Raw genomic sequence first — 113155 nt, 5'->3', positions numbered from 1 at the left:
GGTGTTGTTGCTAAAATCTTCGCTTAATAGCTAAAGATTTTGCGATAAATCGCATGACTAAAAAAAAGGGAAGCTTAGGCTTCCCTTTTTGTTGCCTGTAAGAAAAGATTATAGGCTTCGCTAACTAGAAAGCTTTGCTCTAGAAACTATAAGAGAAAGCCAAGCCTAGTCCTACCAATAATAAGCATTTAATTATGTTGGTATTAATTTGATATGTTGAAAATGAAAATATCATTCAGAGAGGGGGGTTCTGTGTTTGCTTTTTTCTCTTATAGTTTCTAGTTAGCAAAGCGTATCGTTTCTGGTTATATTTTTTTCGTTTGTTTTTCAAACAATGCTTGCATCTAAAAGTGTGATCTGTATAATGCAACGCACTGGCTTAAGTCGGTTGTGAACCAATGAGCAGCGAGGAAAGTGCTGATTCCTACAGAGTAGGGTTAGTACTTAGAATGAATACTCAGCTTATGTTCGCGGTTAATATTATTAGAGCTTATTTTTTGAGTAATCATTAAAATAAATTGTAATATAAGTTAACTGACAATGTGTCCTAATTTTGGACCTATGGTTTCACATAAATCAATCGGCATTCTCTCGTTTTAACGGGATTGAGTGGCGATATTGTTTGTGTATTTATTATTGGAGCTCTGTCTCATGCAGAACCAACGTATACGTATTCGCCTAAAAGCATTCGATTACAAGTTAATCGATCAGTCTACGGCGGAAATCGTTGAAACAGCTAAGCGCACTGGCGCTCAGGTTCGTGGTCCTATTCCACTTCCTACTCGTAAAGAGCGTTTTACTGTTCTTACTTCTCCTCACGTTAACAAAGACGCACGTGACCAGTACGAAATTCGTACTCACAAGCGTTTAATCGACATTGTTGAGCCAACAGATAAAACTGTTGACGCACTAATGCGTTTAGACCTTGCTGCTGGTGTTGATGTTCAAATTAGCCTAGGTTAAGGGGAGATTATTATGATTGGTCTAGTCGGTCGTAAAGTGGGCATGACCCGCATCTTTACCGAAGAAGGCGTTTCTATCCCAGTAACAGTTGTTGAAGTTGAAGTTAACCGTGTTTCTCAAGTGAAAACTGTAGAAACTGATGGCTACAACGCAATTCAAGTTACTTGTGGTTCTAAGAAAGCTAACCGCGTATCTAAGCCTGAAGCTGGTCACTTTGCGAAAGCAGGTGTTGAAGCAGGTCGCGGTCTTTGGGAATTCCGTTTAGAAAGCGGTGAAGAATTCGCAGTTGGCGCTGAGCTAAGTGTTGAAATCTTTAACGAAATCAAAAAAGTAGACGTTACTGGTACATCTAAAGGTAAGGGCTTCCAAGGCGCTGTTAAGCGTTGGAACTTCCGTACTCAAGATATGACTCACGGTAACTCTTTGTCTCACCGTGCTCCGGGTTCAATTGGCCAATGTCAAACTCCAGGTCGCGTATTTAAAGGCAAAAAAATGGCAGGTCACATGGGTGCTGAGCGTTGTACTACTCAAAACCTAGAGATCGTACGTGTTGACGCTGAGCGCAATCTGCTTCTTATTAAAGGTGCAGTACCAGGCTCAACAGGTGGCAACGTGATCGTTAAACCAGCTGTTAAAGCATAACGTCTTAGGAGTATGTAATGGAACTTATGGTTAAAGGTGCTGCGGCACTAACTGTATCCGAAACTACTTTCGGACGTGAGTTTAACGAAGCTCTTGTACACCAAGTAGTTGTTGCTTATGCAGCAGGTGCTCGTCAAGGTACACGCGCTCAAAAAACACGTTCAGAAGTATCTGGCGGTGGCGCTAAGCCATGGCGTCAAAAAGGTACAGGCCGAGCTCGTGCGGGTACGATTCGTAGCCCAATCTGGCGTTCAGGTGGTGTTACTTTTGCTGCGAAACCACAAGATCACAGCTTAAAAGTAAACAAAAAAATGTACCGCGGTGCTCTAAAGAGCATTCTTTCTGAGTTAGTTCGTCAAGATCGTTTGATCGTTGTTGAAGACTTCTCAATTGAAGCACCAAAGACAAAAGAGCTAGTTGCTAAGCTTAAAGAACTTGAGCTTAACGATGTTCTTATCGTAACTGGCGAAGTAGACGAGAATCTATTCTTAGCTGCTCGTAACCTATATAAAGTTGACGCACGTGACGTTGCTGGTATTGATCCAGTAAGCCTAGTTGCATTCAACAAGGTTCTAATGACTGCAGCTGCAGTCAAGCAAGTTGAGGAGATGCTGGCATGATCAGTGAAGAGCGTCTACTAAAAGTCCTACGCGGCCCACATATCTCTGAAAAAGCAACGATGGCTGCTGAAGGCAATAACACTATTGTTTTCAAAGTAGCAATCAATGCAACTAAGAAAGAGATTAAAGCAGCTGTACAAAAGTTGTTTGAAGTTGAAGTTAAGTCTGTAAATACCCTTATCACTAAGGGCAAGACCAAACGTCAAGGTGCACGCCAAGGCCGTCGTTCAGACGTGAAAAAAGCGTACGTAATCTTGAAAGAAGGTCAAGACCTAGACTTCGTTGGCGGCGCGGAATAACAGGAGTAGTTAAAAATGGCTATTGTTAAATGTAAGCCGACTTCCCCTGGTCGTCGTCACGTTGTAAAAATCGTTAACGCTGACCTACATAAGGGTAAGCCATACGCACCTCTTTTAGAGAAAAAATCTAAATCTGGTGGTCGTAACAATAACGGTCGTATTACAGTACGTCACGTTGGTGGTGGTCATAAGCAACACTACCGTCTAATTGACTTTAAACGTACTAAAGATGGCATTCCAGCTATCGTTGAACGTTTAGAATACGATCCAAACCGTAGTGCAAATATTGCACTAGTTCTGTTCGCAGACGGTGAGCGTCGTTACATTATCGCACCAAAAGGTCTTAAAGCCGGCGATACAGTTCAATCAGGTGTTGATGCGCCAATCAAAGCAGGTAACTGCTTACCATTGCGCAACATCCCAGTAGGTTCTACTGTTCACTGTGTTGAATTAAAACCTGGTAAGGGCGCGCAAGTTGCACGTTCTGCTGGTGCATACGCACAAATCATTGCTCGTGATGGCGCTTACGTGACATTACGTCTACGCTCTGGTGAGATGCGTAAAGTTCTTTCTGAAGGTCGTGCGACTATCGGTGAAGTTGGTAACTCTGAACACATGCTACGTGAGCTAGGCAAAGCCGGTGCTACACGCTGGCGCGGTGTTCGTCCAACGGTACGTGGTGTTGCAATGAACCCAGTTGATCACCCACATGGTGGTGGTGAAGGTCGTACATCAGGCGGTCGTCACCCAGTATCACCTTGGGGTATGCCAACTAAGGGCTTCAAGACTCGTAAGAATAAATCTACTGACAAGTACATTGTACGTCGTCGTAACAAATAATATATAAAGAGGAATCGCCATGCCACGTTCTCTCAAGAAAGGTCCTTTCATTGACCTACACTTGCTGAAGAAGGTAGAGAAAGCGGTGGAAAGCGGAGACAAAAAGCCTATTAAGACTTGGTCCCGTCGTTCAATGATCATTCCAACTATGATCAATTTGACCATCGCTGTCCATAATGGTCGCCAGCATGTACCAGTTTTCGTTACAGAAGACATGATTGGTCACAAGCTGGGCGAATTTGCACCTACTCGTACTTATCGCGGCCATGCTGCAGATAAGAAAGCTAAAAAGCGTTAGGAGGTAGAATATGGAAGCTATTGCTAAACATCGTTTTGCCAGCATTTCTCCACAAAAGGCTCGCTTAGTTGCGGACCAAATTCGTGGGAAATCAGTAGACCAAGCTCTTGAAATTCTTACTTTCAGCAACAAAAAAGCTGCAGTATTAATTAAAAAAGTTGTTGAGTCTGCTATCGCAAACGCTGAACACAACGAAGGTGCAGATATCGACGATCTAAATGTCGCTAAAATCTTCGTAGACGAAGGCCCTATCATGAAGCGTATTATGCCTCGTGCTAAAGGTCGTGCAGATCGCATCTTGAAGCGTTCAAGCCACATCACTATCGTTGTAGCTGATCGTTAAAGACTAGGAGATTAAGCAAATGGGTCAAAAAGTACATCCTAATGGTATTCGTCTTGGCATCGTTAAGCCTTGGAATGCTACATGGTTTGCTAGTAGCCAAGAGTTCGCTGACAACCTAGACGGCGACTTCAAGGTACGTCAGTATCTTACTAAAGAACTGAAAAAAGCATCTCTATCTCGCATCGTTATCGAGCGTCCTGCGAAGAGCATCCGTGTGACTATTCACACTGCTCGTCCAGGCGTAGTAATCGGTAAGAAAGGCGAAGACGTAGAAAAACTACGCGCAGGCGTAGCAAAAATTGCCGGTGTTCCAGCGCAAATCAACATTGCAGAAGTTCGCAAGCCAGAGCTAGACGCTCAACTTGTAGCTGACAGCATTGCTTCTCAACTAGAACGTCGTGTTATGTTCCGTCGCGCTATGAAGCGTGCGGTACAAAATGCAATGCGTCTAGGCGCTCAAGGCATCAAAGTACAAGTAGGCGGCCGTCTTGGCGGTGCTGAAATCGCACGTTCTGAATGGTATCGTGAAGGTCGTGTACCTCTACATACTTTACGTGCTGACATTGATTACGCAACTTCTTCGGCTCACACCCAATACGGTGTGATCGGCGTTAAAGTTTGGATCTTCAAAGGTGAAGTTCTAGGCGGTATGCCAGCTGCTAATGCAGTAGAGCCTAAGGCTGACAAGCCTAAGAAGCAGCGTAGAAGCCGTAAGTAAGGAGCTGACTGATGCTACAACCAAAACGTACTAAGTTCCGTAAGGTTATGACTGGTCGTAACCGTGGTCTTGCTAAAGGTACTGAAGTGAGCTTCGGCGAATTCGGTCTTAAAGCTGTAGGCCGTGGTCGTCTAACTGCACGTCAGATCGAAGCGGCACGTCGTGCTATGACACGTCATGTTAAACGTCAAGGTCAAATCTGGATCCGTGTGTTCCCAGACAAACCTATCACAGAAAAACCGCTTGAAGTTCGTCAAGGTAAGGGTAAAGGTAACGTTGAGTACTGGGTAGCCCAAATCCAACCTGGAAAGGTTATGTACGAAATGAACGGCGTACCTGAAGAGTTGGCACGTGAAGCGTTCCGCCTAGCGGCACGTAAACTGCCTATCAAAACTACTTTTGTAACTAAGCAGGTGATGTGATGAAAGCACAAGATCTACGCGAGAAAAACGTTGAAGAGCTAAATGAAGAGCTTTTGAAATTGCTACGTGAACAGTTTAACTTGCGTATGCAAGCTGCGACTGGTCAACTACAGCAAACTCATACTCTTAAAGCTGTACGCCGTGATATCGCACGTGTTAAAACTTTACTGAATGAGAAGGCTGGCGCATAATGAGCGAGAAAATTCGTACTATGCAAGGTCGTGTAATTAGCGACAAAATGGACAAGTCTATTGTTGTTGCTATTGAACGCATGGTGAAACACCCGATCTACGGTAAATACATCAAGCGTACGACTAAGCTTCACGCACATGATGAAAACAACGAATGTGGCCTTGGCGACCTAGTTGCGATTCATGAATGTCGTCCACTGTCTAAGACTAAGTCTTGGACTCTGGTAAACATTATTGAAAAAGCAAAAGCTTAATTTTTGCTGATTTGATAGCGATACATGTAAACAGCTCCAATTGATTTTTTTTGGAGCTGTTTATTTTTTGACTACCTTTATGAAAAGAATGGTGATACACTCCCCATCCTCTTTAAGAGAGGCAGTCCGACCCGTGATGGGTCTATTTAAATATTTAGCGGAGCACTAACAATGATCCAAATGCAAAGTACACTTGACGCTGCAGATAACTCTGGCGCGCGCAAGGTAATGTGTATTAAGGTCCTGGGTGGCTCTCACCGCCGTTATGCACATATCGGAGACGTCATTAAAGTTACTGTTAAGGAAGCAATTCCTCGCGGTAAAGTTAAAAAAGGTGATGTTCTGAAGGCGGTAGTAGTGCGCACCCGTAAAGGCGTTCGTCGCCCAGACGGTTCTATCATTCGCTTTGACCGTAACGCTTGCGTATTGTTGAATGACACTACTGAGCAACCAGTCGGTACACGTATCTTTGGTCCAGTGACTCGTGAACTTCGCAATGCGAAATTCATGAAAATTGTTTCACTAGCACCAGAAGTTCTGTAAGGAGCGGTCAGATGGCAGCTAAAATCCGTCGTAATGACGAAGTAATCGTTCTTGTCGGTAAAGATAAAGGCAAGAAAGGTAAAGTAACTAAGGTTCTTGAAACTGGTAAAGTTATTGTTGAAGGTATTAATCTTGTTAAAAAACACCAGAAGCCTGTTCCGGCTCTTGGTCAACAAGGTGGTATCGTCGAGAAAGAAGCAGCAATTGATGCTTCTAACATCGCAGTCTACAATGAAGCTACTGGTAAAGCGGACCGTATCGGTTTCCGTTTTGAAGATGGTAAGAAAGTTCGTTTCTTTAAATCTAACGGCGAAACTGTTTCTAATTAATAGAAGTAATTTGGAGTTCTACTATGGCGAAACTGCATGATTACTACAAGTCGTCTGTAGTCGCTGAGCTTACCAAAGAGTTCAGCTACACAAGCGTCATGCAAGTCCCTAGGGTTGAAAAAATCACCCTAAATATGGGTGTTGGTGAAGCAATCAACGATAAGAAGCTACTAGAAAACGCTGCTGCCGATATGGCAATTATCTCTGGCCAAAAGCCATTGATTACAAAAGCACGTAAATCTGTTGCTGGTTTCAAAATCCGTGAAGGCTACCCAATCGGTTGTAAAGTAACCCTGCGTGGCGAACGTATGTGGGAGTTTTTAGAGCGTTTAATCTCTATTGCTCTTCCACGAGTACGTGATTTCCGTGGTGTTAGCGCGAAGTCTTTTGACGGTCGCGGTAACTACAGCATGGGCGTTCGCGAGCAAATAATCTTCCCTGAGATCGACTATGATAAAGTTGATCGTGTACGCGGTCTTGATATTACTATCACGACGTCAGCGAATACAGATGCGGAAGGCCGAGCTCTGCTGACTGCCTTTAACTTCCCATTCCGTAAGTAAGGTGAAGGGTTACTGTTATGGCTAAACAATCTATGAAAGCACGTGAAGCTAAACGTGCAAAACTTGTAGCTCAGTTCGCTCAAAAGCGTGCTGCGTTAAAAGTTCTAATTAGCGATGTAAATGCTTCTGAAGAAGAGCGTTGGGATGCAGTTCTTAAATTGCAAGCTCTACCTCGTGATTCAAGTGCATCTCGTCAGCGTAATCGTTGCAACCAAACTGGTCGTCCACACGGTTACCTACGTAAATTCGGTTTAAGCCGTATTAAGGTTCGCGAAGCTTGCATGAAAGGCGAGATTCCGGGTCTTCGTAAGGCTAGCTGGTAATTGCCACTTAATCATTTGGAGTAAATCTTATGAGCATGCAAGATCCGATTTCGGATATGCTGACCCGCGTTCGCAACGGTCAATCAGCAAATAAAGTTGCTGTTAAAATGCCTTCTTCAAAGCTTAAAGTTGCAATTGCTGCACTACTTAAAGCTGAAGGCTACATCGCTGAATTCGCTGTTGAAGGCGAAATCAAACCTGAGCTAGAAATCACTCTTAAGTATTTCCAAGCTAAACCAGTTATCGAGCAAATCCAACGAGTTTCTCGTCCAGGTCTTCGTGTTTACAAGAAGAACGACGCGTTACCATCTGTTATGGGTGGTCTTGGTATTGCTGTTGTTTCTACATCAAAAGGCCTTATGTCTGACCGCGCTGCGCGTAAAGCTGGTCTTGGTGGCGAAATTATCTGCTACGTAGCTTAATAGGAGTAGGATATGTCTCGTGTTGCTAAAGCACCTGTGGTTCTTCCTGCTGGCGTAGAAGTTAAACTGAACGGCCAGGAAATCACTATTAAAGGTGGTAAAGGTGAACTAACTCGCGTTCTTAATAACGCTGTAGTTGTTTCACAAGAAGATAACTCTATTGTATTTGGTCCACGCGAAGGCGTTACCAATGCTTGGGCACAAGCTGGTACAGCTCGTGCACTAGTAAACAATATGGTTATTGGTGTAAATGAAGGCTTTACTAAGAAGCTAATTCTTAAAGGCGTAGGTTACCGTGCTGCTATGAAAGGCAACGCTGTAGGCCTTACTCTTGGCTTCTCACATCCAGTAGAGCATGCTCTTCCGGAAGGTATTAAAGCTGAGTGTCCAACTCAAACTGAGATCGTTATAACTGGTTGTGATAAGCAAGTAGTTGGTCAAGTTGCTGCGGACCTTCGTTCATACCGTCGACCTGAGCCTTATAAAGGCAAGGGTGTTCGTTACGCCGATGAAATCGTGCGTACTAAAGAAGCTAAGAAGAAGTAGGGTATCACTATGGATAAGAAAGCATCTCGCATCCGTCGTGCTACACGTGCACGTCGTAAGATTGCTGAACTGTGTGCAACTCGCCTTGTAGTGCATCGTACTCCGCGTCATACGTATGCTCAGGTAATCGCACCAAACGGCTCAGAGGTTATCGCTGCCGCTTCTACTGTAGAAAAGGCAATCCGTGAGCAACTTGGAAACACCAGCAACAAAGCTGCTGCTGAAGCAATTGGTAAACTAATTGCTGAGCGCGCTATCGAAAAAGGCATTACTAATGTTGCTTTCGATCGTTCTGGTTTCCAATACCACGGCCGAGTAGCGGCGCTAGCAGATTCTGCTCGCGAAGCTGGTCTGAAATTCTAAGGTAGGGTTGGAAGATGGCTAAAGAACAACAACAAGCTACAGATTTGAACGAGAAGCTAATTGCTGTTAACCGTGTTTCTAAAACGGTTAAAGGCGGTCGAATCTTTAGCTTTACTGCACTAACAGTAGTTGGTGACGGTAATGGTCGTGTAGGTTTCGGTTACGGCAAAGCCCGTGAAGTACCTGCAGCGATTCAAAAATCAATGGAAAAAGCACGTCGTAACATGTTTACGATTGCACTTAACGAAGGTACTCTTCACCACTCTGTTAAAGGTCGCCACACTGGTTCTAAAGTGTACATGCAACCTGCTTCAGAAGGTACAGGTATCATTGCTGGTGGTGCTATGCGTGCAGTACTAGAAGTTGTGGGTGTCCGCAACGTACTAGCTAAAGCTTACGGCTCTACTAACCCAATTAACGTTGTTCGCGCAACGGTTGCTGGTCTAACTAGTGTTAAGTCACCTGAAATGGTAGCTGCTAAGCGTGGTCTAACTGTTGAATCTATTTCGGAGTAAGTACCATGTCTAAAACTATCAAAGTAACTCAGACTAAAAGCTCTATCGGTCGCCTACCTAAGCACATTTTGTGTCTTAAAGGTCTAGGTCTTCGTCGCATCAACCATACAGTAGAAATTGCTGATACTCCGTGTAACCGCGGTATGATCAACAAAGTTCGCTATATGGTTAATATTGAGGAGTAATCAGTAATGTTTTTGAATACTCTATCACCGGCTGCTGGCTCTAACGCTTCTAAGAAGCGCGTAGGTCGCGGTATCGGTTCAGGCCTAGGTAAAACTGCTGGCCGTGGCCATAAAGGTCAAAAATCACGCTCTGGCGGTAAAGTTCGTGTTGGTTTTGAAGGTGGTCAAATGCCTCTGAAACAACGTCTACCTAAATTTGGCTTTACTTCACGTAAGAGCCTAGTGACTGCAGAGGTTCGTTTAAGCGAACTTGCTAAAGTTGAAGGTAACGTTATCGATCTAAACAGCCTTAAAGCTGCTAACGTAATCACTAAGAACATTGTGTTCGCGAAAGTTGTACTTTCTGGTGAAATCGCTACTGCTGTAACTGTTAAAGGTCTACGCGTAACGAAAGGCGCTAAAGCTGCGATTGAAGCTGCAGGCGGTAAGATCGAGGAATAATCCTCGAAGGATGAGGTACAATGGCAAAGAAACCAGGAAAAGAAGTAAATAGTGCTCAGAACGGCCTAGCTGAACTGAAATCGCGTCTGTTATTTGTTATAGGTGCGCTTTTAGTGTTCCGAGCTGGCTCATTTGTGCCAATTCCTGGGATTGACGCTGCTGTCCTTGCTGATCTTTTCGAACAGCAGCAGGGTACCATCATTGAACTGTTTAACATGTTTTCTGGTGGTGCACTGTCGCGTGCCTCAATTCTTGCTCTAGGTATTATGCCGTATATTTCGGCATCTATCGTTGTTCAACTGTTAACAGTTGTTCATCCACCTCTAGCAGAATTGAAAAAAGAAGGTGAGTCTGGTCGTCGTAAGATAAATCAGTACACACGTTATGGCACCTTGGTTCTGGCTACATTCCAAGCAATTGGTATTGCAACCGGTCTACCAAGCATGATTCCAGGGTTAGTTTCTAACCCTGACATGATGTTCTATCTGACAGCTACAGTAAGTTTAGTAACTGGTACCATGTTCTTAATGTGGTTAGGCGAACAAATTACTGAGCGTGGCATCGGTAACGGTATATCTTTGATTATTTTCACAGGTATCGTTGCAGGTCTACCACCAGCTATCGGTGAAACGATCCAGCAGGCGCGTCAAGGTGAACTGCACGTGCTTCTTCTATTACTAATTGCAGTGTTATCGTTTGCAGTAATATACTTTGTAGTGTTCATGGAGCGTGGTCAACGTCGTATCGTCGTTAACTATGCGAAACGTCAGCAAGGCCGTAAGGTATTTGCAGCTCAAAGTACTCACTTGCCTCTTAAAATTAATATGGCTGGTGTAATTCCTGCAATATTTGCATCAAGTATTATACTATTCCCTGGGACATTGGCTCAGTGGTTTGGTGGTAATGGTGAAGGAACATTCGGTTGGTTAACTGATGTTTCCATGGCGTTAAGCCCTGGTCAGCCTTTATATGTAATGCTTTATGCAGCAGCAATTATCTTCTTCTGTTTCTTCTATACAGCGTTGGTTTTTAACCCACGTGAAACAGCTGATAACTTGAAGAAGTCTGGTGCATTCGTACCCGGAATCCGCCCAGGTGAACAGACAACGAAATATATTGATAAAGTTATGACTCGTTTAACCTTAGCTGGTGCGATGTATATTACCTTTATCTGTCTGATCCCTGAGTTTATGATGATAGCTTGGAACGTTCGCTTTTATTTCGGCGGTACTTCCCTACTAATCGTAGTTGTTGTTATCATGGACTTTATGGCACAGGTTCAGACTCATCTGATGTCTCAGCAGTATGAGTCCGTTTTGAAGAAAGCTAATCTGAAAGGCTACGGCCGTTAATTTCAGGTCCATTTACGGAGTTTAGCAATGAAAGTTCGTGCTTCCGTTAAGAAAATCTGCCGCAACTGTAAAGTTATTAAGCGCAACGGTGTTGTGCGTATAATTTGTGTTGAACCAAAGCATAAACAACGCCAAGGTTAATTAGCAGAAATTTTTACTTGATATATTAAGTTAGGCCGAGTATTATTCTCGGCCTACCTTTTGTGTGCAAAAGAAGTAGTTATAGTCACAACGTATCCTCATCGGGCTTTGTTGTGACTCTTCTTAAGAAAAAGTACTAGGAGTGAATAGTGGCCCGTATAGCAGGCATTAACATTCCTGATCATAAACACGCTGTAATTGCATTGACTGCAATCTACGGCATCGGTAAGACTCGCTCGCAAGCTATTTTAGCTGCAGTTGGTATTGCTGAAGATGTTAAGATCAGTGAACTGAATGATGAGCAGATTGATATTCTGCGTGATGGTGTTGCCAAATACACTGTCGAAGGCGACTTACGTCGTGAAGTATCGATGAACATTAAGCGTCTTATGGATCTTGGTTGTTATCGTGGTCTTCGTCACCGTCGCAGTCTACCATTACGTGGACAGCGTACTAAAACCAACGCACGTACCCGTAAAGGTCCGCGCAAGCCGATCAAAAAATAATCGGATAAGGTAGAGAGTACAATGGCAAAACAACCTACTCGCGCTCGTAAGCGCGTTCGCAAGCAAGTAGCGGATGGCGTAGCGCACATCCATGCTTCTTTCAATAATACAATCGTAACCATTACTGACCGTCAAGGTAATGCACTAGCTTGGGCTACTGCAGGTGGTTCTGGTTTCCGTGGTTCTCGTAAATCTACACCGTTTGCTGCACAAGTTGCTGCTGAGCGTTGTGGTGAAATGGCCAAAGAATATGGCGTTAAGAACCTTGAAGTTATGGTTAAGGGCCCTGGTCCTGGTCGTGAGTCAACTATCCGTGCGTTAAACGCTGCTGGATACCGCATCACTAATATTGTTGATGCTACTCCGATCCCTCATAACGGTTGTCGTCCACCTAAGAAACGTCGCGTTTAAGTTTCGTTTCTAGGAATATTGGAGAAAGAACATGGCAAGATATTTGGGTCCTAAGCTGAAGCTTAGCCGTCGCGAAGGCACTGATTTATTCCTTAAATCAGGCGTACGTGCGATCGATACCAAGTGTAAGATCGATAACGCTCCAGGTGTACACGGCGCTCGTCGCGGTCGTCTATCTGAATATGGCGTTCAGCTTCGTGAGAAGCAAAAAGTTCGTCGTATGTATGGCGTTCTAGAAAAACAATTCCGTAACTACTACAAAGATGCTGCTCGTATTAAAGGCAACACAGGTGAAAACCTACTTCAACTTCTTGAAGGTCGTCTAGATAACGTAGTTTACCGTATGGGTTTTGGTTCTACACGTGCCGAATCTCGTCAACTAGTTAGCCATAAGTCTATTCTAGTTAATGGTAAAGTAGTTAACGTTCCTTCTTTCAAAGTTGCGGCTAACGACGTTGTTTCAATTCGTGAGAAAGCTAAACTGCAATCACGTATTAAAGCTGCTCTAGAAGTTGCTGAACAACGCGAAAAACCAACTTGGATTGAAGTAGATGCTGGCAAAATGGAAGGTACGTTTAAGCGTCTTCCTGAACGTTCTGATTTGTCTGCCGACATCAACGAACACTTGATCGTCGAGCTTTACTCTAAGTAAGGTTTAAATAAAGAGAGGACACAATGCAGGGTTCTGTAACAGAATTTCTAAAGCCGCGTCTAGTTGACATAGAACAAGTTAGCCAGACTCACGCAAAAGTAACTCTTGAGCCATTAGAGCGTGGTTTTGGCCACACTCTAGGTAACGCTCTACGTCGTATTTTACTATCTTCAATGCCGGGTTGTGCCGTAACTGAAGTAGAAATCGAAGGCGTATTACATGAGTACAGCACCAAAGAAGGTGTTCAGGAAGATATCCTTGAAATCCTTCTAAACCTTAAAGGCCTTGCCGTTAAGGTTGAGGGTAAAGATGAAGTTATCATTACTCTTAACAAGTCTGGTGCAGGCCCTGTTGTTGCAGGTGACATCACCCATGATGGTGATGTTGAGATTGCGAACCCAGAGCATGTAATCTGCCACTTAACTGATGACAATGCTGAAATCAGCATGAGAATCAAGGTAGAGCGTGGTCGCGGCTATGTACCGTCAACAGCGCGTATCCATACTGAAGAAGATGAGCGTCCAATTGGTCGTTTGCTTATCGATGCAACTTACAGCCCAGTAGATAAAATTTCTTACTCGGTTGAAGCGGCACGTGTTGAGCAACGTACTGACTTAGACAAACTTGTTATCGATATGGAAACAAATGGTACACTTGATCCTGAGGAAGCTATCCGTCGTGCAGCTACAATTTTAGCTGAACAACTGGATGCATTTGTAGATCTTCGTGATGTACGAGTTCCTGAAGAGAAAGAAGAAAAGCCAGAGTTCGATCCGATCCTACTGCGTCCTGTAGACGATCTTGAACTAACGGTTCGCTCTGCTAACTGTTTGAAAGCAGAAGCGATTCACTACATTGGTGATCTGGTGCAGCGCACTGAGGTTGAGCTACTTAAAACGCCAAACCTTGGTAAGAAGTCTTTAACTGAAATTAAAGATGTTCTAGCTTCACGTGGACTTTCTTTGGGCATGCGCCTAGAGAATTGGCCACCAGCGTCTATCGCTGAAGATTAATCAGTTCACTAATTATCTAGTTAGAAGGATTAGGTCATGCGCCATCGTAAGAGTGGTCGTCAACTCAACCGCAACAGCAGCCACCGTAAAGCTATGTTTAGCAATATGGCTTGCTCTTTGGTTCGTCACGAGATTATCAAGACGACTGTACCAAAAGCAAAAGAGCTTCGTCGTGTAGTTGAGCCTTTGATTACATTAGCTAAGACAGACAGTGTTGCTAACCGTCGTCTAGCGTTTGCTCGCACTCGTGATAACGAAGTTGTAGCAAAACTATTTACCGAGTTAGGTCCACGCTTTGCACAACGTGCTGGTGGTTATACTCGTATTCTGAAGTGCGGTTTCCGTACAGGTGATAAAGCGCCAATGGCTTACATTGAGCTTGTAGATCGCCCAGAAGTAGAAGCTGCAGCTGAGTAATCAGTAGTAGTTTCAAGAAAAAACCGAGTCTTAGGACTCGGTTTTTTTGTATCTGAACTATATGAAATTAATTATTAATCTTGCCATTCATCCAGAAAATCCTGAACTTTATTTACCATATTGATAGACCCAACAAAGAAGGGAACACGTTGGTGCAATTCTGTTGGTTTGATATCAAGGATACGTTGCTCACCATCTGTCGCTTTACCCCCCGCTTCCTCGATTAGCATTGCCATTGGATTACATTCATAAAGTAGTCTTAATTTACCATTTGGGTAAGCTTGAGTACTTGGGTAGAGATAGATCCCACCTTTAAGTAAGTTCCTATGGAAATCTGCAACAAGAGACCCGATATAACGTGAAGTATATGGGCGGTTATCTTCTGGTTTTATTTCTTGGCAATACTTTAGATATTGTTTAACTCCTTCAGGGAATCGAATGTAATTCCCCTCATTAATAGAATAGATACTTCCATCTTCAGGGACTTTCATATTCTCATGAGATAAACAAAATACCCCAAGGGATGGGTCATAAGTAAACCCATGAACACCATTTCCTGTTGTGTAAACAAGCATGGTAGAAGAGCCATAGATAATATAACCCGCAGCTACTTGTTTATTACCTGGTTGGAGGAAATCTTCTTCTATTGCCGGAGTTCCAATTGGGGATATACGACGGTATATAGAGAAAATAGTACCTACAGAGACATTGACATCAATATTTGATGAGCCATCTAATGGGTCCATTAATACGACGTATTTAGCGTTTTGATTTAGTTCTTTATTAAAAGCAACCGCTTCATCTTCTTCTTCACTCGCAACGCCACAGACTTGATCTCGATTTTCTAATGCGGCTTTAAATTTATCGTTAGCGTAAAGGTCCAGTTTTTGTTGTTGTTCACCTTGAATATTTTCTTCACCAGAAGCACCAGTAATATCAACAAGTCCAGCTTTGTTAATTTCACGGTTTACAATTTTAGCAGCCAACTTAATTGAACCAATTAGTGATGATAACTCTCCACTTGCATGAGGAAAGTCATGTTGCTTTGCAACAATAAACTCACCGAGGGTTCTTATTTCAGACATAGTTATTCCTTTATTCTCTGTTATTAGATATCAATGATAAGTGGGGTTAGGTACTGATTTATTTTTACAGTAGTTGTGTTACTGTTTGCTGTAATTCATTCTATAACATAGAACTTTTTAAGAGTATTGAAGTAACTCTGTATCGAGGTTACTCACTTAATTTAATATAAGACGGTTTTTTATTATGCATATTCATATTCTTGGTATTTGTGGCACCTTCATGGGAGGCGCTGCAACATTGGCTCGTCAACTTGGGCATAAAGTTACGGGATGCGATGCTAACGTATATCCCCCGATGAGTACGTTATTAGAATCTCAAGGCATTGAGATTATTGAAGGCTTTAATCCAAGTCAGCTAGATCCTGCTCCAGACCTTGTTGTGATTGGTAATGCGATGAGTCGTGGTAACCCTTGTGTCGAGTATGTATTAGATAAAAATCTTAAATACACCTCAGGGCCACAATGGTTACAAGAGTTTCTATTGCAAGATCGCTGGGTTATGGCTGTTGCAGGAACGCATGGTAAAACAACGACAGCAAGTATGCTTGCATGGGTTCTTGAAGAGTGTGGTTACAAACCTGGTTTCTTAGTTGGTGGCGTACTTGGTAATTTTGGAGAATCCGCTCGATTAGGCGAAAGTATGTTTTTTGTCGTTGAAGCGGATGAATATGACAGTGCTTTTTTTGATAAACGTTCAAAGTTTGTTCATTACCGTCCACGAACTTTAGTGCTGAATAACCTAGAGTTTGATCATGCCGATATTTTTGATGATCTTGCTGCTATTCAGCGTCAATTCCACCATTTAATTAGAACGGTTCCAAGTACCGGACGTATTTTTGCACCAACACAAGATAAGCCACTAGAGCAAGTACTCGCTCAAGGTTGTTGGAGTGAGCTTGAATTTACTGGTGAAGGTGGTCAATGGAAAGCTAATAAGCTTAAGAAAGACGGCAGTTCATTTGAACTTTACTTTGAAGATGAGAAAGTTGGTCAGGTTGATTGGGATTTAGTCGGCGATCATAATGTCAGTAATGCATTGATGGTGGTAGCTTCTGCTCGTCATGTGGGTGTTACTCCCGATTTAGCTTGTGAAGCGTTAGGTAAATTTATTAATACTAAGCGTCGTCTTGAGTTGAAAGGTGAAGTGAATGGTGTGAGCGTTTATGATGATTTCGCACATCATCCGACAGCGATTGATCTAACGCTAGGTGGCTTACGTAATAAAGTGGGCGATAAGAAAATTATTGCGGTACTAGAGCCTCGATCAAGCACCATGAAATTAGGCGTTCACAAAGATACGTTGGCGGCTTCTCTGCATGCAGCCGATTCGGTTTATCTTTTCCAGCCAGATAATATCACTTGGTCGGTAGATGATGTTGCACAACAATGCACTCAGCCCGCTTATACCCATAATGATATTGACTGCTTTGTTGATATGATTGTGGCAGAAGCACAACCAGGCGATCAGATATTAGTCATGAGCAATGGTGGTTTTGAAGGCATTCACGGTAAATTACTTGATAAGTTGAGCCAATAAATGAAATCCAAAAAGAAAGCGATCACATTAGCCATGACAGGAGCATCAGGCGCTCCTTATGGATTAAGGCTGTTAGAGTGCTTACTTGCTGCTGATTATCATGTTTATTTTTTAATATCGTCAGCTGCTCGAGTAGTGATGGCAACAGAGCATGATTTAAAGCTACCAAGTGGCCCTGATGCAATGAAAGTGGCTTTGGTTGAGCACTTAGCCTGTAAGGCTGAGAATTTAACAGTGTGCGGCAAAGAAGATTGGTTCTCTCCTGTCGCTTCAGGTTCAGCGGCACCAAAACAAATGATTGTGTGCCCGTGCTCTGCAGGTAGTGTTGCCTCTATTGCTCACGGTATTTCAGATAATCTTATTGAACGCGCTGCTGATGTCGTATTAAAGGAACGTGGACAATTAATTCTTGTTGTCCGAGAAACCCCATTTTCAACGTTGCATTTAGAGAATATGTTGAAGCTATCTCAAATGGGCACAACGATTATGCCAGCAGCGCCAGGCTTTTATCATCAACCTAAATCTATTGAAGACTTAATTGATTTTATGGTTGCCCGGATATTAGACCATTTAGGTGTAGAGCAAGGGCTTGTTCCTCGCTGGGGATATGATCAGCGTCAGAAGGTTTAATAAACCTCTGGCTCATTAAATCATTCACACATACAATATGGCCTCTCATCGGGGAGCGACTAGCTGAGATTAGTGAGTATTGGAGAATACTGGCTTAAACCCGTACTACCTGAATCAGATAATGCTGGCGTAGGGATTGAGATGACATCCTCCTTGAGAATATCAACTTAATTCTGTGCCGCTCAAAAGGATGTAAGCGCACATAATGAACACTCTTTCTATTTCCTCTCCATTTAAATTATTGCCGACAGCGTTAGCTATCGTCGCGGCATCTTCTTTTTCTGTTTCTGCTGCAGATACCCTAACTGTTTATACCTATGATTCTTTTGCCGCTGATTGGGGCCCAGGACCAACCATTGAAGCGGCTTTTGAAGCGCAATGTGGTTGTGATTTAAAATTGGTTGCACTTGATGATGGTGTTTCTATTTTGAATCGACTTCGTTTAGAAGGAAAAAATGCAAAAGCAGATGTCGTGTTAGGTTTAGATAATAACTTAATGGCAGAAGCGAAGGCGACAGGGTTATTAGCTCAGCACCAAGTTAATACCGATTCTGTCACTTTACCGGGTGGCTGGAACGATACTACCTTTGTTCCTTATGACTTTGGTTACTTTGCCTTTGTTTACAATAAAGAAAAAGTAAAAAATCCACCAAAAAGTTTAAAAGAGTTAGTTGAAACTCGTGATGATTTAAAAGTCATTTATCAAGACCCAAGAACGTCAACACCAGGTCAAGGTTTATTGCTGTGGATGAAATCAGTCTATGGTGATGATGCGCCGCAAGCATGGAAACAACTGGCTAAGAAAACGGTTACCGTAACTAAAGGTTGGTCTGAAGCTTACAATATGTTTTTAGAAGGCGAATCTGATTTAGTTTTATCTTATACCTCTTCTCCAGCGTATCATTTGGTTGCTGAAAAAGACGATAGATTTGCAGCGGCTAATTTTTCTGAAGGTCACTACACTCAAGTAGAAGTGGCGGCGAAAGTAAAAAGCTCTCAAAATAATAAACTAGCGGATGAGTTCCTTGAATTTGTTTTAAGTGATAAGTTTCAATCAGCGATGCCAACAGGTAACTGGATGTATCCTGTGACGGATGTCGCTTTACCTAAGGGGTTTGATAGCTTAACAGTACCAAGTAAAGCACTGTCATTTAATTCACAAGTGATTTCGCAACAACGTAAATCATGGATCCGTGAGTGGCAACACGCCCTGACATTCTAATATTGAAATAAGGGGCACTATTGTGCTCCTTTCTTTTGGCAACTATGAAAATTACCTCTTCTTATAACTCTGTCCCTGTTTTGGGATATTTCATTGCAATTGTTATCGTTGGCTTTGTTGGTGGAGCGATCAGTGCTTTGTTTTTTGAATCACCAAGCTTGGATTTAAGTCTAATTTGGTTTGATCCTTATTACCGCTATATTACGAAATTTAGTTTATACCAAGCATTTCTATCCACTTTACTTAGTATTAGCCTTGCGATTCCGACCGCATATGCATTATCACGTCGACAATTTTTAGGTCGAGGCTTGTTGCTAAAACTCTGTGCTACAACGCTTGTTTTACCAGTGTTGGTTGGTGTGTTTGGTTTATTGTCTATCTATGGGAATAGCGGTCTCCTTGCTGATCTATTGGCGTCTTTTGGTTATTCACTTCCTTTTTCTATTTATGGTTTAAATGGCATTTTACTGGCGCATGTTTTTTTTAATTTTCCCTTTGCGACACGACTTTTTTTACAAACCTTAGATTCAATTCCTACTGAGCAGCACCAATTATCGGCTCATTTAGGATTAGCTGGTTGGAATAAGTATAGATTGGTTGCTTGGCCTAGAGTTAAACAGCAACTTCCTCATGTTGCTGGTTTGGTTTTTATGTTGTGCTTTACCAGTTTTGCTACGGTCATGGCGTTAGGGGGGGGGCCTAAGTCAACGACAATTGAACTCGCGATTTATCAAGCAATTAAATTTGATTTTGATTTACAATCAGGTGCAATTTTAGCTTTGTGGCAGATGCTATTATGCGGCGTACTTTCTTTAATTATCCAACGTTTTTCAACATCGGTAGCTGTTGATTCGGCGTCTATACATCAAGCAGTGCTATATCAAGATTCAACCAAAGAGCGACTATGGGATAGAGTTTGGATTGTATTTCTTATTTTATTCTTATTACCGCCGCTATTTATGGTTGTGATTAGTGGTCTAAATTCAGCGTTGATAACAGTGCTAACATCGTCTGAATTTTGGTTAGCATTGGTCAACTCTTTGATTGTAGCGTTAAGTGCAGCAATACTAGCTATGGTTTTTGGCGTTATTTTATTGCATACGACAAGAGCATTAAGACTAAATCAAAAGCGTTTATTAGCGGATAAATTAGATTTGATGGGGACGATGATCTTAGTCACCCCAGGATTAGTGATTAGCACTGGGTTATTTTTATTGTTGCGAAACATAACGGACGTATTTTCAATAGCGATTTGGGTTGTGGTACTGGTTAATGCATTAATGGCTCTGCCTTATGTGATAAAAACATTAGCTCAACCATTACTTCATATTGCACAACAATATCAACTATTATCAGCAAGCTTAGGGCTTTACGGATTTACTCGTTTTCGATTGATTGAATGGCGAGCGTTAAGAAAGCCAATGGCTCATGCATTTGCGATAGCATTTATTATGTCAGTAGGAGATTTAAGTGCTATCGCCTTGTTTGGCAGTCAAGATTTTAGAACCTTGCCGTTATACCTATTTCAATTATTAGGTAGCTATCAAATGGAGGCTGCCGCCGTTATTTCTCTAAGTTTATTAGTTTTGAGTGTGGGGGTATTTAGCATCGTGGAATGGCTATTTTCCTCTAAGGATCAAGGTGAAGCATAATGTTAAGTTTTTCTGATGTGAAATATCGTTACCATTCAGAGTTGTTTGAATTTGAGTTGGCAGTAAATCAAGGTGATGTCGTTGCAATTCTAGGGCCTAGTGGCGCAGGGAAAAGTACATTACTCAGTTTATTAGCAGGATTTATTACACCTGAATCTGGTGATATCACTATTGAGCAACAATCCTTGTTATCACTAGCGCCTCATCAACGCCCATTGTCGATGCTATTTCAAGAGCATAATCTTTTTGCCCATTTATCGATTGCAGATAATATTGGTTTGGGTATAAAAGCAAATTTGCGTCTGACAGATATTGAGAAAAATCAGGTACAAAATGCAGCTCAACAAGTTGGTGTCGATACATTATTACATCGTTTGCCTGATCAACTTTCAGGAGGACAAAAACAGCGTGTAGCATTAGCTCGATGTCTTGTTCAAAAGAAGCCAGTGTTACTCTTAGATGAGCCTTTTTCTGCTCTTGACCCCATGTTAAAAGAGGAGATGATTTTGTTGATAAAGCAATTAATTGAAACACAAAATTTAACTGTACTGATGGTAACGCACAGTTTGCAGGATGCAAAAGCATTGGCTTCTCATTATGCTTTTATATGTCAGCAGAAAATATTGAGTTATGGAAATATGAGCGACCTAGAAACGCAAGATAATCCGATGCAATTAGTGCGATACTTACAAGCGGTTAAGTAAACTTTTCACTCTCAAATTGGGTATAATCGACTACACTCAGTTTTATGATAAATAGGCGTGACCTAACTGCTCTCATACAGTAAGATTGGCGCCCTTTTGAACCTCGCCATTTTAAGGCTGTCTATTCTCGGTTCATTATAAATTCTCACTCTATATAAAATAAATTAATTAATTTTGAGGTGTATTACTACTATGTCATTTGCTTTGGGCCAACGTTGGATCAGTGATACAGAAAGTGATTTGGGTTTAGGAACAGTGGTTGCTGTTGACGATAGAACCGTATCTATACTTTTTGCCGCATCAGAAGAAAACCGTTTATACGCAAAACAGGATGCACCCGTTACCCGAGTGATGTTCAATAAAGGCGATACAATTGAAAGTCATGAAGGTTGGTCTTTGGAAGTTGAAGACGTTATCGAAGAGGGTGGATTATTAACTTATATTGGTACAAGAACAGATACTGATGAAGCAAACGTAGTTCTTCGAGAAACGTTATTAAGCCACCAAATCCGTTTTAATAAACCTCAAGATAAATTATTCGCTGGTCAAATTGACCGTATGGATCGTTTTGCGCTACGTTTCCGTGCACTTAAAAATCAATATGAACAACATAAAAACCCAATGCGTGGTTTGTGTGGTATGCGTGCTGGTTTGATCCCTCATCAGCTATATATTGCTCAAGAAGTTGGCCGTCGTTATGCCCCTCGTGTTTTACTTGCCGATGAAGTGGGTTTAGGTAAAACGATTGAAGCCGGTATGATCATTCACCAACAAGTACTTTCTGGTCGTGCAGAGCGTGTATTAATTGTTGTTCCTGAAACGTTGCAACATCAATGGTTGGTCGAAATGATGCGTCGTTTCAACCTGCATTTTTCTATTTTTGATGAAGAGCGTTGCATTGAGTCTTATGCGGATTCAGAAAACCCATTTGATACGGCACAACTTGTATTGTGTTCATTAGATTTTATTCGCAGAAGTAAACGTCGATTTGAGCAAGTGGTTGAAGCTGATTGGGATCTTCTTGTTGTCGATGAAGCACATCACCTTGAGTGGAATCAAACAAAACCAAGCCGTGAATATCAAGTGATTGAAGCGATTGCAGAAGAAACGGCAGGTGTTTTACTGCTAACGGCAACGCCTGAACAGCTAGGTCATGAAAGCCACTTTGCTCGTTTACGTTTATTAGATCCAGATCGTTTCTACGATTATGACGCGTTTGTTGAAGAAGAGCGTCAATATCAGCCTGTTGCTGATGCGGTCACAGCGTTAATGAGTGGTGATAAGCTATCGAATGAAGCGAAAAATCGCATTGCAGATCTGCTTTCTGAGCAAGATGCTGAGCCTCTATTTAGAATTATTGAATCTTCTGCATCAGAAGAAGAACAAGCAAAGGCACGTCAAGAGTTAGTCGATAACTTAATGGATCGTCATGGTACAGGGCGTGTGTTATTCCGTAATACTCGTGCTGCAATTAAAGGTTTCCCATTACGTAACTTAAATTTAATGCCAATGCCTCTACCATCGCAGTACGCAACGTCAATGCGTGTTGCGACTATGATGGGCGGCCGCATGAGTGATGAAGCTCGTGCAATGAAAATGCTTTATCCAGAAGAAATCTTTCAAGAATTTGAAGGTGATAGTGCGACGTGGTGGCAGTTTGATCCCCGTGTAAACTGGTTGCTTGAATTACTAAAAGAAAACCGTAACGAGAAAGTATTGATTATCGCTTCTCGTGCTTCAACTGCATTGCAACTAGAACAAGCATTACGTGAGCGTGAAGGTATTCGTGGTACGGTTTTCCATGAAGGCATGTCTATTATCGAACGAGATAAAGCCGCTGCTTATTTTGCACAAGAAGAAGGTGGGGCTCAGGTTCTTATCTGTTCAGAGATCGGTTCTGAAGGTCGTAACTTCCAGTTTGCTAATCAATTAGTGATGTTTGATCTACCGTTTAATCCTGATCTACTTGAGCAACGTATTGGTCGTTTGGACCGTATTGGTCAAAAACGTGATATTGAAATCCATGTTCCGTATCTACAAGGCACATCTCAAGAATTACTGGCTCGTTGGTTTGATGAAGGCCTTAATGCCTTTGGTGAAACCTGTCCTACTGGTCGTGCTGTGTATGAAAAATTCTCGGATGCGATTATCGCTATTTTAGCAACGGGTAAATCAGATGGATTAGAACCTCTGATTGAAGAGTCAGCGGCATTAAACAAAGCGTTAAAAGTACAGTTAGAACAAGGGCGAGATCGTTTATTAGAAGTTCATTCTAATGGCGGTGATAAAGCAAAAAAACTTGCCGAAAAAATTGCGGCGACAGATGGCGATATTAATCTAGTTAATTTTGCATTAAACCTGTTTGATACTATTGGTTTGAATCAGGATGACAAAGGTGAAAATGCCATTGTTGTTACACCTGCAGAAAATATGTTGGTGTCGAGCTACCCAGGTTTACCTTATGAAGGTTGTACTATCACGTTTGATCGTGAAACGGCACTATCTCGTGAGGATATGAACTTAATCAGTTGGGAACATCCAATGATTCAAGGTGGCATTGATTTAGTTCTTACCGAGGGTGTCGGTGCAACGGCTGTTTCTTTATTGAAAAACAAAGCCTTACCAGTAGGTACATTATTACTTGAATTGATCTATGTGGTGGATGCACAAGCACCTAAGCAAAGTGGTATTGGGCGCTTCTTACCTAAGACTCCAATTCGTTTGATGATGGATAGCAAAGGTAATGATTTATCGGCTCAAGTTGAATTTGAAAGCTTTAACCGTCAACTAAGTCCTGTTAATCGCCATATGGCAAGTAAGCTGGTTAACTCTGTGCAAAAAGACATTCACGCGCTGATTGATAAAGCTGAAGTTAGCATTGAAGATCGTATTGAAGCTGTCCGAGTCGATGCAAACGCTGAAATGAAAACGGCATTAAATACTGAGCTAGAGCGTTTGCAAGCGTTAAAGGCAGTAAACCCAAATATTCGCGATGAAGAGTTAACTCAAATTGAAACACAAATGAGCGAGCTTTCAGCTTATATTGGTAAAGCTCAAGTACAGCTTGATTCACTGCGTTTAATCGTCGTGAGCCATAACTAATCATGGCAATGCTTGAGTACAACCCACCAATGGAACCGCTTAATATTGTTTATCAAGATGAAGCGATTCTTGCGGTGAATAAACCTGCGGGATTACTCTCTAATCCCGGCAGAGCTTCAGAGCACTATGACAGTGTATGGTCTCGTGTTATTGCTGAGTTTCCAGATGCTCAGCTTGTGCACCGCCTTGATATGTCGACGTCTGGGCTGATGATTTTTGCTTTATATAAAGAAGCGGAAAGGCACATTAAAAAGCAGTTTCAGTATCGCTTAACTCATAAAGTGTATTACGCACGAGTATGGGGAAAAGTTGAGAAAACAGAAGGGCATATCGATTTACCGTTAATTTGTGATTGGCCAAATCGTCCACGCCAAATGGTGTGTTACGAGCATGGAAAGCCCTCACAAACTGGGTATCAAGTGATACAAGTTGAAGATAAGACAACATTAGTGCGCTTATTACCGATTACGGGCCGTTCTCATCAACTGCGAGTGCATATGATGGAAGAGGGGCATGAGATTGTCGGAGATGAGTTTTATGCTTGTGAAGAGGCTCTAGCGTCTTCTGAGCGTTTGCAACTGCACTCTGCTGAGCTGAGCTTTTACCATCCAGAAACGGACAAATTCATCAGTTTATTCGCACCTTGTGAGTTTTATCCTGAAGCGAAATCAGGCGTATTAGATTCAATGAATATTGCGCCAATAAGACCTGACTATAAAACGTTACCTAAGCAGTAGCCGTTTAATATATAACTAAAAAAAAGGAGCTCACCGGCTCCTTTTTTATTTTCAGTTATAGGAAAATTAACCCTGAGGTTTAACAACCATAACATTAATTGGTGAGTTTTCTACGACTTTGCTCGCCACAGACCCCAACATTACTTTATCAATTTTAGATCGTTTATGGCTTGGCATTACGATTAGATCTGCACCTAGGCGTTCAGCGTAATCTAAAATAGTGACATAAGGTTTGCCTTCTGCAACGTGTACTCTGTATACCACGTCTTCGTCTACAAACTTAGCCGCAAATTCATTCAGTTGCTTTGACACATCTTCCTTCATTTGCTTTGCTGCACCTTTAGGAAAATAAGTCGACACCATTGACATATGGATCCCAGGTAACACATTTAATAAATGCAGTTCAGCGTTAGAATGTTTTGCGTGCCAAACTGCAAGTTCAACCGCTTTATCAGCGAAGCCTTTGTCATTTAAATCTACTGGAACCAAAATTTGTTTATACATAATTTTTTATTACCTAATTAGGGGAGTTCTTCTCCCCTTAGATTCCATTCATTAATTTATGCCGCCAAGTTTTCCTTTTTAGCTCGACGACGCTGATTAAAGCCAAGTGCAAACAGAAGAAGAAGGGTTGGTACAAATACCCACTCTTTTAATGGGCGGTCTGCATCAAGAACCACATTCTTTATTTCCCAATCAAAATCTATACCTGAAGCTTCGGCTGGGCTGCCAAATTCGACCATATCTACAATCATCTTATTATCAATTTCAGATAACATTAGACCCATAGAGCTGACTCGTTCTTCACCAGAGACGGCTCGATCTTCAAAAGGTAAACGAACCGTTTTACTAATGACATCGCCTTCAAGGTTTTGACCAACAACTTCTAATGTGAGGGATTGTCCCACATTTAGGTCTTCAGCAATTTGAGCAATCTCAATACCTTGATAATAATCTTTAGCAGGATAGATCTTATCCCACCAAAAACCGGGACGGAATAATGAGAACGTGATTAAGAGTAATAGAACAACTTCCCACCATTTTGTTTTTGTAAACCACCAGCCTTGCGTTGCAGCAGAGAAGGTCAACATCGCAATGATTGATGAAATAATGGTGAGAGCTAAGTGCCACCAAGAATCGATCCCCATTAACAGTAATTGCGTATTAAAAACAAACATGAAAGGCAATATCGCGGTACGGATATCGTAAGTGAAACCTTGAATACCGGTACGTATTGGGTCTGATTTTGCTATTGCAGCGGCTGCGAATGCAGCAAGCCCCACAGGCGGTGTATCATCGGCTAAAATACCAAAATAGAACACGAATAGATGTACGGCAATTAATGGGATAATTAAACCGTGAGCAGCGCCTAAAGTCACGATAACAGGAGCCATTAAGGTAGAGACAACAATATAGTTAGCTGTTGTTGGTAGACCCATACCTAAAATCAAACTGATCACGGCAGTAAATAACAACATAAAAATAATATTGCCACCAGAAATAAACTCAACGAAATCAGTCATTACTAGACCAATACCCGTTAAGGTGACAACCCCCACGACGGTACCTGCTGCTGCTGTAGCAACGCCGATACCGATCATGTTTCGAGCTCCAGAGACCAAACTTTCTAGTAAGTCATCAAACCCTTGTTTTACGTGGTTTACGGCATTACCTTCTTTAGCAAAGAAGCCTATTAATGGGCGTTGAGTCAGTAAAATGAAGATCATAAATACAGATGCCCAAAATGCAGATAATCCTGGAGAGAAGCGTTCAACGGTCAAACACCAAACTAATACCACAATAGGTAATAAGAAATGTAAGCCTGATTTGATGGTTGGACCGGGATCCGGAACTTCAGTCAGTTCTTCATCAATCGCCATCATGGCATGCTCTTGATATCTAGCAGAAATACTAACTAAGCCGACATAAGAAAGCAGTAGGGCAACAGTGACAATTGGTGTTGCTGCGGCACCGAAGACATCTTTTGTCCAACCAATACCGTAATACACGGCTGCACTCATGACGCACAAGCCAAGAATCGTGCCTGTAAAAGACAATAAGCTATGTACTAATGTTGGAGTATGGCGACGAGGAAGACCTTTCATCCCAGCTTTACAGGCTTCAAGGTGAACAATATAAAGCAGTGCAATATAAGAGATTAAGGCTGGCAATAAAGCGGCTTTAATTACTTCAACATAAGAGATACCAACATATTCAACCATCAAGAATGCAGCAGCGCCCATAATTGGTGGTGTTAATTGACCATTTGTTGATGCGGCAACTTCAACGGCCCCCGCTTTTTCGCCAGAGAATCCCACTCGTTTCATTAATGGGATAGTAAAAGTTCCCGTTGTTACTACGTTTGCAATCGATGAACCAGAAACAAGGCCTGATAAACCAGAAGCCACAACGGCTGCTTTTGCAGGACCGCCTTTCATATGACCAAGTAAAGAGAAGGCGACTTTAATGAAGTAAGCACCAGCCCCCGCCTTTTCTAGCATGGCACCAAAAAGTACAAACAAGAAAACGAAAGAGGTTGAAACGCCTAAGGCAACACCAAAAACACCTTCTGTTGTTAACCATAGATGTGACATTGCTTTATTTAAGCTTGCGCCTTTATGTGCGATCACATCTGGCATATGAGGACCAGCAAAGGTGTAAAGCAAGAACACGGCTGCTACAACCATTAGTGGTGGACCTAAAGCACGTCGAGTTGCTTCAAGTAATAGCACCATACCTAGGACTGAAGCAATAATATCAGGGGTTGTTGGTGCACCAGAACGATCGGCCAATTGAGCATAGAAAATATAAATATAAGCAGCAGAAAAACTACCTGCAAAAGCAAGAACCCAATCTATTGCAGGAATACGATCTCTTGGTGAATTTTTAAGTGCAGGATAAGCAGTGAAAGCTAAAAAGATAGCGAATGCTAAATGTATTGAACGAGCTTCTGTATCGTTAAGTATGCCGAAATCAAAAATGAACGGTAAAGGGGAAGCATACCAAAGTTGGAATAAAGACCAACATAGTGGAACAAACCATAAAATACGGCCAGATAATCCGTGCGGTGAACGAGCACCAGTATCAGATTGGGCCACCATTTCTTGCACATCTTGTGACGACTGCGTCATGTACTTTTCCTTAGTGATGGTCGAAGCTAATACTCAATCATTAAGTATTAGATTACTGAATGTAGCCAATATATAGGCTAGAAAGAACTGATCTTCAAATCCGTTTTCTTATTAATTGTTATCCGTTGCATGGAAAGATCAGAAGTGTTGCGAAGAAACGAAGAGACCATTTGGCCTCTTCGATTTATAGTTGCGCTATTTATTACATGTCGCGCACGCAGAAGAAATACTATTTTAGTAGACCAACTTCTTTGTAATATTTCACTGCACCAGGGTGTAGCGGGATAGAAAGACCGGCTTTTACCATGTCTTCTTTTTTCAGTGTTGCAAATGCAGGGTGAAGACGTTTGAATGTATTGAAGTTTTCAAATACAGCCTTTGCTACGCTGTAGGCAACTTCATCAGAAACATCTGAAGTAGTCACCATTGTTGCAGCTACACCAAAACTATTTACATCGCCTTCCGTGCCACGGTACATGCCAGCAGGAACTGTACTGTATGCGTAGTAAGGGTTATCAGCTACGATCTTATCAATTTTAGGACCAGTCGCGGATACTAGTTTTGCATCACATGATGTTGTTGCTTCTTTGATTGAACCATTTGGGTGACCAACCATATAGATAAATGCATCAATTTTGTTGTCACAAAGTGCTTGAGAGCGCTCAGATCCTTTTAGTTCTGAAGCAAGCTTAAAGCTATCATTTGTCCAACCCATTGCATCCATAACAACACCCATTGTTGCACGGTCACCAGAGCCTGGGTTACCAATGTTTACACGTTTTCCTTCAAGGTCAGCGACGTTGTTAATGCCTGAATCAGTACGAGCGATAATGTTAAAAGGTTCGGTATGAAGAGAGAACATAGCACGCAGTTTCTTGTAAGGGCCTTGAGCTTCAAATTTGCTTGTGCCGTTATAACCATGGTACTGCCAATCTGATTGAACGATACCAAAGTCTAGTTCGCCTGAACGCATCGTATTTACGTTGTAGATAGAACCACCAGTAGATTCAACAGAACAACGAACATTATGCTCTTTACGATCTTTGTTTACTAATTTACAGATAGCACCACCCGTTGGGTAGTAAACACCAGTTACTGAACCTGTACCAATCGTAATAAATTCTTGAGCACTTACGCTACCCATGCTCGCACCTATCATTGCTGTAGCGATAGCGCTTGCTTTAAGTACTTTTCCTAATGCCATGTTATTCCCTTCCTTTATTATGGAGTTTCTTTGCTATTTAAAATAATCTCTAAAACGAGAGAGATAATGAGAGTAAGAAACCGTATTTATTCACTTCATTGTGAAGCGCTTTAAATTTCCTGTTACAGAAATGGCGTATGAATGATAGCAAACTAATGCGTACTTTTTAAAATAGTGTTAATTAAATTATGTCAAAACTGTGAAATAAATAACTATTGATTCTATTAATAGTTAGCATAATGTGCGGTGTTAACATTTATTTAGCATTTGATGGTGAGTTTTATGAGGAGAACTTGTAGGAAAAAGATCGTTTTTATCTCAAAAGCGATCTTTATTAAAGAATTGATTTTTAAATACTGTATTCGAATAGATCACAAACAGAATCGAATAGTTTTGATACTTCGATGCTTCTTGTTGGTGTAATGAAGATAGTATCATCACCAGCAACAACACCTAAAATACCTTCAGATTTCCCCAAAGAATCTAATAAGCGAGCAATTAACTGAGCTGCACCAGGTCCAGTATGAATGACTACCAGCGCATTGTTATAATCAATATCCATAACCAGTTCACGTAAAGAACTTGAAACCGTTGGTACACCCAGTTCAATAGGAAGGCAGTACACCATTTCCATTTTTGCATTACGAGTACGAACAGCGCCAAATTTAGTTAGCATTCGTGAAACTTTTGATTGATTGATGTTATCGAAACCTGAGTTTCGAAGCGCATCAACTATTTCACCTTGCGAACCAAATCGTTCTGCTTTCAGAATGGATTTAAATTCTTTAACTAGTAGTTCTTGCTTTTCACTATTTCGCATGATGTCTGATTCTTTTTGCAATAATTCTAACTATTCTCGCATAATTATTTAGGTATAACCAAATCATAATGGCATTTCTGTGAATACTTACTCATGTATTATTCACTTTACCTGATTCAATATCTCTAATTCGTAAGACAATTTCATTTACAAACAAGGATAAATGCAAGTAGAGTCGCGGGGAATTTATAGCACGATTAGGATGTCATTGCGTAAGGTCGCAAAGCGAAGCGAATAGCATTGAATTTAATTTAAGCTTGCTATAACGTCACTTTCAGTTTGAAAATAAATTAATAATAAAAATATTACCTCTACATACTCAAGGAGAACCAACATGAAAGTTGCTGTTATTGGCGCCGCAGGTGGCATCGGACAAGCTTTAGCATTACTTCTTAAGAATCAATTACCTGCAGGATCTGATCTTGCGCTTTATGATATTGCACCAGTAACGCCAGGTGTGGCTGCGGATCTTAGCCATATCCCAACACCTGTTTCTATTAAAGGTTACTGTGGTGAAGATCCAACACCTGCTCTTGATAATGCAGATGTTGTTTTAATCTCAGCAGGTGTTGCCCGTAAACCAGGTATGGATCGTTCAGATCTTTTCAATATAAATGCTGGCATCGTGAAGTCATTAGCTGAAAAAATTGCAGTGACATGCCCAAATGCATGCATTGGTATTATCACTAACCCTGTAAATACAACAGTAGCAATAGCTGCAGAAGTACTTAAAAAAGCAGGTGTATACGATAAGAATAAACTGTTTGGTATTACAACACTGGATGTGATCCGTTCTGAAACGTTTGTCGCTGAGCTAAAAGATAAAGATCCAAGAGAGATCCGTGTTCCTGTTATTGGCGGTCACTCAGGGGTTACAATACTTCCTCTTCTTTCTCAAGTTGAAGGGGTTGAGTTTACTGCTGAAGAGGTTGTTGCATTAACGCCGCGCATTCAAAATGCGGGTACTGAAGTAGTAGAAGCAAAAGCCGGTGGTGGTTCAGCGACACTTTCAATGGGCCAAGCGGCATGTCGTTTTGGTTTATCGCTAGTAAGAGCGCTTAGTGGTGAGAAAGGTGTTGTTGAATGTGCTTATGTTGAAGGTAATGGCGAGCATACTCGTTTCTTTGCACAACCAATCCTACTTGGTAAAAATGGCGTAGAAGAAGTTCAGTCTTATGGTGAACTGAGTGCATTTGAGCAAGAAGCACTTTCTAATATGCTAGAAACATTGAAAGGCGATATTACGATTGGTGAAGAGTTCGTTAAATAACGAATTATTAACTGATTTAAAAAAGGGCAGATAGTGATCTATCTGCCCTTTTTATATTGTATTTTTATTAAGACTACTTACTGCGTTTTACCGCTAAATGGGCTAAAGCTTTTAATGCCTCTTTATATTCAGACTCTGGCAACATGGTTAATTCAGCAATTGCTTTATCCGCTTCTTCATCGGCTTTTTGTTTTGTGTATTCTAAAGATCCTACTTCTTTCATACAGGCAAGAATAGGTTCTAGTTTATCTAAGCCGTTTCCGTTTTCTATTGCTTCACGGATCATTGCCGCTTGCTCTTTATTACCATGATTCATTGCATGTAATAGAGGAAGGGTTGGTTTTCCTTCAGCAAGATCGTCACCGACATTTTTACCCATGTCTTCACCGTCTGAGGTGTAATCCATTACGTCATCGATCAATTGGAAAGCGGTACCTAAGTATTTACCGTAGTTTTGTAATGCGGTTTCGATCTCTTGGGGTGCATCATTTAGGATCGCGCCAATCTGAGTTGCAGCTTCAAATAAACGAGCGGTTTTAGAATAGATAACCTGCATATAGCTTTCTTCGGTGGTGTTAGGATCATTACAATTCATTAATTGAAGTACTTCACCTTCGGCGATCACGTTAACAGATTCACTCATAAGACTAAGGATCTTTATGGATCCTAGGCTTGTCATCATTTGAAATGAGCGAGTGTAGATAAAGTCACCAACGAGTACGCTTGCAGCATTACCAAATTCAGCGTTAGCTGTTGCTTTTCCGCGACGCATATCTGATTCATCTACCACGTCATCGTGAAGCAGCGTGGCAGTATGAATAAACTCAATAAAGGCCGCAGCCATAGTGTGATCTTTACCTTCGTATCCAAGTGCTTTTGCAGATAAAATGGCAAGCACTGGACGCAAGCGTTTACCACCGCCGCTTACAATGTAAAAACCAAGTTGGTTGATAAGCGCAACGTCTGAATTCAGTTGAGCTAGGATGGTTTCATTTACGATTGCCATGTCATCAGCCGTGAGGGCTTGGATAGCTTTAAAATCCATTATTCTTCCAGCAAGGTTAGGGCCTAAGTTAGGCTTTATTGTAATAAGTGATTACATAAATAATACACTAAATTGAGGGTAGCAATACAGTCGAAAATTCCTCTCTTTTAGCCGATTGACTATTTCGTTTATCTTTTCATCATTTTTCATCATTTTTCTTCAATTTTGGGTTGTCAGATTGAAATCATTCGCGTAGAATCCGGACCCTATTGATGACAAGTTTAACGCACACCAAAATTGTTGAGTAAACAAAATATATGGTAGTGCGAAAGTAGCGGAGTAAAATATGTACGCTGTTTTCCAATCTGGTGGTAAACAACACCGTGTAAGTGAAGGTCAAACTCTTCGCTTGGAAAAATTAGACGTTGAGACTGGCGCAACAGTTGATTTCGACAACGTTCTTATGATTGCTAACGGTGAAGAAATCACTGTTGGTGCACCTTTAGTAGCTGGCGGTAAAGTAACTGCGGAAGTAGTTCAGCACGGTCGTGGCGATAAAATTAAAATCGTTAAGTTCCGTCGTCGTAAGCATTCTCGTAAGCAACAGGGCCATCGTCAATGGTTCACTGAAGTCAGAATCACTGGCATCAGCGCTTAATTTAAGGAGAATAAAAAATGGCACATAAAAAAGCTGGCGGTTCTACTCGTAACGGCCGCGATTCAGAAAGTAAACGTCTTGGTGTTAAGCGTTTCGGTGGCGAATCTGTTCTTGCAGGTAACATCATCGTTCGTCAACGTGGTACTAAATTCCACGCTGGTACTAACGTAGGCATCGGTAAAGACCATACTCTATTCGCTCTATCTGAAGGTAAAGTGAAATTTGAAGTTAAAGGTCCTAAAAACCGTAAATTCGTTTCTATCGACGCTGAATAATCGTTTTTAAAAACTAATTTTAAAAGCCCTGCCACTTGGCGGGGCTTTTTATTTATGGATAGTCACCAGTTAATTATTTTGTCATTTATACTTCTATTAGGTTGGTATTACTAATGAGTTTAAATGCTAGAATACTTAACTAGTGACTATGTTTATATATTACGTAGCGTAAAGATCATAGAAGATCCATTCTCATAATGTCATTTTGATTTACAGTGAAAAGCTTGTATCTGAATGGACAATTACTGAAAAGATTACCAGCGCTACAGCTCGGAGAAGAAAATGAAATTCGTTGATGAAGCGACAATTAAAGTAGATGCAGGCGACGGCGGTAACGGTACTGTTAGTTTTTGGCGTGAAAAGTTTGTTGCTAAAGGCGGCCCTGATGGCGGTGATGGCGGCGACGGTGGTGATGTTTACCTAGAAGCGGATGAAAACCTAAATACACTTATTGATTACCGCTTTAATCGTTTTTACGACGCTGAGCGTGGTAAAAATGGTGGTGGTACTAATAGTACTGGTCGACGTGGTGCAGACATTACGTTGAAAGTACCTGTAGGTACGCGTGCTATTGATATTGATACTGGTGAGAAAGTTGCAGAACTAATGGCTCACGGTATGAAGATCATGGTTGCTAAAGGCGGCTGGCATGGTTTAGGTAATACTCGTTTTAAATCATCGGTTAACCGTGCTCCTCGTCAAAAGACAATGGGAACAAAAGGTGAAGTTCGTGAGCTTCGTCTAGAGCTTCTTTTGCTTGCTGATGTTGGTATGCTTGGTTTACCAAATGCCGGTAAATCAACCTTTATTCGCGCAGTATCTGCAGCAAAACCAAAAGTAGCTGATTATCCATTTACGACCCTTATCCCTAGCTTAGGTGTGGTTCGTGCTCGTGGTAATAAGAGCTTCGTTATTGCGGATATTCCTGGTCTGATTGAAGGTGCAGCTGAAGGTGCAGGCCTTGGTGTTCGTTTCTTGAAACACCTTGAGCGTTGTCGTGTCTTGCTTCATGTGATTGATATTCTTCCTATTGATGGCAGTGATCCTGTTCAAAATGCATTAACTATCATTGATGAGTTAGAGCGTTACAGTGAAAAAGTAGCTAGAAAACCTCGTTGGTTATTATTTAACAAGACGGATCTTCTTCTTGAAGAAGAAGCGAATGAAAAGATCTCTGAGATCTTAGAAGCGTTAGCTTGGGAAGGCGCTCACTTTAAGATTGCTGCGGTAAGTCGTACAGGTACTCAAGAAGTTTGTAATGAGCTGTCTGACTTTATGGATACTTTACCAAAAGAAATTATGACAGATGAAGAAAAAGCAGAGCTTAAAGTTGACTTCATGTGGGATGATTACCATAAAGACGCAATGTCAGGTAAAAACGTAGTTACTGAAGACGGTGACGATGATGATGATTGGGATGACGAAGAAGATGACGGTCATGTTATCTATGCTCGTGATTAAGTCTAAATCAAGATAATTATTATAAAAAACCGCACTTGTTGCGGTTTTTTTTATTTAAGTCATTAAAGATAAAAATGAATAGCTTAGAATGGAGGTTCATTTAGTTAACTATTACGAAGAAAATGGACGAAAAGCAAAGGGAAATATCACGCCTAGTCGCTAAAACTGGGCAAATGTTACTTCAACATGGTGCTGAAAGTAGCTTAGTTTCAGATGTGAGTCGACGATTAGGACTTGCAGTTGGAGCAGATGACGTTGAAATATCACTATCAGCAAGCTCACTTGTAATTACGACAGTGATAAATGAACATTGCATGACAACAGCTCGTAGAGCGCCTGATCGCGGTATAAATATGAGAGCCGTGACAGAGATCCAACGGATCTGCATTATGTCTGAAAAAGGCTTATTAGATAGACATGAAGCCGCTATAAAGTTAGATGCGATTAGTCCGGAAAGATATAATCGTTGGCTTGTGGTTGTGATGATTGGATTATCTTGCGCCAGTTTTTGTCGCTTAGCCGGTGGTGATTGGCCTGTTTTTATAATGACATTTCTTGCTTCTTCTTTAGGGATGATTGTTAGACAAGAGATTGGGCATCGGCACTTCAATCCATTACTGAACTTCGGCATAACAGCCTTCGTTACTACTATTATTTCTTCTCAAGCTGTTGTTTTTAATATTGGAAATACTCCCTTTCTTGCAATGGCTTCTTCTGTTTTGATGTTGGTTCCCGGTTTTCCCTTAATTAATGCTGTTGCAGATATGGTGAAAGGCTACGTGAATATGGGAATTGCGCGTTGGACATTTGCCACTCTGCTTACGTTATCAACCAGTATTGGTATTGTTGGTGCTATGAATTTAGTCGGCGTATGGGGGTGGATTAACTGATGGACAATATAATGACGAATGCGATGGTTGAATTATTCTTAGCATTATTAAACGATATGTTTTTTGCAATGATCCCCGCGGTAGGTTTTGCTCTCGTTTTTAATGTACCGGTAAAGGCTTTAAAATATTGTGCAATTGGTGGAGCAATTGGACATGGTACTCGATTCTTACTAATGCATTATGGTGCACCATTAGAGTGGGCGACACTATGCGCCGCAACAACGGTGGGTATGATCGGAGTGCATTGGTCTCATCGTTTTCTTGCTCATCCTAAAGTATTTACCGTAGCAGCACTAATTCCGATGATCCCTGGTGTTTTTGCCTTTAAGGCAATGATTGCTGTTGTAGAGATTAACCATCTTGGTTATTCACCGGAACTGTGGGGGTTGATGATTGATAATCTAGTTAAAACTTTATTTACAATAGCAGCATTAGCAATTGGTCTTGCTATGCCTGGTCTACTGTTTTACCGTAGAAAGTCGATTGTTTAAATCTGAATATATAAGGAATAGTTTTGAAAATTAGCATGATCGCCGCAATGGCAAAGAATCGTATTATTGGTATTGATAACCAAATGCCATGGCACTTACCTGCTGATTTTGGATGGTTTAAGCAATGCACTATGGGTAAGCCAATTGTAATGGGGCGTAAAACCTATGAATCGATTGGTCGCCCTTTGCCGGGTCGTTTAAATATTGTATTAAGCCGCGATGTGAATCTGAAGATTGAAGGGGTCACTTGTGTGACTTCAATTGATGAAGCGAAACAAGTCGCTGGTGATATTGACGAGCTAATGGTCATTGGTGGTGGTTCAATTTATCAAGCCTGTCTTGCTGATGCTGACAAACTGTATCTTACGTTTATCGATGCTGATATCGAAGGTGATACTCAATTTCCAGATTGGGGTGAGGGTTGGAAGCCGGCTCATTCTGAAACGTATTTGAAAGATGAAAAGAATAAGTACGATATGGAGTTTGTGGTTCTAGAAAAGTAAGAGCAGGGTTCAGATCGCTTCGCTAGCAGAATTCAGAAGTGGTCGTTGATATTTCAGCGTTTAACTCTGAACTCTGCTAGGGAGTTTACGACCGATCTGAATTCTTTGCTCTTATAGTCTCTAGTCAGCGAAGCGTATCGTTTCTAGCTCAACGCTTTTTGAGTAAAATACTTCCCATCATCAACACGATACATCGTCATATACTCCCCCCAGACACAACCTGTATCCAGCGCTATTACGTCATTTCCTTCATGTCCCATCAAAGCTGCCCAATGGCCAAATATGACTCTATGAGTTAGAGGAAGGCGAGAGCTTAACTCAAACCAAGGGACTAATTTATCTTTATCTTCTGCTGATAAGTCCTGTGGAGGTTGTTTACAATCCATATCTAATCTTGCGTCATTAAAACAAAAACGCATGCGTGTAAAGGCGTTGATAATATAGCGATAACGCTCGATACCAGTAAGATCTGCTCGCCATAAATCAGGATGGTTTTCGTACATATTCTCTAATAACCAAATCCATTTATCTGATTGTAAAATCGCTTCAACTTCACGAGCGCATTCCATCGCTATATTGATGTCCCATTGAGGAGAAATACCAGCATGACTCATGACAATATTATGCTCAGGGTGAATGGCTAATAAAGGTTGTTGGCGTAACCACGTTAATAATTCTTTACTGTCTGGCGCGGAGAAAATAGGGGCGGTTTTATCTTTCTCTTTGACACGAGAAATGCCCTGAGATACAGCAAGTAAGTGAAGGTCATGGTTTCCAAGAATGGTGACAGCGGCTTTCCCTAATGATTTTACAAAGCGAAGGGTTTCTAATGATTTAGGTCCGCGAGCAACAAGATCGCCAGTTAACCAGAGCTGATCGTATTCTCTATCGAAATTAACCTGTTCTAAAAGTAAAAGTAGTTCGTCTAAACACCCTTGAATATCACCCACAAAATACGTTGCCATGTCCCTTTCCTTTTATTAGTTGGGTATAAAATAGATAGAAAAAAGGTGACAATGAAGTCACCTTTTATTTACTAGTTGTTAGTCATGTATAAAGACTTAAGCTGATTCTTTTGATTCAGCTTGGAAGTTATCATTTAACCAGTTTGCCATCGTTACAAATTGTTCTAACGTTAAGTTTTCAGGGCGAAGAGTAGGATTGATGCCTAATTCTTCTAGCTGCTCTCTAGTTAGTAATGCTTTAAAACAGTTACGAACTGTTTTACGACGCTGATTAAAGCCTTCACGGCATACACGATCAAGCCACTTTAGGTTTTTTGCCGGATATGGAAGTACTTCATAAGGCACTAAGCGAACAACCGCAGAATCAACTTTCGGTGGTGGAACAAATGCTGTTGGTGGCACTTCAAGTACAGGCATTACTCTACAGTAATATTGTGCCATAACGGTTAGGCGACCATAAGCTTTAGTCCCAGGACCCGCAGCTAGACGGTTAACCACTTCTTTTTGTAGCATAAAGTGCATGTCTTGGATGTCTTTATGAAACTCAAAAAGGTGGAACATTAAAGGTGTTGAGATGTTATATGGCAAGTTACCAAAAATACGTAATTTATTACCTTCTTGGATAAGTTGCGTGAAGTCGAAGCGCATTGCGTCGCCTTCATGAATCGTTAGTTTGCTACCTAGTTCTGGGTGCGTACGTAAACGAGCAGCCAAGTCACGGTCAAGTTCAATAACGGTAAATTTGTCAATTTCACGGCCAACAGGTTCAGTGATAGCACCAAGACCTGGACCAATTTCTACTAGGTTTTGGCCTGGTAGAGGATTAATTGCAGATACGATTCCATCGATCACATAAGGGTCATTTAAGAAGTTCTGACCAAAGCGTTTCTTCGCTTTATGGCCTAAATGGACATCATTTCTTGTACTCATTTATTTTCTACCAGTTCAATTGCATGGGTAAGTGCGGTAATAAAGCTTCCTGCATCTGCTTTTCCAGTACCTGCTAATTCCAATGCAGTACCATGGTCTACGGAGGTTCGGATGAAAGGTAAACCTAACGTAATGTTTACCGATTTTCCAAAGCCTTTAAATTTTAGCACAGGAAGCCCTTGATCGTGATACATAGCGAGTACCGCGTCCGCTTCTTGTAGGTATTTATCTTGAAATAACGTGTCTGCTGGCAATGGACCGATTAAGTTCATGCCTTCTTCTTCACGTAATTCATTTAATGCAGGCGCTATGATATCAATTTCTTCGCGACCAAGACAGCCATCTTCACCTGCATGCGGATTTAATCCACAGACAAAAATAGCAGGGTTAATGATGCCAAACTTAGTGATTAAATCTTGATGTAAGATTCGAATGACTTGTTTTAATCGGTCATCAGTAATTGCTTTAGCGACATAAGCTAAAGGTATGTGAGTAGTTACTAACGCAACGCGAAGTCCCTCTGTTGCTAGCATCATTACAACTTGTTGTGTATTAGATAATTCGGCAAAGAACTCGGTATGGCCACTAAAAGCAACACCTGCACGATTAATTACCCCTTTGTGTACTGGGCCGGTAACTACGGCATCAAACTCACCATCCATATTACCTTGAGCGGCGCGCGTTAAGGTTTCTAATACATAGTGACCATTCACTTCATTTAGCTGACCAGCAATAACGTCTGTGCCTAATTCGATGTTATCTACAATTAATGTCCCAGCACGATGAGATTTTGCGGGTGTATTTACATCGTAGTTTTCAATATTAATTGATAACTTTAATTGTTTTGCTCTTTGTTCTAATGCCGTTCGATTACCACAGATAACCAACTGATGAGGCCAATCTTGTTGTGCAATAGTAAGAACAAGATCTGGACCAATACCCGCGGGCTCACCTGGGGTGATAGCTATACGTTTAATATTATTCATTTTCATCACTGCTATCATTATCTTGTAATATTTCGACGTAAGCACTTGCTCTTATTTCTTGTAACCAAGCACCTGATTCTTCGTTAAACTTACGGTTCATTAGAATGCGGTAAGCTTTATTTTTCATTGCTGCATCCGTTCTATCAACTTGGCGACGCTCTAATACTTCAGCAATATGCCAGCCATGAACTGTTTTAAATGGTGCACTTATCTGCCCTATTGGTAATGTTTCTATTTGGTGCTTAAATTCAGGAACGTATAAATCAGGGGTTTGGAAGCCTAATTCACCATCTTTTGCGGCAGAGCCTGGATCTTGGCTATAGCGTTTAGCCATTTCGGCAAAGGTATCATTACCTGCTTTAATGTCTGCGATAATATTATTTAGCTGACGTTGTGCACCTTCATCACTCATGATTACCGAGGTCTTGATTAAGATATGGCGTGCATTTACTTCGGTTACTGCGATTGTTTCAAGCCCTTTTACATCATCGATTTTAAGAATATGAAAACCAACGCCTGAACGGAAAGGGCCAATAATACTATTTTTACCTTCGCCGGTAATTTGGTCTGCGAAGATGGTAGGCATTTCTTCTTTACGCATCCAACCCCAATCGCCACCTTGTAGTGCTTTCGGACCTTTTGAATAAGTGTATGCCATGGTAGCGAAATCAGCACCTTGCTTTAATCGTTCCGTTAGATCTTTTGCTTGTTGCTCTAACGCTTCTTTATCCGCTTGAGTTGCACCATCTTCTATTCGTAGTTGAATATGGCTTATTTTGTATTGAACGGTAGCCTGAGTTTCTTCTGATAGTAATAAGGCGAGACTTTCTACTTCTTGTGGCAATATGTTTATACGACGACGAACTTGCGCATTTCGAGCTTCACTTGCTGCTATCTCTTTACGAATTTGCTCTCGAAAACTAGCATAAGACAGCCCTTGTGCGGCTGTTTTCTGCTGTAGTTGAGCAAGTGTCATATTGTTTTCTTTTGCAATACTTTTCAACGCATCTTCTAAGCGAGTATCATCAATTCGAATGCCCATTTTTTCAGCTTGTTGAGTTTGAATCGTATCTACAATAAGCTTTTCAAGAACTTGTTCACGAAGTATAGATTCTTCTGGTAAAGGTTGATTTTTTTCTTGAGCGTTTATTTTTATTGTTTTTAGTGAAGTATCAATATCACTTTGAAGGACTACGCCTTCGTCAACAATCGCCACCACTCGGTCAAGTTCAACCGGTGCTGCTTGTACATTGATGGTTAGCATTAATAATAAGGTGCTAACCAATGGGAATTTCCAGTTTTTCATAGTGTCATCCAAGAGTAAGGAGCATGAAATACCGTTAGAGAAAAGGTATTTCATGTATGTCCGTATAAATTAATTATTTAAATAAAATGGGCGACCATAGCCTAAAGCATTGGTTGCAGAACCTGAGGTTACAGCTGTGTTTGTACCTAATCCTCTAATACCAATTGAAAGCATAACATTACTTTCATATTCTGGTTGGTAAGAACCTATTGTTCCTGAAGTATCAGAGTTTGGAGCAATTAATTGATTACTGTAAGTTAAGCCAAATGACCAACAATCACTCATATACATAGCGCCGACCAGTGCTTCTATCATTTGGTCTTCTTTTGTATCATGGAAATATTGGCCTTGTAGGGCCCAATTATTACCAATATTATATTGAGTGAGTAGTCCTGCTTGATAAATACCGAACTGTGTAATCTTTTCTAAAGAGTCTTCAAAGTTCACGTTACTTTCAATGTAGTTTTTACTTACATAACGATAATTTACTTGAACGTATCCTTTAGGTACTCGATATTCCAAAGTACTGTTTGCGACTTGAAGTTCATCCTCATTCGAGTCATATTGAATGCCGCCATGATAAAATAGATAATCATCATAATTAAAGTCGCTTTCAATTGCCCAAGCTGACGAGTTTTTACTGTCATTATTGTCGTTTTTAGTACCTGTACCTGAAAGGTAGAGGATTTGACCAAAAGAAATATTCATACGCTCTTTATAAGAATTATCATAAAATCGCGATGTTGCACCAATACTAAATTGGTTAGCTTGTGCGATGTAATCAACACCACTGTATTGACGATCTCTAAATAGTCCGTAGTAGTCTAGTTGTAATTTGTTGCTGTCATAGCCTCCATCACCGGTACCACCGTAGATTTCACTTTGATCGACCTCTGGAACATACAGGTATTGTATTTTAGGTTCTAAGGTTTGTAAGTATTCACCTAAAAATTTATGTGTGCTGTCTAAATAAATCGCACCATTGATGCGAACTTCAGGAATTGTTCTGTCTGTTTCTTCTTCTAAATCAGATAATGATGCACTTTTTGAATCAAATTCTTGTGAATAATATGTATAAAGCAGGCTTGCTTCTGGTGTTAATGACCACCAAGTTGAGCTTAATGGTAAGCTTAATTTGGGCTCCATGTGTACACGAGTTGCAGATGGTTTTGATGGATCATCAGTTTCAAACTTACTTATATGACTATGTAGGGTGAAATCCAGCTCTTTATAAAGCTGTGGAGCGTAATAATTAAATTCAAGTTGTGGCATTAAGCGATATGGATTTTGATCATCGACTAATACTTGGAAGTCACGAACACGCATGGTCATATCCCAATCTTGAGTTCGATAGGAGACCTCACCTGATTGTTGTAATTGACCTTCATCTCGCGTACCAATGCTAGAACTTAAGTCTTGAAAATAATCAATATCACTGACTTGAGAGTATTCAACATCAAATTTCCAATTCTTCTCATATATTCCTGAATGATTCCAACTGATTCCCCAACGAGAGCCTTTATCTTTAAATTTAGCATCGTCATTAAGGTATTCAAGGTCGACAGTACCTTTACCAAAGTTTTCTAAATAACGAAATTCACCTTCGAATTGAGTACCACGTTTTTCCATATAATTAAGGGTCGTAGTGGCGTCATAATTTGGTGCTATATTCCAATAGATAGGAATGGATAGTTCAAAGCCATTTTTACTGTCTAAGCCAGCGCTAGGTATTAGTAGACCTGTTTTTCGAGTATCGCCGACAGGAACGGTGACATAAGGAAGATATAAAATAGGGACATCAAGTACTTCAAAGCGAGCATTGTAGAATGTTGCCCATTCATCAGATTGATCAAGTTCGATATCACTGGCTTTAAAACGCCAACTGTTATCGTCAGCCGGGCAAGTGGTAAAAGAAGCATCTTCAAGTTGATAAATGGCTTGTCCTGTTTTTAATACTCTACTTGCTTCTCCTCGAATTGGTTGACACGCCATTCTATAGGAAGTGTTGATCATGGTGGTGTCTTCGGTGGTTAAATCAGTCGTGACCTTATCCGATGTTGACCTCATATCCATGCTTGAGTAATCTACATTGCCCTCTGCAATAGCAATATTCTCTTGTTGATGCAAAGTAATACTGTCTGCTTTGATCTCTTGACGGCCTTTAATAATATGAACGTTACCTTTATAGGTCGCTTTTGAATTATTACTGGCTTCAACGCTGTCTGCTTGAATAAGCACAGGTTGTTGATCTTCTTCCTCTTTTGAGGTTTTATCTGGTACTTCACAGGAGTTTACTGTGTCAGATTGCAAAGGGAAGATTATGCTACTTTCTGGAGATACAGGTTTACTTCCATCATCAGCGATGACGGGAGAACCGTAAAGAAGGCATCCAGCAAATGAAGCAAGTAGGCTGCGAGAGGTAAAAGGCATCGAGTTAGACGTTCCTGTTCGTTATATTAATCCGCTGATATACTCAAAGAGACTAGACAGAGTCAGTTGTTTATAATAAAGCAAAAGCCATACCCAAACCACCCATAAGATGTCGCTATCATCTATTAATGGTTGTAAAGTAACAGGCTGCGTTTGCTCAGAGTGTGACAGAGTAAAAATAGAATAATTCATTAATTGGAATATAAAATGCAAATATTTGGCAAAATATTAGGTGGTTTTTTTGGTTTCCTATTTGGCGGCTTTTTTGGCGCGGCATTAGGGCTCTTTATTGGTCATCAATTTGATAAAGCAAAACGCATGGCAAACAGCGGTTTTACCTTTCAAACTGGCGGTGCTTCTCAAACTCAAAAGCAAGCGGAGTTTTTCCATGCTGCTTTTGCTGTTATGGGGCACGTTGCGAAAGCAAAAGGGCAAGTGACAGCACAAGAGATCCAATTAGCATCTATGATGATGGATCGTATGAACTTAAGTGCTTCTCAAAAGAAAGAAGCACAAGAAGCGTTTATTGAAGGTAAAGGTAATGACTTTCCATTGCGAGAAACGCTGCAAAAAATTCGGTCGATCACCGGTGGTCGTTATGACCTATTGCAATTCTTTTTAGAACTGCAAATTGCATCAGCGATTGCTGACGGTGATATTCACCCAAGTGAGCGTGACATCTTACATATTGTTGCTGAAGAACTTGGTTTTAGTGCTGAACAACTTGAAAAACGCTTAAAGATGCAAGAAGCCGCTTTTCGTTTTCAACAAGGTGGAGGCTTCTCTGGTCAGCAGGGTGGTTCACATCAAAGTCATGGACAGTGGCAAAAAGCCAGTTCAGCAGATCAACTGAAAGATGCATATAATTTATTAGGTGTTAGTGAGGATGCCGATGCGAAAGCAATTAAGCGCGCGCATCGTAAGCTAATGAATGAACATCACCCTGATAAGTTAGTAGCGAAAGGCTTACCACCTGAAATGATGAACATGGCAAAAGAAAAAGCACAAGAAATCCAAGGTGCGTACGATTTAATTAAGAAAGCAAAAGGGATGAAATAATCCCTTTATTTGAATGAACAATATTATTGTTTATTCAGATCCCAATCGTACTCATAACTGATATCGCCTTTGAATGGTTTTAATTCTGGGCGATATTTTTTTAGGTGTGCAAAAAGTTGCTGTTGATTGCCAAAATCGAGAGCGAACCACTCATAGATAGATGAAAGTTGAACTTTGTTATTAGTAATAAGTACGCCTTTTTTACTATTAATAAATTCTGTGGCGGCTTTATTCAGTAATTGTTCGCTGTTGTTTGCTGTGAATGCTTTTGCCTGTAGGTTAGGGCAACCAAAACTGGCACAATTCACCGCATAGTGGGTTCTTGGGTCGTTCCAAATTGGGCGAAGAATTCGATGCTCAATGTCATTTAAGGTTAAGGCTTTACCTGCGACCGTAATCACTTCTTCATCCCAAGGTCCAAAACTAAACAGCCCTCCCAATTTTGTAATCGACTTGATTGGATAGTTATCTAAAATAATTTTTACAGTGATGGCATTATAAAGATTTACCCAATAAGCATATTGCTCAGATTTCTTATACTCTCTAGGGTCAATTCGGCGCATTTGGCGTAAATAACTATTTAAGATTTTCTCATCAGAATTAGTTACATTAGCATAATCAAAAAGAGAGTATTCCCCTTGATTTTCTAGGTATTTATCTAATGTTTGCTGCCAATGTTGGTGTGAAATAGTGGTGGCATTTTTTTCATTACTGACATCCCAGTAATCCCATAATTCAGATTTGGGTGCTGCGAACGTATTGAATGAGAAAAGCAAAAGTAACGAGGAAATAAGGATTTTCATAAAAGGTACCTGACTTTTGTTTACTAATAATTATTGATTATAGATGGCCTGTGTTTTATAGACAAAAAAGAGGTTGATACGTTCATATCAACCTCTAATATTTCCTGAATACGAATCCTGAATCCTATTTCAAGAAGCTTGGGATCTTCGCTTCATATTCTGAGATTTTATCAGCGTGTTGCAGCGTTAAACCTATATTGTCCAAACCATTCAATAGGCAGTGGCGACGGAATTCATCGATCTCAAAGCTATATTGCTTATTGTTAGCAGTCACTAACATCGCCTCTAAATCAACGGTGATTTCTGCGCCTTCGTTTGCTTCAACGAATTGGAAAATTTCATCCACTTCAATGTCCGTTAAACGAACTGGGATCATCTGGTTATTGATTGAGTTACCATAAAAAATATCGGCAAAGCTTGGTGCGATCATGACTTGAATACCATAATCAGCTAATGCCCAAGGGGCGTGTTCACGAGATGAACCACAACCAAAGTTTTCACGAGCAAGGAGAATACTCGCGCCTTGGTAACGTGGTGCATTCATCACAAACTCAGGATTGGCTTGCTCTCCGGCATCATCAAGAAATCGCCAGTCATGGAATAAGTGTTTACCAAAACCAGTGCGGTTTACTTTTTGTAGAAACTGCTTTGGAATGATCGCATCGGTATCAATGTTTGCCGTATTTAAAGGAACGACTAGACCTGTATGTTGCTTAAAACCTGACATAGTAAATTCCTTTATGCTTGTGCTGTAACAGTGCGAATATCAACAAAGTGGCCTGCAATTGCCGCTGCTGCTGCCATTGCTGGGCTAACTAGGTGAGTTCGACCATCACGGCCTTGGCGACCTTCAAAGTTACGGTTAGATGTTGATGCACAACGCTCTTGTGGACCTAAACGATCGTTATTCATTGCAAGACACATAGAGCAACCCGGTAAGCGCCATTCAAAACCTGCCTCTTTAAAGATCACATCTAGACCTTCTTTTTCTGCTTGTGCTTTTACTTGCTCAGAACCTGGAACAATTAACGCTTGAACATGAGCAGCCACTTTATTCCCTTTTGCTACGGCGGCAGCAGCGCGCATGTCTTCGATGCGTGAGTTAGTACAAGAGCCAACAAACACTTTATCTACATTGTAATCAGACAGAGATTTACCCGCTTCAAGTCCCATGTAAGCCAGTGCTTTTTCAGCTGACGCTTTTTCTACTGGGTCAGAAAAACTCTCAGGAGCAGGGATTGGTTGATCAACGGCAATGACTTGACCTGGGTTGGTGCCCCAAGTTACTTGAGGTTTAATGTCAGCGGCTTCAAGTGTTACTACAGCATCAAACTCAGCGTCATCGTCCGTTTTTAGTGATGACCAGTATTGAATAGCCGCCGTTAAGTCTTCGCCTTGAGGTGAGAATTTACGGTCAGTAATGTAGTCGAATGTCGTTTGGTCTGGTGCGATAAGGCCTGCTTTAGCACCTAATTCGATTGCCATGTTACATACCGTCATACGACCTTCCATCGTAAGGTCGGTAATCGCTTCTCCACAGAATTCAACCACGTAGCCAGTACCACCAGCAGCCGTTGTTTTACCTATGATCGCAAGCACGATATCTTTTGCCGTAATGCCTTCAGCTACTTTGCCTTTGACTTCGATTTTCATGGTTTTAGCACGTGCTTGTTTTAGCGTTTGTGTCGCTAATACATGCTCTACTTCAGAGGTACCAATACCAAATGCTAACGAACCAAATGCGCCGTGGGTTGCAGTGTGTGAATCACCACACACAATCGTCATACCTGGTAAAGTAATACCGAGCTCTGGGCCCATAACGTGCACAATACCTTGGTATTTATGGTTTAGATCGTAAAGGGTCACGCCAAACTCTTCACAGTTTTTTGATAGCGTCTCCATTTGGATTCGAGCCATTTCACCAGAGGCATTAATGTCTTTGGTTTGTGTCGATACATTATGATCCATTGTTGCGAAAGTTTTACCTACTTGACGAACTTTACGACCTTTTTCACGTAACCCATCAAACGCTTGTGGCGAAGTCACTTCGTGCACCAAGTGACGATCGATGTATAGAATCGGGGTTTCGCCTTTTGCTGCTACAGCAACATGGGCATCATAAACTTTTTCGTATAATGTTTTTGCGTTAGACATTGCTTCTTCCTTGAATTACGAATTCAAAATGTATTCAGCGATTTTATCGCCCATTGCTGAGGTAGTTAGTGCGGGTTTATCACCAGCAAGATCTGCCGTAAGTTCACCTGCTGACAGCGCTTTAGATACGGCAGCTTCAATACTTTGTGCTGCTTCTTCTTCACCTAGGCTGTAACGTAACATCAGTGCAGCAGATAAGATCTGAGCCACTGGGTTTGCGATGTTTTTACCTGCGATATCTGGTGCTGAACCACCTGCTGGTTCATACAAACCAAAGTTATCTTTATTTAGGCTTGCAGAAGGAAGCATACCCATAGAGCCTGTGATCATCGCGCACTCATCAGAGATAATGTCACCAAAGATGTTTGAACATAGCATTACATCAAACTGAGAAGGATCTTTGATTAACTGCATGGTCGCGTTATCAATGTACATATGGCTTAGTTTTACATCTGGGTAATCTTGTGCCACTTCCTCTACCACTTCACGCCATAGAATGGAGCTTTGTAGAACGTTAGCTTTATCAATTGAATAAACGTTTTTATTACGTAGACGAGCTGATTCAAAGGCAATCTTTGCAATACGTTCGATTTCGTAGCGGTGGTAAATTTCAGTATCGTAGGCTTTTTCTTGAGGACCTTCGCCTTCACGACCTTTTGGCTGACCAAAATAGATGCCGCCAGTCAACTCACGAACCACGACGATATCAAAACCATTACCAGAAATATCAGCACGCAGTGGAGAGAAATTTTCTAATCCTTTATGAATTTGCGCAGGACGAAGATTACAGAATAGTTGGAAATGTTTACGCAGAGGAAGTAGGGCACCACGCTCAGGTTGATCGTTAGGTGGTAAGTTTTCCCACTTAGGGCCACCAACCGAACCAAATAATACGGCATCTGATTCTTCACAACCTTTTACTGTGCTCTCTGGTAGCGGACAACCATGGTTATCAATCGCAATACCACCAACATCATGCTGCTCGCGTGAAAATGAAATTGCGTGTTTTTTCTCAATTGCATCCAGAACTTTATGTGCTTGTTCCATTACTTCAGGGCCAATACCATCGCCCGGTAAAATCGCAATTTTGTATGTTTTATTCGTCATGTTAATCCTTTAATCTTTTTATTTAATTTGGTTAATCAGAGAAGATAAAGACTTCCCTGATTTAAAATTATTTTCGACTCTCTTAAACCGCAGTAATCTTCTTTTGCTTAATCTCAGCAATTTGATCTGCGCGGTGAATGCTGTTTATTACGTGAAGTAGTGCTTGACCAGAGGCTTCGATAATATCGGTAGCTAGACCGGTACCGTGATACTTACGACCTTTATAGTTCGCAATAATATCCGCTTGACCTAATCCATCTTCGCCTTCGCCTTTTGCAGTTAGATCAAACTTATCTAGAACAATCTCATAGCCTGTTAGTTTGTAGATACATTGATAAAGTGCATCAACAGGGCCATTACCGACAGCGGCTTCACATTTTTCTTCATCACCACAAAGTAGCTTGATACTGGTTGTCGCCATTACACTGCCTGATTGCACACTTAGGTAATTCAACTTATAGAAATCATCTTCATCACGTAAGTTAGCAAAATGCATTAGGGCTTCTAAATCGTAATCAAACACTTGGCCTTTACGATCCGCTAGCTTCACAAAATCAGCATATAGAGCGTCTAGGTTATATTCTTCGTCTTTATAACCCATTGCATCCATGTGGTTCTTAACCGCAGCACGACCTGAACGACTGGTTAGGTTTAATGCTTTGTTTTTTAAGCCAATAGATTCTGGTGTCATGATTTCATAAGTGTTTTTATTCTTAAGCATACCGTCTTGGTGAATGCCTGAAGAGTGGCTAAAGGCGTTTGCGCCTACGATAGCCTTATTGCTTTGAATTGGCATATTACACAGCTGACTTACCAACTTACTGGTGCGGTGGATCTCATCATTTTTAAGACCCGTATGCACACCTAGATACTCTGAACGAGTCTGCAGGATCATTACGATTTCTTCTAGAGAACAGTTACCTGCACGCTCACCAATACCATTTATTGTTCCTTCAACTTGACGAGCACCGGCTTGAACCGCAGCAATAGAGTTAGCCACAGACATCCCCAAGTCATCATGACAATGAACGGAGATAATGGCTTTATCGATGTTTGGAACACGGTTAAATAATTGCTGAATAATACCGCCAAATTCACCAGGAATAGTGTAGCCAACAGTATCTGGAATATTGATGGTGTTTGCACCAGCATTGATGGCTGCTTCTACCATGCGACATAAATTATCAATCGGTGTACGACCTGCATCTTCACAAGAAAACTCAACGTCATCAGTATAATTACGTGCGTGTTTAACCGCTCTTACGCCCATCTCAACCACATCATCGTAGCTACGGCGTAATTTATCTTGAACATGAACGGTAGAAGTAGAAATAAAGGTATGAATTCGGAACGCTTCTGCGACTTTCAATGCTTCTGCTGCCGCATCAATATCTTTAGGAACGGCGCGAGCTAAACCACAAATTCGACTATTTTTAATGTGTTTGGCAATGGTTTGAACTGATTCAAAATCACCTGGAGATGAAACTGGAAAACCCGCTTCAATGACATCAACACCCAGACGCTCAAGCGCATACGCAATCTGTAATTTTTCTTTTACGGTTAAACTCGCTGATAGTGCTTGTTCGCCATCTCGTAAGGTGGTGTCGAAGATAATGACTTGATCGCTCATGGGCTTGCTTCCTTGTGTATGTCGTGCGCTTTAACGACGGTTTTCCATAAAAAAACCCGCCATGTTCAGCGGGTTTTAAAATTTGGTTTATGGCTTCTTTTGTTCCACAACCTACCCGCGTGAGATGTTCACGATCAGGAGGAGGCGAAGAGATAAAGAAGATGCTGTTTTCATTTGAAATACAATCCATAAAATTAATTAACAAATTAATATCGTATTTGGCGCATATCGTCAACCTTTAAATAGCCGTTTTACCTTATATGAATGTTTTTTGGGTTAAATGTTAAAAAAGAGAGATAAAACGATTGCGTGGGTGTGTTTTTATACAAAGTAGGCGTATTTTTAATTCTTAATAGTACAATTAAAAAATATTTAGCTTTATCTGGCATGGCGTTTAGCAAATAGAAGAGATGCACATAATGAAAATAAACAAAAAATACCTCTTTTTCCCTGTTGTTGCGTTAGGGGTAATAACGCTTATTATCGTGACTAAATTACGTCCTTCAGCAGAAATTAAGCCACCTGAAGATCGTTCAAAGATGGTCAATGTTCAAGTGTTAGAACCTGAATCAATAGCCCCTCAAGTGATTGGTTTTGGTAAAATAAAGCCTAAATTTGAATGGAAAGCGATTGCAGAAGTATCGGGTAAAGTGGTTTATCGTCATCCTGAGCTAAACAAAGGTAACATCTTGTTAGCGGGAACAGAGGTTTTACGTATAGATCCACTTGATTATGAATTAAAGCTTGCTCAGGCTGAAGCTGATTTAGGGTCAAGTCAAACCCAGTTAGCAAAAGTGGATTTAGAAGAAAAAAATATCCGAAATACGTTAAAAATTGAAAAGAATCGTTTAACGATCAGTAAAAAAGAATTGAGTCGTAAAGTAAATCTACAGAAAAAAGGGCTAACTTCTCAATCGGATTTAGATCAACAGAACCAATCTTATTTAGCGCAACAAAAAGTCGTTCAAGATATTCAAAACCAAATATTATTATTGCCAGATGAAAGAAAAGTAGCTGCGGCAATGGTTAAAGTAAACCAAGCTAAATTAAAAGAAGCACAGCGTTCTTTAGAAAAAACGTCGATTATATTACCAACGGATGTGCGTATTTCTGAGGTGGATATTGAAGCGGATCAAGTGGTTAATCTACAGCAAACCATGTTCATCGCCCATGGCATTAAAACAATGGAAATGGAAGCACAGGTATCGATTCATGATATGCAAACTTTAGCGCAAAGCTTTCGTGTATTTCAGTCTAATGAACAAGGGATGCCAAATATTGATTCATTACCCCTTCAAGCGATAGTGCAGTTGAGCAGTGGCCGTTTTAATGCCGAGTGGCAAGCTCAAGTTGAGCGTATCAGTGAAACTGTCGATCCAAATCAGGCCACTGTTGGTGTGATTTTAGAGATCGAACAAGACTATAAAATGCTCAAACCAAATTCATTACCTCCGTTGGTTAATGGCATGTTTGTCAAAGCGTTGATTGAAGGAGAGGCCTCACTGCAATGGGTGATCCCAGAAAGTGCTCTTCATGGCGATAAGATTTACTTATTAAATGAAAACAGTCAGTTAATTATTCTTCCTGTAAAAATAGACTTTAGAAGAGATAATCAAGTGGTCATTTCTGGTGATCTTAATCAAGGTGATTTATTGATCTTAAATGATCTTCTTCCTGCTATTAATGGCATGCAACTGCGTTCAGTCGTTCCTAAGAAGGAGCCAGTGGAATGATTAAGTTTTTTGCAAGACACCCAACGGCCGCCAATTTATTAATGCTCTCTATATTGCTGCTTGGTTTAGTGTCGCTATCTCAATTAAAGCGTGAAACGTTTCCTGAATTTAGCCCGCCTTATATTTTGGCTGGTGTCGTTTATCCTGGTGCGTCGCCACAAGAAGTGGAAGAGAGCATTTGTGTTCGGATGGAGGACGCCGTTGATGGCCTAGGAAATATAGAAGAAACAAAATGTGAGGCCATTGAAGGTTCTGCTCGTTTAGTTATTAAGCTGAATGAAAAAGCAGATATAGGACGAATGCTGGTTGATGTTCAAACTCAAATTGATTCGATTAATGATTTCCCTAAAGAGATAGAATCTCCGGTAGTTCAAGAGCTAGATTGGAATGAACCAGTGGTGGATGTGGCAATTACGGCTGATACCACATGGCCAGAGTTGAAGGCGTATGCTGAAAAATTGAAACAAAGTTTAAAGCTTGATTATGATGTTTCTTTGGTTGAAGTTAGTGGGTTTTCTGATCATCAATACCGTGTTGAATTAAATGAAAGTGCGATTCGTCAGCTTGGCTTAAATGTTGGAGATATTGCGAATAAACTGGCTGAACAAAATGTAAAATTACCGAGTGGAAACATTGAAACCCCAGAGAAAAACTTTTTAATTCGTTTCGATGAAAGAAAAACAACACCTCAAGAATTAGCAAAAACGGTGATGGGGGCGTCGGATAATGGTGCATTGATCCGTTTAGATGATATTGCCACGATAACCGATCGCTTTGAGCTTGATGAACAAAAAGTATTGTTTGATGGTAAGCCGTCAGCCTTACTTAAGATCAGTAAAAATAAAGAAGAAGACGCTTTGCGCATTAAAGATCGTGTGACTGAGTTTGTTCAATATCAGCAGTCCATCGCTCCTGATGGTGTTTCATTAGAAATGACGAATGATCTTTCTTCTTTATTATGGGATCGATTAACCATGATGGTAAAAAATGGTTGGCAAGGGATCATTCTTGTATTTTTAACCATGTGGCTATTTTTTACTTTCCGTTACTCTTTTTGGGTTGCTGCAGGTTTGCCGGTTGCGTTTCTTGGTGGCTTATTTTTAATGGCGAGTTTAGGGCTTTCTATTAATATTATGTCACTCGTCGCCCTGTTGATGGCAATAGGGATCATGATGGATGATGCCATTGTAATTGCAGAATCGATTGCCTCACATTTAGATCGGGGACAAGAGATAGATGATGCGGTGTATAACGGCGTCAAAAAAGTATTTCCCGGCGTATTGTCTTCTTTCTTAACGACAGTGTGTATTTTTGGTAGCTTGATGTTTCTACAAGGAGAAATGGGGGCGGTACTGAAGGTTATTCCTCAAGTGCTTATTCTTGTATTAACTCTGAGCCTAATTGAAGCATTTTTAATTCTTCCAAATCATTTAAGCCACTCTTTACATAAAGCGAAAAAAGATAAGCCAATTACTGGTTTTAAAAAGAAAGTGTTAGATCGTTTTGAACACTTTAGAAATGTCACTTTAGTGAAAGCAGTAACCAAGGTAGTAGAGTGGCGTTACGCTTTTTTAGGTGCCGTGATTGCCAGTTTATTGATTTCTTTTTCACTCATTTCTGGTGGCGCGCTTAAGTTTGTCGGTTTTCCTGAATTAGATGGTGATATTGCAGAAGCTCGAATTATCCTACCACCTGGAACATCACTTTCTCAGACTGAAATTGTAGTAGATAAAATTGTCTTTGCGGCAGAGAAACTAAATAAAGAATGGAGTGAAAAGAACGAAGAGGGTCGCCAACTTGTTGAGCATATCACTCAGCAATTTAATACTAATGCAGACGCGAGTGAATCAGGTCCTCACTTGGCGACCATTCGTTTAGATTTATTAGGGGCAGAAAAACGAAATACACTCATTGATGATTTTATTGATGCGTGGCGTGCAGAAGTTGGAGAGTTAGCAGACCCAATAACCATGGTTTATAAACAACCGACGATGGGGCCGGGTGGTAGAGCGATTGAAATTCGCATGATGGATGATGATTTACATACGTTAAAGTCTGCCTCCTTAGAAGTACAAGCTTATCTCAATGAATTTTCAGGGGTTTATGGTGTTCTTGATGATATGCGAATGGGCAAGGAAGAAGTGCTTGTGAAGCTTCGCCCGGGGGCTGAAACCTATGGAGTTACAGGCCAATTGGTTGCTAATCAATTACGCGCTGCTTACTTTGGACAAACGGCTGATGAGATCCAACTTGGTGTTGAAAATATTGAAATTGAAGTGCGTTTAAATAAAGAACAAGCGGGTAATTTGCATACTCTGGAAAACTTTCCAATCATTTTACCTACTGGAGGCCAAATACCTTTAGCCTCTGTTGCAACATTAGATTTTCAGCGTAATTATGTTCGAATTCAACGTATTAATGGATTAAGAACCTTAAGTGTCTTCGGTGATGTTCATGCATCACAAGTGAGTTCGACCGAAGTGTTAAATCAATTTAGAAAAGAGCTTGCTCCTGAACTTCAGAAAAAATACCCAAGCTTACGTTTTGATTTTGAAGGGGAAGCGAAAGATACCGCAGAAACAGGACAATCAATGGGCACGGGATTCATGCTGGGTTTATTTGGTGTCTTTGTTATCTTGAGTTTTCAATTTAGAAGTTACCTTGAACCTTTTGTGGTGATGCTTGCGATTCCACTAGCCTTGATAGGTGTCCTATGGGGGCATGTATTATTAAACCATCCATTAAGTATGCCGAGTATTATGGGATTTGTTTCTTTGGCGGGCATCGTGGTCAATGATTCAATTTTATTAGTGCAATACATTCGACATCATGTTGATGATGGAGATTCGGTGTATGAATCTGTTGTGAAAGCGAGCCAAGAAAGGTTTAGAGCGGTATTTTTGACATCAATTACTACTGCTGCTGGGTTGTTGCCTTTATTACTTGAAACCAGTTTACAAGCTCAGGTTATTCAGCCACTCGTCGTTTCTATTGTATTTGGTATTTTTACATCAACGCTATTAGTACTCTTCATGATCCCAGCGGCTTACGCCATATTAGCTGATTTTGGCTTAGTTAAGAAACATGAAGAACTGCACTAATAAAAGATAACGCTTAAAATAAAAAGAGCAAATTAACCGAAAATACAGAATCGGTTTTACTTAGCCCTGGAGGTACACGATCCAAATATTCTTGAGATTGTGCTATTTTCAGGGCAATTTCTTCCGTAATATTATTGGTGATACTGACTTCAGAATCGACACGAGTGTTACTTTTACCGCTAATTACGGTGATGTCAGAAGCTAAGGTAATAACATCCATCGGTTTCCATGATAATGTCATGTTTGTTCGTATGATTGCTTCGGCGACCGTTTCTGGAAAGATAAGGTCATCATCATCAATTTCATCCAAATTTGGGTTTTGATAACGGTAACCAGGACCTAATTCTAATTCTAATACTAAGGTTTCAGTGTTGCTTGCTTGATAACCGACACCACCTGAAAACGTATAATCTTTAAAATAGGCACTGTATTTGGTTTCTAAACCTTTAAAGTTGGCATAAAGGTAATAATCCGGGCTTATTTTATAGTCACTTTGTAGGTTAAGGCTTAATTGGTCTTTATCTGTTTCGCCATCGTCTTTTGATAGGTAATACTTTACTTCACCGGTGTGACGATGCTGTCCAGAAGTATAACTCGCTTCTAAACGACCATTAAGAGATTGTGAATCATCATTCCCTTTACTTGATTGATAACCAAATTCAACTTGGCTTTCCCATGGTGAAGGAGGTGCAGTATCGACTTCTTCCGAACTTACTTCACTTGGTTTTATCTTGGTGATGGCTTTTGTTTCAATAATTAATTGGTCAGAGTCTAGTTCGCAATCATCTTTTGATAGGTAATATTTTACATTATCAGTATGACTTGTTTGCCCAGAGGCATAGACAGGTTCTAGCTTACAATCTAGTGTCGTTGAATTATGACTGTCATTATCAAATTCGTTTTGTTTTTTTTCTGATGGGGGAAGTTGCGTATCAGCATCTTTTTTTTCTATCTCACTTGCATGAACAGATGCACTGATTGCGATAAGCCCTGTAAGTAAAACTTTTTTTAACACGTATTAATCTCAGAAAGAATAAAGAGGACTAGATAGTATAGATGTTTTCTTCGATTGAAGCGTTAAATTTGAGTCAAAATCTTTATTTTGCGAAAGGTTATCAGGAGATAGGCGGATAGTTATTTCATCCCTATTTCTTTTCGTTATAATGTAGAGCTAAATTTAGGATGGTGAAAAGCAGTAATGGTCGATAATCGAAATCAAAACCGTAAACACGACGCTCAAGTTGATGCGTTAAAAGTACCGCCACATTCATTAGAGGCAGAGCAATCTGTACTTGGTGGTTTACTGCTTGATAATGAACGTTGGGATACCGTTGCAGAAAAAGTAGTGGCGGGTGATTTCTATAGCCGACCACATCGATTGATTTTTGAATCAGTTAAATCCATCTTAGAAAATAGTAATCCATTGGATTTGATCACTCTTTCTGAGCACCTTGAACGTCATGAAAGATTAGACTCTGTCGGTGGCTTTGCCTATCTTGCTGATTTAGTAAAAAACACCCCAAGTGCTGCTAACATTAATGCGTATGCCGATATTGTTCGTGAACGTGCGATGGTTCGTAACTTGATTGGTGTAGCCAATGAAATTGCTGACGCGGGTTATGATCCTCAAGGTCGTACTTCTGAAGATTTACTGGATATGGCCGAAAGTAAGGTTTTTGCTATTGCAGAAGCGCGTACGACAGAAAATGAAGGCCCACAGACGGTCGATACCATTCTTGAGAGAACCTTAGAGCGTATTGAGCTTTTATACCAAACACCACAAGATGGTGTGACAGGTGTTTCGACAGGGTTTACTGATCTCAATAAGAAAACCGCAGGTCTTCAAGGGTCTGATTTAATTATTGTTGCAGCGCGTCCATCGATGGGTAAAACCACCTTTGCGATGAACTTATGTGAAAATGCCGCAATGGATCAAGATAAGCCAGTATTGATTTTCTCGCTAGAGATGCCAGCCGAGCAACTAATGATGCGTATGTTGGCTTCAATGTCTCGTGTGGACCAAACTAAAATCCGTACCGGCCAATTAGACGATGAAGACTGGGCGCGTATTTCATCGACAATGGGTATTTTGACTCAAAAGAAAAATATGTATATCGATGATAGTTCTGGGTTAACACCAACAGAGCTACGTTCTCGTGCTCGTCGAGTTGCACGTGAATCGGGTGGGTTAAGTATGATCATGATAGATTACCTTCAACTAATGCGAGTTCCTGGAATGCAGGACAACCGTACTCAAGAAATTTCAGAAATTTCACGATCATTGAAAGCGCTAGCGAAAGAATTAAACGTTCCTGTTGTCGCACTGTCTCAACTTAACCGTTCCCTAGAGCAACGAGCAGATAAACGACCAATTAACTCAGATCTTCGTGAATCAGGTGCTATCGAGCAAGATGCCGATCTAATCATGTTTATTTACCGTGATGAGGTTTATAACCCTGAAAGTAACCGTAAAGGCATTGCAGAAATTATCCTAGGTAAGCAGCGTAACGGTCCTATCGGTTCAGTAAGTTTGACGTTCCAAGGGCAATTCTCACGCTTTGATAATTACGCAGGCCCTGCGTTTGATGACGAATAAGGCAATAATATGAGCTACATGAAAGCGGCGGCTGCCCAAGTTGATATGTCAGCTTTAGCGCATAATTTGCAAAAGATTAAACAACAAGCTCCAAACAGTAAGCTTCTTGCTGTAGTAAAAGCCAATGGTTATGGCCATGGGCTACTAAATATAGCAAAAGGGGCGCAAGGCGCTGATGCTTTTGGTGTTGCTCGGATTGAAGAGGCTTTACAGCTTCGTGCTGGTGGTATTGTTAAGCAAGTATTGTTACTTGAAGGTTTTTATTCTGCTTGTGATTTGCCTATTTTGGTCGCAAATAACATTCAAACAGCGGTACATTGCAAAGAGCAATTAGAAGCACTTGAAGGCGCTGAACTTGAAGGCTCAGTTGTTGTTTGGCTAAAAGTGGATTCAGGCATGCATCGTTTAGGTATTCGTCCTGAAGAATATCAAGAGTATGTTGACCGTTTGCACGCATGTAAAAACGTAGCTAAACCATTACGTTACATGAGCCATTTTGGTTGTGCTGATGAGCTTGATAATCCAACAACCAATAAGCAAATTGATACTTTCATGTCATTAACGGATGGTTGCCAAGGTGAGCGTTCATTGGCGGCATCTGCTGGATTATTAGCGTGGCCTGATAGTCAATTAGATTGGGTTAGACCAGGTATCATTATGTATGGTGTATCTCCTTTTTCTAATCAATCAGCACAAGAGTTAGGTTATTTACCTACGATGACCCTAACCTCTCATTTGATTGCCGTTCGTGATGTAAAAGCGGGTGAAAGTGTCGGTTATGGTGCGATGTGGACGAGTGAGCGAGACACTAAAATTGGAGTTATCGCTATTGGCTATGGGGATGGTTACCCAATAGCAGCACCTAATGGAACTCCTGTCTTAGTCAATGGTCGTAAAGTTTCAATCGCAGGTCGTGTGTCTATGGATATGCTGACGGTTGATCTAGGTCCGGAAGCAAAAGATAAAGTGGGCGATGAAGCCGTTTTGTGGGGGCGAGATCTTCCTGCTGAAGAAGTCGCTGAACACATCGGAACTATTGCTTATGAGTTAGTGACAAAACTAACATCACGAGTACAGATGCTATACATTTAATGAGATCTATCTTGAATTCATTTCTTTTTAAAAGCGCTACTGGTTTGGCGCTTTTTCTTATTTTACCTTTTTATTTTTTAAGCAATGCATTTGCTGAAGAGGGTATTTGGCCAACGTCATTACCTGAAACGTCGGCTGTTCCTTTTATGTTTTCGTCTGAGAGCTTGGGGACTACAGTAGGCGCCGCTGCTGTGATGAAGGGGGTAGGTCAACCTCAAGCGACATTATTTGCAGCGGGACTCTATTCCAATAAGGGGTCTTACATGACGTACTTATCTGCGAATAACTTTCAAATCGGTCATTCATGGTTGGTGGGAGCCAGTGCTTATAATGCCAACTTCAAAGACATGGATTATCATCTTGGAGCAGCCGGTAGTAACAGTTCTTCTGTTAATGATGAAGTTTTTACTGATGGTGTTGAATCACAATATCACCTCACGGCTAATTATATTCTTCCGATCGGTAATGCAAAAAAGATCGGTGCAAAAGCGGCTTATATGCCTAACCGAGAAGTGAAAAACTATAACCCATTAGAAAGTGGCGTTTCGAGTATTGAGCTGAGTCCTTTTTATTATTCTCGTGTTTTATCCGATGTTGCAGGGTGGGATGAGCCCGATGCTAATTGGGGCATGAAGGTAAATTTTGATTGGGATAACCGAAATAGTGTAAGAAACACGACTCACGGCTCGCGCACCGAATTAGATTTTGCCTATTCACCAGAAACCAGTGAACAAGAAGAGTGGTGGACATGGGAGTTTCAACAAAGTGCTTTCTTTGATTTAGGTAGCTTGGGGAATGTGATAAATAAACAGGTTCTGGCCTTTGATTTTTATATCGCGGATACACCAAGTTGGCAATCTGATTCGCATCAACCTCCAGAATATGCAGGGATAAAACTAGGGGGGATTTATCGTCTACGTAGCTACGGTGGTGGACGGTTCCATGGCCGCTCAGCTATTAATTACTCCGCGGAATACCGAGTTATGCCTGATTGGCAACCCTTAGAAGATTGGCCTATTTTTAATCTTTATGATGTACCTTGGTGGCAATGGGTCGCATTTGTTGATGTAGGGCGGGTTGCTGATGAGTTTTCACTGTCTACATTACATGAGGATATGAAGTGGAGTGCAGGTGGTGCAATTCGTTTTCAAGTTGAAGGTATTGTTGTCCGTACTGAAATGTCGAAAGGAAGTGAAGAAAGTGTCTTTCGAGTTATGATTAATCAGCCATTCTAATCGATTAATTACGAGAAAAATGACTTGAGTACTAGAGTTCTGTAATTTTGATAGTGATAATGTTCACTTATAGAAGTTTTAATGTGACCTAACTCAAAAAGGGTGAGCGTAGTTTTGGTCATAATATATAAAGTTCACCATATTTTTTAGATTCGTATAAACGGGGCGTTCAGAAATTTATTTTTGAGCCAACAAACCTACTACACGGGATATTTTTACCATGTTAAAAAACATCAACCCAACAGAAACTCAAGCTTGGGCAGACTTAACTGCACATTTTGAAACCGCACAAAACATGAATTTGTCAGATTTGTTTGCTGCGGATGCTCAACGTTTTGATAAATTTTCAACAACGTTTGGTCAAGATATCTTAGTGGATTTCTCTAAGAACTTAGTAACAGAAGAAACAATGAAGCATTTGTTCTCTTTGGCTGAGCAAACTGAATTATCAGAAGCAATTAACGCGATGTTCAGTGGTGAAAAAATCAATAAAACTGAAGGTCGTTCAGTACTTCATACAGCACTACGCAATCGCAGTAACACGCCAGTGATTGTTGATGGTGAAGATGTAATGCCTGCGATTAATGCCGTACTAGAGAAAATGAAAGGTTTCACTGAGCGTTTAATTTCTGGTGAGTGGAAAGGTTATACTGGTAAAGAAATTACAGATATCGTAAACATCGGTATCGGTGGTTCAGACCTTGGTCCTTACATGGTATCTGAAGCACTTGCACCATACAAAACACGCCTAAATATGCATTTTGTTTCAAACGTAGATGGCACACACATTGTTGAAACATTGAAGCCATTAAATCCAGAAACGACGTTGTTCTTAATCGCATCGAAAACATTCACGACTCAAGAAACAATGACGAATGCACACAGTGCGCGTGATTGGTTCCTAGCTGAAGCTGGCGATCAAGCACACGTGGCTAAGCATTTTGCTGCACTATCAACGAATGCAGAATCAGTGTCTGAGTTTGGTATCGATACTGATAACATGTTTGAATTCTGGGATTGGGTTGGTGGTCGTTATTCTCTATGGTCAGCAATCGGTCTTTCAATTGCACTAGCGGTTGGTTTTGATAACTTTGTTGAGCTTCTTGAAGGCGCTCATGAAGTGGATAACCATTTTGCTAATACGGATCTTGAAAACAATGTTCCAGTTATTCTGGCACTAATTGGCCTATGGTATAACAACTTCCACGGTGCAGAATCAGAATCAATTCTTCCATACGACCAGTATCTACACCGTTTTGCTGCGTACTTCCAACAAGGTAACATGGAATCAAATGGTAAATGTGTAGACCGTAACGGTAACCCTGTTGATTACCAAACGGGTCCAATCATTTGGGGCGAACCAGGCACAAATGGTCAACACGCGTTTTACCAATTGATCCACCAAGGTACAAAATTAATTCCTTGTGACTTTATTGCACCTGCAATCAGCCACAACCAAGTGGGTGATCACCATCAAAAACTAATGTCTAACTTCTTTGCACAAACAGAAGCGTTAGCATTTGGTAAAACAGAAGAGACGGTTCGTGCAGAATTTGCAGCGGCTGGTAAAACAGAAGCAGAAATGGCTGAGTTGGTTGCATTTAAAGTATTTGCTGGTAACCGCCCAACAAACTCTATCTTAGTTAAACAAGTAACGCCTAAAACATTGGGTAACTTGATTGCAATGTACGAACACAAAATTTTTGTACAAGGTGTGATTTGGAATATCTTCAGCTTTGACCAATGGGGTGTAGAACTAGGTAAGCAACTGGCTAACCAAATTCTTCCTGAACTGGCTGACGATAAAGCGGTAACGTCTCACGACAGTTCAACAAACGGCTTAATTAACGCATTTAAAGCATACAAAGCTTAATCGTTAAGTTATAAAATTTATTAATTAAAAGAGCTGACTTCGGTCGGCTCTTTTTGTATTTATACCAATCCACATAAATATTTGATCATTCTTGCTTGTTAAAATCGATTTTTCTTACGCAATTATCTGATCAACTACTTATCCGGATTGGTATTATTTATCGATATTACAGGCAATAAAAAAGGCTGATACTTAAATATCAACCTCTATCATTTCCTGAATCCTTTAGTTCTTGCTTTTGCTCTTATAGAAGCGCAGCGTTCTAGTTTCTGCTATTCAAAACAGATCTCAATAAACGCATTACCCCACTCGGAAGTAAAAGGCATGATAATGATAGCACCTTCGCATTTATGAGTGATCGTATGGCCTTTACCTGAAACAACCATAGGCGTTGCCATATTGAATTCAAAACCACGTTCAGAAAGAATACGTTTTGCACCACCAGTAACCATGTTAGTGATTTCACCCACCATGTCCGTCACTTCTTCATTGATGCTGTTTGGGCGTTCACCCAACATATTTTGCATAATTTGCAATGCAAGTTGTTCATCAAAAGTAATAGACATAGATCCTTTACTTTGAGGAGCAATCATACCGATGAGACCAGAGACATCACCACGAGCAATTTCATCTTTTTTAATACGAGGCTTTTGAGGTTTTAAGTCCATTGAAGCCATCGTTTTAAGTACATTCATTAGTGAAGCTAAGAATGGGTTTATAAATTCAGCACGCATCGTAGGTAGTGTCCTTTAATTAATTTTTATTATTGTGGTCTAAACAAGCCTTGCAGGTACCATGAGTTTCAACAATGTGGTTTTCAACTGAAAACCCAATCTGTTCAGCATGCTTTGTTAGCTGCTCTGTAATTTTTATATCATGGAATTCAACAACATCATCGCAAGTACGACAGATAAAAAGTTGTGAAAAATGAGCATGTTCGCCAATAACACAACAAGAAATATAGCTATTTATTGATTCGACCTTATGAACAAACCCTTGAGTCACTAAAAAATCTAAAGCACGATAAATAGTGGGTGGTTTTGCCTGAGGCTCTATTTTTTTTAATTGCTCTAAAAGATCATAAGCACTAACTGCACCATGATGGGTAACAATAAGCTCTAAAACAGTGAGTCGTTGCGGCGTTAATCTAACACCACGTTGTTGGCATAACAGCTCAACTTTTTCTTTTTGAGAACTATTCAAGGTTAACGTGTCTTATTTATGAACAAGTTGGAAGTTTATCATAAATATTTTAATTTCACTATTTAGAGAATTATTGACTGTTTAAGTTTATCTGGGATGAGAAAAATAAGTAATAGATTGGCTGCTTGTGTTCTGATTATGTTAGAATTGAGGCCTTGATCACTGAAAGAAATTACCTATGAGCTCTTATCCATTACAACGCTTCTCTGTTGCTCCAATGCTTGATTGGACACGCTGTTAACTTATTTTTCATTTAAAACATAAGCTTACGTTGATTGTTAAAAGCAGTAAGGGACGATAGGGGGACGGTTACTAACAACAACACATTCCTAGCACTCTCGTACCCATTCTACACGCCCTAAAAATTCATTCAAAAAAATCCTTCAGAAATTTGAAATAACTAAAAAAATTGAGTACATACTAAAGGTATGGCTTGTCGCTATACGATCATCAATGTAGATATTGGAGTTATGATGACCGTACCTTGTTTTCTCCCAACCACAAATTCGCTTCTTGCTGTTCAGTTCAACAATATGGCACTTATTCCATTAGAAATTATAGCTAAAGAGTTTCTAGGATTGACACCAGCGGCAGCCAAACGAAAAGCTCGTAATCAAGAATTACCCTTCCCTGTAATTCGTCTAATTAAATCTCAAAAATCACCTTGGTTGATTAATTTTGATGATTTAGTTGCTTACGTCGAACGCATGAGTCAAGAAGCTTACAAAGATTGGTATATGCAGCAGTGCTGATAAATAAAACAAAGCCCACTCAATTGATGGACTTTGTAATAGCAGTTATCCCTTATGTTTTCGCTGTCTTGTCTCTCGTTTTATCATCGCTTCTTTAAAAGCTTTAGTCTTTTCAATACGATTAATCAATGTGCGACTATAAGCTTTTATTTTACCTGCATTTTCTTCTTTTCTTGCAAGAAAGTGTGCGATCATAGCATCCGTCCAGTTTTTTTCTTGTTTTAATCCTGTCTTCGAGATCCATGAGTTGTGCCAAGCTTGGCGCCAAACATCCTTTTGTTGATGAGCGTAGTCGCGTCTTTCGGCTTCTGAATAGAGATGCCAGCGTCCGTTGTAATAAGCCATAATTATTTAATTTTAATTTTATTTACTTGTTCTTGTTGTTGCTTTGATAGATGATGGGCTTTCAAGGACTCATAAGTCTTAGTTAAGCGATTTTCTTGACGTCGTTTTTGCCTGTCATTGTTATCTTCCTTGGCTTTTAGCCACTTATCAGTCTGTGTCTGCATTTGCTTGAGAAGCTTCTCTATTTCTAGTGAGCTTTGCGCTTTTTCGTATTGATATTGCCATGTACTAAGTCGTCGACCTTTCTTTATTTCAGCGGGAACATAGCTGCGATGATCAATACCGACATGCTTCAATGTTGCGAGGTTGAAAGCTTGCTTTATCAACCTTGTGGCTTTCTTTTGTTGAAGCTCTTTGAGAACTCTATTACCTACCACTTTACCAATAATCAAATGAATATGGTCGCCACTCCCTTTACTACCTGTTTGCTGCTGTTGGTGCAGGACTGCACGAATTTGCTGTCGGTATTGATCAAATTCGGTTTTATTGAGTTTGCAAAGCTTAGCAAGAGCAATGCTGCAATCTTTAACTATGAGTTGCCATTGCTGGGGTGTAGGGCGGTAGCCTTTCGGCAGCGTTAAGCAATACTCCATGGCATAACTAGATAGAGGGCGGCCGCCTCGGCGGTTATACAGTTGCTGGTTGAGTCGGAATTGCTCACCAGCTAATGCGATACGATTAGATGTATTTGCCCTACCGATGATAGATACGAGGCTTTCGGTGTGTTTGTGATTAGCGTGAGTTTTCGAGAGTAAATATCGCTCTCGCATGGCGATACCATCGCTTGCTAGGCGAACTGCTTGAGTAGTTATAGTCCAGTTTTTTAGCATGTTAGTTTCTTTTAACTTAAGCTTAAAAATTATTTTCGCTTTTTGCAAATAACCACTACAAAACCCGCAGCATTCAGTATGGGTTCCAGATAGGACAACTGCTGCGCGTTGTCGCTGGCAAGAGTGGATTTCCCCCTCTTAACTCCCCCATAAAAAACAAAACACAATGTATATTTGTACTTATTCGAAATATTTTTTATATTTTTAATAAACATTATGGGAAACGATATTTCAACATCTGAATTGTTTTGGTACGTAATTGAACTTGAAAAGTTCGAATCGAGCACTACTGAAGAAAAAGTTATTGAAAAAGCAATGGAAGCTGGCTTTATCACTAAAGATAATTTAGCAGAGAATTTGTCAAATTTGGTGTGGATTAAGAAAGTAACTAAGCATGCAGAAGATGCTTTTAATTTAGAAGAAGTTGCTGAAGGTCGGCCTTTAGAAGTATCCATTGCTAATTTTAAGCAATTAAAAAATCGTAGAGATAAGCAAGTAAGCGATATTCTCGAATTGCTTGCTAAGCATGTGATTCATGCCGCTCCTGGCTATAAATCTTGATTCAGTTTTAATATAAATAATTTGTTAGAGCACCTGCTACAGGTGCTCTTTTGCATTTTATGTCACTGCTTATTGATTGTAGTTAATGTATAATTTTTATTATCATTTTGATTAAGATTCTCTTATGCCTAATTCTAATTATAACTTCTCTCAAACCGCTGCCTTCATTTGGTCTGTAGCTGACCTACTTCGCGGTGATTTCAAACAGTCCCAATACGGGCGTGTGATTCTGCCGTTTACCCTGCTACGTCGTCTTGAGTGTGTACTGGAAGAAAGTAAAGATGCGGTTGTTGCTCAAGCAGCAACAATCAATGCTATGAGTATCACGGAAGAAGCTAAAGAAAAAATGCTCAAACGTCATACTGTTTCAGCATCAGCACCTAAAGGCTTGTCGTTCTTCAATACCTCACCGATGGATCTAGGCAAAATCGGTCAAAGTGACATTAAAGATAACCTAGAGAACTACATTCAGTGTTTTTCTGCCGATGCCCGTGAGATCTTTGAGCACTTCAAATTTGATGAGTTTGTTGGCTTACTTGATGACGCAAACCTACTATTCAAAGTGGTAAAGAAATTCGCCACCACAGACCTTAGCCCAAGCAAAGTATCAAACCATGAAATGGGCTTAGTGTTTGAAGAACTCATTCGCCGCTTTGCGGAAAGCTCTAATGAAACCGCAGGCGAACACTTTACCCCGCGTGATATCGTTCGTTTAACCACGTCTCTTGTATTCATGGAAGACGATGAAGCCCTTACGCAAGATGGCATCATCCGTACTATCTACGACCCAACAGCAGGTACAGGCGGTTTCCTATCATCAGGCATGGAATACGTTCACGAGTTGAACCCTAAAGCCGTTATGCGTGCCTTTGGTCAGGAGTTAAACCCTGAATCTTACGCTATCTGTAAAGCCGATATGCTCATCAAAGGGCAAGACGTTAGCCGTATCAAACTAGGCAACACCTTATCTAACGACCAACTGCCTACAGAACAATTCGATTACATGCTGTCTAACCCACCGTTTGGTGTCGATTGGAAGAAAATCGAAGGTGAAATCAAAGACGAGCATGCCCTAAAAGGTTTTGATGGTCGCTTTGGTGCAGGTTTACCCCGTGTTTCTGATGGCTCATTGCTGTTCTTGATGCACCTTATCAGCAAGATGCGCCCTGTTTCCTTAAAAGAGCTTCATAACGTTGATGGATACGTTAAAGATGGTGGTCGTATCGGTATCATCCTAAATGGCTCTCCACTGTTTACAGGCGGTGCAGGTAGCGGTGAAAGTGAGATCCGTCGCTATATCCTTGAAGCTGACTTATTAGAAGGTATCATCGCCTTACCAACTGATATGTTCTATAACACAGGCATTGCGACTTATGTATGGGTGCTATCAAACAAAAAAACAGCTGAGCGCAAAGGCAAGATTCAACTGATTGATGGTTCTAACCTGCATGGCAAGATGCGTAAATCGTTAGGCTCTAAGCGTAACCTAATGAGCGAAGACGATATCAAACTTATCACCCGTACTTTTGGTAACTTTGAAGTGATTGATGCTACTTCTCTTGCAGACATGGGACTTAATAAGCCAGCAGAACAAAAATCCAACCGTGGTCGCCAATCGTCCACCAGTAAAACAGCAGCACCAAAGACATTCGCAAGTAAGATTTTCAACAGCACCGACTTTGGCTATCGCCGCTTAACCATTGAACGCCCACTACGCCTATCGGCACAAATTACCGATGCTGCAATTGAAAGCCTACGCTTTGCACCAAAACCACTCAATGCACCAATGGAGCGTTTATATAACGAGTTTGGTACAGCGTGGAATGAGGATAGCTACGGCTACCTTGCTGAAGTTGAAACCGAAGTACGTGCGCTCATCAAAGCTGAGTTTAGCGAACTGAAAGAAAAACAAATCAAAGACCTGTTAGATAGCAAGTTGTGGTTATTCCAACGTTCGCTAATGGACAAAGCCCAACAGCTACAAACCGCAGTATCTGCTATGTCTGTTGGTGAAAAGATGGCTGGTGGTCGAGATTTAGTGAGCAACGATTTCAACCAATTCGACATCACCATGAAAGGCGCATTCAAAGCAACGGGCATTAAGTTTGATGCCAAAGAGAAGAAACAATTCTTTGATGCGGTAACGTTTAAGAATCCAGAAGCTGAGCCTGTGATCAAGAAAGTCATCAAAGAAGCCTCACAGCCGTTATATGGTTCATTTAACTACAACGGTAAGGTAGTTGAGTTCCAACCAGATGGCGATCTACGTGATAACGAAAACGTACCGTTAGATCCAAGCATCACCACCACTGAGCTTATCGAAACCTACGTCAAGCGTGAAGTATTGCCACACGTTGCCGATGCGTGGATCAATGCCGATAAGCGTGATGATAAAGATGGTGAGATTGGCATTGTGGGTTATGAAATTCCATTTAACCGCCATTTCTATGTGTACCAACCACCTCGTGCGCTGGAAGCAATTGATGAAGATTTGGCACTGGTCAGTGATGAAATTATGAGCCTACTGCAAGAGGTGCGTTCGTAATGAGTAAGTATCAAGCGTATTCTGAATATCAAGATTCAGGGATTGAGTGGCTAAAAGAAATACCAAAAGACTGGTCTATAGTCCCTCTAAAATATCTAGCAGAACTAACACCTAAAAAATCAGAGCTAGAAGAATCCATCATGTCAGAGAAGTGTACTTTTCTACCGATGGAGAAGCTGAAATTAAATTCAATCACTCTTGATGAGATACGCACCGTAAAAGATGTTTATGACGGCTATACCTACTTTAAAAATGGTGATGTTTTAATAGCCAAAGTAACCCCGTGCTTCGAAAACAAAAACATGGCTATTGCTGCTGGTTTAACCAATGGCATAGGCTTTGGCTCATCAGAAATTTATGTTTTAAGACCAAATGATTTAATAAATAATCGTTTTTTGTACTACCGCCTACAGGAAGATAATTTTATGGCTGTAGCTACTGGGGCAATGACAGGAGCTGGTGGATTAAAACGAGTACCATCAGAAACAGTTAATAATTTCACCATTGCTATACCAACGACTAATGATCAAACCCAAATTGCCGCCTTTCTCGATCACGAAACGGCAAAAATCGACACGCTTATCGAAAAGCAGCAGCAACTTATCGAACTGCTTAAAGAAAAACGTCAAGCGGTGATTAGCCATGCTGTCACAAAAGGGCTAAATCCTGACGCACCAATGAAAGATTCGGGTGTTGAGTGGTTGGGTGAAGTGCCTGAGCATTGGAGTGTAAAAAAAATCAAGCATTTTGGTCGAGTTATAGGTGGTTTTGCATTTAAGAGCGGTGATTTTATTAAACAAGGGTATCCCGTTGTTAAAATCACTAACGTTTCTCATTTAACAATGTCATTTAATGAACTAGCTTATTTACCAGAAACGTTTGCTCATGATAATTCTGAATATATCGCACCACCAAACTCTTTAGTATTTGCAATGACTCGTCCAATTATCGCTGGTGGTATTAAAGTGGCAAAAATGCCTAAATTAGAAAAAATGCCTTTGATCAACCAACGTGTTGGCTTTCTAAAAATTGAGGATGAAAATCTAACGGATTACATTTTATTTTCGTCTCTAAGCAATAGCTTTATTGCTCAGTTTAAAAATAACATGACTATTACTAATCAACCGAATATATCAAGTGAAGGTATTGAGTCTGTATCATTCCCTTTCCCCCCAAAAGATGAGCTAAAAGAGATAACAGCCTATTTAACCAACAATGAAAATAAATTTGATTCGTTGATCAAAAAAAGCAAAGAACAAGTACATCTTTTAACTGAACGCCGCACTGCCCTTATCTCAGCCGCCGTCACAGGCAAGATAGATGTTCGTAGTTGGGTAGCCACCACCAGCAGTGATACCAATGAGGCACAGGAGGAGGTGATAGCATGAGTAACGACACCACTCAAGAACGCATCTTTCAAGATGAGATGATCGCTCAAATGGTCGCTAACGGTTGGAAGCAAGGTAAACCTGATCGTTATGATCGTAAACGTGCTTTGTATTGCGAAGATGCGCTTCACTTTGTACAAACTACTCAACCCAAAGAGTGGGGAAAGTTTGCCAAGGTGTACCCCAATGATACCGAGCGTCACTTTCTTGATGCGCTGGTGGCACAACTAAAAAAAGCCGACAGCAACGCTACCGATGCCGTTTCTCGCACTTACGGTACGTTAGGCGTGCTTCGTCATGGCTTAAAAATCCGTAATGCCCGTTTCTCGCTGTGTCAGTTTAAACCAGAGCACAACCTTAACCCTGAAACACTGGCGCGTTATGAGCAAAACATCTGCCGTGTTGTGCCCGAGTTGGTTTATAGCCCTTACGCCACCGCAGAGCACTTAGCCCTAACAGGCAAGAAAGCCAAAGCATGGCGTATTGATTTGGTGCTGTTTGTAAACGGCTTACCTGTATCAACCCTTGAGCTAAAATCTGAGTTCAAACAAGCTGTACACAACGCCATTACGCAATACAAGCAAACTCGTTTACCCAAAGATCCTGAAACCAAAAAGCCAGAGCCATTACTGACCTTTAAACGTGGTGCATTGGTACACTTTGCTGTCAGCCAATACGAAGTCTTCATGGCAACCAAGCTCGCTGGTGATGACACCTTCTTCCTACCGTTTAACAAAGGTACGAAAGAAGGCGGTAAAGGTAACGATGTACCTGACCTCTCTGATGAAAAGAGCTTAAACCGCTACGCCACTGATTACCTGTGGAATGAAGTATTACTGCCTGAGAACCTATTAAAAATCTTAGGTAGCTTCATTCACCTGCAAATTGAAGAAAAAGAAGATTGGGAAGGACGCAAGTACAAGAAAGAAACCCTGATCTTCCCTCGTTACCATCAATGGGATGTCGTGAGTAAATTGATAGGCGCTGCCATTGCTGAAGGTACAGGCAATAAATACCTGATCCAGCACAGTGCAGGTTCTGGTAAATCAAATTCGATTGCATGGACAGCCCACCAGCTCTCGACCCTTTATGATGAGCAAGGTGAAAAGCAGTTCCATTCAGTGATTGTGGTAACAGACCGCACCGTTCTTGATGATCAGCTACAAGATACTATCTATCAGTTTGAACATGCTGATGGTGTGGTGGGTCGTATCAACAACAAAGAAGGTGACGGCTCTAAATCTGAAAAGCTGGCGGCTGCGCTTGAGAACTCACAGCCTATCATCATTGTGACGATTCAAACCTTCCCGTATGTACTACGAGCGATTGAAAACAGCGTTAGCTTAAAAAAACGTAAGTATGCGGTGATTGCAGATGAAGCCCACTCATCACAAAGCGGCTCTACCGCTCGCAAGCTTAAAGAAGTATTGATGATCGAAGAAGCCGATGATGATGTGATGCTATCGTCAGAAGACATTCTTGATGCAACCATGGCGGCACGTAAGAACAGTAATAACCTTAACTACTACGCATTTACTGCTACCCCTAAAGCGAAAACATTAGAGTTGTTTGGTCGCTTACCTAATCCTGATGAGCCAGCGTCTAAGACCAACAAACCATACGCCTATCATGTGTATTCAATGCGTCAGGCAATCGAAGAAGGCTTTATCTTAGATGTACTCAAGAATTACACCAGCTATCAAGTGGCGTATAAGCTAATACAGAAAATTGAGGCCGCAGATAAAGAAGTCGATAGCAAGAAAGCCAAAAATAAACTTAACCAGTGGGTACGTCTGCATGACTACAACATTTCACAGAAAGTAAAAGTGATTGTTGAACACTACAAAACTCATGTGATGCACCTATTGGGTGGTCAGGCTAAGGCTATGGTTGTTACCAGCTCTCGTAAAGAAGCGGTACGCTATAAGCTGGCGTTTGATAAATACATTACCGATAACAACTACCAACGCATTGCGGCTATGGTGGCGTTCTCTGGTGAAGTGGAATTTAACGACAACGATCCTGATAGCCTTGCCCTGCTTAATAAGAAATTCACTGAAAACAACATGAACCCTAACTTAAAGGGTCGTGATATGCGTAAAGCGTTTGATAGTGATGATTACCAAGTGATGCTAGTGGCTAATAAGTTCCAGACAGGCTTTGACCAACCTAAACTGTGTGCAATGTATGTTGATAAGCCTTTAGGTGGTGTGGAGTGCGTACAGACCCTCTCACGCTTAAACCGTACTTATTTAGGCAAGGCTGAAAGTGGTACGTTTGTATTAGACTTCTTTAACGAGCCTGATGACATTCTCGAAGCGTTCCAACCTTACTATCAAACTGCTGAGCTGATGGATGTCACCGATCCTAACCTTGTATTTGATTTGTATGAAAAGCTACGTTCTAGCGGTATTTTCTTATGGAATGAAGTTGAGCAATTCTGTATCGCCTTCCTGACTAAGAAGAAATCTAACGCTGCGGTGAGTAATATCTGTAAACCTGCGGTTGATCGTTGGCAACATCGTTATAAATCTGCGATTGATGCTTATATTCAATCAAAAGATATGTTCGAACGCACCAAGAAGACCAAAGATGCAGTATTAATTGCTAACGCTGAAAATTCTTTCAAAGAGTGTAAGCAGGAAAAAGACCGCCTAGAGATCTTCAAGAAAGACTTAGGTAGCTTTGTGCGCTTCTTCGAGTTCATGTCACAGATTGTTGATTACGAAGACAAAGAACTTGAGAAATTAAGCCTGTTCGCCCGTTATCTTCGCCCCCTACTGCATGAACAAAACGTACAAGAGGATGAGGTTGATTTAAGCAACGTCGAAATGAGCCACTACCGCTTATCTAAAATCCGAGAACAAGACATCAAGCTCAAAGAAGACGCAGCAGATTACAAGCTAGAGCCAAGTAATGATGTCGGTACGGCTAAGCCTAAGAACAAGGAAGAAGACTTCTTATCGCTGATCCTTAACCGCTTAAATGAGTTATTTAGCACTGAGAACTTAACTGATAGTGACATGATCAACTATGCCAAGACGGTACGTGACAAGTTATCAGAGAACGAATCAGTAATGACCCAGATTAATAACAATACTCGTGATCAAGCAATGCTAGGCGACTTTCCTCAAGCGATTGATGATGCAATTCTTGGCAGCAACGAAGCACATCAAGAGCAAATGATGCAGCTTCTGTCTGATCCAATAAAAAATCAACAATTCGTAAGAATAATCTTTGATATGTTGAATGAGCATACTAAGGGATAAATGAATTGACTTTTTGGGTGAAGACGCTGGGTTAATCAGAGTAGAGTATTTTTGAATTGGGGGTATGAGCCAGATTTTATTTCTGACTCATACTCTAGGGCATTCAGTTCATTCAGTTGATTTAATAAACGTAAATAACGTAAATAACGTAAAGAACGGGTATAAGAGTTAGATATTAGTTATAAGAAAGTAGACTTTTTTTCGGCCTGTTTTTCCTTCCATCTTGAAATTAATGAGCTTGCCTGTTACTTTATCAATGATTTCAATACACTTATCTCGACCATAATTTGTGTGCTGTAACAGGTGCTCTCTTAGTTTAGATTTATCTATTTTAGCGGTACTCAGTACATTACTAATCAATGAAATAGCATCATTGTACTGACTAATATAGTTAGCATAGTTCTGTTTCTCAGTTCGCAAAATCATCTCTTTTATATACGTATCAGAATCGATGTTATTGACAGAGTTAACCATGTCGAGGTACGGCATATTTTCTGATTTTTCATACACATAAGTGAGTTCGAGTGCGTTATTCCCCCTGAGTTTTTGATTAGTTAACTTGATGTGTTTTGTTTGTAGTCCTGATTTATCAGTGTTTTCGTCTTCAATGTTCATCATGTAGATGCAGTCGACATCTTCAATAAGATCTGACGTACCCGAGTAAACTAGATTGTTATTAGTATCTCGATTTTTGTTGGTATGACCTAGACCTATGAATGTTCCGCCTTTTAGAATAAATTCGCTTACTTTTATACCGAAATGTCGCATGTTTTTCTTATCCATTGTGTCTGCGAATTTTTTTAGTGTATCGACAATAAGAACTACATTTTTCGCCTCATCATCAGCAGCTAATCCATTCATAATTTCTAATAGTGAATGTGATTTGAAGTGATTGTAACCAGGAACTAGAGTATGGACTCCTATTGTTGCTAAAATCTCTGTTTTTTCAATGATGCCACTTTGAGAATCATCAGCGTTGATATAGAAGACAGATAATCCATTCAGATCTCCGGTGTCGTATGCTTGCTTTAGTTGATTTATTATTAGCAGCGTTTTACCCGCATTTGGTGGTGCAAAAAGTATAGTTGATTGCCCTTTTAGAACGAGCCTATCAAAAATAAATGAGCTTTCAGCTGCGTCTTTTTTGATCTTATCTAAGTCGTTATTGATAGAGAAAGAGTTGAGCATTGATAATGTATTTGTTTGATTATTTCGCATTTTAGTTATTCTATTTATGAAATGTTAGAGACATTAGTAGCCTCTCTCTGTTATCGAGAGAGGTTACGTAGATAGATACAGTTATGCAGCTAAACGACTGGGAAGAGTCGGGTAGAAGCGAAGATAAAAATTATTGAGAATATCGAGTGATCGGTGACCTGAAACTTTTGAAATAGCTGATAGTGTCCAGCCGGCTTCGTAGAGTCGGCATAACGCCTCTGCACGAAGGTCGTGAAAATGTAGATCTTTAATTTCAAGTTTTTTCATTAATGTTCTCCAAGCTGAGCCTACTGAACTTGGGTTGTAGGGAAAAATTTGGTCACTATCTTTGCCACGAGGTTGGCGCATGATGATTTCAAAAACTTCTTTAGATAATTCAAAGGTGGATGAAACCGAGCTTCCTTTAGTAGGATTTTTACGATTACGGATCGTGAGTAAGTGACTTTTTTCGTCCAAATCTTGCCAAGCTATTCCCCCACAAATTTCACCTAGTCGTGCGGCAGATTGATAGGCAACATTAAAGATATCTAGCATCGGAATTGTTCGTCGTTGAGCTAATTTTTCTGCTTTGAGTGCTAGTTCGATCTTTGTCAACTCAGCCTTAGTTGGACGACGAGTTCGAGTCTCACTACGAGCAATATAGCCTTTACGCCGAGCTGTAGATATTGCAGTGGAGTACGAGTCTAATGCGACGCGGTAGCGTAAAATAGTGACACAATCTTTAAGTGCTGAACTCAAAATAGAAAGATTATTTGCAGCTGTTTGGGGTTTAATGTTCCATTGCTCAATCATATACTCTATCAGTGTATACCAGTGATATGATTCAAGTTTATCAGCAGGTGCGGAGCTTATCGGTGATGTTGCTATACGCTTAAGAAGCGATGCTGATTTTTTATTGATGTGTTTTTTAGTCAGTGGGTTAGATAGATAGTCATTAATAACAATGCCCAAACTAGAATACGTTTTCATAGCTGAAAAAAAACCATAATCGCCCTTCGCAAAGTTCGCATTGAGCTTCTTCTTAAATGATTTCGCTTGTGCTAAAGAAGAGAATGTACGCGTTTTTTGTCCAGATATCGGATCGCTCATGAGTGTGCGAGCACGCACTTTAAATTTTGAATTTCCTTTGTTAGTTCTAGATATTTGCTCGATAAAAACGGACGGCATCGCAATTTTCCAATGATTATTTTTAACTGATGTCGATACTAAGTTAGTTAATTTACTTTTCAAAATTTTAGGGGATCAACGAGAAGGGGTCGTAAATAGTGTTTTTTTATGGGGTTAGATGCGATGTAGGCTTTTTTGACGTTCGGAGAACGATATGTGCTTTAAACACTATTAAAAAGCATGTCTCTGAGCATCGAAATGTCGAACTTATTTTTATCAGTAATAAAAAAAACAAAAAAAATTATCAGCAAGAATGAAATTTGTGATTAAAATCACTCTTGCTTGTTTTTTGTTCTAATAATTTAGATGTTGTGAGAATGATTGTGAAGCTCTGTAACACTAATTCGAAGATAGATATTATTCAGTACATTAATATCTCGATGTCCAGTGATTTTTGATATTTCGACAATATTCAACCCCCTTTCAAAAAGTTGGCAGGCGCCTTCAGCTCTCAGATCGTGGTAATGTAGATCTATAAGGGATTGCTCTTTGCACATTCGTTGCCAAGCTGCGCTAATAGAAGGTGAGTTATACGGAAAAATTCGCTCATCAATCTTTGGTTGGCGTTGAATAATTTCTAGAGCTTCAAGAAATAGTGGAATAGTGCAGTGGTTGCCCCGCTTGTTACGAGGATCTTTACGGTCTCGGATCGTTAGAGTGGAAGTATCGATGTTTAAATCATTCCATGTCACGCGAGTGATCTCTCCAAGCCTCATGCAAGTCAAAATAGATATGTGAAAAATATCGACAAGGGGTATATGCGATGCTCTGTGGCTTTGACGTTTGAGTAAACCTTCTTCAGCCAGTTGCAGCTCTTCCTTTGTCGGGCGTCGATCTCGTCTATTGCTGCGGCCTATTAAACCATATTTAACCAAGGTTGGGATTGCTTCGTTATGGGCATGAATATTTGCTTTATAACCAAAAATTGGCCCTGCAACATTGATGACGCCACGCAGGTAGGTGATATCTTGATAGACAGTCTGGGGCAGGGGGGCATTTGGCTCATTGAGACGTTCACGGCAATGACGAACCAAGTGCATAGCATTTAACTCATCAGCTTGTACTAATGCTATGTCGTAACTGCGTAATCGTTGTAATACCGCAGCTTTTGAGCGGCCTAAATTTTTTGACGTGATGCTGTCGTTTAAATAAAGATTGATCAGATCACCGAGAAGGATACTTTTTCTTGGCATATCTATATTGGGAACACCGTCTTCATTTAACTCTTTGAGTATCTCTTTAGCCCAATCTTGCGCTTGAGTCTTTTTAGCAAAGGTTTTTGATTTTTCAAATATGCGCTTGTTATTGCGTATTTCTCGCACTCTGGCTTTGTATTTGACACCTGTTTTTCGCTGTATTTTTTCAATGTTTATTGTAGCCATATTTAACCTCTGTAATTTGGGTGTATAAATAAAGAGGTGCTACGGCGTGTGTTGTTTTTGTTATCATCGTTGAAGCATTTTCTGTTGGCAGTTATAATCCGCTCTTCGAACGATTAATAGGGGGTTTTTCACGTCCCCTATTCCGTCCCCTATTGTCAAAATAAGTCAAAATAGGATAAAATATATTGCAATGCCCCTAAGTGGTATTCGATGTAACTACTTAATACTTAAGGATTTTTGTAATATGCATCCACTACAACGTTTTTCTGTCGCTCCTATGCTTGATTGGACCGATCGTCATTGCCGCTATTTTCATCGCCAATTATCAGAGAATGCTCTGTTATATTCAGAGATGATTACGACGGGTGCTATTATTCATGGGAAAGGAGACTTTCTTGCTTACAATGACGAAGAGCATCCACTGGCATTGCAATTAGGGGGATCAAACGCGAAAGATTTAGCTCATTGTGCGAAATTAGCAGCTGATCGCGGTTACGATGAGATTAACTTAAATGTTGGTTGTCCGTCAGATCGAGTTCAAAATGGTCGTTTTGGTGCTTGCTTAATGTCAGAGCCAGAATTGGTTGCTGAATGCATTGCAGAAATGAAAGCGGTTGTTGATATTCCAGTAACAGTGAAGACTCGCATAGGTATTGATGATCAAGATAGCTATGAGTTTTTAACTCGCTTTGTATCTACTGTTCATGAAAAAGGCGGTTGTGATCAATTTACCATCCATGCGCGTAAAGCGTGGCTGAGTGGATTAAGTCCTAAAGAAAACCGTGAGATCCCACCGCTTGATTACCCTCGAGCGTATCAAATTAAGAAAGATTTCCCTCAACTGATCATTGCTGTGAATGGTGGAATTAAAACACTTGAAGAAGCAAAAGAACATTTAGCGCATTTAGATGGAGTGATGATTGGTCGTGAAGCGTATCAGAGCCCATACTTATTAGCAGAAGTAGACCAACAATTATTTGGTAGTGATAAACCAATTAAAAAACGTCGTGAAATTGTTGAATCGATGTATCCGTACATTGAGCGTCAATTAGAAAATGGCGCACATTTAGGCCATATCACGCGTCATATGTTGGGTTTATTCCAAAGCATGCCAGGTGCAAGACAATGGCGTCGTTATATCAGTGAAAATGCGCATAAACCAGGTTCAGGTATTGAAGTGGTTGAAGCTGCTTTAGCTAAGATCCCTGCTGAATTAGACGTATAAAGTTTATACGATAGTTAATAGATTCGTGATATAAAAAAGAAGAGTACATAAATAAACCAAATCGTTTATTATGACCGAATATGAACAAATAGCGTCGCAAATGGAGACTACGCATGAACAAATTATCCCTCAGTACTGTTGTTGCTTCTGCTGCTTTACTATTGGCAGTACCTGCACATTCAGAAGAGAAGGAATTTACTACTAAGGTTGAAATTGATGCGTGGTTCCCTGATGCAAAAGTTGGATCTAAAGATAATGCGGTTCGTGAAAATGACGTAAATGCTTCGCAAGCATTCTCTATTGCATTTGAGCACCCATACCCAATCTTACCGAATGTAAAAGTGCGTTACACCCCAGTTAAATCGGATCGTTTTGAATATGATCAAATCGATTACACTGGTTACTACAAATTATTAGACACTAATGGTCTTCAGTTTGATGTAGGTTTAACGTTAACGCAGTTTGCTAATGGTGAATTTAATAAAGGTGGCTCTGTTGATCCAGCTCAACCAGCAGATCAAAGCTTTAGTGAAACGGCAATGAACATGTATGCTGATGCGTCACTGCATATCCCAAACACAAACTTCCATATTTTTGGTCAGTATGATTTTGGTAGCAGCAGTGATACTCGAACGATGGATGGCCAAGCAGGAGTTAAATATATTCTTCCTGTGGATGCTGTTGATGTTGAGTTTAAAATCGGTTATCGCGTAATGGATCATGAGTTTGGTTATTTTGAAGGTTTTGATAGTGACCAAGCGAATGTAATGGTCGATGGTTGGTTTGGTGGTTTGTCATTTGATTTTTAATCAGAGACATCAAGAATATTAAAAATAGCGACTCAAGAGATTGAGTCGCTATTTTTTTATTTTAAATTTGCTCAATTTCAGTTTATTGCCCATGCTTATAGAATGGATATTACTATGATATTCATATTTGGTAAGGATGCAGTTATGACGACATTAAGTGAATTAAAATTGATGTACCAAGAAGATCAATTAGTTGAAGCAGTCATTGAGCCGGTGATAGTTGAAGATTCTTGGATTGTAGAATTTCGCCATGTACGTGGAGGCCTTGTTTTACTTACGGATTTTAAAGGTGGAGAAATGAAATACAGGGATTTAGAGTCTGCCTCAAAAAGCGCATTAGCGGTTGGATTTAATCAAGTCAGGATCAATGATTAATTTATTTTCAGCATAAATTACGTAACGCAAACTTTTCTTTCTTCCAAAAAGTTATAAAACATACCTATCTATTCTTTCTTGTTATAGAAAAGAGTCGCTAATCTAATGTGACGCAATGAATAGGGATGTCGTCATGTTATTAAAGGAACTCTCCGCACTCGCTAGCCCACTTAATGACCAACAAATAGGTCAGTTACAGTTAGCGGCTTCTGAATTATCTCCACAACAACTTGCTTGGGTAAGTGGTTATTTTTGGGGTGTCAGCCAAACATCTGGCGCAGCACAACCCATAAGCCAAGCCGCTGCGGCGGTATCAAGCGATCCTGCTGGTAAGTTATCAATTATTTATGCTTCTCAAACTGGCAATGCAAAAGGGGTGGCAGAAGCATTAAAAGCTGAAGCCTCAACAGCAGGTATTAAAGCTGAATTATTTGATGCTAGTGATTATAAAGGTAAAAACCTTGCTAAAGAAACTCATGTAATTATTGTCGCATCGACCAATGGTGAAGGTGAAGCACCTGATAATGCCATTGAGTTACATGAATTTCTTCAATCTAAAAAAGCACCTAAACTTGATAATTTAAAATATGGTGTCATTGGATTGGGTGACTCGAGTTACGAGTTCTTTTGCCAAACGGGTAAAGATTTTGATGCGTACTTAGCTAAGAAAGGGGCTACGCCATTTATTGAACGTATCGATCTCGATGTTGATTATGAAGCTTCAGCAGTTGAATGGCGTAAGCAGGCGTTAGATACAGTCAAAGACGCTCTTTCTGTAAAAACAGAACAAAGTGGACAGGTAGTTCAGTTACCTGTGGGCCAAGTAGCCCATGCATCCACTCAATATTCTAAACAAAATCCATATACCGCGACGTTACTGACAAGCCAAAAAATTACAGGCCGCGATTCAGGTAAAGATGTACGTCATATCGAACTTGACCTTGAAGGGTCAGGTCTTACTTACCAACCTGGTGATGCATTAGGAGTCTGGTTTAAAAACAGTGCTGAACTTGTTTCTGCTATTTTAAAACAAGTTAGATTAACAGGTGAAGAACAAGTTGAAATAGATGGAGAATCAATATCTCTTCAAAAAGCCTTAATTGAAAAATATGAAATCACATCAGCAAATCCACAACAAGTCAGCAAGTTTTCAGAGCTATCAGGCAGTAAAAAGCTAGAGAAGTTGGCACAAGATAAAGATAAGTTGCGCCAATACGCTGGCAATACTCAAGTCATTGATCTGTTATCAGAAAAGAAAACCCAATTAACGGCAGAGCAATTAGTGGGTTTACTGCGTCGTTTAACTCCTCGTTTGTATTCAATAGCTTCAAGCCAAACAGAAGTGGATGAAGAAGTGCATTTAACGGTTGCTGTTGTTGAATACAAACAAGGCGATGACACTCGATTTGGTGGAGCATCTAGTTTTCTATCTCATCGCCTAGAAGAGGGTGACGAAGTAAAAGTATTTATTGAACACAATAATAATTTCAAACTTCCTCAAGATGATAATGCCCCAGTGATCATGATTGGTCCTGGAACGGGTATTGCTCCTTTCCGTTCTTTTGTACAAGAGCGTGACAACCGTGATGCAGAAGGTAAAAACTGGTTATTCTTTGGTGATAGAACCTTCACGCAAGATTTCTTATACCAAGTTGAATGGCAAAAATACCTTAAGTCAGGCGTTGTAAATCAATTGGATGTCGCATTCAGTCGTGACCAACAAGAAAAAGTCTATGTACAGCATCGTATCTTAGAGCATTCAGCACAAGTGTGGCAGTGGCTGCAAGATGGCGCTTATATCTACGTGTGTGGTGATGCAACTAGAATGGCAAAAGATGTACATGACGCGTTAATTACGATTGTTGAGCAGCAAGGTAAAAAGAACAGAGAAGAAGCAGAACAATTTGTAAATGATCTGCGTAAGGCGAAACGTTACCAAAGGGATGTGTACTAATGAGCGAACAAATTGCAGTAAAAACAATCTTATCAGGCACTGATCTAGGCCCATTAGCAGATAACGAGCGTCTAAAACGTGAAAGTAACAACCTTCGAGGTACGATCGTAGAGGATCTTCAAGATCGCATTACGGGTGGCTTTACTAAAGATAACTTTCAATTGATCCGTTTTCACGGCATGTACCAACAAGATGACCGAGATATTCGAGCTGAGCGTGCAAAACAAAAATTAGAACCTCTGCATAACGTGATGCTTCGTGCACGTATGCCGGGTGGAATTATTACCCCAAAACAATGGTTAGCGATTGATAAATTTGCAGAAGAAAATACCTCGTATGGCAGCTTACGTTTAACAACGCGTCAAACCTTTCAATTTCACGGTGTTTTGAAACCAAACATTAAATTAATGCATCAAACATTGAATAGCATTGGCATTGATTCAATTGCAACAGCGGGTGATGTAAACCGAAACGTATTGTGTACGACTAATCCGGTGGAATCGGAGTTACATCAAGAAGCGTATGAATGGGCGAAAAAAATCAGTGAGCATTTATTACCAAAAACGCGTGCTTATGCTGAGATTTGGTTGGATGGTGAAAAATTAGAAACGACTGATGAAGAGCCTATTTTAGGCAGTAATTATCTTCCTCGTAAATTTAAAACGACCGTTGTGATCCCTCCGCAAAATGATGTTGATGTACACGCGAATGATTTGAACTTCATTGCCATTGCTAATAATGGGAAGCTTGTTGGTTTTAATGTTCTTGTGGGTGGTGGCCTTGCGATGACCCATGGTGATACCGCTACTTATCCTCGTAAAGCGGATGATTTTGGTTTTGTGTCACTAGAAAAAACGTTAGACGTAGCTGCTGCGGTGGTGACGACTCAGCGTGATTGGGGTAATCGTTCAAATCGTAAAAATGCAAAAACAAAATACACGTTAGATCGTGTTGGTGTGGATGTCTTTAAAGCGGAAGTCGAAAAACGGGCTGGTATTCAATTTGAAGCAAGCCGCCCTTATGAGTTAACAGAACGTGGTGATCGAATTGGTTGGGTGGATGGCATTGATGGTAAGCACCATCTTGCATTATTCATTGAAAATGGGCGTTTATTAGATTACCCGGGTAAGCCATTAAAAACCGGTGTGGCTGAGATTGCTAAGATCCACCAAGGTGATTTTAGAATGACAGCCAATCAAAACTTAATTGTTGCCGGTGTACCTGCTGAGCAAAAAGATCAGATAGAGCAAATTGCTCGAGAGCATGGCTTAATTGATGATGGGCATTCAGAACAACGTAAAAACTCAATGGCGTGTGTGGCGTTTCCCACTTGTCCATTAGCAATGGCAGAAGCAGAGCGTTTCTTGCCTGAGTTTGTAACTGAAATAGAAGACGTACTAAAAAAACATAAGCTACCAGAAGAAGATAATATTATTTTCCGTGTCACGGGATGCCCTAATGGGTGCGGTCGAGCAATGCTTGCTGAGATTGGTTTAATCGGTAAAGCTCCGGGTCGTTATAATTTCCATCTAGGGGGGAATCGCAGTGGTACTCGTGTTCCTAAAATGTACAAAGAAAATATAACGGATCGCCAAATCTTATCAGAGATTGATGAATTGGTTGGTCGTTGGGCAACTGAGCGTCAAGAGAATGAAGGCTTTGGTGATTTTACCATTCGAGCCGGAATTGTGGATGAAGTGAAAGTATCAAAAAGGGACTTTTATGCCTAAATTGCAATTATCAGAGCTGCTGTCATTACCAAAGGTAGAGCAAATATTACGTTTGTCAGAGGTTAATGCTGAGCTTGAAACACTGACAGCCGCAGAGCGAATTTTATGGGCGTTAGAAAACTTAGAAGGTAAACCTGCGGTTTCTTCTAGTTTTGGAATTCAAGCGGCAGTGATGTTGCAATTAGTCACTGATGCCAAATCGGATACACCTGTTATTTTGACCGATACAGGGTATCTTTTCCCTGAAACTTATCAGTTCATTGATGAATTAACTCAGCGTCTTAATTTGAATCTACAAGTATTTACAGCGGATGAAAGCCCTATGTGGCAAGAAGCGCGTTACGGTAAATTATGGGAACAAGGTGTTGATGGACTTAAACACTATAATCGTTTAAATAAAGTTCAACCGATGAGAAGAGCCTTGGATCAATTAAACGTTAGTATTTGGTTCTCTGGCTTACGTCGTGATCAATCAAGTTCTCGTGCTCATTTACCTATTTTAAGTATTCAAAATGGGGTCTTTAAGTTTTTACCTGTTATCGACTGGAGTAATAAAGAGGTTCATTACTTTTTAGAACAACGAGATTTACCTTATCATCCATTAAAAGAAGAAGGGTATTTATCTGTTGGTGATACGCACACTACTCAGAAATGGGAACCAGGAATGAAAGAAGAAGAGACTCGATTTTTTGGATTAAAGAGAGAGTGTGGATTGCATGAAGATGATGCTGAAACGGGCGGTTCTGGCATTTAAACTATTTTAGGTAGTAAATTAATAAAAAAGACAGCATTTATTGCTGTCTTTTTTTGCATGTATTAAGAATAAATTATTTCCACAATGACGTTAACGAATCTAATAGACCTGAGCTTGCATCTTGAGATGTTAGGTATTGTGTAATTAAAGGAGTGAATTGTGAGATAAGTGCAGGATCTAAACCTAGAGCAGAGAACGCTGCTTTTACACTGTCCATATTAGAAATCATGCTGCCTAATCCGCCAGGGATTGCACCAGTTAAAGAGTCTAGTCCTGGGATCATGCTATTTAGTTCTGAGTTTTCAGAACTAGATAGGCCACTACCTGCCATTGCTAATAATGCACCAGCACCACCAGCGGCTTGATCTGCAGAAATACCAAGATTATCAGTTAACATTCCTACTAATGGGTTAGAGGCGGTAGCTTCTTCTGTTTTTACTTCATCATCGCCACCAAATAGGCTTGATAAGAAAGCATTTGCAGGGGCGGCAGCAGTAAGTGAAAGCGCTAAGGTCGATAGAATTAACGTTTTTTTCATTGTCATTTCCTTTTAACATGTTGGTTTTGTTTTCATAACATTATAGTTAAAGTATGACACAAAAAAAAGCGATGCCTATTGGCATCGCTTTTTAATTTTGTTTTTAATCTTTTTTGAGAAAGATTAAAGGATGTCTAGTAGTTCTACTTCAAATACTAGAGCAGCATATGGAGGGATTGCAGCGCCAGCGCCACGTTCGCCATACGCTAGATCTTGTGGAATAGAAAGTTTCCACTTAGAACCTACAGGCATTAGTTGAAGAGCTTCAACCCAACCAGCAATAACGCCAGTTACTGGGAATTCAGCAGGTTGACCGCGCTCTACAGAGCTGTCAAATACTGTACCGTCAGTTAGCATACCGTGGTAATGAACACGTACTGTTTTATCAGAAGTTGGAATCTCACCAGTACCTGCAGTTAGTACTTCATATTGAAGACCAGATTCAAGTACAGTTACTTCTGAACGAAGAGCGTTATCAGCTAGGAACGCTTCGCCATCAGCAGCAGCAGCTTTAGATGCTTCTGCGCGAGCTTCTTCAGCACGCATGTGAAGTGCTTGAAGCGCTTCATTGATAGCGTCAACTTCGATTTCTGGCATGTCGCCAGTTAGTGAAGTTGCGATGCCTTTAGCGATAGCTGCAACGTTTAGGCCTTCAAGACCAGATTGTGCAAGTTGTTGACCCATTTGAAGGCCAATACCGTAGCTTGCTCTTTGCTCTACTGTTTCTAATTTAACTTCAGACATGCTGTCTCTCTTTCTTTATATGGTATAAACGAAAGACTAAAGGATACAGAGATCTAAGCTTAAGGTAAACTTTTGTACTTCTTTGCACTCTGATATTAGAATAAAACGTGAGCTAACCAGTTTCGCATGAGGCGATGGCATGAATAAAAAAAATAAAATGAACATAAAGCGTTCAGATTTTTCTGAGCAGTTGGCTGTACTTAAGAAAAAGTGTGAACCTCTAACTGAAAACGTGTCACCTTATTGGCAGCGTTTACCTGTCTTTCATCAAAAAGCATTACGTATTTTAGTGCCGGTTACTTTTATTTTATTTTTGCTGCCAAGTGGTGCTAAAGAAGAGGTTGAGAGTATTCAGCCTACGATGATCTCTGCGCCTGAAATGGAGAGGCAAAGTGTCAGTTTGAATCTTGAAGGATTGAGTGAGCAAGAGGATGCACTTCGTAACGCGCCTTCTTCTTATGAAGTAGAACAAGAAAAAGAAACAAGAGAAGCAGATCCAGTAGAGAACACAACGGAAGTGAAAATATCTCAACCCACTCAAAGTGCTGCAAAATGGCATGATTATCAAATTCAAGCCGGTGATACACTTTATCAAGTATTTAGGAAAAATAACCTTCCACTAACCGAATTAAATAAAGTAGTAAAAATAGAAGGGGCAGATAAACCGCTAAGTAACATAAAAAAAGGCCAGCTATTTCGTTTTAAACTTAATCAACAAGGCGAGTTAGATATTCTTCAAATAGAACGAGATAACCAAGCTGTCATGTACTTTAGAATGTCTGATGGTAATTTTGGGCGCAGTAAGTAACGCCCCATTTAACGTTATACAATGATTATCTTTCTCTTATTTTCTTTAACCAAGTTTTAGGCATAAGAGGAAGGATGATGAGTGAAATGCCTGCGATGGTTAATAAATCTGGCACTTCATCAAACCACATCACCCCAAATAGAACGACAAAAATTAATCCTGAATATTCAGCTAACGATATTTGAGTTGCTGGTGCCTTTTTATATGCAATAGTTGCGAGACCATTGTAACTAATAATAAAGGTAGCACTCAATGCGATCCAAAAAAACGCATTATGAGTTAATGGCTGCCAGTAAAACCAAGCTAAACTTCCCGACACTGGTAGAGATAATAAGGTTGTCCAAAATAGGGTGGTTATCACCGATTGTTCATTCGGTATTTTTCGAACCAAAATATTGTATGACGCTAGAGTCATTGCCGTTCCTAGCGCAAAAATTGCCGCCCAATGAAATTGAGAGGGGCGTAAAATAATAAGAACGCCAATAAATCCAATCACGGTTTGAAGTACTTTTTTAGCTGATGGTCTTTCATTGAGTAACAGCATTGAAAGCGGGATCATTAATAATGGAGCGGTATAAAAAACAGCATTGGCAGTAGCAAGAGATAAATAAGTAATAGAAACGACCATGCAACCACTGCCAATTAAGAGAATATGACCTCTTAATGCGGTTATTTTTGGGTTACTTAACCTTCTTGATGTCGAAGATTGGCGCACCCAAAATGGAAACAGGAGAGTAAGAGAGATTAATTGGCGTAGAAAAATATATTGAAATGGTGAGACGCCACCATCAAGAACTTTTACTGCGACATCAGACAGCGATGCCAATAAATTACCTAATATAAGTAAGGCAATAGCGAGGTTAACTGGCGTCATCATTGGTTTCATTTTAGTACTACTTAGCTAATCGCATATCAACATGAGGAATATCATCCTCAAGATACATATCAGAAATAACGTTAAAACCATGCTTTTGATAAAAGTGGCTTAAATGTTCTTGAGCGCCAATATCAATGGTCTCTCCTGGCCATAATTCCTCGCATAATACGAGAGCTTGTGAGATAAGCTCATGCCCTAAGCCATTGCCTCTGGCTGTTTCTTTTGTTGCTACGCGACCAATACTAGGGTTGGCATAACTCACACCCGCAGGAAGTAGGCGAGCACAAGCGACCATCTCATTATGCTGAGTTCCAATTAAATGATAAACGCCTTCATGGCAATCCTTACCATCTAATTCTGGGTATGGACAGGTTTGTTCAACCACAAAGACATCAACTCTTAAACGAAGCAGTTCATACAGTTGCGCAGTAGTTAAGTTATTAAATGGTATTTTTTGCCAATGGGTCATAGAAATTATCGTAGTGAAAAAAGAAGATCATCAAGATACCTATTTTCCCTTTTTTAGGCATTAACTTATGTTAACTTTCTTATTCTATTTTTAATACGGCTTAAACTGATATGAGTAATACCAAGATAGGCAGCAACTTGGTAGTCACTTAATTGGGCTCGAAGGTCTGGGTAGTTTTGGCAGAAGATTTCGTAACGAGATTGGGGGGAGTAAAGTAACATAAAGCGTTCTTTTCTCTCTTTATAAACTAATTGAGTTTCGATTAGTTTCAGATAAAAAGGATGCGGTAGTGATCGCCATTGATGAATATACTCAATAGGCAGGGATAAGAGCGTTGTTGCGGTTAGTGTTTCTAACGTATAGGGAGACTTTTCATTATTTATGACGCCTTCAAACCCAACAACCCAATCGCCTTTCCAGTAAAACTCTTTATTGAATGCCTTACCGTGCACCGTTAAATATGAAGCGTGGCAAAGTCCTTCTAATAAGAAATAAAAGGATTTTGAATGATCATTTTGTTTTGCAATGACGTGTTTCGGTTTTAAATATTCTAACTTACTACTGCTGATTAATTTTTCAATGTCATCAGCAGTGAAATTATAATGTTGAAGTTGGTTAATAAAGTCACTGAGCATGAGTAAATAGCTCTAAATATGTTTAATTATTATGATGCTTTTCAAGGTAGCACATTGCTTCTTCTTTCCCCATGTATTTACTTAATGTTTTGTGTGGCACATTACTCATATCGACCACAATTAATCCATCCAAAGCGTCATTAAAATCCGGATCAACATTAAAACAAACTAACTTACCATTGAGCCCGATGTATTGGCGAAGTAAAACGGGTAAGCCTTTTCCTTTTTCGATACGACTTAATACTTTTGATAGCAGTTTTAAATCACCCAGTAGAGAAAGCATATCGCCATTCCATACTTTTTTTATTATTGGTTTTAGGGGAGTGGTGGCCGACACTAATGCGGCTTTTTCATTATCGTAATGATGAATAGTCAGTGTTGATGCAATTAATTGACGAGCAGATAAACTGTAATCATTACTGATACTGACTGGGCCAAATAAATGGGTGTATTTAGGTCGCTGATAAACGAATGTTGAAATCCCTTTCCATAATAAAAGTAATGAACTGACATTTCGCTGATATTTTTTAGCTACAACAGATCGTCCAACCTCAATTGAATAATTTAACGTATCAATGAAAGGTTGTTGAAAGGTAAATAAACTGCGAGAGTACAAGCCGTCTAATCCAAATTCTGCAATTAATTCATCAACCAGACCTAATCGATACGATCCTACAATCTCTTTGTTTTCTTGGTGCCAAATAAATAAATGATAATAGTGTGTATCATAGTCATCTAAATCACACTCTAGCCCCGTGCCTTCACCAACGTCTCTAAATGTCACTTCTCTAATTCGACCTATCTCCTGAATCACATTAGGAATGGCTTGGCTTTTAGTGCAATAAACAGAAAGCCCATTCTGCTCTAATAGTTTAGCTTCTGTTGGAAGAGAATTAATGTCGTTTTCTAACGTTGAAATATCAATAGGTGCCATTATAGGAGCGGAATTGGGTAAGCTTGAATTCAATGTTGCGGTATCGTCAGTATTTGTCGCTAATAAATAAGTGTTTAATCTTAAATAATTAATCACCTCAATTGGAGAGTTAAAATTGGATAGTTCTTTATGAAGAATAGGATCACCAATAGAGAGATGAATCGTATTTTCTTTTTTATTGAGCATTTCACGCCCCAATAAAATCGTCCTTAACAAGGGATGAATTTTTCCAGCAAGGTAGAATCGTTGGCTATTTTTACCATCAATATAAATAGGAACAGCAGTGGCTTTGTGTTTTTCGATAAATTTTGCAGCTGAATAGCTCCAACGTTTATCTGATAGTAACTTTGTTTCTTTATCGTATGTTGACACCTCTCCAGCAGGAAAAATAATTAACACGCCGTCATTGTTTAAGTGTTGATGAGCTTCCCGTAAAGCGTTGGCATTCGTTTTTTTTGCCTGCTTTGTTTCAAAAACATCGACACCTATAAATAGATCACAAATTTCAGGAATTTGTTTTAAATATTCATTAGCTAATACTTTTACATCCGGTCGAACACGGCCCACCATTTCAGCTAAAATCACGCCCTCCAATGCTCCTAAGGGGTGATTTGCAATAATAACAACGGGGCCATTTTTTGGGATAGATGATAATTCACCTTGATGAATATCGTATGTCACATTTAAACAGTGAAGTGTATGACGCATGAATTCAAAACTGTTTAACCCTTGAGGGCAATCTTGATAATGTGCGTCTAGGCGATTTAACCCTGTTGCCCATTCAGCAAAGGATTCACCAAGACCAAAAGGGGTAACTCTAGGCAGTCGAAATGGACTTTCAGTCATAAACTATATTCCTTTTGGTTTAATAAACGAGGCTAAAAATCCATGTTGAGATTTAATGTCTTTAATCGAAAGAAAAGCACCACATAACCAAACTAAACAAGCCATTCCAAATAGTAACCCACCGTCATAGCCTATGATGTTCCCTGCCGAGTTAAACTCTGGCATCTGGATGCCAAGGGGAGTAAATAGATGAAAGAAAATTGCGCCACTCATTATTCCGACAGTCATGATTGCGCCTAATCCATGAAAACGAGTAAATAAAAGAATAGAGGCGATTAATTCTGCTGTACCGATTAAATAGCCTCCATAAGTACCAAACCAAGTTAAACCTGACCACTCAGCCAAGACACCAAAAATATGGTCAGTTTCATAAGATCCGGTGAACTTAAAAAACAATGATTGAATAAAAACAAAAGCGATAAAAACGGCTGGCCCATATTTAAGTAATTTTTCTTTCATCATGATGTCCTTTTATGAGAAATAAATATGTCTAATCAGGTGCTATTGTTTTAATAGCTTAGGCCAGTTTTGATCACCTTGTGCAATAAAGCCTGGAATGTCTCTTTCCCATAAACTTTTTACTTGTGCGTCATAATTTAAATACAGTTTGCCATCTACAATTGAAAATTGATTTGGATCGCCAGGTGCTCGATCATTTTTTTCTGCCACGGCCCACGCACAAAAACCACCATATTGAGGGGCGTATTTAGTCGGGTTAGCGGTGAATAAATCTGCGTTTTTTTGAGATGAAAAATACCAATCTGCACCCATATAAGAAGCAATAAATTCAGCGTTTCCTTTTTGTGGTTTTCCTTCAGTGAAGTAGCTAACGGTATCGTAACCATCAACCGCTTTGTTGCTAAAAAAACCAGTGTAAATAGCGTCTTCTGCAAAAGAAGATTGACTGAATAATAAAATAAATAAACACAATAATTTCTTCATAATCATTACCTTATATTATTAGCTATAGGAGTGAGTGGTGGCGAATGAATGGAAAGGAACATCATAGGCCAAATACTTTTTTGTTTGACATGGTGAACCTGAAAAATAGCGTAATGTATTGTTTTTATTATCTACAATAATGTGAGTAAAACTGACGGTTTGGGCATCTTGACGGTGCATGCAAGGAGACCGATGACCAAGCTTAGTATGATGATATTGGTGAAATTGATTGAGAGTGTGGCGGTTTATGCCTGAGTGAGTTAATTCTTTATAAATAGATAAACGATGTTTAATCACATTATCTGCATCGATTGAAGAGGAGATCATTGGGGAGCTTGGATTAATGGTATTAAATATTTCACCATCCCAACGAAACCCTTGGATATTATTTTTTTTAGTCGATTGGGTTGTATGGAAAATCAATAAAGTAAAAGAAGAAAAATGAGAGAGTTCTATGGTAGAAAGCGTGTCGTGAATTGATTTTATATCCTCACAAGAGGCTAATTTTTTAATAAGAAGACCGCGGCTTAATGCATTTTTTGGTGGTATTAAGCCTTGGTAATAATTTAAAAGACAAACTGAAATACCATGGTCATTGAGTGAAATCCAACTGCCGCCGCCGACGGGGTCAATAGGCATTATGTAATGGACATTATTTTCTTGGAAGGCCTGAGGTGCTAAAGCCTCAGAACGAGAACGTTGTTCATCACGATTAAAAAATAACTCGTAACCTGTTGGGGTCGTAAACCAAGAAACAGTGCACATTAGGCTTCTCCCCGTAGATAAGTCGTGGTTGTTGGTGCTAATCCAAAGGCTGATTGGGTATTTATGCCTATTGAGGTCGTAATTACTTTTATTAAAGCGTAATGATGAGAGGCGTGAAGAGAGGCGAAAGTAATTTCTCGTTCAATACTTGAAAGCATAATATGTTCTTGTTTTTCATATGGGGATACTTCGGTGAGTAATGATACGGAGGTGGTAAGGTTTTCAATCGGGAAATTAAGTAACCAACGGATCACCCCTTTAATTTCGTTAATGGCCATTTCCCTATTTTTTTCAATCTCATGACCTCGACGACGAATGTTGTAATTAATAGGTTCGGAGGTGTTTTTTTTCATTAAAGAGTGGAATAAATCTAAAATATGTCGGAAATGTTCGCCAATAGAACTTTCTACATACGGCAATGCAAGATGAACGTAATCGTTATCATTAATGGAATTTAAGAGAGAAATACCTTTTTCTAATTCATCAATACAACCGATGATAACGTGTGGTTGATGCTCTTCTTGTGGTACTTGTATTGGCATTAAAAACTCCTTTTATCTAATCGGTCGATGGATATTGAAGGGTTAATTGCTTCTCTTCTTTCCAAGCCGCCAATAATTCTTTTATTTTAGGAGAGTGATAACCTTGTTTTTTCTGTAGGGCACCAATTTCAAATAAAATTTTGTATTGAAGTAATAAGGTTGAAAAAATCGTTTTTAACGGTGTGTCTCTATCCCAGATATGGGCAGCCTCACTGCTTGCGCCATTTATTTCTAAAATTGTAAAGTCATCACCATTCATTAAAGCGTTAATATCTTTAAATTTCACATCAAGCCTACCGTAATGAAATCCCTCTAAATCATCAAAAATACCATCTAGACGTTGTGCTAGTTTATCTGTGATGTATTTGTTTCCATCCCTAAAAATAGAACCACGACTGTGACTACCCGCAAAAGCGAGTTGAAACTCGGTATCTTTTTCTAAAATGGTATTTAACATACTTTTATGACGAGGAAGGTATAGGTGAGCGAGTTGACCAGCTCTGCTGTCATTTTTTATCAGTTGCTCTAATGTACTAAGACCGTCACCAACAACCATTGGAGAATATTTAAGGGTAATGGAAATGATAGTTCCTTTTTTCTCATTTGGATAACGGACATAGAAAATTCCGGCTTCAGCGGAATAAGGGGCTTTTTCTTGAATTAAAAATCGAGCATTAATAGGAAACGAATTAAAATAATCAGTGAGTTGTTCCTGGGATTGAAGGAGTTTTACACCAACGCCTCGACAACCCAAATCAGGCTTCGCGACAACAGGGAAGAACAATTGGTGTTGATTCATTTCGTCGATAGCATTTTGGGTTTGTTGCTGTATTGCGCTTGCGGTAGTCGTGATGGTAATGAAAGGAGAGATCCATTGTTCTGCCACTGGACCCGCTAGAGTTAAAATATCGTGTTTAGATTCGCCCACCATACCACTTAGTTTTATGGATGGATTTGCAATAAGAGGAAGTGCAAAATCAAAATGTTTTAGCCCAAGAAAAAAGCTTTGAATAACAACGGGGGTATAAAAAAACCAACTAGGTAAAAACTCATAGGGAGAAATACTTCGATGAGAATCCTCTTCTAGTATCGGCATACCTGCATTTATATAGCCTTTAGCAATAGTATTAATTGAGTGATGCACCATTATGTTAATCCCTTTGATATTTTTTTCTTTGCGAATCGATTAGCAGCTAATAAAACGAGAGTCATCACTGGGATCATAATCCATTGATGCTCACTGGCTTGAACCCAGCGAGAGCTTCCTAAAAAATAAACCGTTGGAAAAACAATGGCTGTCCATGTGGCTGTCGCTCCCATTACTGCTGCAAAAAAAACAAAAACATTAATATTAAATATTCCGCTTAAGGTAAAACCTATGGTTCGTAATCCTGGGATGAATCGGATAATGAATAAATTAAGCATAGGATTAGATTGCAGTTTTTTCCTTAAGTAACGTAAATGAGTGTTGGTTAATGTTTTATATCGGATTAAACGGAAGCGTGTAGAGAGGCGACCTAAAAAGTATAAACCGAGATCACCACTAGCAATACCGATAAAAGCAGCCAGTAGGCCTATCGTAGGCGTAACCATTTCTTGTGCCGCTAAACTGGCCGCAGTGACAATTGCTAAGTCTTCAAGTAAATAAGAAAGTAAAATGATGCCTAGAAATAGAGAGAACTCAGAGCTGTGAGAAGTAAATAATGCGTCTTGTATGCAAGTAATTAAATTGTCCATACCCCCTCCTTTTTATGTCTTACTTAGAGTGGCATATATTAAATAAATGTAAATATTTGTATCTCATTTGTTTTAATTTGAGCTTATGATTAAACATTGGTTCCATTTGTATTTGGTTAATTTATGAATTCTAGATTTTGGTTGCACGTAGGTATTGCGATAGGGTTATTTATTTTTTTCTTTATTGCTTCGTTTGTTTTTCATATCTATGAGGTGTTTTATTTCTTTTCCTTTTTAGCCTATGGCGTTTTGATTTTTAATTTATTAAGTGCAATTGTGTATGCAGATCAATGGTTTCATTATGTTCTATGCAGTGTGCTACTCATTATTTTAGGGACGTTTGCATCGATAGATGTTCTTTCTGCAAAGGAGGAACTATTAGAAAGTTGGATAGAAGTGAAATGGCTAGGATTGACGATAAACAATATCGATAGTTACATCCAAATATTACTTATTTTAATTAATATATTTACAGGGAGTTTAGCGGCAAATACGTTGTTTTATGGTTTGTGTAAAAAAAATAGCACCGTTAAGTAACGATGCTATCTGTTTATCGAGGCTAAATTTTTTAGCTAAAGGCTGTGTTTATTTATTTAGATTAATATTATAAACAGCGAAACCTACATCATCTGTTGCAACACGAGTCATCGGATATTGACCTTTATCTTTGATGAATTGAGCTGCTTTATCACTTGGTGATGTTTCAAAGCGAATATCCAGTTTTTCACCATTAGTAATGGGCGCGAAAGACCAGTTATTATCAGCTGATGGTTGTACTTGACCTTCTTCTTTACTGACTCGAGTAATGTAGCTTGCTACTACTGTTCTGTTTTCATCTGGAGAATCAAACGCAATGAAATCAGTACCGGTACCTGGGAATTTGTTACTGTAAGCACGGTAGTTATTGGTTGCGATAAGGAAGTCTTGTTTCGCATCAATTGGTTTGCCTTGGTAAGTTAAACCAACAATACGTTCAGAGCCTTCATTAATGACATTACAGTCACCATCATATTTTGCTGGTTGAGTAACATCAATTTGGTAGTTAACCCCATCAATAACATCAAAGTTGTATGTGCGGAAGCCATCCCAATCAATTAATTGTTGAGGTGCAGTACTATTGATGTCGATTTGTTTAAATTGACCGGCAGAACACTCAAGCCATTCTTTTACTTCTTTACCTGTAACCTTCATCGCAACTAGCGTATTAGGGTATAAGTATAAATCAGCCGCATTACGGAACGTTAATTGTCCCGATTCAACTTCAGTGAAGTTTGTTGGATCATTTCCACGACCGCCTGCTTTAAATGGCGCAGCAGCAGAAAGTACAGGAGTACCATCTAAATCAGGATCACCTTGAATAAAGCGTTCTACATAATCTTTTTGTGCAAGGTTTACGATTTGAACGGTTGGGTCATCTTGCACGAGTGCTAAGAAGCTGTACATAACATCGTCAGCTTGACCAATGGGTTGGTTTACGAAATCACGAGTGCCTTTATGATCATTTTCTAGTGCTTTTAGAATGCCTTCATCCGCAGCGGCGAGTGACTTGTTGTTTTCTTTATCGAAAATAGGGCGAGCTTCAGATTCACCACTAGTCACAGACCATTTTCCATCTTTCTGTTTAAGTGTTAAATCCATAACACCAACGTGACTGCCCCAACGACCCGGCATAACCGCAGCAACACCATTAATAGTGCCATTTTCATTATCGACACCTTGCAGGTTATCGAATCCTTTTCCTGGGAATACCGCATGAGAGTGACCAAAAGCAATAGCATCAATGCCTTCTACTTCGGATAAGTAGTAAGTAGAGTTTTCTTCGCCTTGCTTATATGGATTAGTTGACACACCAGAGTGAGGGATCGCAACGATAACGTTAGCGCCTTCTTTTTTCATCTGAGGGATCAGTTCTTCTGCTGTTTCTTTAATGTCACGAGCAAATACTTTTCCTTCAAGGTTTTTCTTATCCCACACCATAATTTGTGGTGGAACAAAACCGATGTAACCCACTTTAATTTCGTGTTCTACACCCGCGGTATCTTTAAATGTATGCGCTTTAATAATGTATGGCTTGAAGTAATGTTCTTTTGTTTCTGCATCATAAACATTAGCATTAATGTATGGGAAATTAGCATCGTTGATCGATTCTGCTAGGAAGTCCAAACCATAGTTGAATTCATGATTACCAATGTTACCTGCATCATAATCTAATTGATTCATGGCCTTATAAGCTGGGTGTACTTCACCAGCTTCTAACCCTTTATCTGCCATGTAGTCACCCATAGGGCTGCCTTGCAGTAAATCACCATTGTCTACTAAAACACTGTTTTTAACTTCTCCACGCGCTTCTTTTACTAACGTAGCTGTACGCGCTAAACCAATTTGTTGAGATGGTTTATCTTTGTAGTAATCGTAATCCATTAGGTTGGTATGGATATCAGTTGTTTCTACAATACGTAGATTAATCACTTCATTTGTGTCGGTTGGTGCTGGGGTGCAACCAGAGATGGTTAATAAGCCTAAGCCAGCTAATACAGCAAGTGAAACAGGTTTAACAGAGAGTTTCATAATGTTCTCCAAGGGTGATAGTCATAAAAGCGCCAATTAAGATAACAGATTGATAATGTTATAAATGTAACGGGGCTCTCAATGTGTGCGATTGATCAGCCTACGGTAGGATTGATGGGTATGATTTCAGTGCTTTGTTTTGATTTTTTAGTGTGTATGTATTTATAAATTTTCCAAATGGAACCTTTTTATTCTCAGTCGTTAGTATTAAATCGAATAAAAAATGAAATTTTAGAATTTCAGGTAATAAAGTAACCCGTCTATAGTGCTTCTATTGGAATGAAAAATAACCACCTAATGGAAAAGAGAATTGGTGCAATGACAACGTAATCAATTTCAATAATAGGTGACATTACCAAATTCAGCCTAAAGGACTAAAACACATGGACGCAAAAAGACTAACCCACCTACAGCAACTAGAAGCCGAAAGTATTCATATTATTCGTGAAGTGGCAGCCGAGTTTGATAATCCAGTCATGATGTACTCGATTGGTAAAGATTCCTCTGTGATGCTGCATCTTGCTCGTAAAGCTTTCTATCCTGGAAAGATTCCATTCCCACTTCTTCATGTTGATACGGATTGGAAATTTAAAGAGATGATTGAGTTTCGAGAAAAAACCGCAAAAAAATATGGTTTTGACCTATTGGTACATAAGAACCCTGAAGGTTTAGCGATGGGTATTAATCCGTTTGTTCATGGTTCATCAAAACATACAGACATCATGAAAACTCAAGGGTTAAAGCAAGCATTGAACAAATATGGTTTTGATGCCGCATTTGGTGGGGCTCGTCGTGATGAAGAAAAGTCTAGAGCAAAAGAACGTGTTTATTCATTCCGAGATAAAAATCATACGTGGGATCCAAAAAATCAGCGTCCAGAGTTATGGAATACTTATAACGGCCAAGTTAATAAAGGGGAAAGCATCCGAGTTTTCCCATTATCAAATTGGACTGAATTGGATATTTGGCAATACATCTATTTAGAAAATATTGAAATTGTTCCGCTTTATTTATCTGAGAAGCGTCCAGTGGTTGAGCGTGATGGCATGTTGATCATGGTAGATGATGAGCGTTTAGAGCTAGAAGAAGGCGAAGAAATTCAACATAAAGACATTCGTTTTAGAACGTTGGGCTGTTACCCATTAACGGGTGCTGTTGAATCTACCGCAAATACGTTACCTGAAATTATTGAAGAAATGTTAGTTGCCACTTCAAGTGAACGTCAAGGGCGAGCGATAGATCATGATTCATCAGGGTCAATGGAACTGAAAAAACGTCAAGGTTACTTTTAATATCAAGCCACAGGGAAGGAAATAATTAATGAATAGTGCAGTAGAAACACAACTGGCAGAGCTTGGTATTGAAGCTTATTTAAAAGAACATCAATACAAATCGTTACTTCGATTTTTAACGTGTGGTTCGGTGGATGATGGTAAAAGTACCCTCATAGGCCGACTACTCCATGATTCAAAACAAATCTATGCAGATCAACTAGATGCCGTTCATGCTGACAGTCAAAGAGTGGGAACAACAGGCGACCGCCCTGATTTGGCGTTATTGGTCGATGGCCTACAAGCAGAACGTGAACAAGGCATTACTATCGATGTAGCTTACCGTTATTTTTCAACTCAAAAGCGTAAGTTTATTATTGCGGATACTCCTGGGCATGAACAATATACGCGTAATATGGCAACCGGTGCATCAACTTGTAATGTGGCTGTTATTTTGATTGATGCACGTAAAGGTGTACTTGACCAAACTCGTCGCCATTCTTATATAGCAAACTTATTGGGTATTCGTCATTTTGTCGTTGCAGTAAATAAGATGGATTTAGTTGAATATTCTCAATCTCGCTTTGAAGAAATTAAAGAAGAATATTTAACGTTTTCTAAGAAATTAAATAACCCAAATCTAGAGCTTTCTATCCTACCGTTATCTGCATTGGAAGGAGATAACGTTGTTAATCAAAGTGAGGCTCTGGCTTGGTATCAAGGGGCTCCATTATTAGAAGTGCTTGAAAATATAGATATCGATTCAGATAGAGGTAATGGTGAATTCCGTTTTCCTGTCCAATACGTTAATCGTCCACATTTAAATTTTCGCGGTTTTGCGGGCACCGTGTCGGCAGGGGGTATTGCTGTTGGAGATGAAATTGTTGCTTTGCCATCGGGTAAAAAAACAAAAGTCGCGCGAATTGTTACGTTTGATGGTGATTTAGATTCGGCACAAGCGGGTCAAGCGGTCACGCTTACATTAGACGATGAAATTGATATTAGTCGTGGTGATTTATTGGTTAAGTCGAATTCAAACTTAACCGCAACAGATCAATTTAAAGCTGAAATTGTTTGGATGACAGAAAAAGGGCTAGAGCCTGGTCGTCAGTACGATATTAAAATTGCAGGTAAGAAAACGGTAGGCCAAATTGATGCGATTCATCATCAGGTAAATATTAATAGTCTGGATACGTTTGAGACACAAGAATTGCCTCTAAACGGAATTGGTTTGTGTGATGTATCCCTGACAGAAACGGTGAGCTTAGATCGTTATAAAGATTGTGCCGATACGGGTGGCTTTATCTTTATTGATCGTTTAACGAATGTCACGGTAGGGGCAGGCATGATCCAAAACCTTTCTGAACTGAGTGATGCGAAACCTATTAATGATAATGTCAGTGCTTTTGAGGTGGAATTGAACGCGTTAGTTCGTAAACATTTTCCTCATTGGAAAGCACAAGACGTTTCTAAACTTTTAAGTTAATGGCTTAAAAAGGAATAGTCTATGGCATGGGAACAAGGATTCGTTCTGGCTTTATTGGCTCTTATTATTGTGAGCCTATTAGCAAGTAAATTAAAACCAAGTGTGATTTTTTCAGGGGCGGCGTTTATTGCTTTTATGCTAGGGATGATTGATTTACCTAGCTTGGCAAAAAACTTTACTAACTCGTCACTGCTAACTTTGGTGTTATTGATTTTAAGTTCTTGTGCCTTAGAAAAAACACGTCTTATCAGTTGGGTAGGACGCTATATTTCAGAAGGAAGGTTAGGGAGTGTGGTAGGAAAATTAGGACTATCTACTGCTATTCTTTCTTCTTTTACGAATAACACCGCAGTGGTGGTCTCTTTAATTGGTGCAATAAAACGTAATCAACGCCATGCGCCATCCCGCCTTCTCATTCCTCTTTCTTACGCCGCTATTTTAGGGGGGACATTAACCTTAATTGGCACATCAACGAATTTGATCATTAATAGCTTTGTTGAAGATGCGGGATTACCAAGTTTAAGCTTTTTTGCACCTACCGCAATTGGGTTAGCTGTGTTGTTTGGTGGTTTGCTGATTTTAATTCCTTTGAGTTATTTATTACCCGCATATGATGATGGTAGCCAAGATGAATTGCCTTATTTTTTAGAAGCAAGAGTTGAGGGCGGTTCTTCATTAGTGGGTAAATCCATTACAGAAAATAATTTACGAGCGTTACGAAAACTTTTTTTAGCGGAGGTGATCAGAGAAGGAAAGACGATTGTTTCTGTTGACCCTGAAATGGTTTTACTCGCAGGAGATAGATTACTTTTTTGTGGTGATATTGAAAGTGTCACGACGCTACAAGAAATTAATGGGTTAACGCTTTTTGGTCAGCATCATTTAAATGGACAAAACTTAATTGAAGTTGTAGTAAGCCAATCGGCTTCTATTCGAGGGAAAAGTATCAAATCTTCACAATTCAGGGACCGTTTTGATGCGGTAGTTGTTGCTATTCGACGTGGTCATGAACGACTTGAAGGTGGTTTAGGGAAGATTGAATTACAAGCTGGGGATACGTTAGTACTTGTCCCGGGTAAACATTTTGAACAAAGCAAACAACAGCTTAAAAGAGAATTTGTCATTATTAGTGATTTAGATTCTGCTGCTAAGTTAGATGGAGATAAAAGCAGTCTTGTATTATTAGGTTTTGCAGGGGTTATTGCTGCTGAACTATTAGGTTTATTTCCTATCATTAAAGGTTTGTCTGTTTATCTTTTAGCGTTATTGGGATTCGGCGTGATTAATATTGGAGAATTACGTCGTCGTTTCCCTGTTGATATTGTCGTTATTGTTGGCGCCGCTCTTTCTATTGCTCAATTAATGTTGTCGTCTGGCCTTTCTGTATTGTTGGGTGAAATGTTCATGACATTATTTAATGGCTGGGGGGTAATGGGAGCGTTAATCGCGGTCTATCTTATGACTTTGGTTTTAACTGAATTGATCACGAACAATGCTGCGGCAGCACTTGCTTTCCCTATTGGCTACAGTATGGCTCTTGGATACGGAGTTGATCCTATGCCATTTATTATGGCTGTACTTTTTGGAGCCAGCGCGAGCTTTATCTCGCCTTATGGCTATCAAACTAATTTATTAGTATTTAGTGTGGGTAACTACACTTTGCTTGATTACGTAAAAGTGGGATTACCGATGTCGATCATTTATTCGGTATTGGTACTCGCGTTAATCCCTTATTTTTTCCCATTTTAATTCAAGGATGAAACATGACAGTCAAAGACGTTGTTAAAGATGAAAATATTGTTTGGCATCAACATTTAGTAACCAAGGAAACTCGCTCTGTACTTAAAAAGCAAAAGCCCGCAGTACTGTGGTTTACTGGATTATCTGGCGCTGGGAAATCAACAATTGCAGGTGCATTAGAAATTAAGCTTGCTGAACTTGGTTATCATACTTATTTGTTAGATGGTGATAATGTGCGGCATGGGCTATGTCAGGACTTGGGCTTTTCAGATCATGATAGGCAAGAAAATATTAGACGTATTGGTGAACTAGCTAAATTGATGGCTGATGCGGGGTTAATTGTATTAAGTGCTTTTATTTCTCCTCATCGTATAGAAAGAGAGATGGTTAGAAATTTACTGCCTAAGAATGAGTTTTTAGAGGTGTTCGTAAATACGTCTTTAGATGAATGTGAAAAAAGAGATCCAAAGGGCTTGTATAAAAAAGCTCGAGCAGGAGAGATCAAGCATTTTACTGGGATTGATTCTGAATACCAACAACCATTAAATCCTGAAATTGATTTACCAGCAGGTCATGAGTCAATTGATGTGCTTGTTGAGCAATGCTTAAATGAATTAAGAGTTCGAGAGATTATTTAACGGTTAAAAATGAATAATATGTAAGCGCCCAAATCGAAATCGGTTTGGGCGTTTATCTTTAAGCCATCGTTGAAATGTTTTTTGTCACATCGGTTTCAACAATAAATTTCTGACTAAGCAAGGCAATGACATTATCGTAATAGCTATCGTTCGGTTTATTGCCGAGTAATTTGCATAGTTCGGCACCTGTTGGACTGAAGCGATAATACACAAGGCGAGATCCCTTTTGTATTGGTTTGATTACCAGTTGTTTACCTTGGTATTGTAAAGGTAATGCTGGTTCAAATTCTATTTCACCTGATTCTAATTCTGTTCCAAGTAATAATCCCAACTCAATCAGTAATAATAAACTAGAGTAGGGAAGTTTATAGTTACCCAAGTGCACGAGTTGAGGTCCATCAGCTTTATAGAGATTAAATAGGGTGCCTGCACATTTATAACCGAGTAACAGTTTTTTACTGTTATCTTGCCCAAAACTGCACGCTAATGATGCTGCTCTCTGAAATGTTTGAGCCTCACGCTGAGTCATGTCTTTTAATACTTTAAGTGCTTTCATTGAGGTTGAACCAGGGGTAATAACCTCTTGTTTGAAAATCTGACTCCATAAACGCTGCATTGAGGGATCATGGATATCTTTTGCCATTTCAAAAAAACGATGGATCCAATCAGGGTCAGGATCTCCAGCTGTTTCATCTTTACAATAATCATGAGCAAATTTAATAATTTGTTCTAAGTTTTGTTGCTGTTGTTCTCGTAGGATTTTTTCTCTATATAGTGCACGCTTTAATAACGTTTCTTCTGGCTTAGGAGGATTAAGTTTTGCTGCTAATCCTTGTTTTATTGCAATTTCTTTTAGGCGTCGAGCACTACTTACCACATAGTGCTCTTTTGTGTGTGTTTGTTGTTCTTTAGATTTCTCATCTTTTGTGATGACACTTTGTTGTGAGCTCATGGGGTCGTTTAGCCTTGATAACTGACGGTTCTACTTTTTATAGTATCGGTATTAGAAAAGAAAAACTTTAATACTCAAGTGATAATTAAGAAAAAATCATAAAAATCAATCTGAAAGGTAGTTAAATGATAAGTGTTTATTTGAAGAGTAATCCATTGTTTATATTGGAATAAGTATGATGGAGGATATAAAAATATTACTCGTGGTGACTTTGATTGATACTGTGCAATTACACTGGTTTATTTATCTTACTATATAGCAATATAAAATAAACCAGTGTTTAAAATTATGTTATTTTTATTTATTCGTCGTCATACTCTTCTAAGCGAACCCCTTCAATAAGATAGCCAGTCTCTGCAAGTTCGCTATTGATGGTTTCGGTCTTCAGTGTTCCTACTATATAAATAACATCCCATAATTGCTGTATAGGAGCCCCTTTTTCAAATTTCACATAAATGATTTGATTCGGTGGTGGTGGTGGAACATGGATACAAGCTCCAAAATAAGGTACCAGTAAAAACTCAGTAATCATTTTGTCATCCCCTTCAAGAGGAATTACAAAACCTGGTATTTTTACCATACTGCCGTTTAATTCTTGTCTAACCCCACCAACAAGAGATTGCTCCATTGTGGCACCATTATGATCCACCTTTGGCATACCTATAGAATCAAATTGATTACGTTCTTGTTCTGGAATTAAATCCAACCAATCAAGTTTTAATACATCATTACTGTGTGCGACCAGTGGCAATAGCAGTAAAATAAAAGTGAGCAGTTTTTTCTTCATGAAGCACCTCTAAAGTCGAATTGTCATGCCGTCGTTAAGTGAGTTTTTATAGGCTTGAATTGCAGGTATGATACCAATCATAAAACCAGAGAATAACACGATAGCTAAGAGTTTTAATTCATATACAGTAGGCAATGTAAGTTCAATTGCAATGCCGTAATATTGTTGAATTATAGGCTGTAATATTGCCAGTGATAGGTATAAGCCTATTAGGCCTACGATGATCCCAAAGATGGTAATTACCATTGCCTCACTGATTAATAAAGTGAAAATATGTTTAGGCTGAGCTCCCATTGATCTTAGTATTGCCATTTCACGACGTCGTTCTTGTAAGCTGGTTAATAAGCTTGTGAGCATTCCCATTAAACCTGCAACAACCACAAATATAGAAACAGCAAGTAATGCTTGTTCTGCTACCGACATCATTCCCCATAATTCATGCAAAGCGATGCCTGGAAGTATGGCGCTTAATGGTTCCTTAGTGTAGTTATTGATATAACGCTGTAACCCAAATGTTTGAATTTTTGAATTAAGACCAAGCATAAAGGCTGTAATTTCTTTGGGTTTAAATTGATGTTGTTCTAAAGTGTGGGCATCTGGTGAATTCCCAAGATGAGCGCCACTTTCCCAACCAACATGTATTGCTTCTATTGCACCTAATGAAACGTGAAGTGTTTTATCAACAGGAGTCCCGGTTGGTTCTAAAATTCCGGTCACAATAAACGGTAAATTATCATGTCGAGTAAACGATTTATCACTAATTCCATGAGCAATAATAAGGTTATCACCAAGCTGGTAATTGAGCTTCTTTGCTACGTCGGCACCTAGTACAACATCAAATAAGTGAGAAAAAGGTTTGCCTTCTTTAAATGCGAGAGGTTGTTTTTTTCCATATTGGTAAAACCTAAAATAATCTTGATTGGTTCCCATCACTCGAAATCCTTTGTGGGAATCACCAAGAGAAATAGGAATAGACCATTTAACCGAGCGCTGGTTGCTAATTTCTTGATAGCTTTTCCAATCAATATTATTGGTCGCATTCCCAATTCTAAATACAGAATAGAGTAATAAATTTACTTGCCCTGAACGCGCGCCAACGATTAAATCAGTGTTTGAGATTGTATTTGCAAAGCTTGTTTTAGCTTGAGTCCTAATGCGTTCAACTCCCATCAATAACATGACAGAGATAGCGATAGTTAATACGGTTAATAAAACGGTTGTTTTGCGGTTTTTTAGGCTTTTCCAAGCAAGTTGTGCGATACCTATCATGCAATAACTCCTGCTTTATTTAATTCTCTTAAGTCGAGACTTAGATCAAATAAGGATTCTAAGCTTGGGTCATGGCTAACAAATAATAAGCTTGCGCTACTTTCTTCGCATTCTTTCATGAGTAATTGAATAAAAGCGAAACGAGTTTCATGATCTAAAGCTGATGTAGGCTCATCTGCAATAATTAATTTAGGTTTTCCTATAAAAGCTCTCGCTGCCGCTACTCGTTGTTGTTGACCAATACTAAGGTCGGTAATTGGTTTATTAAAATGTGAGTTTGGTAATTGAAGGGCAGAAAGAAGTCGTTTAGCTTCATTTATCAGTTCTGGTTTTGATAATGCTTTTTTTGACGAAAATTGATAAGGCAGAATGACATTATCAATAACAGATAAATAAGGGAGTAGATTAAATTGCTGGAAAATATAACCAATATTATCGGCTCTAAATCGGTCTCTTTGATTTGATGTTAACTGTTCAATATCAGTGCCGTTAATAATAACGGTGCCTTCAGTAGGTGCTAAAATCCCAGTAAGTAAACTCAATAATGTTGATTTACCACTGCCACTTGGACCTTTGATAAATACTTTAGTGCCTTGTTTTTGTTGATACGCTGGAATATCTAACGTTGCTTCTGTTTGATTTGGCCAATAAAACGTTAGGTTTGATAATTCAATAATATTCATCATTAATGATGGCGGTGTTGCCACCGCCATACCTACTTATAGAGTTATAGCTGGAGCATCAGCCGTTAATGTTGTGGCTTTTTGTCCGGAGTCACCTAAATATTGAACTGTCATTTTTTGGCTATGAGTAAATTGTGTGAACCATTTAGTTTCGATCTCATTTAGTGCAGATATGGCTTCACAATGGTATTCATATTGGGCATTGAATTCACCGTGTTTGCTATGTTCTTCATGATGTTCACCATCATGCTCGTCGTGGTCGTGGTCGTGGTCGTGGTCGTGGTCGTGGTCATCATGACCCTCATCATTAGAGAGATTATGAGAAACATGAACCTCTTCTAGAGTACATTTTGCATCGCTAGGTAATACAAAAATGGAATCAGGGTTATTCAGGGTTTTAACCGCTTGAGCAAGAACTTGTTTTTGATTTTCATCTTTTGGAGCGTATTCAAAACCAACTACATCAGATCCAGGCGCTGTTATCTCAAAGAGTATATGTTCGCCATCCTGAGCGATGTTCATTTCAACAACGCCATGAACATGAGCGCTATGTTGACGGTGCTCACTGTCGTGATGCTCATGCTCATGATGTTCGTGGTCGCTAGCATTTGCAGCATAAGGAATTGAAAATAAAGAGCTTGAAATAGCGAGACTAAGTAGCATTTTTTTATTACGGATAAACATAATTGTTTCCTATTATTTAAGAGTTATAAATTTTTGAATTTACTGAATTAAAAAATAGAAATAAAGGAGGAGCTCGGGAATGTACGGTAATAAATAATGGGTTACTGTTTTCTATAGTAGAAAAAGTCGATGGTATGATTCGTTGAGGGATAAATGGTAAGGCGGCAACATGAGCAATAAGTCCAGAGCCAATAGAATGAAATAATTGGCAGTGGTGGTTTTCATGGTGTTGTATATTGGTATCAACTTGGTGGTTTGCAATCAAAAAACCAAACAGCACTAAAAGAGCGACTAAGCTCCAATTTAACCAGCGCTGTTTAGTAAAAAAATACGATTGCATTATACCGCCTTAAAGATGCCTTGAGCGGTAAATGTAATAATATAACATTTCATAAGCAAGGTATTTATTTAAATCTGAGCTTGTATTAATGAGATAACTTGACCAATTTCATCTTCAGATAGTTTTCCTTCCTTAACGAAAATAACATTTCCTTGCTTATCTTGAACAATAATTGCTGAACTTTCTTTTTTTAAGTCCCAAGCTTTAGCTACAGCTCCATTTTCATCAAGAACCATCGAAGACCAAGAGAAATCTTTTTTACTTTCTTCGGCGGAAGATTTTACAAAACCACCAGTGCCCCAAATTGAATCATCTTGATTAATGATTGTAGTGGTTTGATATTTTGATTCAGGGAACTTTTCTAAGGTGATAGCACTCATAAGATCAGCGTTCATTGCTTTAGCGTTGCTGCGACCTGCAATTGCTTGCAATACTCTGACTTTGCCCTTTAACTGCTCTGTATTCCAGTTACTGTATTGGAAGGCATTATCAGTATAAAAGATCTCACCGTATTGTTTTACTGAAACGGGAGGTATCGTTTGATTGAGAGTTATATTATTAGCAAAAGAAAGGGAAGGTAATAGGCAAGCAGTACTAAGTACTAATAGTTTTACTTTTTTCATTATTATTATCCTTAAAAATGAGTAGGGATAGTGTAGTGCAGAGAAAACAAAAAAGCGATTCGACCAGTAGTGTATGGATGTTAATTGTTAATTAGATGTGAAATCCAGCTTGCGGTACATTGTTCTGTGGATTACAATGTTAGACAAATGTTTAAAAGTGATATTTTTAGATAAAACATAGTGGCGATGTACATATGTTTTGATGAACTATTAATAAAACCTTATATGGATTATTGAGGTAATGGCTATGTTTAGAAATTTTAAGGCTTATCGACCACTTCAAATCGCACGATTTGTTAAAACGTTATTTAAAGGGCAACTTCACATTGAAGGTATTGGTTCATTTGAGTTTGATGGTGGAAGGCTTCTGATGCCACATAATGAAAATAAAAGAATGTTATCAGTAATGAGTGAGGTTAATCTGCATATCCGCCAGCTTTCTGCTATGCCAGCGTAAACCAATTGATTGAAATTAAAGGTGCTAATCATGAGCACCTTTTTTATTTTATATGAAGCAAACGCCAGTACCACCTAAACCGCAGTAACCATTCGGATTTTTTGCTAAATATTGTTGGTGGTATTCTTCAGCAAAATAGAAGGTCTCAAGAGGACTAATTTCAGTGGTAATTAAATCACTAATATTTTGTTTTTTTAAGGCATTCTGATATTGCTGTCGTGTTGTTCTAGCAAGTGATGTTTGTTTATCTGAATCAGTAAAAACAACAGAGCGGTATTGAGTCCCTATATCATTACCTTGGCGCATACCTTGGGTTGGGTCGTGTTTTTGCCAAAATGAATGAAGTAAGGTTTCAAGGGATATGACGGAAGGATCAAAGACAACCTTAACAACTTCAGCATGGTTTGTTTCACCAGTGCAGATCTCCTTATAGTTAGGGTTTATTGTTGTTCCACCGCTATACCCAACGGCAGTCGAGTATACGCCTGATAATTGCCAAAATAGACGCTCCGCTCCCCAGAAGCATCCCATTCCAAAATAAATGACGTCATGCTTTTCTGGTATTGTATTTAAATCCACATTAAAGATGAAATGAGAAATTATGTTAGCTTTATTTATGGTCATGTCGCATCCTTCAACTGAGTCATTTGGAAGACTTTTACCTTGTGCTACTCTACAAAGCGAGTAAATTACCATTACATAGAATGTATTATTGAATCAATAGAATAATTATAAGTATGACAAAGAAGTTACCCCTCGTTTTAATTTCCTGTTTGTTTATTTTTCCATTTCAAACAATGGCTGAAGTGGAATTAGACGTTGAGGGCTTAGAAGGACCTTTATTAAGTAATGTAGATGCCTACATTTCTGGAATCCCAGAAGAAGACTATTCAGTCTCTCTTCGCTTTCAATCACGCCTTGAAGATAATATTAATGATGCTGTAAAAGCTCTTGGTTATTACCAACCAGTAATTACATTTTCTGTGGAAGGAGAAAAGGGCGAGCAGACTCTTGTGGTTAATGTTGATCCCGGGGAACCTGTTTATATTTATGTCAGTGACATTTTGATTACGGGAGAAGCCGAAAATGATGTTGATTTTATTCGTGCGGTTGAGTCTTCTGGTTTGAATCTAGGCCAAGTGTTGAATCATGGAAATTACGAAAGCTTAAAAAGTACCTTACAAAATTTAGCATTAAGGAAAGGGTATTTTGACGGTGATTTTTCCTTAAATAAATTAGAAGTAGCACCTGGACGTCATCAAGCAATGGTGCGATTACATTATGATAGTGGTCAGCGTTATAGTTTTGGAGCTTCGACGATTGAAGGTAGTCAAATAGAAGAGAGACGAGTGCGTTCAATTATTCCTTTCAAAGAAGGCGATCCATATCTTGCAAGTCAAATCGGTGAATTGAATCAATCTCTTTCAAATACGGGGTGGTTCTCCTCTGTTTATGTTGAACCAAACCTTGAATCTGTTGGAGTAAATAGAGAACTACCAATGAAGATTCATTTGGAACCTCAAGTACGTAATCAACTTGAAACCAGTATTGGTTATTCGACAGATGTTGGAGTAAGAGGAAAAATACGTTGGAAAAAACCGTGGTTAAATGAAGCGGGTCATAGTTTTGATAGTGCTATATCAATTTCAAAGCCAGAACAAGAAGCAACAGTTTCGTATAAAATACCTTTAGAACAGGTGCTTAAAGATTATTACATTGTTAAGTACGGGCTAAAGAATGTAGATAATCGAGATACGGACAGCTTAGAATCCAATTTGGCTTTTGAAAGACATTGGGTATTTGATTCTGGTTGGCATCGAACGATTTATACTCGCTTTCTTTATGAAGAGTTTACCCAAGGTATTCAAGATGGTTCTGCATGGCTAGTTCTTCCTGGAATGTCATTTTCTAAAAGTCGAACTCGTGGTGGAACAATGCCAATGTGGGGCGATAAAAAAGCGTTTACGATAGAAGTAACCGATCAAGCATTAACATCTGATGCGAAGTTACTTCGACTTCAAGCGCAAGGTGCTATCATTCGTAGTATTGGTCAAAATCATCGTGGGGTTGCTCGGGCTGATCTTGGGGCAATGTATACGGATAATTTTTATAAACTTCCTCCGTCTATTAGATTTTTTGCTGGTGGTGATAACAGTATCCGTGGCTACGGTTATGAAGAGGTGTCTCCAAAAGATAGTGATGGCTTTCTAACGGGTGGTCAATTTATGGCAACATCAAGTCTTGAATATCAATATCGAGTTGTTGGTAATTGGTGGTTAGCCACTTTTGTTGATTATGGTGACGCGTGGATTGAAACGCCAGATTGGAAAATGGGTGCTGGTTTAGGCATTCGCTGGGCTTCTCCGGTTGGACCTGTAAGGTTAGATTTTGCTTGGGGATTTGATGCTGAACCAGGTGACGAATTTAAAATTCATTTTACTTTAGGGCCTGAGATATGAGTTCTTTGGATGTAAATGAAGATCAAGATACTAAGATAGTAATAAAGAAACGTCGCTTTAGTCGCCATTGTCTTTGTTTAGCATTATTTTTACCTAGTATATTTTTGGTTCTCTTATTATTGCTTGGTGGCTTAGTCTTTACTAATTCAGGACTAAATTTAATCGTATGGGGAGCAGAAAAAGCATTGCCTCAACTATTGATTAAAGGTGTGAAAGGCAGTTTACTTCCCGAGTTTTCCTTATCAGGGATTAGCTATAAAGATAAAAACTTAATTAATGTCGATGTCTCTAATTTTCATTTTTCTGCGACTACTAAATGTTTAATGACGCCATCTCTGTGTGTCGATGATATAACGATTGATGGACTAACGTTGGATTTCCCTAAGCTTCCAGAGCCAGATGAACCATCGATTAAAGAACCAGCAACAGCAAATAAATTACTTTCAATTCCATTTCCTATCAATTTGTCAAACATAACATTAAATAATATAGACCTTCGTATTTTAGGTAATCATGTTCAATGGAGTACATTTTCTACAGGAGTTAAATTATATAAAAGTGATTTAACTATTACACCTCTAAAGTGGAATAAGATCCGTGTTGAACTGGCTAAAAGCGAGGTCAGTAAATCTAATGAAAAGAAAACTGTTTCAACGACAGATACCATTACACTACCTAATGTTTACATCCCTTTAAATATTAATATTGAACAGTTCGAATTACGTGATTTTATGTTGAAACAAGAAACACCGATTCACATCAATCAGTTAGCATTTAAGGCTGATATTGGTGAGTTTGATGTAGATGTTCATGATTTTTATTTAGATACCCCACAAGCGAATCTATCTTTAAAAAATAAAATAGAGTTAAAAGGGAATTACCCTTTAACACTCAACGCAATAGCCGAATTAAAACAAACAGAACTAAAAGGGCATAAAGCTAAAATTAGTGTGAGTGGAAGTGTTGCTGATTTAACTGCAAATTTAAATGTTTCTGGTGGTTTAAAGGCGATGGTTGATATTAAAGTTCAACCATTAAATAAGGCATTACCTTTTGATATTCATGTATCAAAAACAGAGTTGTATTGGCCGCTGTCAGGAGAGAAAGAATTTAAAGTTAGTGTGCCAAATCTAAAAGCAAAAGGTAATCTTGATAAATATCAGTTTGCTAGTGCTCTATATATAGAGGGAAAAACAATCCCTCAAACAGATGTCCGTCTTGAAGGTAAGGGTAATTTAGAGACAATTAACTTATCTGATTTTATCATCGATACATTAGGTGGTTCAATTACTGGTAATGCTGAAGCTAATTTGGCATCTCTAGTTAATTGGAAAGGAAGTGTTTATCTTCAGAATATTCAACCCGGACTTCAATGGCCAGAGGCGGAGGGTAATATCAGTGGAAAAATCATCACATCTGGAAACTTAACAAAACAAGGGGGGTGGGAAGTAGACACACCACTAATCGATATTAATGGAATATTCAGAAACTATCCGCTAGATATTAATGGCGGCCTAACCGCTAACGATATAAAAGGGGCAGGGGAACCGCACCTCAATATCACACAGTTAACATTGAATCATGGGGATAATGGACTTTCTATTTCTGGTTCTTTGGATAAAGAGTGGGACCTTAATGTTGATATAGATTTTCCTGAATTATCAGACAGTGTGCCAGAAGTTCACGGTAAGGTTTTTGGCGGTATCGTATTAACCGGTAAATTAACGGAGCCTAAAATTGCCATTGACATAGATGCCTTGGGATTGGAACTACCAGAACAAGCGACTATTAATAAAGCCTCTATTAAAGGTTATGTTGTACCAATGCCATCGATTGATGCAGATATCAGTATTAACCTTTTAGATGGTAAATATCAAAAGCAGATACTTAATGATTTGATTATTCGGTTTAGCGGAAAAGAAAAGAGCCATAAGTTACAAATTGACTTAGATTCTAACGTTATTGATTCTCACTTGGTGTTTAAGGGGGCATTAAATCGTAGTGTTGGGTGGAAAGGTGAATTAAGTGAAGCTGATGTTAATACAGATATTGGTCAATGGAATTTAGATAAGAAAGCGTCATTAGCATATAACATAAAAGAACAAGAGTTTTTTGTGCAAGCTAACTGTTGGAGCCAAGGGGGCGCATCCTTGTGTTTGAATAAAGACTTGAAAGCTGGAAAAGTGGGCAGTGCTGATATCAGTATTAATCATTTTGAGTTTAATAAATTAAAAAAATTCTTTCCAGAAGAGACAGCAATTAATGGTGAAGTTAACCTTAATGCATTAGCCCAATGGTCTCCTGGGAAAAAACCTTATGTGAAAGCGTCTCTTTATTTACCGAAAGGTAATATAGAACAAGAAATGGAAGAACCACTCAGGGTTGGTTGGGATAAAATTCAAATCAATGCAGAAATGCAAAATGATGAATTGCTAACGGATTGGTTGATTGCACTTACTGATAATGGGGAATTGAAAGGTGACCTTAAAATAAATCATCTTACTGGGTCTAAAACATTAAGCGGCCACTCTGATATTAAGCAAATCTCATTAGCAATGCTAAAGCCCCTTCTTGGTGAATTCAGCCAATTAAATGCAATCATTAATTCTGATATTAAAATATCAGGGAAAGCTGAGCATCCTAAATTATTTGGAAAGCTTAATGTTGACGGAATAAAGGTAGAAGGTGACATATCACCGGTTGATATTGATGATGGCAATGTTGAAATCAATTTTGATGGGCATAAAGGTAAGCTTACATCAGTGATAACGACACCTGAAGGCAACCTTAATTTAACGGGCTCTGGTGATTGGTTAGATCTTGCTAATTGGAAAGCAGGGTTAGATGTATTTGGTAATGAGCTTCAAGTTAATATACCACCAATGGTGAGATTAAAAGTTAAACCAGATATGAAAATCAGAGTAACACCTGCTTTGGCGAAAATTACAGGTTCCATTGGTATTCCATGGGGAAGAATCGTCATTAAAGAATTACCAGAAAGTGCGATTGGTTTATCTAAAGATGAAATAATCTTAAATGATGATTTACAGCCAGTAGAAGAAAATACTCCGTTACCGATGACGGTTGAAACTAATATAAATATTAGTATAGGTGATGATGTTTTATTATCAGCCTTTGGTTTGGAAGGTGGACTTGTTGGTAATTTGAATATTACACAAAAAAATAAGGGTCCTTTTATTACAGGTGAAGTGAATATAGAAGAAGGAACCTATCGCTCATTTGGTCAAGACCTTCAGATTAGCAAAGGTAAAATATTATTTAATGGCCCGGCAGACCAACCATACATTGATATTGAAGCGGTGCGTAATCCTGATAATACCAGAGATGATGTAGTTGCTGGTGTTCGTGTTAATGGTCCAGCAGATACTCCAACAGTTGAAATATATTCTTCACCAAGCATGCCACAAGCTAATGCTTTGTCTTATTTACTAAGAGGGCAGGACATTGGTAGTGATACTGGAGGTGATGCAATGACGACAACATTAATAGGATTAAGCTTAGCTAAAAGCGGAAAAGTTGTTGGTGAAATCGGCAAGGCGTTTGGAGTTCAAGATTTACAATTAGATACAGCAGGTTCTGGTGAAGAGTCTCAAGTTACGATTAGTGGATATATAGCACCAGACTTACAAGTTAAGTATGGTGTAGGTATATTTGATTCTCTTGGTGAATTTACATTAAGGTATCGAATTATTAGTGATCTCTATATAGAAGCAATATCTGGAGTAGACAGTGCCGTTGATTTGATTTATCAATTTTCTTTTGATTAAACATGATTTGTGGATAAGTCTGTGAACAACTTGTGCTCCGCTTAAGGGTAAGAAAGTATAAGTTTTGTATCGGTTAAATGACCAACAAACAGTAAGAAATCATAGAAAAAAAGGCATTTAATGCTTGCTAATATGATCGAGCTCTCTATAATGCGACCTCACTGACACGGAGCGCTCAACATAGAGCAGCAAAGGGTTGGTGGACAAGATGGTTAGAGTTTAAGTTTTAAATAAGTGCTTGACACTGAGACTTAAATAGATAAAATGACCGTCCTCTTCACAGAAAGGCGAAAACGCTTTGAAAGTAGAAGAAAAGCTCTTTAACAATTTGAAACCTATTAATCTGTGTGGGCACTTGTGAGTTGATAATCACTAGTTTGCTTTTACTTCTCGAAGT

General features: G+C 39.7%; 114 protein-coding genes and 1 riboswitch. Of the genes, 69 read left to right on the top strand and 45 right to left on the bottom strand.

Features of this window, described 5'->3' with window-relative positions; translation table 11 throughout:
- The first annotated feature begins 651 nt into the window (after positions 1–651).
- The 28 genes from rpsJ to rplQ all read left to right on the top strand — a co-directional run bounded on the left by rpsJ (position 652) and on the right by rplQ (position 14312).
- A complete protein-coding gene (gene rpsJ / locus A6E03_RS19640) occupies positions 652–963 on the top strand; it encodes a 30S ribosomal protein S10 (RefSeq protein WP_005417222.1) in 312 nt (103 codons plus the stop codon).
- A gap of 12 nt (positions 964–975) precedes the next feature.
- Positions 976–1605, top strand: coding sequence for a 50S ribosomal protein L3 (gene rplC / locus A6E03_RS19635; protein WP_060993968.1), 630 nt, complete (start codon positions 976–978; stop codon positions 1603–1605).
- A 17-nt stretch (positions 1606–1622) separates the two neighbouring features.
- The gene (gene rplD / locus A6E03_RS19630) at positions 1623–2225 is read left to right on the top strand and encodes a 50S ribosomal protein L4 (protein ID WP_012549151.1); all 603 of its coding nucleotides are present in this window, start codon (positions 1623–1625) and stop codon (positions 2223–2225) included.
- On the top strand, positions 2222–2524 hold the full coding sequence (gene rplW / locus A6E03_RS19625; protein ID WP_065592272.1) for a 50S ribosomal protein L23: 303 nt from the start codon (positions 2222–2224) through the stop codon (positions 2522–2524). Before rplD ends, rplW begins: the two co-directional genes overlap by 4 nt.
- A 15-nt stretch (positions 2525–2539) precedes the next feature.
- The gene (rplB, locus tag A6E03_RS19620; protein WP_065592271.1) at positions 2540–3364 is read left to right on the top strand and encodes a 50S ribosomal protein L2; all 825 of its coding nucleotides are present in this window, start codon (positions 2540–2542) and stop codon (positions 3362–3364) included.
- A gap of 19 nt (positions 3365–3383) precedes the next feature.
- Positions 3384–3662 (top strand): 30S ribosomal protein S19, encoded by a 279-nt coding sequence (gene rpsS / locus A6E03_RS19615; RefSeq protein ID WP_012549154.1) that lies wholly within the window; start codon positions 3384–3386, stop codon positions 3660–3662.
- Between the two features lie 10 nt (positions 3663–3672).
- Positions 3673–4005: a 50S ribosomal protein L22 gene (gene rplV / locus A6E03_RS19610; RefSeq protein WP_045103050.1), complete on the top strand. Its 333-nt coding sequence runs from the start codon at positions 3673–3675 to the stop codon at positions 4003–4005.
- 19 nt (positions 4006–4024) lie between these two features.
- Complete coding sequence (gene rpsC / locus A6E03_RS19605) at positions 4025–4723, top strand: 30S ribosomal protein S3 (RefSeq protein ID WP_065592270.1); 699 nt, start codon at positions 4025–4027, stop codon at positions 4721–4723.
- An 11-nt stretch (positions 4724–4734) separates the two neighbouring features.
- Positions 4735–5145 (top strand): 50S ribosomal protein L16, encoded by a 411-nt coding sequence (rplP, locus tag A6E03_RS19600; protein ID WP_012549157.1) that lies wholly within the window; start codon positions 4735–4737, stop codon positions 5143–5145.
- Positions 5145–5336, top strand: coding sequence for a 50S ribosomal protein L29 (rpmC, locus tag A6E03_RS19595; RefSeq protein WP_065592269.1), 192 nt, complete (start codon positions 5145–5147; stop codon positions 5334–5336). The genes rplP and rpmC overlap by 1 nt, the downstream gene beginning before the upstream one ends.
- Positions 5336–5590 (top strand): 30S ribosomal protein S17, encoded by a 255-nt coding sequence (rpsQ, locus tag A6E03_RS19590; RefSeq protein ID WP_065592268.1) that lies wholly within the window; start codon positions 5336–5338, stop codon positions 5588–5590. The genes rpmC and rpsQ overlap by 1 nt, the downstream gene beginning before the upstream one ends.
- A 171-nt stretch (positions 5591–5761) precedes the next feature.
- Positions 5762–6133, top strand: coding sequence for a 50S ribosomal protein L14 (rplN, locus tag A6E03_RS19585; protein ID WP_012549159.1), 372 nt, complete (start codon positions 5762–5764; stop codon positions 6131–6133).
- 11 nt (positions 6134–6144) lie between these two features.
- The gene (gene rplX / locus A6E03_RS19580; protein WP_060993964.1) at positions 6145–6462 is read left to right on the top strand and encodes a 50S ribosomal protein L24; all 318 of its coding nucleotides are present in this window, start codon (positions 6145–6147) and stop codon (positions 6460–6462) included.
- A 23-nt stretch (positions 6463–6485) separates the two neighbouring features.
- On the top strand, positions 6486–7025 hold the full coding sequence (gene rplE / locus A6E03_RS19575) for a 50S ribosomal protein L5 (protein WP_061005632.1): 540 nt from the start codon (positions 6486–6488) through the stop codon (positions 7023–7025).
- A gap of 17 nt (positions 7026–7042) precedes the next feature.
- Positions 7043–7348: a 30S ribosomal protein S14 gene (rpsN, locus tag A6E03_RS19570; RefSeq protein WP_060993962.1), complete on the top strand. Its 306-nt coding sequence runs from the start codon at positions 7043–7045 to the stop codon at positions 7346–7348.
- A 29-nt stretch (positions 7349–7377) separates the two neighbouring features.
- Positions 7378–7770, top strand: coding sequence for a 30S ribosomal protein S8 (gene rpsH, locus A6E03_RS19565; protein WP_045103042.1), 393 nt, complete (start codon positions 7378–7380; stop codon positions 7768–7770).
- A gap of 12 nt (positions 7771–7782) precedes the next feature.
- Entirely contained in the window at positions 7783–8316 is a 534-nt protein-coding gene (gene rplF, locus A6E03_RS19560) for a 50S ribosomal protein L6 (RefSeq protein ID WP_065592267.1), read from the top strand.
- A 9-nt stretch (positions 8317–8325) separates the two neighbouring features.
- The gene (gene rplR / locus A6E03_RS19555; RefSeq protein WP_065592266.1) at positions 8326–8679 is read left to right on the top strand and encodes a 50S ribosomal protein L18; all 354 of its coding nucleotides are present in this window, start codon (positions 8326–8328) and stop codon (positions 8677–8679) included.
- Positions 8680–8693: 14 nt separating this feature from the next.
- Positions 8694–9194: a 30S ribosomal protein S5 gene (gene rpsE / locus A6E03_RS19550; RefSeq protein WP_065592265.1), complete on the top strand. Its 501-nt coding sequence runs from the start codon at positions 8694–8696 to the stop codon at positions 9192–9194.
- A gap of 5 nt (positions 9195–9199) precedes the next feature.
- The gene (gene rpmD / locus A6E03_RS19545; RefSeq protein ID WP_065592264.1) at positions 9200–9379 is read left to right on the top strand and encodes a 50S ribosomal protein L30; all 180 of its coding nucleotides are present in this window, start codon (positions 9200–9202) and stop codon (positions 9377–9379) included.
- Between the two features lie 6 nt (positions 9380–9385).
- The gene (gene rplO / locus A6E03_RS19540; protein WP_065592263.1) at positions 9386–9820 is read left to right on the top strand and encodes a 50S ribosomal protein L15; all 435 of its coding nucleotides are present in this window, start codon (positions 9386–9388) and stop codon (positions 9818–9820) included.
- 20 nt (positions 9821–9840) lie between these two features.
- Positions 9841–11172 carry a preprotein translocase subunit SecY gene (secY, locus tag A6E03_RS19535; RefSeq protein ID WP_065592262.1) on the top strand — a complete coding sequence of 444 codons (1332 nt, stop codon included), beginning with the start codon at positions 9841–9843 and terminating at the stop codon, positions 11170–11172.
- 27 nt (positions 11173–11199) lie between these two features.
- A complete protein-coding gene (rpmJ, locus tag A6E03_RS19530) occupies positions 11200–11313 on the top strand; it encodes a 50S ribosomal protein L36 (protein WP_044583162.1) in 114 nt (37 codons plus the stop codon).
- 149 nt (positions 11314–11462) lie between these two features.
- A complete protein-coding gene (gene rpsM, locus A6E03_RS19525; RefSeq protein WP_012549170.1) occupies positions 11463–11819 on the top strand; it encodes a 30S ribosomal protein S13 in 357 nt (118 codons plus the stop codon).
- Between the two features lie 21 nt (positions 11820–11840).
- Positions 11841–12230 carry a 30S ribosomal protein S11 gene (rpsK, locus tag A6E03_RS19520; protein ID WP_005303517.1) on the top strand — a complete coding sequence of 130 codons (390 nt, stop codon included), beginning with the start codon at positions 11841–11843 and terminating at the stop codon, positions 12228–12230.
- Between the two features lie 31 nt (positions 12231–12261).
- Complete coding sequence (gene rpsD / locus A6E03_RS19515; RefSeq protein WP_065592261.1) at positions 12262–12882, top strand: 30S ribosomal protein S4; 621 nt, start codon at positions 12262–12264, stop codon at positions 12880–12882.
- Positions 12883–12905: 23 nt separating this feature from the next.
- A complete protein-coding gene (gene rpoA / locus A6E03_RS19510; RefSeq protein WP_060993957.1) occupies positions 12906–13895 on the top strand; it encodes a DNA-directed RNA polymerase subunit alpha in 990 nt (329 codons plus the stop codon).
- Positions 13896–13931: 36 nt separating this feature from the next.
- A complete protein-coding gene (gene rplQ, locus A6E03_RS19505) occupies positions 13932–14312 on the top strand; it encodes a 50S ribosomal protein L17 (RefSeq protein WP_012549173.1) in 381 nt (126 codons plus the stop codon).
- Between the two features lie 74 nt (positions 14313–14386).
- Here rplQ and fbp read toward each other — a convergent pair whose 3' ends face one another.
- Entirely contained in the window at positions 14387–15397 is a 1011-nt protein-coding gene (fbp, locus tag A6E03_RS19500) for a class 1 fructose-bisphosphatase (protein WP_065592260.1), read from the bottom strand.
- A gap of 184 nt (positions 15398–15581) precedes the next feature.
- On the opposite strand from fbp, the gene mpl reads away from it, so the two are divergent.
- From mpl to A6E03_RS19465, 7 genes are all read left to right on the top strand, one after another.
- The gene (mpl, locus tag A6E03_RS19495; protein WP_065592259.1) at positions 15582–16934 is read left to right on the top strand and encodes a UDP-N-acetylmuramate:L-alanyl-gamma-D-glutamyl-meso-diaminopimelate ligase; all 1353 of its coding nucleotides are present in this window, start codon (positions 15582–15584) and stop codon (positions 16932–16934) included.
- The gene (locus A6E03_RS19490) at positions 16935–17564 is read left to right on the top strand and encodes a flavin prenyltransferase UbiX (RefSeq protein WP_065592258.1); all 630 of its coding nucleotides are present in this window, start codon (positions 16935–16937) and stop codon (positions 17562–17564) included.
- 39 nt (positions 17565–17603) lie between these two features.
- Positions 17604–17717, top strand: a riboswitch (TPP riboswitch).
- Between the two features lie 52 nt (positions 17718–17769).
- A complete protein-coding gene (gene thiB, locus A6E03_RS19485) occupies positions 17770–18786 on the top strand; it encodes a thiamine ABC transporter substrate binding subunit (RefSeq protein ID WP_065592257.1) in 1017 nt (338 codons plus the stop codon).
- 44 nt (positions 18787–18830) lie between these two features.
- Positions 18831–20438 (top strand): thiamine/thiamine pyrophosphate ABC transporter permease ThiP, encoded by a 1608-nt coding sequence (gene thiP / locus A6E03_RS19480; protein WP_065601576.1) that lies wholly within the window; start codon positions 18831–18833, stop codon positions 20436–20438.
- Positions 20438–21142 carry a thiamine ABC transporter ATP-binding protein gene (thiQ, locus tag A6E03_RS19475; RefSeq protein ID WP_065601575.1) on the top strand — a complete coding sequence of 235 codons (705 nt, stop codon included), beginning with the start codon at positions 20438–20440 and terminating at the stop codon, positions 21140–21142. The genes thiP and thiQ overlap by 1 nt, the downstream gene beginning before the upstream one ends.
- Positions 21143–21334: 192 nt before the next feature.
- Entirely contained in the window at positions 21335–24244 is a 2910-nt protein-coding gene (gene rapA / locus A6E03_RS19470) for an RNA polymerase-associated protein RapA (protein WP_065592254.1), read from the top strand.
- 2 nt (positions 24245–24246) lie between these two features.
- On the top strand, positions 24247–24981 hold the full coding sequence (locus A6E03_RS19465) for a pseudouridine synthase (protein ID WP_065601574.1): 735 nt from the start codon (positions 24247–24249) through the stop codon (positions 24979–24981).
- A gap of 66 nt (positions 24982–25047) precedes the next feature.
- Here the strand turns inward: A6E03_RS19465 and A6E03_RS19460 are convergent, their stop codons facing one another.
- From A6E03_RS19460 to argR, 4 genes are all read right to left on the bottom strand, one after another.
- On the bottom strand, positions 25048–25485 hold the full coding sequence (locus A6E03_RS19460; protein WP_065592252.1) for a universal stress protein: 438 nt from the start codon (positions 25483–25485) through the stop codon (positions 25048–25050).
- A gap of 56 nt (positions 25486–25541) precedes the next feature.
- Complete coding sequence (locus tag A6E03_RS19455) at positions 25542–28112, bottom strand: TRAP transporter permease (RefSeq protein WP_065601573.1); 2571 nt, start codon at positions 28110–28112, stop codon at positions 25542–25544.
- 229 nt (positions 28113–28341) lie between these two features.
- A complete protein-coding gene (locus A6E03_RS19450; RefSeq protein ID WP_065601572.1) occupies positions 28342–29316 on the bottom strand; it encodes a TAXI family TRAP transporter solute-binding subunit in 975 nt (324 codons plus the stop codon).
- Between the two features lie 349 nt (positions 29317–29665).
- Positions 29666–30136, bottom strand: coding sequence for a transcriptional regulator ArgR (argR, locus tag A6E03_RS19445; protein WP_065592249.1), 471 nt, complete (start codon positions 30134–30136; stop codon positions 29666–29668).
- 334 nt (positions 30137–30470) lie between these two features.
- Here argR and mdh point away from each other — a divergent pair, with 334 nt between their 5' ends.
- Positions 30471–31406: a malate dehydrogenase gene (mdh, locus tag A6E03_RS19440; RefSeq protein WP_065601571.1), complete on the top strand. Its 936-nt coding sequence runs from the start codon at positions 30471–30473 to the stop codon at positions 31404–31406.
- Positions 31407–31479: 73 nt separating this feature from the next.
- Here the strand turns inward: mdh and ispB are convergent, their stop codons facing one another.
- On the bottom strand, positions 31480–32451 hold the full coding sequence (ispB, locus tag A6E03_RS19435) for an octaprenyl diphosphate synthase (protein WP_065592247.1): 972 nt from the start codon (positions 32449–32451) through the stop codon (positions 31480–31482).
- 286 nt (positions 32452–32737) lie between these two features.
- Between ispB and rplU the strand changes: the two genes are divergently transcribed.
- The 6 genes from rplU to folA all read left to right on the top strand — a co-directional run bounded on the left by rplU (position 32738) and on the right by folA (position 36669).
- Positions 32738–33049, top strand: a complete 312-nt coding sequence (gene rplU / locus A6E03_RS19430; RefSeq protein ID WP_060993942.1) for a 50S ribosomal protein L21 — start codon at positions 32738–32740, stop codon at positions 33047–33049.
- Positions 33050–33066: 17 nt separating this feature from the next.
- Positions 33067–33324: a 50S ribosomal protein L27 gene (gene rpmA / locus A6E03_RS19425; RefSeq protein WP_012549189.1), complete on the top strand. Its 258-nt coding sequence runs from the start codon at positions 33067–33069 to the stop codon at positions 33322–33324.
- A 282-nt stretch (positions 33325–33606) separates the two neighbouring features.
- Positions 33607–34785 (top strand): Obg family GTPase CgtA, encoded by a 1179-nt coding sequence (gene cgtA / locus A6E03_RS19420; protein ID WP_065592246.1) that lies wholly within the window; start codon positions 33607–33609, stop codon positions 34783–34785.
- A gap of 122 nt (positions 34786–34907) precedes the next feature.
- Entirely contained in the window at positions 34908–35675 is a 768-nt protein-coding gene (locus tag A6E03_RS19415; protein WP_065592245.1) for a threonine/serine exporter ThrE family protein, read from the top strand.
- Positions 35675–36166, top strand: a complete 492-nt coding sequence (locus A6E03_RS19410) for a threonine/serine exporter family protein (RefSeq protein ID WP_065592244.1) — start codon at positions 35675–35677, stop codon at positions 36164–36166. Before A6E03_RS19415 ends, A6E03_RS19410 begins: the two co-directional genes overlap by 1 nt.
- 23 nt (positions 36167–36189) lie before the next feature.
- Positions 36190–36669, top strand: coding sequence for a type 3 dihydrofolate reductase (gene folA / locus A6E03_RS19405; RefSeq protein WP_065601570.1), 480 nt, complete (start codon positions 36190–36192; stop codon positions 36667–36669).
- Positions 36670–36812: 143 nt separating this feature from the next.
- On the opposite strand, the gene apaH is transcribed toward folA, so the two are convergent.
- From apaH to lptD, 5 genes are all read right to left on the bottom strand, one after another.
- On the bottom strand, positions 36813–37634 hold the full coding sequence (gene apaH, locus A6E03_RS19400; RefSeq protein ID WP_065601569.1) for a bis(5'-nucleosyl)-tetraphosphatase (symmetrical) ApaH: 822 nt from the start codon (positions 37632–37634) through the stop codon (positions 36813–36815).
- Between the two features lie 96 nt (positions 37635–37730).
- The gene (gene rsmA / locus A6E03_RS19395) at positions 37731–38564 is read right to left on the bottom strand and encodes a 16S rRNA (adenine(1518)-N(6)/adenine(1519)-N(6))-dimethyltransferase RsmA (RefSeq protein ID WP_065592241.1); all 834 of its coding nucleotides are present in this window, start codon (positions 38562–38564) and stop codon (positions 37731–37733) included.
- Entirely contained in the window at positions 38561–39550 is a 990-nt protein-coding gene (gene pdxA, locus A6E03_RS19390) for a 4-hydroxythreonine-4-phosphate dehydrogenase PdxA (protein ID WP_083190355.1), read from the bottom strand. The genes rsmA and pdxA overlap by 4 nt, the downstream gene beginning before the upstream one ends.
- Positions 39543–40856, bottom strand: coding sequence for a peptidylprolyl isomerase SurA (surA, locus tag A6E03_RS19385; protein WP_065592239.1), 1314 nt, complete (start codon positions 40854–40856; stop codon positions 39543–39545). Before surA ends, pdxA begins: the two co-directional genes overlap by 8 nt.
- 69 nt (positions 40857–40925) lie before the next feature.
- Positions 40926–43286 (bottom strand): LPS assembly protein LptD, encoded by a 2361-nt coding sequence (gene lptD, locus A6E03_RS19380; protein WP_065601568.1) that lies wholly within the window; start codon positions 43284–43286, stop codon positions 40926–40928.
- A gap of 207 nt (positions 43287–43493) precedes the next feature.
- Between lptD and djlA the strand changes: the two genes are divergently transcribed.
- On the top strand, positions 43494–44345 hold the full coding sequence (gene djlA, locus A6E03_RS19375; protein ID WP_065601567.1) for a co-chaperone DjlA: 852 nt from the start codon (positions 43494–43496) through the stop codon (positions 44343–44345).
- Positions 44346–44368: 23 nt separating this feature from the next.
- On the opposite strand, the gene A6E03_RS19370 is transcribed toward djlA, so the two are convergent.
- The 5 genes from A6E03_RS19370 to leuA form a co-directional block, all read right to left on the bottom strand.
- Entirely contained in the window at positions 44369–45148 is a 780-nt protein-coding gene (locus A6E03_RS19370) for a DUF547 domain-containing protein (RefSeq protein ID WP_065601566.1), read from the bottom strand.
- Positions 45149–45272: 124 nt separating this feature from the next.
- A complete protein-coding gene (gene leuD, locus A6E03_RS19365; RefSeq protein ID WP_065601565.1) occupies positions 45273–45875 on the bottom strand; it encodes a 3-isopropylmalate dehydratase small subunit in 603 nt (200 codons plus the stop codon).
- Positions 45876–45886: 11 nt separating this feature from the next.
- Positions 45887–47302 (bottom strand): 3-isopropylmalate dehydratase large subunit, encoded by a 1416-nt coding sequence (gene leuC / locus A6E03_RS19360; RefSeq protein ID WP_065592234.1) that lies wholly within the window; start codon positions 47300–47302, stop codon positions 45887–45889.
- 15 nt (positions 47303–47317) lie between these two features.
- Entirely contained in the window at positions 47318–48409 is a 1092-nt protein-coding gene (gene leuB / locus A6E03_RS19355) for a 3-isopropylmalate dehydrogenase (protein ID WP_065592233.1), read from the bottom strand.
- 82 nt (positions 48410–48491) lie between these two features.
- A complete protein-coding gene (leuA, locus tag A6E03_RS19350) occupies positions 48492–50039 on the bottom strand; it encodes a 2-isopropylmalate synthase (RefSeq protein WP_065601564.1) in 1548 nt (515 codons plus the stop codon).
- Positions 50040–50458: 419 nt separating this feature from the next.
- Here leuA and A6E03_RS19345 point away from each other — a divergent pair, with 419 nt between their 5' ends.
- Positions 50459–51772 carry an efflux RND transporter periplasmic adaptor subunit gene (locus tag A6E03_RS19345; protein WP_065601563.1) on the top strand — a complete coding sequence of 438 codons (1314 nt, stop codon included), beginning with the start codon at positions 50459–50461 and terminating at the stop codon, positions 51770–51772.
- Positions 51769–54873, top strand: a complete 3105-nt coding sequence (locus A6E03_RS19340; RefSeq protein WP_065592230.1) for an efflux RND transporter permease subunit — start codon at positions 51769–51771, stop codon at positions 54871–54873. Before A6E03_RS19345 ends, A6E03_RS19340 begins: the two co-directional genes overlap by 4 nt.
- A gap of 13 nt (positions 54874–54886) precedes the next feature.
- On the opposite strand, the gene A6E03_RS19335 is transcribed toward A6E03_RS19340, so the two are convergent.
- Positions 54887–55612, bottom strand: coding sequence for a YdiY family protein (locus A6E03_RS19335; protein WP_255310679.1), 726 nt, complete (start codon positions 55610–55612; stop codon positions 54887–54889).
- Between the two features lie 459 nt (positions 55613–56071).
- Between A6E03_RS19335 and A6E03_RS19330 the strand changes: the two genes are divergently transcribed.
- The 4 genes from A6E03_RS19330 (at position 56072) to pgi (ending at position 61669) form a co-directional block, all read left to right on the top strand.
- Entirely contained in the window at positions 56072–57469 is a 1398-nt protein-coding gene (locus tag A6E03_RS19330; RefSeq protein ID WP_065592228.1) for a replicative DNA helicase, read from the top strand.
- Between the two features lie 9 nt (positions 57470–57478).
- Entirely contained in the window at positions 57479–58561 is a 1083-nt protein-coding gene (alr, locus tag A6E03_RS19325) for an alanine racemase (protein WP_065592227.1), read from the top strand.
- Between the two features lie 11 nt (positions 58562–58572).
- A complete protein-coding gene (locus A6E03_RS19320) occupies positions 58573–59796 on the top strand; it encodes a hypothetical protein (RefSeq protein ID WP_176703515.1) in 1224 nt (407 codons plus the stop codon).
- A gap of 220 nt (positions 59797–60016) precedes the next feature.
- Complete coding sequence (gene pgi, locus A6E03_RS19315) at positions 60017–61669, top strand: glucose-6-phosphate isomerase (protein ID WP_065592225.1); 1653 nt, start codon at positions 60017–60019, stop codon at positions 61667–61669.
- A 272-nt stretch (positions 61670–61941) separates the two neighbouring features.
- Here the strand turns inward: pgi and A6E03_RS19310 are convergent, their stop codons facing one another.
- Both A6E03_RS19310 and zur read right to left on the bottom strand, forming a co-directional pair.
- Positions 61942–62403 carry a chemotaxis protein CheX gene (locus A6E03_RS19310; RefSeq protein ID WP_065592224.1) on the bottom strand — a complete coding sequence of 154 codons (462 nt, stop codon included), beginning with the start codon at positions 62401–62403 and terminating at the stop codon, positions 61942–61944.
- 19 nt (positions 62404–62422) lie between these two features.
- A complete protein-coding gene (gene zur, locus A6E03_RS19305) occupies positions 62423–62872 on the bottom strand; it encodes a zinc uptake transcriptional repressor Zur (protein ID WP_065592223.1) in 450 nt (149 codons plus the stop codon).
- Positions 62873–63300: 428 nt separating this feature from the next.
- On the opposite strand from zur, the gene A6E03_RS19300 reads away from it, so the two are divergent.
- The gene (locus A6E03_RS19300) at positions 63301–63624 is read left to right on the top strand and encodes a pyocin activator PrtN family protein (protein ID WP_255310676.1); all 324 of its coding nucleotides are present in this window, start codon (positions 63301–63303) and stop codon (positions 63622–63624) included.
- A 45-nt stretch (positions 63625–63669) separates the two neighbouring features.
- Here A6E03_RS19300 and A6E03_RS19295 read toward each other — a convergent pair whose 3' ends face one another.
- Together A6E03_RS19295 and A6E03_RS19290 are read right to left on the bottom strand one after the other, a co-directional pair.
- Entirely contained in the window at positions 63670–63969 is a 300-nt protein-coding gene (locus A6E03_RS19295; RefSeq protein WP_065601562.1) for a hypothetical protein, read from the bottom strand.
- A 2-nt stretch (positions 63970–63971) separates the two neighbouring features.
- Positions 63972–64799 carry a hypothetical protein gene (locus A6E03_RS19290; protein ID WP_065601561.1) on the bottom strand — a complete coding sequence of 276 codons (828 nt, stop codon included), beginning with the start codon at positions 64797–64799 and terminating at the stop codon, positions 63972–63974.
- 216 nt (positions 64800–65015) lie between these two features.
- Between A6E03_RS19290 and A6E03_RS19285 the strand changes: the two genes are divergently transcribed.
- The 4 genes from A6E03_RS19285 to A6E03_RS19270 all read left to right on the top strand — a co-directional run bounded on the left by A6E03_RS19285 (position 65016) and on the right by A6E03_RS19270 (position 72562).
- On the top strand, positions 65016–65360 hold the full coding sequence (locus A6E03_RS19285) for a hypothetical protein (RefSeq protein ID WP_065601560.1): 345 nt from the start codon (positions 65016–65018) through the stop codon (positions 65358–65360).
- 124 nt (positions 65361–65484) lie between these two features.
- Positions 65485–67905: a class I SAM-dependent DNA methyltransferase gene (locus A6E03_RS19280; RefSeq protein WP_065601559.1), complete on the top strand. Its 2421-nt coding sequence runs from the start codon at positions 65485–65487 to the stop codon at positions 67903–67905.
- A complete protein-coding gene (locus A6E03_RS19275; protein ID WP_065601558.1) occupies positions 67905–69293 on the top strand; it encodes a restriction endonuclease subunit S in 1389 nt (462 codons plus the stop codon). The genes A6E03_RS19280 and A6E03_RS19275 overlap by 1 nt, the downstream gene beginning before the upstream one ends.
- Positions 69290–72562 carry a type I restriction endonuclease subunit R gene (locus A6E03_RS19270; RefSeq protein ID WP_065601557.1) on the top strand — a complete coding sequence of 1091 codons (3273 nt, stop codon included), beginning with the start codon at positions 69290–69292 and terminating at the stop codon, positions 72560–72562. Before A6E03_RS19275 ends, A6E03_RS19270 begins: the two co-directional genes overlap by 4 nt.
- A 168-nt stretch (positions 72563–72730) precedes the next feature.
- On the opposite strand, the gene A6E03_RS19265 is transcribed toward A6E03_RS19270, so the two are convergent.
- The 3 genes from A6E03_RS19265 to A6E03_RS19255 all read right to left on the bottom strand — a co-directional run bounded on the left by A6E03_RS19265 (position 72731) and on the right by A6E03_RS19255 (position 76329).
- Entirely contained in the window at positions 72731–73780 is a 1050-nt protein-coding gene (locus tag A6E03_RS19265; protein ID WP_255310675.1) for a helicase RepA family protein, read from the bottom strand.
- 81 nt (positions 73781–73861) lie between these two features.
- Positions 73862–74869, bottom strand: coding sequence for a site-specific integrase (locus A6E03_RS19260; RefSeq protein ID WP_176703514.1), 1008 nt, complete (start codon positions 74867–74869; stop codon positions 73862–73864).
- A gap of 380 nt (positions 74870–75249) precedes the next feature.
- Positions 75250–76329 carry a site-specific integrase gene (locus A6E03_RS19255; protein WP_065601554.1) on the bottom strand — a complete coding sequence of 360 codons (1080 nt, stop codon included), beginning with the start codon at positions 76327–76329 and terminating at the stop codon, positions 75250–75252.
- Positions 76330–76573: 244 nt separating this feature from the next.
- Between A6E03_RS19255 and dusA the strand changes: the two genes are divergently transcribed.
- The 6 genes from dusA (at position 76574) to A6E03_RS19225 (ending at position 83176) form a co-directional block, all read left to right on the top strand.
- On the top strand, positions 76574–77554 hold the full coding sequence (gene dusA, locus A6E03_RS19250; protein WP_065601553.1) for a tRNA dihydrouridine(20/20a) synthase DusA: 981 nt from the start codon (positions 76574–76576) through the stop codon (positions 77552–77554).
- Positions 77555–77667: 113 nt separating this feature from the next.
- Positions 77668–78363 (top strand): TIGR04219 family outer membrane beta-barrel protein, encoded by a 696-nt coding sequence (locus tag A6E03_RS19245; protein WP_065592221.1) that lies wholly within the window; start codon positions 77668–77670, stop codon positions 78361–78363.
- 144 nt (positions 78364–78507) lie between these two features.
- Positions 78508–78738, top strand: a complete 231-nt coding sequence (locus tag A6E03_RS19240; RefSeq protein ID WP_065592220.1) for a hypothetical protein — start codon at positions 78508–78510, stop codon at positions 78736–78738.
- Between the two features lie 133 nt (positions 78739–78871).
- Complete coding sequence (locus tag A6E03_RS19235) at positions 78872–80692, top strand: assimilatory sulfite reductase (NADPH) flavoprotein subunit (RefSeq protein WP_065601552.1); 1821 nt, start codon at positions 78872–78874, stop codon at positions 80690–80692.
- Positions 80692–82422, top strand: coding sequence for an assimilatory sulfite reductase (NADPH) hemoprotein subunit (gene cysI / locus A6E03_RS19230; RefSeq protein ID WP_065592218.1), 1731 nt, complete (start codon positions 80692–80694; stop codon positions 82420–82422). The genes A6E03_RS19235 and cysI overlap by 1 nt, the downstream gene beginning before the upstream one ends.
- Entirely contained in the window at positions 82415–83176 is a 762-nt protein-coding gene (locus A6E03_RS19225) for a phosphoadenylyl-sulfate reductase (protein WP_065592217.1), read from the top strand. Before cysI ends, A6E03_RS19225 begins: the two co-directional genes overlap by 8 nt.
- A 73-nt stretch (positions 83177–83249) precedes the next feature.
- Here the strand turns inward: A6E03_RS19225 and A6E03_RS19220 are convergent, their stop codons facing one another.
- Together A6E03_RS19220 and A6E03_RS19215 are read right to left on the bottom strand one after the other, a co-directional pair.
- Entirely contained in the window at positions 83250–83714 is a 465-nt protein-coding gene (locus A6E03_RS19220; protein WP_065592216.1) for a DUF2780 domain-containing protein, read from the bottom strand.
- Positions 83715–83837: 123 nt separating this feature from the next.
- Positions 83838–84458 carry an FKBP-type peptidyl-prolyl cis-trans isomerase gene (locus tag A6E03_RS19215; protein ID WP_065592215.1) on the bottom strand — a complete coding sequence of 207 codons (621 nt, stop codon included), beginning with the start codon at positions 84456–84458 and terminating at the stop codon, positions 83838–83840.
- Positions 84459–84597: 139 nt separating this feature from the next.
- Between A6E03_RS19215 and A6E03_RS19210 the strand changes: the two genes are divergently transcribed.
- A complete protein-coding gene (locus A6E03_RS19210; RefSeq protein WP_065592214.1) occupies positions 84598–85266 on the top strand; it encodes a LysM-like peptidoglycan-binding domain-containing protein in 669 nt (222 codons plus the stop codon).
- 25 nt (positions 85267–85291) lie between these two features.
- Here A6E03_RS19210 and A6E03_RS19205 read toward each other — a convergent pair whose 3' ends face one another.
- The 10 genes from A6E03_RS19205 to A6E03_RS19160 form a co-directional block, all read right to left on the bottom strand.
- On the bottom strand, positions 85292–86140 hold the full coding sequence (locus tag A6E03_RS19205; RefSeq protein ID WP_065601577.1) for a DMT family transporter: 849 nt from the start codon (positions 86138–86140) through the stop codon (positions 85292–85294).
- Between the two features lie 19 nt (positions 86141–86159).
- A complete protein-coding gene (locus A6E03_RS19200) occupies positions 86160–86612 on the bottom strand; it encodes a GNAT family N-acetyltransferase (protein ID WP_065601551.1) in 453 nt (150 codons plus the stop codon).
- A 65-nt stretch (positions 86613–86677) separates the two neighbouring features.
- Entirely contained in the window at positions 86678–87247 is a 570-nt protein-coding gene (locus A6E03_RS19195; RefSeq protein ID WP_065592212.1) for a Crp/Fnr family transcriptional regulator, read from the bottom strand.
- A 22-nt stretch (positions 87248–87269) separates the two neighbouring features.
- Positions 87270–89027 (bottom strand): lysophospholipid acyltransferase family protein, encoded by a 1758-nt coding sequence (locus A6E03_RS19190; protein WP_065601550.1) that lies wholly within the window; start codon positions 89025–89027, stop codon positions 87270–87272.
- Positions 89028–89030: 3 nt separating this feature from the next.
- The gene (locus A6E03_RS19185) at positions 89031–89486 is read right to left on the bottom strand and encodes a hypothetical protein (protein ID WP_065592210.1); all 456 of its coding nucleotides are present in this window, start codon (positions 89484–89486) and stop codon (positions 89031–89033) included.
- Between the two features lie 42 nt (positions 89487–89528).
- Entirely contained in the window at positions 89529–89969 is a 441-nt protein-coding gene (locus A6E03_RS19180; RefSeq protein ID WP_065592209.1) for a YHS domain-containing (seleno)protein, read from the bottom strand.
- An 18-nt stretch (positions 89970–89987) separates the two neighbouring features.
- Positions 89988–90734, bottom strand: a complete 747-nt coding sequence (locus tag A6E03_RS19175; RefSeq protein WP_065601549.1) for an NRDE family protein — start codon at positions 90732–90734, stop codon at positions 89988–89990.
- Positions 90734–91276 (bottom strand): hypothetical protein, encoded by a 543-nt coding sequence (locus tag A6E03_RS19170; RefSeq protein WP_065601548.1) that lies wholly within the window; start codon positions 91274–91276, stop codon positions 90734–90736. Before A6E03_RS19170 ends, A6E03_RS19175 begins: the two co-directional genes overlap by 1 nt.
- A gap of 16 nt (positions 91277–91292) precedes the next feature.
- On the bottom strand, positions 91293–92423 hold the full coding sequence (locus tag A6E03_RS19165; protein ID WP_065601547.1) for a D-alanine--D-alanine ligase: 1131 nt from the start codon (positions 92421–92423) through the stop codon (positions 91293–91295).
- Complete coding sequence (locus A6E03_RS19160) at positions 92423–93013, bottom strand: DedA family protein (RefSeq protein WP_065601546.1); 591 nt, start codon at positions 93011–93013, stop codon at positions 92423–92425. Before A6E03_RS19160 ends, A6E03_RS19165 begins: the two co-directional genes overlap by 1 nt.
- A gap of 123 nt (positions 93014–93136) precedes the next feature.
- On the opposite strand from A6E03_RS19160, the gene A6E03_RS19155 reads away from it, so the two are divergent.
- A complete protein-coding gene (locus A6E03_RS19155; protein ID WP_065592204.1) occupies positions 93137–93550 on the top strand; it encodes a hypothetical protein in 414 nt (137 codons plus the stop codon).
- 48 nt (positions 93551–93598) lie between these two features.
- Here A6E03_RS19155 and cpdB read toward each other — a convergent pair whose 3' ends face one another.
- Entirely contained in the window at positions 93599–95581 is a 1983-nt protein-coding gene (cpdB, locus tag A6E03_RS19150) for a 2',3'-cyclic-nucleotide 2'-phosphodiesterase (protein ID WP_065601545.1), read from the bottom strand.
- Positions 95582–95940: 359 nt separating this feature from the next.
- On the opposite strand from cpdB, the gene cysD reads away from it, so the two are divergent.
- The 4 genes from cysD to cysC are packed head-to-tail and all read left to right on the top strand — an operon-like array spanning position 95941 to position 100716.
- Positions 95941–96873: a sulfate adenylyltransferase subunit CysD gene (gene cysD, locus A6E03_RS19145; protein WP_255310678.1), complete on the top strand. Its 933-nt coding sequence runs from the start codon at positions 95941–95943 to the stop codon at positions 96871–96873.
- Between the two features lie 28 nt (positions 96874–96901).
- Positions 96902–98338, top strand: coding sequence for a sulfate adenylyltransferase subunit CysN (gene cysN / locus A6E03_RS19140; RefSeq protein WP_065601544.1), 1437 nt, complete (start codon positions 96902–96904; stop codon positions 98336–98338).
- 21 nt (positions 98339–98359) lie between these two features.
- Positions 98360–100087, top strand: a complete 1728-nt coding sequence (locus A6E03_RS19135) for an SLC13 family permease (protein WP_065601543.1) — start codon at positions 98360–98362, stop codon at positions 100085–100087.
- A gap of 14 nt (positions 100088–100101) precedes the next feature.
- Complete coding sequence (gene cysC, locus A6E03_RS19130; protein ID WP_065592199.1) at positions 100102–100716, top strand: adenylyl-sulfate kinase; 615 nt, start codon at positions 100102–100104, stop codon at positions 100714–100716.
- Between the two features lie 58 nt (positions 100717–100774).
- Here cysC and A6E03_RS19125 read toward each other — a convergent pair whose 3' ends face one another.
- The 7 genes from A6E03_RS19125 to A6E03_RS19095 all read right to left on the bottom strand — a co-directional run bounded on the left by A6E03_RS19125 (position 100775) and on the right by A6E03_RS19095 (position 106054).
- Complete coding sequence (locus tag A6E03_RS19125) at positions 100775–101668, bottom strand: TIGR03899 family protein (protein ID WP_065592198.1); 894 nt, start codon at positions 101666–101668, stop codon at positions 100775–100777.
- Positions 101669–101969: 301 nt separating this feature from the next.
- Positions 101970–102455 carry a DUF3299 domain-containing protein gene (locus A6E03_RS19120; protein WP_065592197.1) on the bottom strand — a complete coding sequence of 162 codons (486 nt, stop codon included), beginning with the start codon at positions 102453–102455 and terminating at the stop codon, positions 101970–101972.
- Positions 102456–102464: 9 nt separating this feature from the next.
- Positions 102465–103724 (bottom strand): ABC transporter permease, encoded by a 1260-nt coding sequence (locus tag A6E03_RS19115; protein WP_065601542.1) that lies wholly within the window; start codon positions 103722–103724, stop codon positions 102465–102467.
- Positions 103721–104407, bottom strand: coding sequence for an ABC transporter ATP-binding protein (locus A6E03_RS19110; protein ID WP_065592274.1), 687 nt, complete (start codon positions 104405–104407; stop codon positions 103721–103723). The genes A6E03_RS19115 and A6E03_RS19110 overlap by 4 nt, the downstream gene beginning before the upstream one ends.
- Before the next feature lie 36 nt (positions 104408–104443).
- Positions 104444–105091, bottom strand: coding sequence for a DUF2796 domain-containing protein (locus tag A6E03_RS19105; RefSeq protein WP_065601541.1), 648 nt, complete (start codon positions 105089–105091; stop codon positions 104444–104446).
- Positions 105092–105107: 16 nt separating this feature from the next.
- Complete coding sequence (locus A6E03_RS19100) at positions 105108–105431, bottom strand: DUF2607 family protein (RefSeq protein WP_065592194.1); 324 nt, start codon at positions 105429–105431, stop codon at positions 105108–105110.
- Positions 105432–105499: 68 nt separating this feature from the next.
- Entirely contained in the window at positions 105500–106054 is a 555-nt protein-coding gene (locus tag A6E03_RS19095; RefSeq protein WP_065601540.1) for a YtfJ family protein, read from the bottom strand.
- 247 nt (positions 106055–106301) lie between these two features.
- On the opposite strand from A6E03_RS19095, the gene A6E03_RS19090 reads away from it, so the two are divergent.
- Positions 106302–106511 carry a DUF1107 domain-containing protein gene (locus A6E03_RS19090; protein ID WP_065592273.1) on the top strand — a complete coding sequence of 70 codons (210 nt, stop codon included), beginning with the start codon at positions 106302–106304 and terminating at the stop codon, positions 106509–106511.
- 48 nt (positions 106512–106559) lie between these two features.
- On the opposite strand, the gene msrA is transcribed toward A6E03_RS19090, so the two are convergent.
- Complete coding sequence (gene msrA / locus A6E03_RS19085; RefSeq protein WP_083201885.1) at positions 106560–107207, bottom strand: peptide-methionine (S)-S-oxide reductase MsrA; 648 nt, start codon at positions 107205–107207, stop codon at positions 106560–106562.
- Between the two features lie 41 nt (positions 107208–107248).
- Between msrA and A6E03_RS19080 the strand changes: the two genes are divergently transcribed.
- Positions 107249–108970, top strand: a complete 1722-nt coding sequence (locus A6E03_RS19080; RefSeq protein WP_065592191.1) for an autotransporter assembly complex family protein — start codon at positions 107249–107251, stop codon at positions 108968–108970.
- The gene (locus tag A6E03_RS19075) at positions 108967–112758 is read left to right on the top strand and encodes a translocation/assembly module TamB domain-containing protein (RefSeq protein ID WP_065601538.1); all 3792 of its coding nucleotides are present in this window, start codon (positions 108967–108969) and stop codon (positions 112756–112758) included. The genes A6E03_RS19080 and A6E03_RS19075 overlap by 4 nt, the downstream gene beginning before the upstream one ends.
- Positions 112759–113155: the final 397 nt, after the last annotated feature.

This window comes from Aliivibrio sp. 1S128 (assembly GCF_001691065.1).
GTDB lineage: Bacteria > Pseudomonadota > Gammaproteobacteria > Enterobacterales > Vibrionaceae > Aliivibrio.
The sequence above is the reverse complement of the archived record's forward strand: the minus strand, read 5'-3'. Positions and strand labels throughout refer to the sequence as shown.

Coding starts and splice junctions, on each gene's coding strand:
- rpsJ (WP_005417222.1), top strand. CDS start 652: ATGCAGAACCAACGTATACGTATTCGCCTAAAAGCATTCGATTACAAG.
- rplC (WP_060993968.1), top strand. CDS start 976: ATGATTGGTCTAGTCGGTCGTAAAGTGGGCATGACCCGCATCTTTACC.
- rplD (WP_012549151.1), top strand. CDS start 1,623: ATGGAACTTATGGTTAAAGGTGCTGCGGCACTAACTGTATCCGAAACT.
- rplW (WP_065592272.1), top strand. CDS start 2,222: ATGATCAGTGAAGAGCGTCTACTAAAAGTCCTACGCGGCCCACATATC.
- rplB (WP_065592271.1), top strand. CDS start 2,540: ATGGCTATTGTTAAATGTAAGCCGACTTCCCCTGGTCGTCGTCACGTT.
- rpsS (WP_012549154.1), top strand. CDS start 3,384: ATGCCACGTTCTCTCAAGAAAGGTCCTTTCATTGACCTACACTTGCTG.
- rplV (WP_045103050.1), top strand. CDS start 3,673: ATGGAAGCTATTGCTAAACATCGTTTTGCCAGCATTTCTCCACAAAAG.
- rpsC (WP_065592270.1), top strand. CDS start 4,025: ATGGGTCAAAAAGTACATCCTAATGGTATTCGTCTTGGCATCGTTAAG.
- rplP (WP_012549157.1), top strand. CDS start 4,735: ATGCTACAACCAAAACGTACTAAGTTCCGTAAGGTTATGACTGGTCGT.
- rpmC (WP_065592269.1), top strand. CDS start 5,145: ATGAAAGCACAAGATCTACGCGAGAAAAACGTTGAAGAGCTAAATGAA.
- rpsQ (WP_065592268.1), top strand. CDS start 5,336: ATGAGCGAGAAAATTCGTACTATGCAAGGTCGTGTAATTAGCGACAAA.
- rplN (WP_012549159.1), top strand. CDS start 5,762: ATGATCCAAATGCAAAGTACACTTGACGCTGCAGATAACTCTGGCGCG.
- rplX (WP_060993964.1), top strand. CDS start 6,145: ATGGCAGCTAAAATCCGTCGTAATGACGAAGTAATCGTTCTTGTCGGT.
- rplE (WP_061005632.1), top strand. CDS start 6,486: ATGGCGAAACTGCATGATTACTACAAGTCGTCTGTAGTCGCTGAGCTT.
- rpsN (WP_060993962.1), top strand. CDS start 7,043: ATGGCTAAACAATCTATGAAAGCACGTGAAGCTAAACGTGCAAAACTT.
- rpsH (WP_045103042.1), top strand. CDS start 7,378: ATGAGCATGCAAGATCCGATTTCGGATATGCTGACCCGCGTTCGCAAC.
- rplF (WP_065592267.1), top strand. CDS start 7,783: ATGTCTCGTGTTGCTAAAGCACCTGTGGTTCTTCCTGCTGGCGTAGAA.
- rplR (WP_065592266.1), top strand. CDS start 8,326: ATGGATAAGAAAGCATCTCGCATCCGTCGTGCTACACGTGCACGTCGT.
- rpsE (WP_065592265.1), top strand. CDS start 8,694: ATGGCTAAAGAACAACAACAAGCTACAGATTTGAACGAGAAGCTAATT.
- rpmD (WP_065592264.1), top strand. CDS start 9,200: ATGTCTAAAACTATCAAAGTAACTCAGACTAAAAGCTCTATCGGTCGC.
- rplO (WP_065592263.1), top strand. CDS start 9,386: ATGTTTTTGAATACTCTATCACCGGCTGCTGGCTCTAACGCTTCTAAG.
- secY (WP_065592262.1), top strand. CDS start 9,841: ATGGCAAAGAAACCAGGAAAAGAAGTAAATAGTGCTCAGAACGGCCTA.
- rpmJ (WP_044583162.1), top strand. CDS start 11,200: ATGAAAGTTCGTGCTTCCGTTAAGAAAATCTGCCGCAACTGTAAAGTT.
- rpsK (WP_005303517.1), top strand. CDS start 11,841: ATGGCAAAACAACCTACTCGCGCTCGTAAGCGCGTTCGCAAGCAAGTA.
- rpsD (WP_065592261.1), top strand. CDS start 12,262: ATGGCAAGATATTTGGGTCCTAAGCTGAAGCTTAGCCGTCGCGAAGGC.
- rpoA (WP_060993957.1), top strand. CDS start 12,906: ATGCAGGGTTCTGTAACAGAATTTCTAAAGCCGCGTCTAGTTGACATA.
- rplQ (WP_012549173.1), top strand. CDS start 13,932: ATGCGCCATCGTAAGAGTGGTCGTCAACTCAACCGCAACAGCAGCCAC.
- fbp (WP_065592260.1), bottom strand. CDS start 15,397: ATGTCTGAAATAAGAACCCTCGGTGAGTTTATTGTTGCAAAGCAACAT.
- mpl (WP_065592259.1), top strand. CDS start 15,582: ATGCATATTCATATTCTTGGTATTTGTGGCACCTTCATGGGAGGCGCT.
- A6E03_RS19490 (WP_065592258.1), top strand. CDS start 16,935: ATGAAATCCAAAAAGAAAGCGATCACATTAGCCATGACAGGAGCATCA.
- thiB (WP_065592257.1), top strand. CDS start 17,770: ATGAACACTCTTTCTATTTCCTCTCCATTTAAATTATTGCCGACAGCG.
- thiP (WP_065601576.1), top strand. CDS start 18,831: ATGAAAATTACCTCTTCTTATAACTCTGTCCCTGTTTTGGGATATTTC.
- thiQ (WP_065601575.1), top strand. CDS start 20,438: ATGTTAAGTTTTTCTGATGTGAAATATCGTTACCATTCAGAGTTGTTT.
- rapA (WP_065592254.1), top strand. CDS start 21,335: ATGTCATTTGCTTTGGGCCAACGTTGGATCAGTGATACAGAAAGTGAT.
- A6E03_RS19465 (WP_065601574.1), top strand. CDS start 24,247: ATGGCAATGCTTGAGTACAACCCACCAATGGAACCGCTTAATATTGTT.
- A6E03_RS19460 (WP_065592252.1), bottom strand. CDS start 25,485: ATGTATAAACAAATTTTGGTTCCAGTAGATTTAAATGACAAAGGCTTC.
- A6E03_RS19455 (WP_065601573.1), bottom strand. CDS start 28,112: ATGACGCAGTCGTCACAAGATGTGCAAGAAATGGTGGCCCAATCTGAT.
- A6E03_RS19450 (WP_065601572.1), bottom strand. CDS start 29,316: ATGGCATTAGGAAAAGTACTTAAAGCAAGCGCTATCGCTACAGCAATG.
- argR (WP_065592249.1), bottom strand. CDS start 30,136: ATGCGAAATAGTGAAAAGCAAGAACTACTAGTTAAAGAATTTAAATCC.
- mdh (WP_065601571.1), top strand. CDS start 30,471: ATGAAAGTTGCTGTTATTGGCGCCGCAGGTGGCATCGGACAAGCTTTA.
- ispB (WP_065592247.1), bottom strand. CDS start 32,451: ATGGATTTTAAAGCTATCCAAGCCCTCACGGCTGATGACATGGCAATC.
- rplU (WP_060993942.1), top strand. CDS start 32,738: ATGTACGCTGTTTTCCAATCTGGTGGTAAACAACACCGTGTAAGTGAA.
- rpmA (WP_012549189.1), top strand. CDS start 33,067: ATGGCACATAAAAAAGCTGGCGGTTCTACTCGTAACGGCCGCGATTCA.
- cgtA (WP_065592246.1), top strand. CDS start 33,607: ATGAAATTCGTTGATGAAGCGACAATTAAAGTAGATGCAGGCGACGGC.
- A6E03_RS19415 (WP_065592245.1), top strand. CDS start 34,908: ATGGACGAAAAGCAAAGGGAAATATCACGCCTAGTCGCTAAAACTGGG.
- A6E03_RS19410 (WP_065592244.1), top strand. CDS start 35,675: ATGGACAATATAATGACGAATGCGATGGTTGAATTATTCTTAGCATTA.
- apaH (WP_065601569.1), bottom strand. CDS start 37,634: ATGGCAACGTATTTTGTGGGTGATATTCAAGGGTGTTTAGACGAACTA.
- rsmA (WP_065592241.1), bottom strand. CDS start 38,564: ATGAGTACAAGAAATGATGTCCATTTAGGCCATAAAGCGAAGAAACGC.
- pdxA (WP_083190355.1), bottom strand. CDS start 39,550: ATGAATAATATTAAACGTATAGCTATCACCCCAGGTGAGCCCGCGGGT.
- surA (WP_065592239.1), bottom strand. CDS start 40,856: ATGAAAAACTGGAAATTCCCATTGGTTAGCACCTTATTATTAATGCTA.
- lptD (WP_065601568.1), bottom strand. CDS start 43,286: ATGCCTTTTACCTCTCGCAGCCTACTTGCTTCATTTGCTGGATGCCTT.
- djlA (WP_065601567.1), top strand. CDS start 43,494: ATGCAAATATTTGGCAAAATATTAGGTGGTTTTTTTGGTTTCCTATTT.
- A6E03_RS19370 (WP_065601566.1), bottom strand. CDS start 45,148: ATGAAAATCCTTATTTCCTCGTTACTTTTGCTTTTCTCATTCAATACG.
- leuD (WP_065601565.1), bottom strand. CDS start 45,875: ATGTCAGGTTTTAAGCAACATACAGGTCTAGTCGTTCCTTTAAATACG.
- leuC (WP_065592234.1), bottom strand. CDS start 47,302: ATGTCTAACGCAAAAACATTATACGAAAAAGTTTATGATGCCCATGTT.
- leuB (WP_065592233.1), bottom strand. CDS start 48,409: ATGACGAATAAAACATACAAAATTGCGATTTTACCGGGCGATGGTATT.
- leuA (WP_065601564.1), bottom strand. CDS start 50,039: ATGAGCGATCAAGTCATTATCTTCGACACCACCTTACGAGATGGCGAA.
- A6E03_RS19345 (WP_065601563.1), top strand. CDS start 50,459: ATGAAAATAAACAAAAAATACCTCTTTTTCCCTGTTGTTGCGTTAGGG.
- A6E03_RS19340 (WP_065592230.1), top strand. CDS start 51,769: ATGATTAAGTTTTTTGCAAGACACCCAACGGCCGCCAATTTATTAATG.
- A6E03_RS19330 (WP_065592228.1), top strand. CDS start 56,072: ATGGTCGATAATCGAAATCAAAACCGTAAACACGACGCTCAAGTTGAT.
- alr (WP_065592227.1), top strand. CDS start 57,479: ATGAGCTACATGAAAGCGGCGGCTGCCCAAGTTGATATGTCAGCTTTA.
- pgi (WP_065592225.1), top strand. CDS start 60,017: ATGTTAAAAAACATCAACCCAACAGAAACTCAAGCTTGGGCAGACTTA.
- A6E03_RS19310 (WP_065592224.1), bottom strand. CDS start 62,403: ATGCGTGCTGAATTTATAAACCCATTCTTAGCTTCACTAATGAATGTA.
- A6E03_RS19300 (WP_255310676.1), top strand. CDS start 63,301: ATGGCTTGTCGCTATACGATCATCAATGTAGATATTGGAGTTATGATG.
- A6E03_RS19295 (WP_065601562.1), bottom strand. CDS start 63,969: ATGGCTTATTACAACGGACGCTGGCATCTCTATTCAGAAGCCGAAAGA.
- A6E03_RS19290 (WP_065601561.1), bottom strand. CDS start 64,799: ATGCTAAAAAACTGGACTATAACTACTCAAGCAGTTCGCCTAGCAAGC.
- A6E03_RS19285 (WP_065601560.1), top strand. CDS start 65,016: ATGGGAAACGATATTTCAACATCTGAATTGTTTTGGTACGTAATTGAA.
- A6E03_RS19280 (WP_065601559.1), top strand. CDS start 65,485: ATGCCTAATTCTAATTATAACTTCTCTCAAACCGCTGCCTTCATTTGG.
- A6E03_RS19275 (WP_065601558.1), top strand. CDS start 67,905: ATGAGTAAGTATCAAGCGTATTCTGAATATCAAGATTCAGGGATTGAG.
- A6E03_RS19270 (WP_065601557.1), top strand. CDS start 69,290: ATGAGTAACGACACCACTCAAGAACGCATCTTTCAAGATGAGATGATC.
- A6E03_RS19265 (WP_255310675.1), bottom strand. CDS start 73,780: ATGCGAAATAATCAAACAAATACATTATCAATGCTCAACTCTTTCTCT.
- A6E03_RS19260 (WP_176703514.1), bottom strand. CDS start 74,869: ATGAGCGATCCGATATCTGGACAAAAAACGCGTACATTCTCTTCTTTA.
- A6E03_RS19255 (WP_065601554.1), bottom strand. CDS start 76,329: ATGGCTACAATAAACATTGAAAAAATACAGCGAAAAACAGGTGTCAAA.
- dusA (WP_065601553.1), top strand. CDS start 76,574: ATGCATCCACTACAACGTTTTTCTGTCGCTCCTATGCTTGATTGGACC.
- A6E03_RS19245 (WP_065592221.1), top strand. CDS start 77,668: ATGAACAAATTATCCCTCAGTACTGTTGTTGCTTCTGCTGCTTTACTA.
- A6E03_RS19240 (WP_065592220.1), top strand. CDS start 78,508: ATGACGACATTAAGTGAATTAAAATTGATGTACCAAGAAGATCAATTA.
- A6E03_RS19235 (WP_065601552.1), top strand. CDS start 78,872: ATGTTATTAAAGGAACTCTCCGCACTCGCTAGCCCACTTAATGACCAA.
- cysI (WP_065592218.1), top strand. CDS start 80,692: ATGAGCGAACAAATTGCAGTAAAAACAATCTTATCAGGCACTGATCTA.
- A6E03_RS19225 (WP_065592217.1), top strand. CDS start 82,415: ATGCCTAAATTGCAATTATCAGAGCTGCTGTCATTACCAAAGGTAGAG.
- A6E03_RS19220 (WP_065592216.1), bottom strand. CDS start 83,714: ATGAAAAAAACGTTAATTCTATCGACCTTAGCGCTTTCACTTACTGCT.
- A6E03_RS19215 (WP_065592215.1), bottom strand. CDS start 84,458: ATGTCTGAAGTTAAATTAGAAACAGTAGAGCAAAGAGCAAGCTACGGT.
- A6E03_RS19210 (WP_065592214.1), top strand. CDS start 84,598: ATGAATAAAAAAAATAAAATGAACATAAAGCGTTCAGATTTTTCTGAG.
- A6E03_RS19205 (WP_065601577.1), bottom strand. CDS start 86,140: ATGACGCCAGTTAACCTCGCTATTGCCTTACTTATATTAGGTAATTTA.
- A6E03_RS19200 (WP_065601551.1), bottom strand. CDS start 86,612: ATGACCCATTGGCAAAAAATACCATTTAATAACTTAACTACTGCGCAA.
- A6E03_RS19195 (WP_065592212.1), bottom strand. CDS start 87,247: ATGCTCAGTGACTTTATTAACCAACTTCAACATTATAATTTCACTGCT.
- A6E03_RS19190 (WP_065601550.1), bottom strand. CDS start 89,027: ATGACTGAAAGTCCATTTCGACTGCCTAGAGTTACCCCTTTTGGTCTT.
- A6E03_RS19185 (WP_065592210.1), bottom strand. CDS start 89,486: ATGAAAGAAAAATTACTTAAATATGGGCCAGCCGTTTTTATCGCTTTT.
- A6E03_RS19180 (WP_065592209.1), bottom strand. CDS start 89,969: ATGAAGAAATTATTGTGTTTATTTATTTTATTATTCAGTCAATCTTCT.
- A6E03_RS19175 (WP_065601549.1), bottom strand. CDS start 90,734: ATGTGCACTGTTTCTTGGTTTACGACCCCAACAGGTTACGAGTTATTT.
- A6E03_RS19170 (WP_065601548.1), bottom strand. CDS start 91,276: ATGCCAATACAAGTACCACAAGAAGAGCATCAACCACACGTTATCATC.
- A6E03_RS19165 (WP_065601547.1), bottom strand. CDS start 92,423: ATGGTGCATCACTCAATTAATACTATTGCTAAAGGCTATATAAATGCA.
- A6E03_RS19160 (WP_065601546.1), bottom strand. CDS start 93,013: ATGGACAATTTAATTACTTGCATACAAGACGCATTATTTACTTCTCAC.
- A6E03_RS19155 (WP_065592204.1), top strand. CDS start 93,137: ATGAATTCTAGATTTTGGTTGCACGTAGGTATTGCGATAGGGTTATTT.
- cpdB (WP_065601545.1), bottom strand. CDS start 95,581: ATGAAACTCTCTGTTAAACCTGTTTCACTTGCTGTATTAGCTGGCTTA.
- cysN (WP_065601544.1), top strand. CDS start 96,902: ATGAATAGTGCAGTAGAAACACAACTGGCAGAGCTTGGTATTGAAGCT.
- A6E03_RS19135 (WP_065601543.1), top strand. CDS start 98,360: ATGGCATGGGAACAAGGATTCGTTCTGGCTTTATTGGCTCTTATTATT.
- cysC (WP_065592199.1), top strand. CDS start 100,102: ATGACAGTCAAAGACGTTGTTAAAGATGAAAATATTGTTTGGCATCAA.
- A6E03_RS19125 (WP_065592198.1), bottom strand. CDS start 101,668: ATGAGCTCACAACAAAGTGTCATCACAAAAGATGAGAAATCTAAAGAA.
- A6E03_RS19120 (WP_065592197.1), bottom strand. CDS start 102,455: ATGAAGAAAAAACTGCTCACTTTTATTTTACTGCTATTGCCACTGGTC.
- A6E03_RS19115 (WP_065601542.1), bottom strand. CDS start 103,724: ATGATAGGTATCGCACAACTTGCTTGGAAAAGCCTAAAAAACCGCAAA.
- A6E03_RS19110 (WP_065592274.1), bottom strand. CDS start 104,407: ATGAATATTATTGAATTATCAAACCTAACGTTTTATTGGCCAAATCAA.
- A6E03_RS19105 (WP_065601541.1), bottom strand. CDS start 105,091: ATGTTTATCCGTAATAAAAAAATGCTACTTAGTCTCGCTATTTCAAGC.
- A6E03_RS19100 (WP_065592194.1), bottom strand. CDS start 105,431: ATGCAATCGTATTTTTTTACTAAACAGCGCTGGTTAAATTGGAGCTTA.
- A6E03_RS19095 (WP_065601540.1), bottom strand. CDS start 106,054: ATGAAAAAAGTAAAACTATTAGTACTTAGTACTGCTTGCCTATTACCT.
- A6E03_RS19090 (WP_065592273.1), top strand. CDS start 106,302: ATGTTTAGAAATTTTAAGGCTTATCGACCACTTCAAATCGCACGATTT.
- msrA (WP_083201885.1), bottom strand. CDS start 107,207: ATGGTAATTTACTCGCTTTGTAGAGTAGCACAAGGTAAAAGTCTTCCA.
- A6E03_RS19080 (WP_065592191.1), top strand. CDS start 107,249: ATGACAAAGAAGTTACCCCTCGTTTTAATTTCCTGTTTGTTTATTTTT.
- A6E03_RS19075 (WP_065601538.1), top strand. CDS start 108,967: ATGAGTTCTTTGGATGTAAATGAAGATCAAGATACTAAGATAGTAATA.